The organism is Glaciibacter superstes DSM 21135 (assembly GCF_000421145.1).
Taxonomy (GTDB): Bacteria; Actinomycetota; Actinomycetes; order Actinomycetales; family Microbacteriaceae; genus Cryobacterium; species Cryobacterium superstes.
This window is the reverse complement of the sequence record NZ_ATWH01000001.1, coordinates 1-115,066: the sequence shown is the minus strand read 5'-3', so window position 1 is coordinate 115,066 and position 115,066 is coordinate 1. Positions and strand designations below refer to the sequence as shown.

Annotated in this window: 115 protein-coding genes and 1 tRNA gene (1 of these 116 cut by a window edge); 92 read left to right on the top strand and 24 right to left on the bottom strand. The window is 64.2% G+C overall.

The features are described 5' to 3' along the window. The 11 genes from K323_RS0100600 to K323_RS0100550 form a co-directional block, all read left to right on the top strand. On the top strand, nt 1-241 hold the 3' portion of the coding sequence (locus K323_RS0100600) for a DUF3180 domain-containing protein (protein ID WP_022883352.1). The gene continues 230 nt to the left of window position 1, outside the view; the window shows 241 of its 471 coding nt (coding positions 231-471); its start codon lies beyond the left edge, outside the window; the stop codon is at nt 239-241. Between the two features lie 76 nt (nt 242-317). Further along, on the top strand, nt 318-788 hold the full coding sequence (locus tag K323_RS0100595; RefSeq protein WP_026851054.1) for a PH domain-containing protein: 471 nt from the start codon (nt 318-320) through the stop codon (nt 786-788). Continuing rightward, nucleotides 785-2,578: a PH domain-containing protein gene (locus tag K323_RS23425; protein WP_022883350.1), complete on the top strand. Its 1,794-nt coding sequence runs from the start codon at nt 785-787 to the stop codon at nt 2,576-2,578. Before K323_RS0100595 ends, K323_RS23425 begins: the two co-directional genes overlap by 4 nt. Further along, nucleotides 2,575-3,354, top strand: a complete 780-nt coding sequence (locus K323_RS0100585) for a Rossmann-like and DUF2520 domain-containing protein (RefSeq protein ID WP_022883349.1) — start codon at nt 2,575-2,577, stop codon at nt 3,352-3,354. Before K323_RS23425 ends, K323_RS0100585 begins: the two co-directional genes overlap by 4 nt. Before the next feature lie 113 nt (nt 3,355-3,467). Then, the gene (panC, locus tag K323_RS0100580; protein WP_026851053.1) at nt 3,468-4,346 is read left to right on the top strand and encodes a pantoate--beta-alanine ligase; all 879 of its coding nucleotides are present in this window, start codon (nt 3,468-3,470) and stop codon (nt 4,344-4,346) included. 76 nt (nt 4,347-4,422) lie between these two features. Further along, nucleotides 4,423-6,000, top strand: coding sequence for a lysine--tRNA ligase (gene lysS / locus K323_RS0100575; RefSeq protein WP_022883347.1), 1,578 nt, complete (start codon nt 4,423-4,425; stop codon nt 5,998-6,000). 6 nt (nt 6,001-6,006) lie between these two features. Further along, nucleotides 6,007-6,171: a hypothetical protein gene (locus K323_RS29670; protein WP_022883346.1), complete on the top strand. Its 165-nt coding sequence runs from the start codon at nt 6,007-6,009 to the stop codon at nt 6,169-6,171. A 224-nt stretch (nt 6,172-6,395) separates the two neighbouring features. Continuing rightward, nucleotides 6,396-7,253, top strand: a complete 858-nt coding sequence (locus K323_RS0100565; RefSeq protein WP_022883345.1) for an endonuclease domain-containing protein — start codon at nt 6,396-6,398, stop codon at nt 7,251-7,253. Nucleotides 7,254-7,414: 161 nt separating this feature from the next. Further along, the gene (locus K323_RS0100560) at nt 7,415-7,603 is read left to right on the top strand and encodes a hypothetical protein (protein WP_022883344.1); all 189 of its coding nucleotides are present in this window, start codon (nt 7,415-7,417) and stop codon (nt 7,601-7,603) included. Between the two features lie 5 nt (nt 7,604-7,608). Beyond that, the gene (cls, locus tag K323_RS0100555) at nt 7,609-9,072 is read left to right on the top strand and encodes a cardiolipin synthase (RefSeq protein ID WP_022883343.1); all 1,464 of its coding nucleotides are present in this window, start codon (nt 7,609-7,611) and stop codon (nt 9,070-9,072) included. 74 nt (nt 9,073-9,146) lie between these two features. After that, nucleotides 9,147-10,094, top strand: coding sequence for a DUF389 domain-containing protein (locus K323_RS0100550; RefSeq protein WP_026851051.1), 948 nt, complete (start codon nt 9,147-9,149; stop codon nt 10,092-10,094). A 96-nt stretch (nt 10,095-10,190) separates the two neighbouring features. Here the strand turns inward: K323_RS0100550 and K323_RS0100545 are convergent, their stop codons facing one another. Beyond that, complete coding sequence (locus K323_RS0100545; RefSeq protein WP_022883342.1) at nt 10,191-11,171, bottom strand: pirin family protein; 981 nt, start codon at nt 11,169-11,171, stop codon at nt 10,191-10,193. Between the two features lie 274 nt (nt 11,172-11,445). Between K323_RS0100545 and K323_RS0100535 the strand changes: the two genes are divergently transcribed. Continuing rightward, nucleotides 11,446-11,970, top strand: coding sequence for a DUF6609 family protein (locus tag K323_RS0100535; RefSeq protein ID WP_022883340.1), 525 nt, complete (start codon nt 11,446-11,448; stop codon nt 11,968-11,970). 277 nt (nt 11,971-12,247) lie between these two features. Beyond that, the gene (locus K323_RS0100530; protein ID WP_022883339.1) at nt 12,248-14,773 is read left to right on the top strand and encodes an ATP-dependent Clp protease ATP-binding subunit; all 2,526 of its coding nucleotides are present in this window, start codon (nt 12,248-12,250) and stop codon (nt 14,771-14,773) included. 63 nt (nt 14,774-14,836) lie between these two features. Here the strand turns inward: K323_RS0100530 and K323_RS0100525 are convergent, their stop codons facing one another. Further along, nucleotides 14,837-15,076: a hypothetical protein gene (locus tag K323_RS0100525; protein WP_022883338.1), complete on the bottom strand. Its 240-nt coding sequence runs from the start codon at nt 15,074-15,076 to the stop codon at nt 14,837-14,839. Nucleotides 15,077-15,254: 178 nt separating this feature from the next. Between K323_RS0100525 and K323_RS0100520 the strand changes: the two genes are divergently transcribed. The 4 genes from K323_RS0100520 (at nt 15,255) to K323_RS0100505 (ending at nt 22,308) form a co-directional block, all read left to right on the top strand. Then, complete coding sequence (locus K323_RS0100520; RefSeq protein WP_022883337.1) at nt 15,255-15,782, top strand: amino-acid N-acetyltransferase; 528 nt, start codon at nt 15,255-15,257, stop codon at nt 15,780-15,782. Between the two features lie 186 nt (nt 15,783-15,968). Continuing rightward, nucleotides 15,969-20,906, top strand: coding sequence for an ExeM/NucH family extracellular endonuclease (locus K323_RS23420; RefSeq protein ID WP_022883336.1), 4,938 nt, complete (start codon nt 15,969-15,971; stop codon nt 20,904-20,906). A 241-nt stretch (nt 20,907-21,147) separates the two neighbouring features. After that, nucleotides 21,148-21,816, top strand: coding sequence for a hypothetical protein (locus tag K323_RS0100510; protein ID WP_026851050.1), 669 nt, complete (start codon nt 21,148-21,150; stop codon nt 21,814-21,816). A gap of 84 nt (nt 21,817-21,900) precedes the next feature. Further along, nucleotides 21,901-22,308 carry a hypothetical protein gene (locus K323_RS0100505; RefSeq protein WP_022883334.1) on the top strand — a complete coding sequence of 136 codons (408 nt, stop codon included), beginning with the start codon at nt 21,901-21,903 and terminating at the stop codon, nt 22,306-22,308. A gap of 39 nt (nt 22,309-22,347) precedes the next feature. Here K323_RS0100505 and radA read toward each other — a convergent pair whose 3' ends face one another. Together radA and K323_RS23415 are read right to left on the bottom strand one after the other, a co-directional pair. Continuing rightward, the gene (gene radA, locus K323_RS0100500) at nt 22,348-23,715 is read right to left on the bottom strand and encodes a DNA repair protein RadA (RefSeq protein ID WP_022883333.1); all 1,368 of its coding nucleotides are present in this window, start codon (nt 23,713-23,715) and stop codon (nt 22,348-22,350) included. 10 nt (nt 23,716-23,725) lie between these two features. Then, nucleotides 23,726-24,586: an SGNH/GDSL hydrolase family protein gene (locus K323_RS23415; protein WP_022883332.1), complete on the bottom strand. Its 861-nt coding sequence runs from the start codon at nt 24,584-24,586 to the stop codon at nt 23,726-23,728. A gap of 97 nt (nt 24,587-24,683) precedes the next feature. Here K323_RS23415 and K323_RS0100490 point away from each other — a divergent pair. From K323_RS0100490 to K323_RS0100480, 3 genes are all read left to right on the top strand, one after another. Next, a tRNA-Ser gene (locus tag K323_RS0100490) sits at nt 24,684-24,773 on the top strand. A gap of 780 nt (nt 24,774-25,553) precedes the next feature. After that, nucleotides 25,554-25,841: a hypothetical protein gene (locus K323_RS0100485; RefSeq protein WP_157509300.1), complete on the top strand. Its 288-nt coding sequence runs from the start codon at nt 25,554-25,556 to the stop codon at nt 25,839-25,841. A gap of 368 nt (nt 25,842-26,209) precedes the next feature. After that, the gene (locus K323_RS0100480; RefSeq protein WP_026851048.1) at nt 26,210-27,412 is read left to right on the top strand and encodes a Fic family protein; all 1,203 of its coding nucleotides are present in this window, start codon (nt 26,210-26,212) and stop codon (nt 27,410-27,412) included. Nucleotides 27,413-27,605: 193 nt separating this feature from the next. On the opposite strand, the gene K323_RS0100475 is transcribed toward K323_RS0100480, so the two are convergent. Then, entirely contained in the window at nt 27,606-28,040 is a 435-nt protein-coding gene (locus K323_RS0100475; protein WP_022883329.1) for a pyridoxamine 5'-phosphate oxidase family protein, read from the bottom strand. A gap of 1,212 nt (nt 28,041-29,252) precedes the next feature. Between K323_RS0100475 and K323_RS0100465 the strand changes: the two genes are divergently transcribed. The 6 genes from K323_RS0100465 to K323_RS0100440 all read left to right on the top strand — a co-directional run bounded on the left by K323_RS0100465 (nt 29,253) and on the right by K323_RS0100440 (nt 34,518). After that, nucleotides 29,253-30,548, top strand: coding sequence for a ferredoxin reductase family protein (locus K323_RS0100465; RefSeq protein ID WP_245570882.1), 1,296 nt, complete (start codon nt 29,253-29,255; stop codon nt 30,546-30,548). Then, nucleotides 30,545-31,051 carry an FMN-binding protein gene (locus K323_RS30625; RefSeq protein ID WP_281170146.1) on the top strand — a complete coding sequence of 169 codons (507 nt, stop codon included), beginning with the start codon at nt 30,545-30,547 and terminating at the stop codon, nt 31,049-31,051. Before K323_RS0100465 ends, K323_RS30625 begins: the two co-directional genes overlap by 4 nt. Before the next feature lie 26 nt (nt 31,052-31,077). Next, a complete protein-coding gene (locus tag K323_RS0100455) occupies nt 31,078-31,809 on the top strand; it encodes an FAD:protein FMN transferase (RefSeq protein WP_026851046.1) in 732 nt (243 codons plus the stop codon). A 26-nt stretch (nt 31,810-31,835) separates the two neighbouring features. Continuing rightward, complete coding sequence (locus K323_RS0100450) at nt 31,836-32,510, top strand: response regulator transcription factor (protein WP_211219802.1); 675 nt, start codon at nt 31,836-31,838, stop codon at nt 32,508-32,510. Next, nucleotides 32,500-33,720, top strand: a complete 1,221-nt coding sequence (locus tag K323_RS0100445; protein WP_084696952.1) for a sensor histidine kinase — start codon at nt 32,500-32,502, stop codon at nt 33,718-33,720. Before K323_RS0100450 ends, K323_RS0100445 begins: the two co-directional genes overlap by 11 nt. A 66-nt stretch (nt 33,721-33,786) precedes the next feature. Next, nucleotides 33,787-34,518 (top strand): VIT1/CCC1 transporter family protein, encoded by a 732-nt coding sequence (locus K323_RS0100440; RefSeq protein ID WP_022883324.1) that lies wholly within the window; start codon nt 33,787-33,789, stop codon nt 34,516-34,518. A gap of 123 nt (nt 34,519-34,641) precedes the next feature. Here K323_RS0100440 and K323_RS0100435 read toward each other — a convergent pair whose 3' ends face one another. The 3 genes from K323_RS0100435 to K323_RS0100425 form a co-directional block, all read right to left on the bottom strand. Further along, nucleotides 34,642-36,057: an alanine--tRNA ligase-related protein gene (locus K323_RS0100435; RefSeq protein WP_022883323.1), complete on the bottom strand. Its 1,416-nt coding sequence runs from the start codon at nt 36,055-36,057 to the stop codon at nt 34,642-34,644. Nucleotides 36,058-36,222: 165 nt separating this feature from the next. Then, nucleotides 36,223-36,702 carry an SRPBCC family protein gene (locus K323_RS0100430; protein WP_022883322.1) on the bottom strand — a complete coding sequence of 160 codons (480 nt, stop codon included), beginning with the start codon at nt 36,700-36,702 and terminating at the stop codon, nt 36,223-36,225. After that, nucleotides 36,699-37,058: an ArsR/SmtB family transcription factor gene (locus tag K323_RS0100425; protein ID WP_022883321.1), complete on the bottom strand. Its 360-nt coding sequence runs from the start codon at nt 37,056-37,058 to the stop codon at nt 36,699-36,701. Before K323_RS0100425 ends, K323_RS0100430 begins: the two co-directional genes overlap by 4 nt. Nucleotides 37,059-37,205: 147 nt before the next feature. Between K323_RS0100425 and K323_RS29240 the strand changes: the two genes are divergently transcribed. Then, nucleotides 37,206-38,375, top strand: a complete 1,170-nt coding sequence (locus tag K323_RS29240) for a coiled-coil domain-containing protein (protein WP_245570881.1) — start codon at nt 37,206-37,208, stop codon at nt 38,373-38,375. A 37-nt stretch (nt 38,376-38,412) separates the two neighbouring features. Continuing rightward, nucleotides 38,413-38,811 carry a hypothetical protein gene (locus K323_RS0100415; protein WP_022883319.1) on the top strand — a complete coding sequence of 133 codons (399 nt, stop codon included), beginning with the start codon at nt 38,413-38,415 and terminating at the stop codon, nt 38,809-38,811. Nucleotides 38,812-38,878: 67 nt separating this feature from the next. Here the strand turns inward: K323_RS0100415 and K323_RS0100410 are convergent, their stop codons facing one another. Further along, a complete protein-coding gene (locus K323_RS0100410; protein WP_022883318.1) occupies nt 38,879-39,523 on the bottom strand; it encodes a TetR/AcrR family transcriptional regulator in 645 nt (214 codons plus the stop codon). Between the two features lie 118 nt (nt 39,524-39,641). On the opposite strand from K323_RS0100410, the gene K323_RS0100405 reads away from it, so the two are divergent. After that, the gene (locus K323_RS0100405) at nt 39,642-40,037 is read left to right on the top strand and encodes a VOC family protein (protein WP_022883317.1); all 396 of its coding nucleotides are present in this window, start codon (nt 39,642-39,644) and stop codon (nt 40,035-40,037) included. A 26-nt stretch (nt 40,038-40,063) separates the two neighbouring features. On the opposite strand, the gene K323_RS0100400 is transcribed toward K323_RS0100405, so the two are convergent. Next, nucleotides 40,064-40,855: a LysR family substrate-binding domain-containing protein gene (locus tag K323_RS0100400; protein ID WP_026851043.1), complete on the bottom strand. Its 792-nt coding sequence runs from the start codon at nt 40,853-40,855 to the stop codon at nt 40,064-40,066. A 24-nt stretch (nt 40,856-40,879) separates the two neighbouring features. Here K323_RS0100400 and K323_RS0100395 point away from each other — a divergent pair, with 24 nt between their 5' ends. Beyond that, a complete protein-coding gene (locus K323_RS0100395) occupies nt 40,880-41,314 on the top strand; it encodes a DUF5997 family protein (RefSeq protein ID WP_022883315.1) in 435 nt (144 codons plus the stop codon). 8 nt (nt 41,315-41,322) lie between these two features. Here K323_RS0100395 and K323_RS0100390 read toward each other — a convergent pair whose 3' ends face one another. Next, nucleotides 41,323-41,985: an alpha/beta hydrolase gene (locus K323_RS0100390; RefSeq protein ID WP_022883314.1), complete on the bottom strand. Its 663-nt coding sequence runs from the start codon at nt 41,983-41,985 to the stop codon at nt 41,323-41,325. A gap of 162 nt (nt 41,986-42,147) precedes the next feature. Between K323_RS0100390 and K323_RS0100385 the strand changes: the two genes are divergently transcribed. Beyond that, nucleotides 42,148-42,738, top strand: coding sequence for an NUDIX hydrolase family protein (locus K323_RS0100385; RefSeq protein ID WP_022883313.1), 591 nt, complete (start codon nt 42,148-42,150; stop codon nt 42,736-42,738). Nucleotides 42,739-42,766: 28 nt separating this feature from the next. Here the strand turns inward: K323_RS0100385 and K323_RS0100380 are convergent, their stop codons facing one another. The 6 genes from K323_RS0100380 to K323_RS23400 all read right to left on the bottom strand — a co-directional run bounded on the left by K323_RS0100380 (nt 42,767) and on the right by K323_RS23400 (nt 49,749). After that, complete coding sequence (locus tag K323_RS0100380) at nt 42,767-44,869, bottom strand: acyltransferase family protein (RefSeq protein ID WP_022883312.1); 2,103 nt, start codon at nt 44,867-44,869, stop codon at nt 42,767-42,769. A gap of 72 nt (nt 44,870-44,941) precedes the next feature. Beyond that, on the bottom strand, nt 44,942-45,898 hold the full coding sequence (locus tag K323_RS0100375) for a nucleoside hydrolase (protein ID WP_022883311.1): 957 nt from the start codon (nt 45,896-45,898) through the stop codon (nt 44,942-44,944). Between the two features lie 109 nt (nt 45,899-46,007). Further along, nucleotides 46,008-46,499 carry a GNAT family N-acetyltransferase gene (locus K323_RS0100370; RefSeq protein ID WP_022883310.1) on the bottom strand — a complete coding sequence of 164 codons (492 nt, stop codon included), beginning with the start codon at nt 46,497-46,499 and terminating at the stop codon, nt 46,008-46,010. 108 nt (nt 46,500-46,607) lie between these two features. Beyond that, nucleotides 46,608-48,152, bottom strand: coding sequence for a DEAD/DEAH box helicase (locus K323_RS0100365; protein WP_022883309.1), 1,545 nt, complete (start codon nt 48,150-48,152; stop codon nt 46,608-46,610). 280 nt (nt 48,153-48,432) lie between these two features. Then, nucleotides 48,433-49,068, bottom strand: a complete 636-nt coding sequence (locus K323_RS0100360) for a DUF1684 domain-containing protein (RefSeq protein ID WP_026851042.1) — start codon at nt 49,066-49,068, stop codon at nt 48,433-48,435. Nucleotides 49,069-49,206: 138 nt separating this feature from the next. Next, entirely contained in the window at nt 49,207-49,749 is a 543-nt protein-coding gene (locus tag K323_RS23400; protein ID WP_033372230.1) for a hypothetical protein, read from the bottom strand. Between the two features lie 164 nt (nt 49,750-49,913). On the opposite strand from K323_RS23400, the gene K323_RS23395 reads away from it, so the two are divergent. From K323_RS23395 to K323_RS0100340, 3 genes are all read left to right on the top strand, one after another. Continuing rightward, complete coding sequence (locus K323_RS23395) at nt 49,914-50,351, top strand: EVE domain-containing protein (protein ID WP_245570880.1); 438 nt, start codon at nt 49,914-49,916, stop codon at nt 50,349-50,351. Nucleotides 50,352-50,466: 115 nt separating this feature from the next. Beyond that, nucleotides 50,467-51,732 carry a hypothetical protein gene (locus tag K323_RS0100345; protein WP_022883307.1) on the top strand — a complete coding sequence of 422 codons (1,266 nt, stop codon included), beginning with the start codon at nt 50,467-50,469 and terminating at the stop codon, nt 51,730-51,732. 103 nt (nt 51,733-51,835) lie between these two features. Next, nucleotides 51,836-52,408, top strand: coding sequence for a 2-phosphosulfolactate phosphatase (locus K323_RS0100340; protein ID WP_022883306.1), 573 nt, complete (start codon nt 51,836-51,838; stop codon nt 52,406-52,408). Between the two features lie 132 nt (nt 52,409-52,540). Here K323_RS0100340 and K323_RS0100335 read toward each other — a convergent pair whose 3' ends face one another. The 4 genes from K323_RS0100335 to K323_RS0100320 form a co-directional block, all read right to left on the bottom strand. Then, nucleotides 52,541-53,035, bottom strand: coding sequence for a SprT-like domain-containing protein (locus K323_RS0100335; RefSeq protein ID WP_022883305.1), 495 nt, complete (start codon nt 53,033-53,035; stop codon nt 52,541-52,543). Then, on the bottom strand, nt 53,035-54,225 hold the full coding sequence (locus tag K323_RS0100330; RefSeq protein ID WP_022883304.1) for a PQQ-dependent sugar dehydrogenase: 1,191 nt from the start codon (nt 54,223-54,225) through the stop codon (nt 53,035-53,037). Before K323_RS0100330 ends, K323_RS0100335 begins: the two co-directional genes overlap by 1 nt. Nucleotides 54,226-54,320: 95 nt before the next feature. Then, on the bottom strand, nt 54,321-54,962 hold the full coding sequence (locus K323_RS0100325) for a tetratricopeptide repeat protein (RefSeq protein WP_022883303.1): 642 nt from the start codon (nt 54,960-54,962) through the stop codon (nt 54,321-54,323). A gap of 54 nt (nt 54,963-55,016) precedes the next feature. Next, complete coding sequence (locus tag K323_RS0100320) at nt 55,017-55,886, bottom strand: spermidine synthase (protein WP_022883302.1); 870 nt, start codon at nt 55,884-55,886, stop codon at nt 55,017-55,019. Nucleotides 55,887-56,184: 298 nt separating this feature from the next. Between K323_RS0100320 and rpoB the strand changes: the two genes are divergently transcribed. The 42 genes from rpoB to K323_RS23375 all read left to right on the top strand — a co-directional run bounded on the left by rpoB (nt 56,185) and on the right by K323_RS23375 (nt 96,441). Further along, complete coding sequence (gene rpoB / locus K323_RS0100315) at nt 56,185-59,676, top strand: DNA-directed RNA polymerase subunit beta (RefSeq protein ID WP_022883301.1); 3,492 nt, start codon at nt 56,185-56,187, stop codon at nt 59,674-59,676. Between the two features lie 44 nt (nt 59,677-59,720). Then, nucleotides 59,721-63,632, top strand: coding sequence for a DNA-directed RNA polymerase subunit beta' (locus tag K323_RS0100310; RefSeq protein WP_022883300.1), 3,912 nt, complete (start codon nt 59,721-59,723; stop codon nt 63,630-63,632). A gap of 150 nt (nt 63,633-63,782) precedes the next feature. Beyond that, entirely contained in the window at nt 63,783-64,841 is a 1,059-nt protein-coding gene (locus tag K323_RS28610; protein WP_022883299.1) for a hypothetical protein, read from the top strand. Between the two features lie 207 nt (nt 64,842-65,048). Continuing rightward, complete coding sequence (locus K323_RS28605; RefSeq protein WP_022883298.1) at nt 65,049-66,260, top strand: RDD family protein; 1,212 nt, start codon at nt 65,049-65,051, stop codon at nt 66,258-66,260. Further along, nucleotides 66,257-70,837: a type VII secretion EssC family protein gene (locus K323_RS23380; RefSeq protein ID WP_022883297.1), complete on the top strand. Its 4,581-nt coding sequence runs from the start codon at nt 66,257-66,259 to the stop codon at nt 70,835-70,837. The genes K323_RS28605 and K323_RS23380 overlap by 4 nt, the downstream gene beginning before the upstream one ends. Further along, nucleotides 70,834-71,751, top strand: coding sequence for a hypothetical protein (locus K323_RS0100290; protein ID WP_022883296.1), 918 nt, complete (start codon nt 70,834-70,836; stop codon nt 71,749-71,751). The genes K323_RS23380 and K323_RS0100290 overlap by 4 nt, the downstream gene beginning before the upstream one ends. Nucleotides 71,752-71,834: 83 nt before the next feature. Further along, a complete protein-coding gene (locus K323_RS0100285; RefSeq protein WP_022883295.1) occupies nt 71,835-72,167 on the top strand; it encodes a hypothetical protein in 333 nt (110 codons plus the stop codon). A 9-nt stretch (nt 72,168-72,176) separates the two neighbouring features. Next, nucleotides 72,177-73,517 carry a hypothetical protein gene (locus K323_RS0100280; protein WP_157509299.1) on the top strand — a complete coding sequence of 447 codons (1,341 nt, stop codon included), beginning with the start codon at nt 72,177-72,179 and terminating at the stop codon, nt 73,515-73,517. Between the two features lie 63 nt (nt 73,518-73,580). After that, nucleotides 73,581-74,141, top strand: a complete 561-nt coding sequence (locus K323_RS0100275; protein ID WP_022883293.1) for a hypothetical protein — start codon at nt 73,581-73,583, stop codon at nt 74,139-74,141. After that, nucleotides 74,138-74,803 (top strand): hypothetical protein, encoded by a 666-nt coding sequence (locus K323_RS0100270; RefSeq protein WP_022883292.1) that lies wholly within the window; start codon nt 74,138-74,140, stop codon nt 74,801-74,803. The genes K323_RS0100275 and K323_RS0100270 overlap by 4 nt, the downstream gene beginning before the upstream one ends. A 35-nt stretch (nt 74,804-74,838) precedes the next feature. After that, nucleotides 74,839-75,168 carry a WXG100 family type VII secretion target gene (locus K323_RS0100265; protein WP_245570879.1) on the top strand — a complete coding sequence of 110 codons (330 nt, stop codon included), beginning with the start codon at nt 74,839-74,841 and terminating at the stop codon, nt 75,166-75,168. 127 nt (nt 75,169-75,295) lie between these two features. Continuing rightward, on the top strand, nt 75,296-75,931 hold the full coding sequence (locus K323_RS0100260; RefSeq protein ID WP_022883290.1) for a hypothetical protein: 636 nt from the start codon (nt 75,296-75,298) through the stop codon (nt 75,929-75,931). A 394-nt stretch (nt 75,932-76,325) separates the two neighbouring features. Further along, nucleotides 76,326-76,700 carry a 30S ribosomal protein S12 gene (gene rpsL / locus K323_RS0100255; protein ID WP_022883289.1) on the top strand — a complete coding sequence of 125 codons (375 nt, stop codon included), beginning with the start codon at nt 76,326-76,328 and terminating at the stop codon, nt 76,698-76,700. Further along, on the top strand, nt 76,700-77,170 hold the full coding sequence (gene rpsG, locus K323_RS0100250) for a 30S ribosomal protein S7 (protein ID WP_022883288.1): 471 nt from the start codon (nt 76,700-76,702) through the stop codon (nt 77,168-77,170). The genes rpsL and rpsG overlap by 1 nt, the downstream gene beginning before the upstream one ends. Before the next feature lie 102 nt (nt 77,171-77,272). Beyond that, nucleotides 77,273-79,387 carry an elongation factor G gene (gene fusA / locus K323_RS0100245; RefSeq protein ID WP_022883287.1) on the top strand — a complete coding sequence of 705 codons (2,115 nt, stop codon included), beginning with the start codon at nt 77,273-77,275 and terminating at the stop codon, nt 79,385-79,387. A gap of 130 nt (nt 79,388-79,517) precedes the next feature. Continuing rightward, a complete protein-coding gene (gene tuf, locus K323_RS0100240; protein ID WP_022883286.1) occupies nt 79,518-80,711 on the top strand; it encodes an elongation factor Tu in 1,194 nt (397 codons plus the stop codon). 182 nt (nt 80,712-80,893) lie between these two features. Next, a complete protein-coding gene (locus K323_RS0100235; protein WP_022883285.1) occupies nt 80,894-81,103 on the top strand; it encodes an Rv0909 family putative TA system antitoxin in 210 nt (69 codons plus the stop codon). 704 nt (nt 81,104-81,807) lie between these two features. Then, nucleotides 81,808-82,326 carry a hypothetical protein gene (locus tag K323_RS29665; RefSeq protein WP_157509298.1) on the top strand — a complete coding sequence of 173 codons (519 nt, stop codon included), beginning with the start codon at nt 81,808-81,810 and terminating at the stop codon, nt 82,324-82,326. A gap of 484 nt (nt 82,327-82,810) precedes the next feature. Next, entirely contained in the window at nt 82,811-83,119 is a 309-nt protein-coding gene (gene rpsJ / locus K323_RS0100220; RefSeq protein WP_005050520.1) for a 30S ribosomal protein S10, read from the top strand. A gap of 8 nt (nt 83,120-83,127) precedes the next feature. Beyond that, nucleotides 83,128-83,787, top strand: a complete 660-nt coding sequence (gene rplC, locus K323_RS0100215; RefSeq protein ID WP_022883282.1) for a 50S ribosomal protein L3 — start codon at nt 83,128-83,130, stop codon at nt 83,785-83,787. Between the two features lie 3 nt (nt 83,788-83,790). Next, nucleotides 83,791-84,441 carry a 50S ribosomal protein L4 gene (rplD, locus tag K323_RS0100210; protein ID WP_022883281.1) on the top strand — a complete coding sequence of 217 codons (651 nt, stop codon included), beginning with the start codon at nt 83,791-83,793 and terminating at the stop codon, nt 84,439-84,441. After that, nucleotides 84,441-84,743, top strand: a complete 303-nt coding sequence (gene rplW / locus K323_RS0100205) for a 50S ribosomal protein L23 (protein ID WP_022883280.1) — start codon at nt 84,441-84,443, stop codon at nt 84,741-84,743. The genes rplD and rplW overlap by 1 nt, the downstream gene beginning before the upstream one ends. A 25-nt stretch (nt 84,744-84,768) precedes the next feature. Further along, entirely contained in the window at nt 84,769-85,608 is an 840-nt protein-coding gene (gene rplB, locus K323_RS0100200) for a 50S ribosomal protein L2 (RefSeq protein WP_022883279.1), read from the top strand. 12 nt (nt 85,609-85,620) lie between these two features. Beyond that, a complete protein-coding gene (rpsS, locus tag K323_RS0100195; protein WP_022883278.1) occupies nt 85,621-85,902 on the top strand; it encodes a 30S ribosomal protein S19 in 282 nt (93 codons plus the stop codon). A gap of 26 nt (nt 85,903-85,928) precedes the next feature. Then, nucleotides 85,929-86,294, top strand: a complete 366-nt coding sequence (gene rplV, locus K323_RS0100190; protein ID WP_022883277.1) for a 50S ribosomal protein L22 — start codon at nt 85,929-85,931, stop codon at nt 86,292-86,294. Next, the gene (gene rpsC / locus K323_RS0100185) at nt 86,294-87,055 is read left to right on the top strand and encodes a 30S ribosomal protein S3 (RefSeq protein WP_022883276.1); all 762 of its coding nucleotides are present in this window, start codon (nt 86,294-86,296) and stop codon (nt 87,053-87,055) included. Before rplV ends, rpsC begins: the two co-directional genes overlap by 1 nt. A gap of 2 nt (nt 87,056-87,057) precedes the next feature. Beyond that, nucleotides 87,058-87,477, top strand: coding sequence for a 50S ribosomal protein L16 (gene rplP / locus K323_RS0100180; protein ID WP_022883275.1), 420 nt, complete (start codon nt 87,058-87,060; stop codon nt 87,475-87,477). Continuing rightward, the gene (gene rpmC, locus K323_RS30620; protein ID WP_022883274.1) at nt 87,477-87,806 is read left to right on the top strand and encodes a 50S ribosomal protein L29; all 330 of its coding nucleotides are present in this window, start codon (nt 87,477-87,479) and stop codon (nt 87,804-87,806) included. The genes rplP and rpmC overlap by 1 nt, the downstream gene beginning before the upstream one ends. 2 nt (nt 87,807-87,808) lie before the next feature. Continuing rightward, a complete protein-coding gene (gene rpsQ / locus K323_RS0100170) occupies nt 87,809-88,111 on the top strand; it encodes a 30S ribosomal protein S17 (protein ID WP_022883273.1) in 303 nt (100 codons plus the stop codon). A 32-nt stretch (nt 88,112-88,143) separates the two neighbouring features. Further along, complete coding sequence (gene rplN / locus K323_RS0100165) at nt 88,144-88,512, top strand: 50S ribosomal protein L14 (protein WP_022883272.1); 369 nt, start codon at nt 88,144-88,146, stop codon at nt 88,510-88,512. A 3-nt stretch (nt 88,513-88,515) separates the two neighbouring features. Further along, the gene (gene rplX / locus K323_RS0100160) at nt 88,516-88,875 is read left to right on the top strand and encodes a 50S ribosomal protein L24 (protein ID WP_022883271.1); all 360 of its coding nucleotides are present in this window, start codon (nt 88,516-88,518) and stop codon (nt 88,873-88,875) included. Continuing rightward, nucleotides 88,875-89,459 carry a 50S ribosomal protein L5 gene (gene rplE / locus K323_RS0100155; protein WP_022883270.1) on the top strand — a complete coding sequence of 195 codons (585 nt, stop codon included), beginning with the start codon at nt 88,875-88,877 and terminating at the stop codon, nt 89,457-89,459. Before rplX ends, rplE begins: the two co-directional genes overlap by 1 nt. A 92-nt stretch (nt 89,460-89,551) precedes the next feature. Next, nucleotides 89,552-89,950 (top strand): 30S ribosomal protein S8, encoded by a 399-nt coding sequence (gene rpsH / locus K323_RS0100150; protein ID WP_022883269.1) that lies wholly within the window; start codon nt 89,552-89,554, stop codon nt 89,948-89,950. A gap of 6 nt (nt 89,951-89,956) precedes the next feature. Further along, a complete protein-coding gene (gene rplF, locus K323_RS0100145) occupies nt 89,957-90,493 on the top strand; it encodes a 50S ribosomal protein L6 (RefSeq protein ID WP_022883268.1) in 537 nt (178 codons plus the stop codon). Nucleotides 90,494-90,495: 2 nt separating this feature from the next. Then, a complete protein-coding gene (rplR, locus tag K323_RS0100140; RefSeq protein ID WP_022883267.1) occupies nt 90,496-90,867 on the top strand; it encodes a 50S ribosomal protein L18 in 372 nt (123 codons plus the stop codon). Nucleotides 90,868-90,923: 56 nt separating this feature from the next. Next, nucleotides 90,924-91,598 carry a 30S ribosomal protein S5 gene (gene rpsE / locus K323_RS0100135; protein ID WP_026851039.1) on the top strand — a complete coding sequence of 225 codons (675 nt, stop codon included), beginning with the start codon at nt 90,924-90,926 and terminating at the stop codon, nt 91,596-91,598. Beyond that, the gene (gene rpmD, locus K323_RS0100130; RefSeq protein WP_022883265.1) at nt 91,598-91,783 is read left to right on the top strand and encodes a 50S ribosomal protein L30; all 186 of its coding nucleotides are present in this window, start codon (nt 91,598-91,600) and stop codon (nt 91,781-91,783) included. The genes rpsE and rpmD overlap by 1 nt, the downstream gene beginning before the upstream one ends. Next, on the top strand, nt 91,783-92,487 hold the full coding sequence (gene rplO, locus K323_RS0100125; protein ID WP_022883264.1) for a 50S ribosomal protein L15: 705 nt from the start codon (nt 91,783-91,785) through the stop codon (nt 92,485-92,487). The genes rpmD and rplO overlap by 1 nt, the downstream gene beginning before the upstream one ends. Nucleotides 92,488-92,583: 96 nt before the next feature. Then, the gene (gene secY / locus K323_RS0100120) at nt 92,584-93,906 is read left to right on the top strand and encodes a preprotein translocase subunit SecY (protein ID WP_022883263.1); all 1,323 of its coding nucleotides are present in this window, start codon (nt 92,584-92,586) and stop codon (nt 93,904-93,906) included. Nucleotides 93,907-93,908: 2 nt separating this feature from the next. Beyond that, on the top strand, nt 93,909-94,529 hold the full coding sequence (locus K323_RS0100115) for an adenylate kinase (protein WP_051147152.1): 621 nt from the start codon (nt 93,909-93,911) through the stop codon (nt 94,527-94,529). 2 nt (nt 94,530-94,531) lie between these two features. Further along, a complete protein-coding gene (gene map, locus K323_RS0100110) occupies nt 94,532-95,359 on the top strand; it encodes a type I methionyl aminopeptidase (RefSeq protein ID WP_022883261.1) in 828 nt (275 codons plus the stop codon). A gap of 164 nt (nt 95,360-95,523) precedes the next feature. Continuing rightward, nucleotides 95,524-96,441 carry a hypothetical protein gene (locus K323_RS23375; RefSeq protein ID WP_022883260.1) on the top strand — a complete coding sequence of 306 codons (918 nt, stop codon included), beginning with the start codon at nt 95,524-95,526 and terminating at the stop codon, nt 96,439-96,441. 114 nt (nt 96,442-96,555) lie between these two features. Here the strand turns inward: K323_RS23375 and K323_RS0100100 are convergent, their stop codons facing one another. Continuing rightward, a complete protein-coding gene (locus K323_RS0100100) occupies nt 96,556-98,478 on the bottom strand; it encodes a BglG family transcription antiterminator (RefSeq protein ID WP_022883259.1) in 1,923 nt (640 codons plus the stop codon). A 171-nt stretch (nt 98,479-98,649) separates the two neighbouring features. On the opposite strand from K323_RS0100100, the gene K323_RS0100095 reads away from it, so the two are divergent. The 13 genes from K323_RS0100095 (at nt 98,650) to K323_RS0100035 (ending at nt 108,958) form a co-directional block, all read left to right on the top strand. After that, nucleotides 98,650-98,961 (top strand): PTS sugar transporter subunit IIB, encoded by a 312-nt coding sequence (locus tag K323_RS0100095; protein ID WP_022883258.1) that lies wholly within the window; start codon nt 98,650-98,652, stop codon nt 98,959-98,961. A 70-nt stretch (nt 98,962-99,031) separates the two neighbouring features. Then, nucleotides 99,032-99,298 carry an HPr family phosphocarrier protein gene (locus K323_RS0100090; RefSeq protein WP_022883257.1) on the top strand — a complete coding sequence of 89 codons (267 nt, stop codon included), beginning with the start codon at nt 99,032-99,034 and terminating at the stop codon, nt 99,296-99,298. Between the two features lie 72 nt (nt 99,299-99,370). Then, on the top strand, nt 99,371-101,038 hold the full coding sequence (gene ptsP / locus K323_RS0100085) for a phosphoenolpyruvate--protein phosphotransferase (RefSeq protein ID WP_022883256.1): 1,668 nt from the start codon (nt 99,371-99,373) through the stop codon (nt 101,036-101,038). Between the two features lie 64 nt (nt 101,039-101,102). After that, a complete protein-coding gene (locus K323_RS0100080; protein WP_022883255.1) occupies nt 101,103-102,614 on the top strand; it encodes a PTS mannitol transporter subunit IIBC in 1,512 nt (503 codons plus the stop codon). After that, the gene (locus tag K323_RS0100075) at nt 102,611-103,051 is read left to right on the top strand and encodes a PTS mannitol transporter subunit IIA (protein WP_022883254.1); all 441 of its coding nucleotides are present in this window, start codon (nt 102,611-102,613) and stop codon (nt 103,049-103,051) included. The genes K323_RS0100080 and K323_RS0100075 overlap by 4 nt, the downstream gene beginning before the upstream one ends. Next, entirely contained in the window at nt 103,048-104,217 is a 1,170-nt protein-coding gene (locus K323_RS0100070; RefSeq protein ID WP_022883253.1) for a mannitol-1-phosphate 5-dehydrogenase, read from the top strand. Before K323_RS0100075 ends, K323_RS0100070 begins: the two co-directional genes overlap by 4 nt. A 169-nt stretch (nt 104,218-104,386) precedes the next feature. Next, nucleotides 104,387-104,608, top strand: coding sequence for a translation initiation factor IF-1 (gene infA / locus K323_RS0100065; protein ID WP_022883252.1), 222 nt, complete (start codon nt 104,387-104,389; stop codon nt 104,606-104,608). Nucleotides 104,609-104,672: 64 nt separating this feature from the next. Then, nucleotides 104,673-104,786, top strand: coding sequence for a 50S ribosomal protein L36 (rpmJ, locus tag K323_RS0100060; RefSeq protein ID WP_022883251.1), 114 nt, complete (start codon nt 104,673-104,675; stop codon nt 104,784-104,786). 151 nt (nt 104,787-104,937) lie between these two features. Then, nucleotides 104,938-105,312 carry a 30S ribosomal protein S13 gene (rpsM, locus tag K323_RS0100055; RefSeq protein WP_022883250.1) on the top strand — a complete coding sequence of 125 codons (375 nt, stop codon included), beginning with the start codon at nt 104,938-104,940 and terminating at the stop codon, nt 105,310-105,312. Nucleotides 105,313-105,371: 59 nt separating this feature from the next. Further along, complete coding sequence (gene rpsK, locus K323_RS0100050; RefSeq protein WP_022883249.1) at nt 105,372-105,770, top strand: 30S ribosomal protein S11; 399 nt, start codon at nt 105,372-105,374, stop codon at nt 105,768-105,770. Nucleotides 105,771-105,898: 128 nt separating this feature from the next. After that, nucleotides 105,899-106,888, top strand: coding sequence for a DNA-directed RNA polymerase subunit alpha (locus tag K323_RS0100045; protein WP_022883248.1), 990 nt, complete (start codon nt 105,899-105,901; stop codon nt 106,886-106,888). 49 nt (nt 106,889-106,937) lie between these two features. Next, nucleotides 106,938-107,675 (top strand): 50S ribosomal protein L17, sunset domain variant, encoded by a 738-nt coding sequence (rplQ, locus tag K323_RS0100040; RefSeq protein WP_022883247.1) that lies wholly within the window; start codon nt 106,938-106,940, stop codon nt 107,673-107,675. Between the two features lie 224 nt (nt 107,676-107,899). Next, the gene (locus K323_RS0100035; protein WP_022883246.1) at nt 107,900-108,958 is read left to right on the top strand and encodes a GNAT family N-acetyltransferase; all 1,059 of its coding nucleotides are present in this window, start codon (nt 107,900-107,902) and stop codon (nt 108,956-108,958) included. Between the two features lie 9 nt (nt 108,959-108,967). Here K323_RS0100035 and K323_RS23370 read toward each other — a convergent pair whose 3' ends face one another. Continuing rightward, nucleotides 108,968-110,878, bottom strand: a complete 1,911-nt coding sequence (locus tag K323_RS23370; protein WP_022883245.1) for an acyltransferase family protein — start codon at nt 110,876-110,878, stop codon at nt 108,968-108,970. 98 nt (nt 110,879-110,976) lie between these two features. On the opposite strand from K323_RS23370, the gene K323_RS0100020 reads away from it, so the two are divergent. Next, nucleotides 110,977-111,882, top strand: a complete 906-nt coding sequence (locus tag K323_RS0100020; RefSeq protein WP_022883244.1) for a tRNA pseudouridine synthase A — start codon at nt 110,977-110,979, stop codon at nt 111,880-111,882. 69 nt (nt 111,883-111,951) lie between these two features. On the opposite strand, the gene K323_RS0100015 is transcribed toward K323_RS0100020, so the two are convergent. After that, nucleotides 111,952-112,734, bottom strand: coding sequence for an SDR family NAD(P)-dependent oxidoreductase (locus tag K323_RS0100015; protein ID WP_022883243.1), 783 nt, complete (start codon nt 112,732-112,734; stop codon nt 111,952-111,954). Nucleotides 112,735-112,819: 85 nt separating this feature from the next. Here K323_RS0100015 and K323_RS0100010 point away from each other — a divergent pair, with 85 nt between their 5' ends. Further along, complete coding sequence (locus K323_RS0100010; RefSeq protein WP_022883242.1) at nt 112,820-113,677, top strand: helix-turn-helix transcriptional regulator; 858 nt, start codon at nt 112,820-112,822, stop codon at nt 113,675-113,677. Nucleotides 113,678-113,855: 178 nt separating this feature from the next. Next, on the top strand, nt 113,856-115,066 hold a 1,211-nt coding region (locus K323_RS0100005), incomplete at its 3' end, for an HNH endonuclease signature motif containing protein (RefSeq protein WP_022883241.1).

Genomic DNA, 115,066 nt, shown 5'->3' with positions numbered 1-115,066 from the left:
GCGGATCGCCGTGCTGGCGAAGGCCTGCAGTCTCGCAGGGATGCTGCTTTTCGGCGCAGCGCTCGGCATCGTGGCGTACATCCTCACCAGGTCGGTGGTGCCGGCAGTAGCATCGTTATGGTTGGCGATCGGTGCTGCGCTCGGAGCAGCGGCGCTTCTCGCCGGGGGCTTGGTTGCGGAGCACTTCTGCACGCTGCCGCCCGATGATGACAACCAGGAGCCGGGAGAAGCACGTGTCTGAACAGAACAGTGCTGAACAGAACAGTGCTGAACAGAACAGTGCTGGGCAGCAGACCCAAGCCGACGGGCGCCTCAACCTGCCGAACGTCGGCGAGTGGAAGCGCGTTTCTCCGAAGTATCTGGTCGTCGAGATTGTCGGAACCATTATCTTCACGCTCGTCGTCGCAGCGATCACCTGCGTCATGTGGCTGGTCTGGGATCAGCTATGGGCCGCCTGGGTGGGCGGGGCGATCGTGCTCATCTGCCTCGTGACGGTGGTGCTCGAGCCTCGCCGCGTGCGTTCGATCGGCTATCAGCTGCGTGCAGATGACCTGCTCTTTCGGCGCGGCATCATGTTCCAGCGGTTTGTGTCCGTGCCATACGGACGGATGCAGCTGGTCGACATCACGCGCGGTCCGGTTGCGCGCTGGCTCGGCCTCGCCGATCTCAAATTTGTTACGGCGGCCGCATCGACTGGTGTGTCGATCCCCGGCTTGCCGGAATCCGAGGCCGATGGTCTTCGCGACCGACTCGTCGAACTGGCCGAAAGCCGCCGGGCGGGACTGTGAGCCAGGAGCCCGCACCCGGGCAGTCCGACGTTCCTCCCGACGGCACACCGCCGGCGGGCGCGATGACGCGGCTCCCCGAGTCATCACTCGCAGATGGTGAATGGCACCGGTTGCACCCGGCTACGCCGTTGCTACGCGGCGGCATCTTCGTGTTCGCCATCCTCGGCTTCGTGATCGCGAACCTGCGCGAGCGACTGCTTGAGTTCTTCTTCAACGTGCCTCGCTACGGCGGCGACCCGATCGACCGCATCTACGAGAGCGGCACTGTCGGCTGGGTGCTACTCGCCATCGCCGCGGTGCTTGTGCTCATCCTGGTCGCCTTCTACTTCGGCTGGCGCATGCACACCTTCCGAGTGAATAAGGAAGCGGTCGAGGTGCGAAGCGGGCTGCTTTTCCGGTCGAACCGCAAGGCGCGGCTCGACCGAATCCAGGGCGTCAACATCGTGCGTTCGCTGATCCCCCGCCTGATCGGCGCGGCAAAACTCGAAGTCAGCGTCGCCGGTCAGGATGCGAACGTGCAGCTCGCCTACCTGAAATCGTCGCTGGCGGATGACCTGCGCCGTGACATCCTGCGACTCGCCTCTGGCGCCAGACGGCCGGATGACTCGGCAACAGTCCGTGGGCAGGCCGGCAGCCAGATCGGCACCGGGCAGGCAGGTGCCGCGCAGGTCGGCGCCGACCAGACAATCGCCGACCAGACAATCGCCGACGGTTCCGTCGCGCCAGACGCAGTTGGCGCCGGCGAACCCAACGCCACCGGAGGCAGGGTCGCGGCAGCGGCATCCGGAATCGGTGGATTCGCCACCGACCGTGTGCACGACTTCCTGGCCCCTGAACTCGACCCAGACGCAGCTCCGCCGGAGTCCGTCGTCACGATCCCGCCGGCCAGACTGATCGGCTCGATAGTGTTCAGCGGCTTCACGGTGTTTGTGGTCCTCGCCGTCATCGGGCTGGTCATCGCCTTCTCCACGGGCGCCACCGGCTGGATCCTGTTCGCCATCTTCCCCGGCGTTATCGCCAGCATCGGTTACTACATCTCCCGCTTCACGAAGTCGCTGCGATACAGCATTGCCGGCACCACTGACGGTGTGCGCGTCGGTTTCGGGCTGCTCTCAACGAGCAATGAGACGCTCCCGCCCGGACGCATCCACGCCATCCAGGTTTCCCAGCCGCTGATCTGGCGGCCATTCGGCTGGTGGCAGATCCGCATCAACAAGGCCGGTCACTCGACCAACCAGGGCGCGGCCGGGCAGGCCTCGACGACCACCCTCCCGGTCGGCACTCGCGCCGACGTCGGCAAGGTGCTTGAGCTGATCCTCCCCGAGTACGGCGGCCAGGCGCAGCAATCGTTGATCGAACGCGGCATGATCTCACCGGGCGGCGACGACGGCTTCACCAATGCCCCGCGCCGTGCGATCTGGCTGCGCCCGTTCACCTGGCGCCGCACCGGCTACACGGTCTCTGACGGGGTGGCGGTGCTTCGTCGCGGCGTCATCTCCCGCGACCTGATCCTGGTTCCGCTGGCGAGGCTGCAAAGCGTCGGCATCGAGCAGGGTCCCATCCAACGGATGCTGCGGCTCGCCTCCGCGCGCCTGCACACGGTTACCGGACCGGTCAGCGCGTCGCTCAGCGTCGTCGACGTCGATGAGGCTTCGCGCCTGCTCGAGCGCGTGAGTGCCGGCGCCGTCGAGTCGGCGAACCTCGACACCAGCCATCGCTGGAATGGGTACGCTGCCGCCGTTCCTACGGCATCCGACGAGCCGGTGCCTGACGAACGGCCGACACCGTGACCGCGCGGCCGGGGCGCCTGGGCGTCGGAATCGTGGGAGCCGGCCGGGTCGGCCCGATCCTCGGTGCCGCTCTCGCGGGAGCCGGCCACGCCGTCATCGGAATCTCCGCCATCTCCCACGCGAGCCGAGATCGTGCAGAGGCAATCCTCCCTGCGGTGCCCGTACTGACCGTGCCTCAGATCGTCGAGCGCAGCGAACTGGTGATCCTCGCCGTGCCAGACCACGAACTCGCCAGTCTGGTTGCCGGGCTCGCTGCCACCGGCACGTGGCGCCCAGGGCAGCTGGTTCTGCATACCTCTGCGCGGTTCGGAACGAGCGTGCTGGCACCCGCCCTTGCCGGTGGCGCCATTCCCCTCGCCATTCATCCGGCGATGACGTTCACCGGCACAAGCATGGATCTCCCGCGGCTGGCGGCCAGCTATTTCGCCGTCACAGCGCCCACCCCGGTGCTTCCCATCGGCCAGGCGCTCGTTGTCGAGATGGGGGGCGAGCCGGTGATCGTCGCCGAAGAAGATCGCGAGAGTTACGCCGAAGCCATCGAGACAGCGACCGCGTTCTCCTCCTCGATCATCGAACAGGCCTCCGCAATCCTCGAGCGCATCGGCGTTGAGAGCCCGGGCGCCGTGATCGGGCCACTGGTGCGTTCCGCCATGGAAGACGCTCTTTCCCGCGCCAGCCCGGATGCCATCGACCTGTCCCTCCTCGCTGACCTGGCCGAAACCGGCGGCGCCGGCGAAACCCCTCCTGTGCACCCGACCGACCCGGAGAACCAGTGACCGACCTGCACTCAACCCCCGCTGCGCACGCTGCGCATTCAAACCGAGCCCGCGGCAACGGCGCGCCACCCAACGGCACGCTCGAGAACAGCATCGATGCGCGCCCCGACGTCGTGACCACCATCGCCGGGCTGCGCGACCAACTTTGCCTCGCCCGGCAGCACTCTGCCGCGGTCGGCGGCGACGTGAACGTCATCCTGGTGCCGACGATGGGCGCACTCCATGACGGCCACCTCGCTCTGGTCAAGCGCGCCAGAGAACTCGGTGACATCGTCGTCGTGTCGATCTTCGTGAACCCGCTGCAGTTCAATGCAGGCGAAGATCTCGGCACCTACCCGAGAACGCTCGAATCCGACGTCGAAGCGCTCGCCGTGCTGGGCGTGTCGCTGGTCTTCGCGCCGAGCGCTCGAGAGATGTACCCAGGCGGAAAGACGGAGACCAGGGTCTCCGCCGGTCACGTCGGAACACTCTACGAAGGTGCGGCCCGCCCCGATCACTTCGACGGGATGCTCACGGTTGTCGCGAAACTCCTGAACATCGTCACCCCTGACGTGGTGATGTTCGGCCAGAAGGACGCCCAGCAGGTCTTCCTCGTGCAGCGCATGGCCACCGAGCTCAACCTGGAGGTGTCGGTCGAGGTCGTCGAGACCGTACGCGAACCAGGTGGGCTCGCGCTCTCCAGCCGGAACACGTACCTCGACGATGCGCAGCGCGAGGGCGCACGCGCCTTATCCGCCGGTCTCGTGGCCGCGGCATCCGTCGCCTCGAACGGTGCGAATGCTGCCATCGAAGCGGCACGCGCACTGATCGCTCAGCAACCGTTGGTTAAGCTGGACTATCTCGAAGCCGTCGACCCGGCGACATTCCTGCCGGTCGAAGGCGACCATCGCGGGCCGGCCAGGATGCTGGTGGCCGCGACCGTCGGTACCACAAGGCTGATCGACAACGCCGAACTCGACCTCACCCCAGCAGCAGCAGCACCTCACGAATAACCAGTCCACAGCAACTAGCCCCAACACGAACCGGAACCGACGGCAGTGTCCGCTCGATTCCGGCCAACGGAGAAGTATGACCGAGAATCACGACGCACCAGCCCTGGCTCCCGACCTCGGTGCGGTCAGCGCTGCGACGGAGGCAGAGGCCTCTGCTCAATCTGAAGACTCTGCGCAATCCGAAGAATCCGAGCAGAAGACGGTGCGGCTGGCTAAGCGCGACAGACTGAACGCCTCTGCCGCCAACCCTGGTGGTGGGGCGTACCCGGTGTCGGTGCCCGTGACGGACACCATTCCCGCGGTGCGCGAGCGGTTCAGCGACCTCGAGACCGATTCCACCACTGGAGTCACGGTGGGGCTGGCCGGCAGGGTGGTGCACCTGCGCAACACCGGAAAGCTCTGCTTCGCGAGCCTGCAGGCCGGCGACGGCAGTCGCATCCAGGCCATGGTGTCGCTCGGAGAAGTGGGCGAGGAGTCCCTCGGTCGGTGGAAGGATCTCGTAGACCTCGGCGACCACCTCTTCGTCTCCGGTGAGGTCATCTCCTCACGTCGCGGCGAGCTGTCGGTCATGGTCAGCGAATGGCAGATCGCCGCGAAGGCGATCCTTCCGCTCCCCAACCTGCACACCGAGCTCAGCGAAGAAACCCGGGTTCGAAGCCGGTACCTCGACCTGATCGCGCGCGATCAGGCACGCCGCAACGTCATCGCGCGCTCGCACGCCGTCGCGAGCCTGCGGTCGACCTTCACCGGTCTCGGGTTCCTCGAGATCGAAACGCCGATGTTGCAGGTCATGCATGGCGGGGCATCCGCTCGCCCGTTCGCCACCCACAGCAACGCCTTCGACACCGAGCTGTACCTGCGCATTGCGCCGGAGCTGTTTCTCAAGCGCGCCGTCGTCGGCGGTATTGACCGGGTGTACGAGATCAACCGCAACTTCCGCAACGAGGGCGCAGACTCCACCCACTCGCCCGAGTTCGCGATGCTTGAGGCATACGAGGCCTACGGCGACTACAACTCGATCGCCGACCTGACCCAGAAGCTGATCCAGGATGCCGCGCTCGCGGTCTCTGGGTCGCATACGGTGACCTGGGCAGACGGCACGGAGTACGACCTGGGCGGTGAGTGGGATCGGATCAGCATGTACGACAGTCTGAACGCAGCCGCCGACACCGCCTTCACCCCGGAGACTCCGCTGGCCGAGCTCAGTGCGCTCGCCGATCGTGAGGGGCTCGAGATCGATCACCCGATCCACGGCAAGTACGTCGAGGAACTGTGGGAGCACTTCGTGAAGGGCGACCTGGTGCGCCCGACCTTCGTCATGGACTTCCCGCTCGACACCAGCCCGCTGGTGCGCGGGCACCGCTCCATCGACGGCGTCGTCGAGAAGTGGGACCTCTACATCCGCGGCTTCGAACTCGGCACCGGTTACTCCGAGCTGGTCGACCCTGTTGTGCAGCGCGAACGGTTCGTCGAGCAGGCGAGACTGGCCGCCGGGGGAGACCCCGAGGCGATGCGCCTCGATGAGGAGTTCCTGAAGGCGCTGGAATACGGCATGCCCCCCACCGGCGGTATGGGTATGGGAATCGACCGGTTGCTGATGGCCCTGACCGGCCTGGGCATCCGTGAGACGATCCTGTTCCCCCTGGTCAAGTAGGCCGTGATGAGCTTTCTCCCGAAGGATGAACTCGAGCCGGGCAACCCGAAGAAAAACGGCAAGGATGGCAAGCAGGGCCCGTCGACGACGCGCATCGTGATGTGGGTGGTCACTCTCGGGATCGCGCTGTACTTCATCGGCACCGGGCTCTACGGCATCCTCACCAACTAGCTGCCCACGCGCCTCACCAACATGCCACGCCTGAGCGCCTTGCCAGCCGCGCGCTGTGTCAGCCATGCGCTGCGTAGGAGATTCTGCGCGTTGGATGGATCGCGCTCTCACGCGAGACTTTTCCTACTCTGAGTCGCTTCCTCCACAGACGGCTCACGTCGACGCTTTCCACAATTGTGGGCAGGCTGAGCCTGGCCAACACCGCATCCGGACAGAATCGTCGGATGCTGCGCATAATTGGCCACGACATGATCCGCTTCGGCAACCTGGCTCGGCGTTCGCAACTGTGTGAGCTTGGCTATTCACGGAGCGATCTCGGGCGCCTCATTGTCGACCGGAAGCTCTTCCCCATCGGTCGGACTTGGCTGGCCCACCCTGGAGCGAGCCCCTCGGCACTGCGTTCGGCCGCACTCGGCGGACGGCTCGCAGCAGCGTCAGCGCTCGCCGACCACGGAGTGTGGGTCACCCGCACCGCAGGTCTGTGGGTCGGTATGCCGCAGCATTCCCCGCGCACCGACCCGCTCCGCTCAGGTGAACACCGATTGTGGGTGCGCGAACGCTTTCCCAACCACAGCGACAGAAACTGGCGGATGTCTGTCGCCGACTCGCTCGTGCAGTTCGCGAGGATCGGAGAAGAAGCAGATGTGATCGCCTCCTTCGACAGCGCGCTGAACAAGGGTTTGCTGAGACCTGCGCAACTGGCTGAGCTCTTCGACGTTCTCCCGCGACGCTTGCGCCGGCTCAAGTCCCGAGTTCGAGGAAACGCACAGTCGGGACTGGAGACGCTCCTCCGTGTCGCCGCTGAGGCGGAAGGATGGAACGTGCAGATACAGGTGCACGTGACGCGTGTCGGCCACGTCGATGTCTTGATCGATGGCTGGCTCGTGATCGAACTCGACAGCGCCGAGTGGCACGACGAGGAAGCCGACAGGGACGAAGACACCAGTCGGGATGCGGAGCTCATCCTCCTGGGATATCGCTGGCACCGATTTCGCTACAAGCAGGTTCTCGAGCGGATGCCGCTGTGCATCGAGGTCATCCGCACCATTCTCGCGAGCGGCCGACCTGTCGCCGTGCGATAGCCGGCGATCGCCCGCCCGGTCGCGCTACGGAGGATGGATTGTGCATCCGTGCTCGAACGGAGGACGGATCCCGCTCTCATGAGTGCTACTTCCTCCATTGGCGACCGGCGCAGAGCAGCTGGGCGGCGCAGCGCGCGAATACCGCGTATCCTATGTAAGTTATGGACAACTTCTGGGCTAACGCGTTGTGGTCGCTGGCGCCGACCGTCCTGGTCGGGCTGATCTTCTGGATGATCATGCGCTCGATCCTGCGTGCTGACCGCACCGAACGGAAGGTCTATGCCCGCATGGAAGCCGAAGAGCGCGCACGTCTCGGGCTTGAGGCGCACATCGACAAACCGGTTACCTAGACCGAATGACCGGCATCGATGTCACGGCCATCATCATCCTGGTCGCGCTACTCGTTGACTTTGTCATCCGCATCGTCGCAATCATCGTCGTCCCTCGCAACCGACGCCCCACCTCTGGTCTGGCCTGGCTGCTGACGATCTTCTTCGTGCCGTTCCTCGGCGCGCTGCTGTTCCTGCTCATCGGCTTCCGCACGCTGCCGAAACGACGCCTCGAGATGCAGGACGAAATTAACGAGTTCATCCTCGACAGCACAGAGGGCATGGAGCGCGTGCGCCGCGACCACCCGTGGCCGCCGTGGCTGGAATCGGTCGTCGAACTCAACCGTAACCTCGGTGCGATGCCGCTCGTCGGCGACAACTCAGCCACGCTCCTCGGCGATTACACCGGAACCTTCGACGCGATGATCGCGGACATCGATACCGCTCGCAAGTACGTACACGTCGAGTTCTACATCCTCTCGCTCGACAAGACCACCGGCCCGTTCTTCGACGCACTGGAGCGTGCGGTCAAGCGCGGCGTGACGGTGAGGGTTCTCCTCGACCACATCCAGTCGATGCGTAAACCTGGATACCGCAAGACGCTCCGCCGGCTGACGAAGTCGGGTGTGAAGTGGGAACTGATGCTCCCGCTGCAGCCGTTCAAGGGCAAATGGCAGCGCCCAGACCTGCGCAACCACCGCAAGCTCCTCATTGTCGACGGCGCCGTCGGCTTCATGGGGTCGCAGAACATCATCGACCGCACGTACAACATGAAGTCCAACATCCGTCGCGGCCTGAAATGGAAAGACCTGATGACCCGCGTCGAAGGTCCGATCGTCGCCGGACTCAACGCCATCTTCATCACCGACTGGTACAGCGAGACAGACGAGCTGCTCACCCGCGACATCGAGCCGATGCACCCGAAAGAGATTCCGAACGCCCTCGACTGCCAAATCGTGCCGAGTGGGCCGGGTTTCAAGGGCGAGAACAACCTGCGATTGTTCCTGGCGCTGTTGTACTACGCCCAGGAGCGCATCATCATCACCAGCCCGTACTTCGTGCCAGACGAGTCGATCATGTACGCGATCACCACGGCGACCCAGCGCGGGCTGCACGTCGAACTCTTCGTCTCCGAGATCGGCGACCAGCCGCTTGTCTATCACGCGCAGCGCTCCTACTACGAGGAACTGCTGCGTGCCGGCGTCAAGATCTACATGTACAAGGCGCCGTACATCCTGCACGCCAAGCACTTCACGATCGACGATGACATCGCCGTGATCGGTTCGAGCAACATGGACATGCGCTCGTTCAGCCTCAACTTCGAGGTGTCGCTGATGGTGCGCGGGCAGACGTTCGTGGCCGACCTTCGCCGCGTCGAAGACGGCTATCGCGCAGACAGCCGTGAGCTCACCCTCGACGAGTGGATGCGCCAGCCGTTGCGCTCGACGATCCTCGACAACCTCGCTCGGCTCACCTCGGCTGTTCAATAGCGCTGCAGGTGAAAGACGCCGCCTCGCCGGGGATGCTCCCGCACCCGTGACCGCGGGTCGGACAGACTGCATACGTGCTGCACTTCCGGATCATCGTGCCCTCCGACCTCAGTGCGGAGGTGCTGGCCTCCCTTCAGGGTGACCGGTCAGTCACAAATCTGATCGTGATGACGGATGCCGCGGTGAGCCCGAGCGGAGACGTTCTGCTTTTCGACGTGGCGAGGGAAGGGGTCGATCCCCTCCTCGATGTCTTGCGCGAGATGGGTGTCGAAAAACGAGGCTCTATCGCCGTGGAAGAGGTCAACTACTCGTTCTCTGATGCAGCAGAGAAAGCAGAGAAGGCGTCGCCGGGGATCGGTGATGATGCCGTGATCTGGGAAGGCGTCGAGCAGCGCAGCGGAGAGGAGACCCGCCTGTCGGTTTCCTATGTGGTGCTCATGTGCGTTGCGACGATGATCGCAGGGGTCGGGGTGCTCTTCGACCAGCCGATCCTCATCGTCGGGGCGATGGTCGTCGGCCCGGACTTCGGCCCGGTCGCCGCCCTCTGTGTCGGCATCGTGCGCCGCCGCCCTCGTATCGTGGGTAGCGCACTCCTCGCGCTCGTCGTCGGGTTCGGGGCGGGAATCGCGGCGACCGTCGTGTCGACGCTCGTGTTGCAGTGGGCGGGGGTCGCAGACGACTCTTTGCTCACAGGCGAACGCCCGAACCTCGACTTCATCTGGATACCGGATGGAACGTCTTGGTTCGTCGGAGCGCTCGCCGGCATCGCCGGGGTTCTTTCGCTCACCACGACCAAGTCTGGCGGACTGGTCGGGGTGGCGATCTCGGTCACCACGATCCCGGCGGCGGCGAACGCTGCAGCCGCGATCGCCTTGGACGTCCAGTACGAGATCGTCGGCTCGCTCGCCCAGCTCGGCATCAACTTCGTGGCGATCCTGATCGGCGGCGTGCTGACGCTGATGGTGCAGCGGCTGGTGCGCCGGGTGCCAGCGGGCGATTCCCTGGTTCCGCCGAGGCGGTAGGCAGGGTCAGGTCCGTTCAGCTGGAGTCCGGTGTCCGGCGGCGTCAGGCAGTGAGATGACGGATGCCGCGGTGTGCGACGGGATCGCGGGAGAACGTCAGTCGCGGGGCTTCAGCCGTACGTTCGGCAGCACGGGAGCGGGCAGCGGTGCCCCAACGTAGCCGCTGACGGCGCCGAATCGGCCGGCGGAATCCGTTGCCTCGATCACCTCTGACTGCCAGGCGGCGCGGTAGGCGACCACCTCGTCGTGGGTGCGGCCGATGAAGTTCCACCACATCACGATCTGCTCGCCGAGTGGTTCGCCACCGATCAGCAGTAGTCGTGCGGGCGCATCGCCGCTTGCCACCTCAAGTTGCACGGCACCGGTCGGGCGGTAGCCGATTGCGTGTTCTGGTACCGCCTCGCCATCCAGGCTGACGGTGCCGGTGTCGACGAGTATCCCGTGTTCGAAGGAAACATCGACGGGGATCACGACGGTGGTGTTCGCTCGCAGATCGAGCTGAGCACCGACGAGCGGGCTGAACGTGGTGGCGGGGGAGTGCTGCCCGAGCAGGCTGCCGAGAAAGACGCTCACTCTGGTGCTGCCGTACTCGATCACCGGCGGCACGTAGCGTTCGAAAAAGGGCGCGGTATGACGGTGACGGTCAGGGAGGGCGGTCCAGAGCTGGGCGCCGTGCAAAACGGATGCTGCGCCGGTGGAGACCTCTGAGTGCTGGATGCCGGCACCCGCGGTCATCAGGTTCAGCTCGCCGGGTCGCACAAGCGCATGCGACCCGGTTGAATCCCGGTGCTCAATCTCGCCGGCGAACAGCCAGCTCACGGTCTGCAGGCCGGTGTGCGGATGCGGCGGAACGTTCATTCCAGGACCGGTCATGTCATCCGGACCGTAGTGGTCCACGAAGCACCAGGCGCCGATGAGGGAGCGGGTGCGCTGGGGGAGTGTGCGCCTCACCGTCATGGCGCGTGGGCCGCCGAGTGGAACGTCTCGGGGAAGGAGGATCTGCACGCCGCCTGAACGTGAAGATTCCGGTTCGTCAACGGAGAGCTGCTCGCGGGGTTCGGTCTCAAGATTGCTCACGCCAGCAGCCTAGCCGTGACGGCCGTTTCGCGCCTTTCGTGTTCCTCGTGGCCCTCGAGGATGGCTTTCGGATCAGTCAGCGGCAGTAGCTCGCCCACAATCGCCTCTCCTGCCCAGAGTCGCCGGTCCTCCAGCGATTCTGAGCGCAAACGGCGATTCGCGATGAACGGGCTCGCTAGAACGGGGGAGTTCTCGCCGCCGCGAGGGTGATTTCGGCGGCGGTGGCGGTGCGGGCGTCGTGCGGCCGCGGTGCAGAACTGTCAGGATCTAACGCGTGGACATCCTGACGAACTCGCCGGAGATCTTTCCCCTCATGCGTGGCGGCGGCGCGTTCCTCGCGGTCATCGGCCTCGGCATCCTGGTCGGCGCGTTCGGCAGTCGCAAGTGGCGCATCGTCTGGCTGATTGCGGGAGCTGCGGCCGGCATCCTGATCATGGCGGTCGGGGGAGCGACGAAGCTGATCTTCGCCGGCCTGCCGTCTCCGGCGATCTGGCAGTGGGTGGTGCTCGGGCTGGCGTTCCTGGTCGAGGGCTACCTGGTCAGCGTGGTGGTGCGGAAGTTCCCCGACCTGGACTCCCGCGATTTCTGGATGTGGATGCTGTTCATCGTCGGCGCCCACTTCCTTATTCTCGGCGCGAGCCACGGACTCATCTGTGCTCTGCTCGCCGTGGTATGCATGGTCAACGCGTGGATCGGGTTGCGCTCGAAGCAGGTCGACTTCCGGGTCTTCTGGGCGATCGACGGCGTGCTCAAGATCATCGCAGGTGCCGTCATGGTGCTGGTCAGTTGCGTCGCCTAGCGCCGCCAACTCGCGGGACAGCTCGACAGCCGCGCCACGCCATCCACAATCGCCATTTGCTCCCAGAAACGCCCGCCCTTCGGCGATCACGGGCGCAATCGGCGACACGCGCCGCTCGTCAGGCGACATCCTCGTCGACGCCACGGTCGGCAGAGCAGAGCGGGCGCGCGCCAGAACTGTCACGCCGCCAGCGAACAGAGGCATGGATCCCAGCATTCGCTGGTTACTCTCTTTGTATCGGCGTCATAACTTGCCCTGGCGCCAAGGGAGTAATCACATGTTTGAGAGATTTACCGACAGAGCTCGCCGCGTTGTCGTTTTGGCCCAGGAAGAGGCCAAGATGCTCAACCACAACTACATCGGTACTGAGCACATTTTGCTCGGGCTGATCCACGAGGGTGAGGGCGTCGCCGCGAAGGCGCTCGAGTCGCTCGGCATCTCGCTCGACGCTGTGCGCGAGCAGGTGCAAGACATCATCGGCCAGGGTCAGCAGCAGCCGACGGGTCACATCCCGTTCACCCCGCGCGCCAAGAAGGTGCTCGAGCTGAGCCTCCGCGAGGCGCTGCAGCTCGGCCACAACTACATCGGTACAGAGCACATCCTCCTCGGCCTGATCCGCGAGGGTGAAGGCGTTGCCGCCCAGGTGCTGATCAAGCTCGGCGCAGACCTCAACAAGGTGCGCCAGCAGGTCATCCAGCTGCTCTCCGGCTACCAGGGCAAGGAGCAGGTGCAGGTCGGCGCGAACGAGCAGACCGGCACACAGGCTGGCAGCCAGATCCTCGACCAGTTCGGCCGCAACCTCACCCAGGCCGCCCGCGACAGCAAGCTCGACCCGGTCATCGGGCGCGAGAAGGAGATCGAGCGGGTCATGCAGATCCTCTCCCGCCGCTCCAAGAACAACCCCGTGCTGATCGGCGAGCCCGGCGTCGGCAAGACCGCCGTCGTCGAGGGCCTGGCGCAGGCCATCGTCAAGGGCGATGTGCCGGAGACGCTGAAGGACAAGCAGCTCTACTCGCTCGACCTCGGTTCGCTCATCGCCGGCAGCCGCTACCGCGGTGACTTCGAAGAGCGACTGAAGAAGGTCACCAAGGAGATCCGCACCCGTGGAGACATCATCGTCTTCATCGACGAGATCCACACCCTCGTCGGAGCCGGTGCGGCCGAGGGCGCAATCGACGCTGCCAGCATCCTGAAGCCGTTGCTGGCCCGCGGTGAACTGCAGACCATCGGTGCGACCACGATCGACGAATACCGCAAGCACTTCGAGAAGGATGCCGCGCTCGAGCGCCGGTTCCAGCCGATCCAGGTCGCTGAGCCGTCGCTGCCACACACCATCAACATCCTCAAGGGGCTGCGTGACCGGTACGAGGCCCACCACAAGGTGTCAATCACGGATGGCGCGCTGGTTGCAGCCGCAAATCTCGCCGACCGCTACGTGTCAGACCGGTTCCTGCCTGACAAGGCGATCGACCTGATCGACGAGGCGGGCGCCCGCCTGCGCCTGTCGATCCTGTCGAGCCCGCCCGAGCTGCGCGAGTTCGACGAGAAGATCGCCGTGGTGCGCGCTGCCAAGGAAACCGCGATCGAAGACCAGGACTTCGAGAAGGCCGCCAGCCTGCGCGACGAGGAGAAGACCCTCCTCGGCGAGCGACTGCGCCTCGAGAAGCAGTGGAAGTCCGGCGATGTCAAGACCACAGCGGTCGTCGACGAAGGACTGATCGCCGAGGTGTTGGCGCAGGCCACCGGCATCCCCGTCTTCAAGCTCACCGAGGAGGAGTCGAGTCGACTCGTCTTCATGGAGAAGTCCCTGCACCAGCGTGTCATCGGTCAGGAAGAGGCCATTTCGGCGCTTGCCAAGACCATCCGGCGCACCCGTGCCGGCCTGAAGGACCCGAAGCGCCCGAGCGGTTCGTTCGTGTTTGCCGGCCCCACCGGCGTCGGCAAGACCGAGCTGGCCAAGGCGCTCGCCGAGTTCCTCTTTGACGACGAGGCCGCCATGATCTCGCTCGACATGAGTGAGTATGGCGAGAAGCACACCGTCTCACGCTTGTTCGGTGCCCCTCCAGGGTTCGTCGGCTTCGAAGAAGGCGGCCAGCTCACCGAGAAGGTGCGCCGCAAGCCGTTCAGCGTTGTGCTGTTCGACGAGATCGAGAAGGCCCACCCCGACATTTTCAACTCGCTCCTCCAGATTCTGGAAGAGGGCCGGTTGACGGATGGCCAGGGTCGCGTCGTCGACTTCAAGAACACCGTGATCATCATGACCACGAACCTCGGCACCAAGGACATCAGCGGCGGCCCCGTCGGATTCCAGCTCGAGGGTGACTCGTCGACCGGCTACGACCGGATGCGAGGCAAGGTAAACGAGGAGCTGAAGAAGCACTTCAAGCCCGAGTTCCTGAACCGTGTCGATGAGATCATCGTGTTCCCGCAGCTGTCGAAGCCCGAACTGCTGCAGATCGTCGACCTGTTCATCAAGCGACTGAGCGAGCGGATGCTCGACCGCGACATGACCGTCGAGTTGACGAAGCCCGCCAAGGAGCACCTGATCGAGGTCGGCTTCGATCCGACGCTCGGTGCCCGCCCGCTGCGTCGCGCGATCCAGCGCGAGGTGGAGGACGGCCTGTCGGAGAAGATCCTGCACGGCGAACTGAACGCCGGCGACCACGTGCTCGTCGACTTCCAGAACGGCGAACTCGTCTTCACGACGACGGCACGCGAGCACGCTGTGTCGGTCGGCGTCAACGCGACGGCTGCGATCGGCACCGGTGCGGTGACGCCCGACCTCGCCGTCAGCGGCGAGTAGCTCCAGACGCATCACACGAAAGGGCCCGGCGGTCACCCGCCGGGCCCTTTCGCGTTCGCTCACCTACCGGGATGCGAGCCAGGTGGCGCCGATCAGGATCACCGCAATGACGACCGCAAGCTCAACGAACACGATCGCCGCCCGAACGATGCGGCGCCGGCTGACCGTCCCTTTGCGAAAAGAGGAACGCGACATCCGGTCAAAGTTCGGGAGAACCGACTGAAGAGGCGGATCGGACGGATCGGATGCTCGCCGTACGGACGCATCCGTCGTTTCCTGATCGCCATCCTGCGCCTGAACCATGCTGCCAGTCTCCCCTCTCGGTGCGTGGCATTCAACCGCCCCCAACCATTCGACGGAGATTTTGCTCGAATCGGGCGATATCGGCCAGAGATCGGCCCGATCTACGAAAATCTCCGTCGAACGGTATCCCTAGACTGGTGGTTTCGAGCAAAACAGCGACACGAGAGAGGCGCAGCACGTGAACCAGCAGGAGGCGGGTGTTCCGCAGTACACGGTGCGCCGCGCGCGCACCAGCGATGTTTCGGGCATCAAACAACTGGTCGAACCCCTCGTGCAGCAACGAATCCTGCTCGGCAAGGAGACTGTCGTCTTCTACGAGGCCGTTCAGGAGTTTCGGGTGGCAACGGATGCCGCCGGCCGACTGGTCGGCTGCGGCGCCCTGCACGTGATGTGGGAAGACCTGGGCGAGGTGCGCACTCTCGCGGTGGCGCAAGAATGGCTGGGGAGGGGCGTCGGGCACACGCTGCTCGACCACCTCGAGTCCGATGCGCTCGACCTCGGCCTCAGCCGACTCTTCTGCCTCACTTTCGAGGTGCCATTCTTCACCAGGCACGGCTTCGAAGACATGGGATCGGAGACGGTCGACCCGACGGTATACGCCGAACTTGTTCGCTCGACTGACGACGGTGTTGCGGAGTTCCTCGACCTGGCCCGGGTGAAACAGAACACGCTCGGCAACACCCGCATGGTCAAACGACTGGCCTGACCGGCTGCGCTGAGCAAACGTAGGGTACCCGAAGGGGTGCCGCTCATGTGGGGGTAGTTTGCGCGTCTACTGCTCATCTGAGCAGCGACCACAAGTTTCCTCCCCGTTCACTTCTGCGACCCCTGAATGGTGGCTAGCCTCTCTAACGTTGCCATCATCGCCGATAGTAAATTCACGAGGAGAACTATGTCACCCGCCTCCCGAAGCCGTTCCAAGCTGGCTTTTGCTTCCCTCATCGGAATGGGCCTCGCCCTCGCTCCGATCGTCGCTCTTCCCGCCCAGGCCAGCACCGACGGCACCGGCATCGTCATCAATGAGGCGTATCTGAATGGTGGTAGCTCGGGCGCCACCTTCCTGAACAAGTTCGTCGAGCTCTACAATCCGACCGATGCTGACATCGACCTCGGTGGGATGTCACTCCAGTACCGCTCGGCCGGTGGAACAGCGAATCCGACCGGAGTGCTGCCGCTGGCTGGAACGATTGCCGCCGGAGCACACTTCCTCGTGCAGGGGACCTCGAACGCTGCAAACGGCGCGGCACTCCCGACACCAGACGCGACACTCACTTTCTCCTTCTCAGGCAGTGCCGGAACTCTCTTCCTGGCCAGCCAGCCGGACGCCCTGGCCGCCCCCGCCGTCGGTTCCCTGGTCGGCGCCGACGGCGTCGTGGACGTGCTCGGTTATGGAACGTCGAACACCTTTGAGGGCGTCGTCGCCTCCGCCGCATCGGTCACAACATCCCTGAACCGCACTGACGCCGTCGACACCGACAACAACGGTGCAGACTTCACGCTCTCCGAAACGATCACCCCCACCAACGCCGCCGGTGAGACTTCCGAACCGGTTGACCCGCCCGTTGACCCACCGGTCGACCCGCCCACCGACACCACGGCCATCGCCGACATCCAGGGCGCGGGCGACGCGAGCCCCCTCGTAGACAAGGCAGTGAAGACGGTCGGTGTTGTCACCGCCAACTATCCGACAGGCGGCTTCAACGGCTTCTACATCCAGACCCCAGGCACGGGTGGCGCGATCGACGCCTCCCACGTGGCATCCGATGGCATCTTCGTTTACGCGGGTTCGCTTGCCACGACTGTCGCTGTCGGCGACTACGTCGAGGTGACCGGAACGGTCGTCGAGTTCTACGGCATGACCGAGATCAACCTTGCTGCCGCCACCGGCGTGGTGCCGATCGAAGAGTCGGTCACGGCGCCGGCACCCGCCGTCACCGGTCTGCCGGCAGCGGCCGCCGAACGTGAGGCGCTCGAGGGCATGCTTGTCGCACCCCAGGGCGACTTCACCGTCACCGACAACTACAACACCAACAAGTACGGTGAGATCGGCCTCGCGGCCGGCACCAGCCCCCTGATCAACCCGACGGTCATCGCCGAGCCTGGCGCGCCGGCCATCGAGGCCGCCGCCGCGAACGCGACCCTCGCCGTCACGCTCGACGACGGAGCCACTACCAACTTCCTGAAAGACCCGTCCACCCAGGCCTTGCCACTGCCGTACCTGTCGACGACCAATCCGGTTCGTGTCGGTGCAGCGGTGACATTCACCCAGCCGGTGATCTTCGACTACCGCAACGACACCTGGAAGTACCAGCCGACCACCGAGCTGGTTGCAGACAACGCCGCAACGGTGCAGCCTGCCACCTTTGAGAACACCCGCACGGCGGCGCCAGAAGCCGTGGGCGGCGACATCCGTCTCGCCTCGTTCAATGTGCTGAATTACTTCTCCACCACCGGTGATGAGCTCGCCGGCTGCACCTATTACGCAGACCGTGCCGGTGACCCGGTCGGCGTTCGCGGGGGCTGCGACGCCCGGGGCGCGGCAGAAGAAGAAGACCTGCAGCGCCAGCAGGACAAGATCGTCACGGCGCTCAACGCCCTCGACTCCCAGGTTGTCTCGCTCGAGGAGATCGAGAACTCGGCGTACTTCGACAAGGACCGCGACCAGGCCCTCTCCGATCTCGTCGACGCATTGAACGCAGACGCGGGCAGTGACGTCTGGGCGTTCGTGCCGTCGCCGGCCGCACTGCCGGCAAGCGAAGACGTCATCCGCACCGCGTTCATCTACCAGCCCAACTCCGTGGAGACGGTCGGAGACTCGACCATCCTCGATGACCCGAACGCCTTCAGCAACGCCCGCCAGCCGCTTGCTCAGGCCTTCCAGCTGGTCGGCGATGACGACAGCAGCTTCCTCGCGATCGCCAACCACTTCAAGTCGAAGGGTTCTGGTTCAGGGGAAGACGCCGACACGGGCGACGGCCAGGGTGCGTCGAACGCCTCGCGGGTCAAGCAGGCCACGGCACTTGTTGCTTTCGCAGACAAGCTGAAGACCGACACCGGCATCGACCGCGTCTTCCTCACTGGCGACTTCAACGCCTACGACAAGGAAGACCCGATCGACATCATCACGGCGGCGGGCTACGTCAGCCAGGAAGCCAAGAGCGGCGAGTACACCTACGCGTACGGAGGGTCGGTCGGTTCGCTCGACCACGTTTTCGCTTCGCCGGAGGCAGACGCCACGGTGACGGATGTCGACGTCTGGAACATCAACTCCGTGGAATCCGTCGCGCTGGAGTACAGCCGCCACAACTACAACGCCACCGACTTCTATGTGGCTGACCAGTTCCGTTCGTCTGACCACGACCCGGTTCTCGTCGGGCTCGAGCTGGACGGTGTCGCTGACCCGGTTGACATCACCCTGTTGAACATCAACGACTTCCACGGTCGGATCGACGACAATACCGTCAAGTTCGCCGGAACCATCGAGCAGCTTCGCGCAGCCGGTGGCGAGGACAACACCCTCTTCGTCTCCAGCGGTGACAACATCGGTGCGTCGCTGTTCGCCTCTGCGTCGCAGCTCGACGCACCAACGATCGACGTGCTGAATGCACTCGAGTTGAAGGCTTCGGCGGTCGGCAACCACGAGTTCGACCAGGGTCTGGCCGATCTCACTGGTCGGGTGTCAGAGCGAGCAACGTTCGACTACCTCGGCGCGAACGTCTACGAGAAAGACACGACGACCCCCGCCCTGCAGGAGTACGCGCTCTTCGAGGTCGACGGTGTCACGGTCGGCGTGATCGGCGCCGTCACCGAGGAGACGCCGTCACTGGTCACCCCGACCGGTATCTCCACCCTCGACTTCGGCAACCCGGTCGAAGCCGTCAACCGGGTCGCTGCCCAGCTGACCGACGGCGACGAGAACAACGGCGAGGCCGACGTCATCGTGGCCGAGTACCACGAGGGCGCAGGCGCAGGCACCCCTGACGGTGCGACCCTCGAGCAGGAGCTCGCCCTCACGGACAGCGCCTTCGCCCAGATCGTCACCGAGACCTCTGCAGAGGTCGACGCGATCTTCACCGGCCACACGCACAAGCAGTACGCCTGGAGCGCACAGGTTCCCGGAGCAGCCGACGGCGTCACCCGCCCGGTACTGCAGACGGGCAGCTATGGCGAGAACATCGGTCACGTCACGCTCAGCTATGACGCGGCATCCGGTGCCACCACGACGGTCACCAACGAGAACGTGGCCAGACTGGCCGCGGACATCCCCGACGGCGCGACCGACGAGCAGGCCGATGAGATCAACGCGGCGTACGATGCCGAACTCGTTGCGACCTACCCGCGCGTCGCCGAGGTGAAGACGATCGTGGATGCCGCGCTCGCCGCGGCAGAGGAGATCGGCTCCCAGCCGATCGGCTCCGTCACCGCCGATATCACGCGGGCATGCACCAACGATGTCGCGCCGTGCGCTGACGACCGTTCGGCGCCATCCACGATGGGCACCCTGGTGGCAAACTCCTTGCGCGAGTCGTTGTCAGACCCGAACGCAGGCGGTGCCGAAATCGGAATCGTCAACCCGGGTGGAATGCGAACCGACCTGCTGCTCGCGGCATCGGAAGGCGAACAGGAAGACGGCATCGTCACCTACGCGGAGGCGAACGCAGTACTGCCGTTCCTGAACAACCTGTGGACCACAACGCTCACCGGCACTCAGTTCAAGACTGTTCTCGAGCAGCAGTGGCAGACCAACGAAGACGGCACCATCCCCAGTCGTCCGTACCTGCAACTCGGTCTCTCCGACAACGTGAACTACACATTCGACGCGAGCCGGCCCGCCGGCGACCGGATCACCAGCATCTGGGTCGACGGCGTGCAGATCGACCCGGCGAAGGACTACCGCATCGGTTCGTTCAACTTCCTGCTCACCGGAGGCGACAACTTCCGCGAGTTCACCAACGGCACCAACACGCGTGACTCCGGTTTCGTCGACCGTGACGCCTGGATCTCGTACATCACAGAGCACAGCCCGCTGTCGCCGTCATTCGCGGCCGCCCAGGCTTCCGTGACCGGCGCCCCGGAAGGTGCGGTCGCCCCCGGGGATTCGGTGACGCTGAATGTGTCGTCGCTGAACCTCACTTCGCTCGGGTCGCCGAAGAACACGGAGCTCAGCTTGGTGTGGCAGGGGAGTGCGGCGACTCTTCCCGCGGCATCCGTTGACCAGACCGGCGCAGCAACGGTCACCGTCACAGTGCCGGAAGACGCCCCGGCCGCCAGCGCGCTGGAGATGACGGCGACGGAGTCTGGCACGGTCGTGCGGGTTCCGTTCACGGTGAGCGATGCCACGGCGCCGGGCGAAGACCCGGTGGCGGTCGACGAAGGCGAGCTGACTGACGACCTGAAGGACGCGATCAGCACAGACAAGGCGTCATACCTGCCTGGCGGGGCGATCACGATCGATGTCGGAGCGCAGTACGCCGGCCAGTTCGTCTCGGTCTGGGTGCGTTCGACCCCGATCAACCTCGGCGGCTGGCTGCAGGTGAATGCGCAGGGCATGGTCAGCACGACGCTTCCGGCAGACCTGCCGGCCGGCATCCACCGCATCGTGGTGCAGGACGCAGACGGCAACGTGATCGGCTGGACCGAGATCGAGGTTCTGGCCGCACCGGTGACACCGGATGAGCCCGGTTCGAACCCCGCCGGTGAGACGCCTGGTGGTGGGCTCGCCCACACCGGTGCAGACGCGATGCCGTGGCTGGCGGGTAGCGGGTTGCTCCTGTTGCTGGGCGGCGCTCTTCTCTTCGCACGTCGCCGAGCTGCCGCCTTGAAGCAGTAGCCGGTCCGCACGGCCTGACGCCGGCATCCGTTGCCTGCAGAGTTCACTCTGCGGGCCGGGTGCCGGCGTCACCATGTTGAGGGCGCGCGGTCTGTCCTACTCTGGGGACGATTGCGCCGATTCATCCTCTTTCTGTGTACCGGGCGTGCAGCGTCACCCACAATCTGAGCGCACGCTGAACGGTGAGTGAACCACCGCCCAAATGCCGGGCTTTGTGGCATTCGATGGCTACCCTGAGGGCATGTCGACGATCAAGCATCCCGTCGGCCCCCAGTCCAGCAAAGTGTACTGGCGCCGGCGTCTCGTGGTTGGCCTTGGCCTGCTGGCCGTTCTGGTCGTTATTCTTCTCATCGTCATCCGGCCCGGTTCCAGCAATGGAGCGACAGGAGCCGCCGCGACGGGTGCGGCGACCGATGTTCCAGCAAACACCGACTCACCAGACGCCAGCGCGACGGATGCCCCGGCCAACACCATCCCCGAAGAGGAGACCGCGGTCGAAGGTGAGGCCTGCGATCCGAAAAAGGTGCAGGTGGAGGCGATAACGGATGCCGTCGATTACGACCCGGGCCAGAATCCTCAGCTCTCCCTGACCCTCACCAACACCGGAAAGGCGTCGTGCGTGCTGAACGCCGGCACTCGGGCGCAGATGTTCACCATCACGAGCGGCGAAGAGTCCTACTGGGCCTCAACCGACTGCCAGAAGGATCCGGTGGATGCACAGGTCACACTGGAACCGGGTGTTCCGGTGAGTTCGGCCACGCCGATCAACTGGGACCGCACCCGCTCAGCGGTTGACACGTGCGATGCACCGAATCGCGAAGCGGTTCCCGCCGGTGGTGCCTCGTACCACCTGACCGTGAGCGTCGACGGCATAGAGTCGGCCAGCCCGAAGCAGTTCCTGCTGTACTGACCTGCCGACTCGACCGATCGGCGTTCGCCAAGCGCGCACGTGACGGCTCGGCATCCGTTGCACCCGGATGATTGAATTGATCCCGTGACTGAATCGACACCGGAACCCCGCTCAGAGGCCCTCGCCGACGCGCTCGCCAAACAGGACGTGGCGTCCGTTGCCTACGCGCTGCGCAATGACGTGATCGTGGTGCCACAGCTCGTCGTGGACGGCAAGGCAGGGCAGGTTCGCGTGTTCGGTCGCGAAGGATCAGAAAAACGGATGCTGCTGCTCTTCTCCTCGGCAGAGAACTATGTGCGCATGGTTCCTGACGAGCCTGATCCGCAGGTGATGATCTGCGATGCACAGTGGCTGCGCGAGTTTCTCACCGTGCACGGCAGCGTGCTCGAGATGGTGTTCTTCGACATTGCGGGACCGCACGTGATGCAGGCCGCGCCCGCCGATCTCCTCGCTGCGCTCGGGCCGCTGCCGGGCACAGGCGCCACGTCCTAGGCTGCCGGAACGCTATAGGTTCACGGGGATGCGCCGGGCTTACGGGAAAGCGGAATCGAGTTCGGCCTCGCGAGGGGCCACGCCTGTGTTCAGCGCCGTAGCGACCGCGGCGGCGATCGATCCGCTTGAGGCGTCAATGAGGGTACGGAAGCCGAGCCGTCCGGCTTCGGCGGCTCGCTGCTTCGCGGCTGAGACCGGGCGGATTTCACCGGCGAGACTGATCTCGCCGAATGCGGCGACGTCATGGGCGATGGGCATGTTCTTTGCGGCAGAGGCGATCGCCAGTGCGATCGCGAGGTCGGAAGCAGGTTCGGTGAGCCGCACTCCGCCGACGGTGGAGACATAGACGTCTTTGTTGCTGAGCTGAATCTCAGCACGTCGCTCCAGAATGGCAAGCAACATCGCAACACGCGAGGAGTCGACACCGTTGGTGACGCGGCGCGGGTTCGGGGCAGAGGTGTCGGCAACGAGCGCCTGCACCTCGACCGGCATGGCTCGTCGTCCTTCGAGCGCGACCGTGACGCAGGTGCCGGATATCGGCTCGGAGCCGCGGCTGAGGAAGAGCCCGCTCGGGTCTGGGACCTCTGCGATGCCGTCGCCGGTCATCTCGAAGCAGCCCACTTCATCCGTCGGCCCGAATCGGTTCTTGAGTGCGCGCACAAAACGCAGGCTGGTGTGCCGGTCTCCTTCGAATTGGCAGACGACGTCGACGATGTGTTCGAGCAGTCGCGGCCCGGCGATGGTGCCGTCTTTCGTGACGTGACCGACGAGGAGAATCGGCAGGCTGCGGTCTTTGGCGACCCGGATGAGGGTGGACGCCACCTCCCGCACTTGGCCGGGCTGTCCGGCGATGCCGTCGGAGAGGGAACTCGAAATCGTCTGTACGGAGTCGACGATGACGAGGTCTGGTTTGATCGCGTCGATCTGGCCCAGGATGGTGGCGAGATCGGTCTCGGCGGCCAGGAAGAGTTCGGACTCGAGCGCGCCCGTGCGCTCCGCGCGCAGTCGCACCTGGCTGACAGATTCTTCGCCGCTGACGTAGAGCACCCTCGACTTGGCGCCGGCGGCCTTTGAGGCCACCTCGAGCAGCAGGGTGGACTTGCCGACGCCGGGTTCTCCGCTCAGTAGGATGACGGCGCCTGGAACGATCCCGCCGCCGAGAACGCGATCGAACTCATCGATGCCGGTCGGCCAGTGGGCAACAGCGATGGTGTCGACGTGGGTGATCGGCCGGGCAATACCGTCGCCCGAGACCAGTGTGGGTTTCAGCGAGCGGGCTGCGAGACCGGTGGATGCTGAGACCTCCATCACGGTGCCCCATTGCTGGCATTCGCCGCAGCGGCCGGCCCACTTCACGGTTGTCCAGCCGCACTCCGTGCAGCGGAAGTTCGAGACAGGTTTGGCCATGTCTGCGAGCCTAGCTGGCACCGCCGACACCGACCGGTGCTGGGCCGGTCGTCTGGGTGATGTCGCCGTCGGCGGGTGTCTGTTGAGGGGTCGTCGGTGACGGCTGTCGTGGGAATCGGTTGGCCACGTCTACGCTCAAAGCGGGGAGGAAGGCCTCTGCCCAGATGCGGTAACCGCGGTCATTCGGGTGGAACATGTCGTTGGCGAACTGCGTGGCAATGCTGCGGAATCCCTGCCGTTTTGTGGTGGCGTGCAGTGGTACGACGGTCAGGTCATGTTCGGCGGCGACCTCCCGCACAATGGCGTTCGCGACGGCGACCTTGAGTTCGTTGTGCCGAAAGTGGAAGCAGGGCAGGTCGGCGACGATGGCGTGGTCGGGGAGGGCAGAGAAGACCTCGCGGATGCCGGCGGTGAACACCGCGGCATCCCACAGCGCGATGTCGTTGGCGCCGATGGCGACGGTCACGATGTCGGGGGTGAGTTTGACGAACCGGGGCAGCTGGTCGCGCACGGCGAGCTCGACGGTGGCACCGGAGACGCTGAGGTTGATGACGCGCACCGTGCGGCCGGTGGCGAGACGGATGTGGTCGGCCAGTACGCCGACATAGCCTCGGTTGGGTTCGCTGGCACCGATGCCCTGGGCGGCGCTGTCGCCGATTGCGACGTAGAGGAGCTCGCCTTTTTCCTTGGCGTGGTCTCGCCACCACTTGGAGTTGATCGGCAGGGTTTCGTTCAGCGCGGCTGCGTTCTCGGCGATGCGATGGCGGAGGCGTTTGTAGCCAACGGTGCCGGTGGCCCAGAGCGCGGCGGCGGTCGTGAGCGCGACGGTGGTGATGAGTGCGGTTCGGATGACCTGGTTCGCGTTTGTCACCCGCTGAGGTTACAACGCCGGGCCGCCTTCGCGCATCCGTGGTGCCACGTTCGTCTCGGTTGGCGAAGGATGCCTGCTCTCGACTACAATCGTCCCCGGTACCGTGTCCGAGCGGCCGAAGGTACAACTCTCGAAAAGTTGTGTGGGTGAAAGTCCACCGTGGGTTCAAATCCCACCGGTACCGCCACAGTGAAGCCCCCTGCATCCCTTTGTTTCATTGGGAAGTGGGGGGTTTTGTTGCGTAGGGCCCGACCCCAGCGGTAACGCAGCGGTAACGGAACACCTGTGAGCTGGTGTGAGCAAGTGCGAGTCGAGCCAGGCGGTGCGTTGTAATCCGCGCGGGTGCCGGGCGATCATCAGACTCCCCTTGACGGTCACGGCGGCGAGTTGCGCTGTCGGGTTCGAGAACGCGTAGATCTCGCGTACTTGACTCCCGTCGGCATGTCTGGGGACGCGTTGTATGCCTGAAACTCTCGGATGCACACTCATACACATTCATCGTCGCTGAAATGTGCACGCGTAGTGAAGGGGTGAAACCCTTGCGGGGCAAGGGAAACAAGCGTCTCCAGCTTCGAGTAACGTGCACATTCTCGCGACGACAACACAAGTCTTAAAAAGTCCCCGGGCGCGCACAATTTCAACGGAGTTAGAAGAACCGTACACATTTGAACATCCTTTCTTGGGTGTGCCCAGAACGTCAACGCTTCTCCGTAAACCGCGGTACCGGCGGTACTTCCCCTCAGATCCCGCGGAAATCCAGGGAAGTCGCGTGCCGTATTCACGTGCTGAGGCACAGGCGTATTCGCCGGTACATACGGTGCAAGCGGCACAAACGCATTGGCTGATGAACCCCTTACGACGTCCGGCATGGCTGTACACGCTGTTGGACGCCGCTCTCGGCGGACCTGATTGTGGTAACGCCGTGCTGGACCGCGGGGCCAGCCCACCGTGCTCATAGGGTTGAATCATGAATATCTCAGCGTTTCAGTGGCTCCCCGAACGCCACCTCGGAGTTGCATCGATGCTCGCTCACGCCGACGAGCTGATCGAGCAAGTGGGCGAGTTCCTGAACGGCGGGCCGCTGGACGACAAGCCTGCCAGGACGATCGAGATGCCTGCTCGACTCACGCAGGAGGAGTTCGCTGACTGGGTGGTGAAGCGGCCTCGCCTCACTCCGGACTCTATGAAGTCGGGCAGCGACCTCCTGCGCCGAGTTCGCGGGTTGCAGCCCTTCCTACCGCAACGTGAGGCCTGACCTGCACCAATTGGCACGGCTGGCGTCCCACACCAACCACGCAAAGCATCGGACGCCTGCGATCACGGCGGTGCGGCTCGTAGCGGTCGTCAGGGATGATGAGACGCCGCGTTCGCTCCGCGACCTTCCCCTACGTCCCGAGGAGCCGTTGCGCGTGGGCCAGGTCATCACGGAAACGCCGCTGGGCAGGCGTGGGGTCCAGGGGTTGAGAAGCCCCCGGCTTCAGCCGTGGGGAGGATTCAAGATTGAGTGGCGGTCTGAGTGAAACCCATGAGCAAACAGGGCCCGTCGACACAGAGTGGACCTAACTCAGAATAAGCCACCCTCATAACTAAGGCTATGCGAATAGCCTTTGGTATGCTGTGATGATGACCACGGATAAACGGCAGCCCGGCGCTTGGCCTGCGATCGGCTACGAGGCGCACCCCTGGGTGCGCACCGGCGACGAGGTCGCGTCCCGTCGGGCCCTACTCCAGGCTCGCGGCGATTATCACGCCGCCGTCCCCAGGTTTATTGCCGCTGTCCCGGTGGGACTGGCCGCAGAGACGATAGCCCTGGCTGATGATGCGAGCCAGGAGCTGGCCCGGTTCGACGCCGAAGCCGGAACGATCGCTGCCCCGTTCGCCTCGATCCTTCTGCGCAGCGAGTCTGCCTCCAGCTCAGAGGTCGAGAACCTCACCTCAAGCGCCAAGCAGGTGGCCCTCGCGGAGATCGGCGAGTCGCGGTCCGGCAACGCGCGCCTGGTCGTCGCGAACGTCAACGCCATGAAGGCAGCCATCGCGCTGTCTGATCGTCTGGACGAGGAGTCGATTCTCGCGATGCACGACGCGCTGCTGCGGGACACAGCACCAGAGTATGTCGGACACTGGCGCGATCAGCAGGTATGGATCGGCGGCGGAAGCATCTCCCCGCACGCTGCGACGTTCGTGCCGCCACATCAAGACCGGGTCCCCGACCTCATGGCTGACGTAGTCTCCTTCGCCCGGCGCACCGACGTGCCTGTCCTCGCTCAGGCGGCGATCGCGCACGCCCAGTTCGAAACCATCCACCCGTTCCCCGACGGAAACGGTCGGACGGGACGCGCGCTCCTGCAGGGCATGCTCCGCCACGGCCGCCTGACCCGCAACGTCACTGTGCCTGTATCAGCAGGATTCCTGCGCGACACTGATGGCTATTTCAGCGCGCTGACCGAGTACCGGGCTGGACGCCCGGACCCGATTGTCATCGCGGTGGCCGAGGCGTCGTTCGCGGCTGTGCAGAACGGTCGTGCACTCGTGGGTGACATCCAGGCCGCCGCGAAACGCTGGGACAGCCAGATCATCGCCCGAAGCGACTCGTCGGTGCACCTGGTGAAGCAGCACCTGCTCCGCCAGCCGGTCGTGAACACGAAGACCGTCGCCGCGGAGCTTGAGATCAGCGAAGTTGCAGCGCAGAGCGCGATCGACCGCCTCGTCGACGCCGAGGTCCTCACGAAGATCAGCGCCGGCCGCCGCAACCGCATCTGGCAGGCACCCGAGATCCTCGCTGCACTCGATGCGTTTGGCGCACGGGCCAGACGCCGCCGCGGCTGAGAACTGCAAGGCCTGGATTCGTGAGAGTGAGGGCATGCTCACCGATTGTCACCTCGGGTGCCGTGGGCTGCGTTGCCGATAGTGCTCTCCGTCAATTTCAGTACTTCAGTTCCAGGCGACCGCGGTACGTTGGCCCCCCAGCAATATCGGCACTTTGCTTTTGGCACGGACTCTACTGCCCACGACAGTCGCGCTACGAGGCGTCGACTTCTGGATCCGGCTCTTGGCCGAAGACGAAACGCCGACCGCTCAGCTCGTGGACGTCGATGCGCACGTAGTGACGTTTGACGCTCGGAATCCATGACTTCAGCGGCAGGTGTTCGGCCTCGGCGATCTCGGCCTCGGTTTCGAGGGCGTGCGCAGTGCCCTTGACGACAATGCTCCAGCCTTCGGTCTCGGTGTAATCATCGACTTCGAAGGCGACCTTCTCGTTCGCCGTGAGGCCGAAAAGTTTCGTCCCTTCTGCGGTGCGGAACGTCACCGAACCGGCCTGCGCCACATAGTTGACCGGGAAGACATCCGGCTGTCCGGCGATCGAAACCGCGACCCGTCCGAACCTCGCTGTCGACAGCAACGCCCATGCTTCGTCTTCACTGAGCTTCTTGATGCTCTCGTTGGTTTCACTCATGACTCGTGTCTACCTGCTTTTACTGGGGAACGCCAGAGGCCTGCCTGATTCAGAGGAAAGGGCCGGTCTCCTCTTGCGCGACGGGAGATTAGGCATGCTAGGCAATGCTTACTACGACGGATACTCCCGCTCGAAGGACGGCTCCGAACTCCCGCCCTACGCCGTTGCGGTCGCTGGAGTCGAGCGGCAAGGGCGTCCTGCCCCTTCCCGGCATCGCTGGACGAGATCGACTGTTTCGGGGCCTGGCGCGCTTGCCCAATGAACTCCGCAACCCGATCCGCGCTGTGCGCCCCGAGGTTGATGACACGATCACCAGTCGATCGGAGGGTGGGCGTAGTAGTGGCAGGTAGCCACCACTGTCGGCATGCAGAAGATCTCGATCGAGGCCCTCGCCCGTCAACAGCTTGCTACCGCGGTCGATGCGGGTCCTTGCGTCAAACCGTCATCGGGATGCTCAAAGGTGGCTCCTTGGGTGAACACGACAATCAGGACGATGCCACCGTCTCCGTGCTTCGTGGCCAAATCCGGTTATGGGTGGGCGAAGATTTTTGGGAGGCATGGACTGGAGACCTTCTCATAGTGCCCGCCGCGCGCCACCGTTTCGACGTCCTGGAGGACTCTGCGCTGCTCATGAGCGTAGCCAAGCGGCCTTACCCTCCTGGCCAGCTGTCCCCATGAATCAGTTCAGGCGTGCTTCTCTTGGACGGTCAACTCTTCGAGTAGAGAGCTGTACCTGGACCGATTTCGATGGACCCCGGATTCCCTCGACGGCGACCTGCATGACGCACTAGCGGAACGGGAAGCCGCGCGCAGCGGGAGAGCCTCAGACAGTCCCCGGGAGTAGCCATCCGCCTCACTCGGCTGTCGCTACGCCGCGTCGTCCATCGCCGGCGAACCCAGCAATCTGTTAGCGCACGGCCGAAAGAAGCGCAGCGCGCGCTGAGCAGTCAGCGGGAGTGAGAAAGCGCTGGCAGATGTCACCGCGAGTTACTCAGATGGCAATTCCCCTACCCATGCTGTGGAAAGCGTCTAAGAATCTTGGAAGAAAGCAAGCGGATTCTTGAGAGTAAGACGTCCCTTCCACGAATTGAGAATGCCATGTCGCATCCCGTATCCGCACCGCACCGTGTACCTGCGCCGCGAGCCACGAACCGCTCGCGCCTCGCGAAGCGCCGGTTCGGGTGGGCTGACCTGATTATCATGTGCGGCTGGATGTCTGTGGCCGCGGCTGTATCGCTCTACCTGGCTTCAGGGGGCCTCGCTTCGATCGTGGGTGCCGCTTCCACCGTCACCGCCCTCGGCATCGTGATGGGCCTGATCGGCACAGATCTCGTGCTGTTGATGGTGCTGCTGGCCGCGCGCATCCCCTTCATCGATCACGTCATTGGCCAAGACGTAGCCATGGGATGGCACCGTCGCCTCGGGAAACCAGCCCTGTACCTGCTGTTAGCGCACGGCGCGCTCGTGACCATTGGTTATGCGATGAGTGACACCACCAACGTCGTAGCGGAGACGATTATGTTCTGGGCGACACCTGACCTCGTTCTCGCCTATCTCGCGATGGTATTGTTCGTGGCGATTGTAGTGACCTCAATCGTCGCTGTGCGGCGCAAGTTTCCCTATGAGGTGTGGCATGTGATCCACCTGCTCAGTTATGCGGCAGTGTTCCTCGCCCTCCCTCACCAGCTGAGCATTGGTGCCGTGCTGGCCGAGGGAACCGCCCAACGAGCCTATTGGATTGCCCTATATGTTTCCGCATTCGGTGCCATCGTGTGGTTCCGATTTTTGACGCCGACGATACGCTCGCTGCGTCATGGCATCCACGTCGAATCGGTCGAAGCGATCGCAGCGGGGGTCGTGTCCATCCATCTGCGCGGTCGCGATCTTGACCGGCTTCAGACTGTTGGCGGCCAGTATGCGATCTGGCGGTTCTGGGCGCGTGGCGTCTGGTGGCATGCGCATCCGATTTCCTTCTCCGCAGTTCCCACTCGCTCCTCGGCGCGGATCACCGTGAGGCAACTGGGCAAGGGGAGCGCCCAGCTGGCGATGCTGCAGCCCGGAACGGCTGTTTCCGTTGAAGGGCCGTATGGAATCTTCACTGATCGCGCTCGCACCTCCTCACGTATCGCGATCATTGCAGCGGGAATCGGTATCACGCCAGTGCGCACTTTGCTCGAACACTCCCAGCCCGCACCAGGCGAGGCGATAGTGCTCCTTCGCGGCACAGACGAGTCGCAGCGCTATCTCTGGCATGAGGTGCAGGCCCTGGCCGCGAGGTCTTCCACGATCGTCTATTCGATGGTGGGCCAGCGCCCAGCAGGCCTCGACACGTGGATGTCGGCGGAGGCGCTGGCTCGGGGTGTCACCTTGCGCAATGTTTTCCCCGAGATTCTGAATTCGGATCTCTATGTGTGCGGTCCGCAACGGTGGGCGGATCTGGTGATCCGTGATGCAAAGGCCGAGGGCTTGCGAGACGAGCAGATCCACGTTGAAAGGTTTGACTGGTGAGAACACGCGCGATCCTCGGGAGCATATTCTCGGCATCCGCAATTCTGATTGTTGGATGGGAGCTTGGAGGGACAATCCACACGGTCCCCGCGACCGTATCCACTTCGCAAATAGAGTCAGCGACCCCCGGTGCCAGCAGCACGCCCACACTTGTTCCGCAACCCGCTACGCCCCAGACCACGACGGGCTCCCAAGCCCTGCCAAATACGAGCACGCAGGCAGCCGCTGACGGAACTTTCCTCGGAGCAGGGACCTCAACCCCTTATGGCGAAGTTCAAGTTCAAGTCACTATCTCGGGCGGAAGCATCACCGGCGTGACCGCGGTGCACTTAACCGATGCTGACGGACGTTCTGTTCAAATTAGCAATCGGGCGGCCCCCGTACTTCGACAAGAAGTCCTCTCATCCCAATCTGCGAAAGTGCAGATGGTGTCCGGCGCCACCTACACGAGTGATGGCTACCTTTCTTCGTTGCAGTCCGCCCTCGACCAGGCGGGATTCTGATGATGGCGACGTATACCTTTGCCACGATGGGAACTGTGGCCAGCCTGATCTTTGACCAGAGAAGGCCAGACACTAGTATTCTGCGCGCCGTGGAAGCCCTATTCTACGAAGACGACAAGCGCTTCTCGCTCTATCGTCGTGAATCCGAAATCAGCCGGATAGCTCGTGGCGAGCTATCGCTCATTGCAAGCAGCGCGGAGTTTCGGGATGCCTACGAACTCGCGGCAGAATGGCGCTTGCTGAGCTACGGTGCGTTCACGCCCGAGCGGCCAGACGGGACGCTCGATCTCTCGGGAATCGTGAAAGCCCTTTCAATCGACAAGGCGCGACTCGCGCTTGAACGAAACGGTATTTCCAATGTGATCGTCGATGTTGGCGGGGATGCTCTGGCGATGGGAACCCATCGCGGAGCCCCTTGGGCGGCTGGAATCGTCGATCCCTTGAACCGGTCACGATTGCTCTGCTCGGTGCCGCTCGAGGGAGGCGATTGCGCAATCGCAACCTCTGGAACGTCGGAACGTGGTGAGCACATTTGGTCCGCACACCCCTCGCCGTATCGGCAGGTTACTGTGCTTGCACAAGACATCATCACTGCCGACGTTCTCGCCACCGCAATCCTTGCTGGTGGCCGAGAGACTCGTGACGACATGACGCAACGGTGGAACATTGGTGTACTCACCGTTGATCACAACGGCGCACTGGAGATGACACCGGGTATGCGCACCACGACACTCACCATGAACGCCGCACCGACATGAGCCTCACGTGCGCCTATGCTTCGAGCATGGTTGATGGGGCCCGCATCCTGATCGTCGAAGACGACAAGGACCTTGCGCGCATGCTCCAAGACCTTCTCGGCTCAGAAGGCTACGCAACGACACTTGCCCGCGACGGTCAGCGGGCACTTCACGAAGGGCTTACGAACAGTTTCGACGTACTCTTGCTCGACCGCGGGCTCCCCGTGATCGACGGTCTCAGCGTGCTTATGAAACTCCGTGACCGCGGAGTCATCACTCCCGCCCTCATCCTCTCCGCGTTGGCCAACCCTGCAGACCGTGTCGAAGGACTCGATCGAGGCGCAGAGGACTATCTCCCGAAGCCCTTCGATATCGACGAACTCCTGGCCAGGCTTCGCGCGCTACTACGTCGGCCACGATCGATGGCGCACGTGCTCCGTTTCCCAGGAGGCTCGTTCGACACCGACAGCCGTACCGCATCTCTGGCGAACAGCGTCGTCGTTCTCCTCTCCGAACGTGAGGGGTCGCTTCTCGCCCATCTTGCCAAGCGGCCGAATCAAGTCTTCGCTCGTGGCGAGTTGCTCGACGCAGTATTTCCCGATGCCGATGACCGCGGAGTCGTTGACACATATGTGCACTACCTTCGCAAGAAGATCGGGCGCAAAGCCGTCCTCACCATCCGCGGTGTCGGGTACCAGCTAGGCCATATCGATGAAGCGTAGGCAGGCTCCTGAGCTACGCAAGGCCGTGCGTCGGCTCACTCTTCAATTCACCGGCCTCATGCTTCTCATAATTGTGCTGCTTGGGGGCGTTGTGTTCGCGATCGTCAATCAGAGCGCAGCAGAAGCCAACACGAAAGCACTGCTCGATGCGACACGCATCGATTCACCACAAGACGCCCCTAGCGGGACCTGGATCGCCGTTTGGCGCAACGGTACCCTTGAGAGCTCGCACGAACAGATAACCGGTCTTCCCGACCTCACCGCACGGGAGCAGGCGGCGGCGACTCACGGTTCTGTGCGCACGACGATTACAAGTGACGGTAGAACTCTTGATGTGCTAACGGTCGCAGGCAGAGGTGGCGAGGTGCAAGTGGCTCGAGACCAGCACGAGACAAGAGAAGAACTCGACCGTCTTCTCTGGGCCCTTGTGATTGCCGGCAGTATCGCTGCCATCTTGAGCGCAGCAGGATCGGCGTGGATGGCGCGCCGCGCTATTCAGCCGTTGGCCGACGCACTCGAACTGCAACGACGTTTCGTGGCCGACGCCAGTCACGAGCTCCGTACACCGCTCACCTTGCTCAGCACCCGCGCCCAGCTCGCACGGCGGCGACTCGGTGCACTTGGCGCCCTCGAGACCGACACCCACACTCTCGAGGATCTGAACGGCGTCGTGGAAGACGCAGAGAAGCTCACTGGAATCCTTGAAGATCTGCTGATCGCTGCTGACACACGATCGGCTCCACCGCACACCATTGTCGATGTTGCCGCGGTCGCGAAATCCGCCATGGTTGCAACCGAAGCTGTCGCCAGCCAACATTCCGTAGAAATTCGACCTGGAGTTCTGCAGAACGGAGCCACCGTTGTTGCATCCGGACCAGCCATTGAACGTCTGTTTGTCGCGCTACTCGACAATGCAATTGACCATGCCCGTTCGCGGGTTGAGGTGACGGTAGCGGTGAAAGGCAAAGTCGTCACCGCGCGCATCAGCGATGACGGGCCGGGGTTCACCGAGGTTCCGAAGGCACGAGCATTCGAACGATTCGCGACGACCCGAGAAGAGCAGCAGGCGTCAGCTGCACCGAGACACTACGGGATCGGATTGGCTCTCGTCGCGGAAATCGCAGGCAGGGCAGGAGGGAGCGTACGAATCGATAATGCCCCCGACGGCATTGGAGCGTCGATCCTCGTGGAGCTTCCACACAGTCCGTGACCGAACAATTGAGCGGCCAGCAAGTCCTTCATGGCTATCGCGACCGGCAGGTGCTTACATGAACCCATGTCTTCGACCGAAAGCGCTTCTGGCGCCCATGCGAACGAGCCCCACCTCGGCGACCTTTCCGGCAAACTGAACTGGCTGCGCGCCGGAGTTCTCGGCGCCAATGATGGCATCGTCTCCGTCGCCTCACTCGTAGTCGGTGTCGCCGGCGCCACGACGAACTCCGCACCACTTCTCACGGCCGGTATCGCCGGGCTGGTGGGTGGGGCCATCTCAATGGCTTTGGGCGAATACGTGTCGGTGAGTAGCCAAAGCGACAGTCAGAGGGCACTCATCGCCAAAGAGAAGCGGGAACTCGCTGAACAACCGGAACTAGAGCTCGCCGAGCTCGCGGGCCTGTACGAGGCGAAGGGCCTCACCTCTGCCACAGCGCGGCGGGTCGCCCAGGAGCTAACGGCCCACGACCCTCTCGCAGCGCATCTCGATATCGAACTCGGGATCAAGGAGAACAGCGTGGTGAGCCCGTGGGCCGCCGCCGGAGCGTCCGCTCTCGCATTCACGATCGGCGCTCTGCTGCCCCTACTGGCGATCTTGCTGCCACCAGTCGAAGCGCGAGTTCCTGTCACATTTGTGGTGGTATTGCTCGCTCTCGCGGCCACCGGCTACACGAGCGCACGCATCGGCGGAAGCGCAGTCCTACGCCCAACCATTCGCGTAGTCATTGGCGGCGGACTTGCCCTTGCCGCCACCTACGCGATCGGCACGCTACTTGGTACCAGCGGCATCGTGTGAATCGCGGCAGGCTTAGGCGTCGTCGGAGTCGGGCGCGTCAACGACCGTCGAGATTGCTTGTGTTGCGGACTTCGGCGAGAGGTTCAGTCAGTGAGCGTACGCACCACGTCGCGTGGCGCCGCGTCAGCTCGGCTCGGCGACTTGCAGTCTGGAAGACCCGCGCGACCGTTCGCGCTGGGCCTGAAGGGCCGAATCGTATTCGAGTTCCCAGTCGGCATCAACGGCGATACCGAGGCGCTCGGCCTCCTCAACGCTCAACTCCCGGGGGAAGCCGTGGGTGTCAGAAAGCAGGAAGACGTCTGCACCGGTCAGCGTGCGTCCCTCGAATCCGCGCAACGCCTTCAGCCCGGCCTGCAGGGTGCGCCTGAACGACGCTTCCTCGCGCAGCAGAACCTCGAGAATCTCATCCCGTCGATCGGCCAGCTCAGGGAACGCGTCCTCGTAGAGGCCGGCGATCTGGTCGACGACGGCCCCGAAGAAACTGTCGCGCAGGCCGATCCCGTATGCCGTGCGGATGGCACGACGCAGCAGGCGCCGCATCACGTACCCCTGCTCCTTGTTCGACGGCCTCACACCGTCCGATGCAAGGAACACCGCACCACGGAGGTGGTCGGCGATGATCCTCAGCGAGTGCGGGTCATCCGCATAGCTGGTGCCGGAGAGCCGTTCGAGAGTTTCGACGATCGGCGCAAGCAGGCTGATGCGATAGACATCCGGTGTGCCGAGGGATGCCGCGGCGATCCGTTCGAGTCCGCCGCCGAAGTCGACGTTGCGTTGCTCGAGCGGAGTGAAGGAGCCGTCGAGTTCGCGACGGTATTGCATGAAGACCTGGTTGCCGATCTCCATGAACTTCCCACTGTCACTGGCGGGGTGCGCCAGTCCGAACGCCGGGTCGTGGTGATCGGGGCCGAAATCGTAGAACACCTCGCTGTCGGGTCCGCATGGGTCCCCGAGTGGGGTGGTGAACAGGTCGCCGCCACGGCTCCACCAGTTCTCCGTCGAGTCGTAGAAGAAGATCCGCTCGCCTTCGCGCACGCCACGTGCGTCGCCGTCCGCCTGGCTGCCGATCGACGCGATACCCGCTTCGATGCCCTTCTCGGCGAAGACTCGTTGCCAGATCGACGCAGCCTCGTCGTCTCTCGGGATGCCGTGTTCAGCATCCCCGATGAAGCAGGTGACAGATATGCGAGCGGGGTCGAGGCCGACGACATCGACCAGGAACTCGAAGAACCAGCGAATCTGCTGCTCCTTGAAGTAGTCGCCCAGGCTCCAGTTGCCCAGCATCTCGAAGAACGTGGTGTGGCGGTTGTCGCCGACGTTCTCGATGTCCTGAGCGCGCAGGCACGGCTGGCTGTCGACCAACCGGTGGCCGTCTGGATGCTCCTGCCCGAGCAGGTACGGGAGGAGCGCCTGCATCCCGCTGCCAGTGAAGAGGGTGCTCGGGTCATGCTTCGGGGTGAGGCTGGCCCGCGTGATCTGGGCGTGCCCACGATCACGCTGGAATTGCAGGAACGAGGAGCGGATGTCGTGTGCGTCCATAGGTGTGAGCCTCAAGGTCAGGGGTGAAGGTGCCCCAACGCTAGCAAACGGCAGCAGCGCGACATGGCAAAGCCCCCTGCGCCCGATCACGAACGACCGTTCGATCACGAACGATAGGGGGCTTCACGGGTCACGGAAGGTGACGGATGCCACGGGCGGCACGGCTCACTGCGACGCGAGAATGCCGTCGAGGCGCTCGTAGCCCTCTGTGACGCCCTTCTCCATGCCGCTGGCCGCCATTCCGTCGCGCGCTTCCATGCTGGGGTAGCTGCTGTGACCGGTGATTCTGGTGCGACCATCGCCCAGGTCTTCGAAGGTCAGCGACTCGATGCTGACCACATCGGGGAAGCCCTCGAATTCGAACGTCTGGATGATGAACTCGTTTTCACGTGCGACGTGGAATACGCCGTTGAAGGCGTACTCTTCGCCGGAGGGGTCTTTGTGCGCATAGCGGTAGTGGCCACCGGTGCGCACGTCGTAGCTGTCGATCTTCATCTCGTAGCCGTTCGGCCCGAGCCACTGCTTCACCAGCTCCGGATCGGTGTGCGCTCGATAGACCGATTCGACCGGAGCATCGAACTCGCGAACGATCTCGATGAACGGCAAGGCTTCGGGCGTGCTGATGGTGACGGGATTAGTGCTCATTTCTCCTTCTCCTTCATAGTGTCGAGCAGCCCGTCGAGGCGACGGAACTGCTGTTCGTGAATCAGTCGATATCCATCGATCCAGGCGGTGAGTGATTCAAGCGCCTGCGGGTCGAGGTGAACAGGCCGGCGCTGAGCGTCGCGTGTGCGCGTGACCAGGCCGGCGTGCTCAAGCACCTGGATGTGCTTCGAGATCGCCTGCTTGGTGATGTCGAATGGCTCGGCGAGTTCATTCACCGTCGCCGGCCCCCGGCTGAGGCGAGCAACGATCTGCCGCCGCACCTGGTCGCCCAGCGCCACAAATGCCCTGTCGAGACGGCTCTCGGCATCCGCCCCGTCGGTTCCAACATCATCCATTAGACAACCAGCTCATTGATCAACCGTTCCATTGATTACAATATGGCAACGACGGATGTCTGTCAAGACCCAGTCGAGCCTTGCTGGCGCGTGCTCCCGGCGGTGGGCGGCTTCGAAACTAGGCTCACACGGTGGAGGAGGCAGGCGGTGCCACGGAAGATGCGCGCCATCGGCGCGGCGATGCTCGTCGTCGCGATCCTCGGCGTGTTCGTGACCGCTGCCGGCGACACCACGCCTGCGAACGCGGCAGACGAGTATCCGACCTGGGCGGATGTCGAGGCGGCCAGGGGCAATGCGGGGGCGACCGAGACCGAAGTCACCCGAATCAACGGGTTGCTCGGCCAGCTTGAGACCCGTGCAGCTGCCCTCGGTGACGCGGCCGTCGCGGCCAGTGGCGCGGCATCCGTTGCCGAAGCGGAACTCGCGCTGGCACGCGAACGAGCCACATCGATCGAGGCCCAGCTCGACACAGCCTCCGAGCAGGCTGACGACGCCAGCGTGCAATTGGGGAGGCTCGGTGCGCAGCTGTACCGCTCCGGAGCCGGCGAGCTGGTCTACCGACTGCTCCTGACGAATGACCCAGACGTGGATCTGCTGTACCAACTGGGCGTGTCGACCCGCCTCAGCGAGACGACTCGTGCCGTGCAGGATCGCGCACTGAAGCAGCAGAATGTCGTGGCGACACTTGAGAAGCAGGCCGCGCTCGCCGCGAAGGAACGCGACCGACTGTCTGCCCAGGCGCAGCGGCAGGCCGACGAGGCCGTCGCTGCGGAACAGGCCGCGACCGCGCAGCTGGCCGAGAAACGTGCCAATGCCGACGTGCTGATTGCGCAGCTCGCCGCACTGAAGAACACCACCGCCGCGGTTGAGGAAGCCTACCGTGCCGGGGTTGCCGCCGAAGAGGAGCGCAAGAGGCAGGAGGAAGAGGAACGCCGGAGGCAGAACGAGGCGAACAACCCCGGGGGTGGAGGGGGCACAGGTACCGCGCCACCGCCGTCTGGCATCATCGTCGATCCGGCCGGAGCGCGGGCGTATGCGGCGAGCGCGATCGGCGGCTACGGCTGGGGCGAAGGCGAATACAACTGCCTGGTCCTGCTCTGGAACCGTGAGTCCGGCTGGCGCGCAGACGCGTACAACGCGAGCAGCGGTGCCTACGGCATTCCGCAGTCGCTCCCGGGGAGCAAGATGGCTTCCGCCGGCGATGACTGGCGCATCAACGCGGCCACCCAGATCAACTGGGGCCTCGGCTACATCGACGGCCGCTACGGCTCACCATGCGGCGCGTGGCAGCACTCGGAGGAATGGAATTGGTACTGACCGGCATCCGGTCGATTCTGGTCACTATTATTGGTTCGTGAACAAGACCCTGCATTTTGTCGAGATGCTCGCCGAAGTGTTCACGTGGGTGGGACTGGCCCTCGGCGGACTGTGTTTCATCACGCTGCTGATCGTGCAGGTCTCTGGGGGTCGTTGGGTCGAGACCGACGTCATCACCATCGGTGAGGCCGGCGACGAACGACTGCGCTGGATGTCGGCGGACGGCCTTCACGAGCGACTGCTCGATGCCGGAGAGGCGGAAGCCTTCCGGCACCACGCGGAGAACCGTCTGTTCTACAGCCAACGCGACCCGAGTCGCATCCGTTTCGACGCCGTCGGGCACGCCGAGAAGACACTCCGGCTGCTCACCTGGTTGCTGCTGGGCGTCGGCGTTGTCGCTCTTGTCGTGTCGATCGCCCTGATCTTCGTTCCGTAGCAGCCAGGCTGCGGTGTGCGAAGGGCTTTGGCGTGACGGATGTGAGTGAGCAGGCCTCGGGGGCGCGCTAGAGTCCCTGCTCCACCATGCTGATCACTCTTTGAATGAGGCTGTCGCGCAGTTCGGTGTCAATGCCGCGAAGGGGGCCGTCGATGAGGAGGATGGCCAGGCCGTGCACTGCAGACCAGGCGAGGAACTCCGCGCCTGGGCGTCGCTCCGGTGGGATACCGCCGGCCGCCTCCACCCCATCGATCGCTTTGGTCAGGAGCTGGAAGGGTGTCAGCCCGCTCTCCCCGGCACGTTCCTCGTTTGTCGCCTCCTCCATGTCGGGAGAGGCGGAGAACGCGGTCTGGAAGAGCCCGGGCTCGGCGAGCGCGAAGTGGAGATAGCCGACGCCGACCGCGCGGAGAACCTGATGCGCCTGCTCGAGTGGGTCGGGGACATCCGTTATCTTCGCCTGCTCCGCCTCGATTGCCAGCGCAACGAACGACTGACAGGCGCCGCAGACCTCGTCGAGGAGGTCCTGTCGGTCGGTGAAATGGCGGTAGGCGGCATTCGGCGAGACCCCGGCACGACGAGTGGCTTCTCGAAGAACGACGGCGCTGGGGCCGCCGTCCCGTGCCAACTCGACGCCCGCCTCGATCAGCGCCCGTCGCAGGTCGCCGTGACGATACGTGCTGCGACCGGTTATTCCGGATTCTGCGGTTGTCACCGCCTCACCGCCTCGTTAGGATAATACTGTTATGTGTACAACGTATACATAACCTTACCTGACCGAAAGATACTTTCGTATACAACTCGCCCATCCGGGTCGAAAGAAGGACAGAACAATGACCAACGTACTCGGCATCACCAGCGGCGTCAGCGGGTTTGCCGTTCCGGACATCGATGCGGCAAAGGCGTTCTACGGCGACACACTCGGACTCGAGGTGAGCGAACCAGGCATGGGGCTACTGAGCCTGACCCTGCCGGGCGGTGTCACGGTGATGGTCTACCCGAAGCCAGACCACGCGCCTGCCGTTTTCACCATCCTCAATTTCGAGGTTTCCGACATCGACTCCGCGGTCGACCGGCTCACGGCGAACGGCGTTGTCTTTGAGCGCTACGCGGCGTTCGACCAAGACGAGAAGGGCATCGCGCGCAGCGACAACCCGGAACACGGGCCGTCGATCGCCTGGTTCACCGACCCCGCCGGCAACATCCTCGCTGTGATGCAGAGCGCCTAGCGAGTCGTCGGTCCGGTGAGGTGGAGTCAGCGACTGCCGCGGCGCTTGCCCTTCTTCGGTACGGCGGCCCGCGTGCGCCCGGGGGCCGCGCCCTGCTTCTTCGGCTGGTTCGGCTTCTTCTTCGCCGCAGCCTCGCGGGCAGCCTTCGCCGCCTCCTTGGCCTTCGCCGTCTTCTTTACCTTCTTGACCGGTTCGCCCCGCACGACGACGGTGTCGCCGCGGGAGCTCGCCGTGCTGCGGCCACGCACGATCCCGATGAACTCCTGCACGTCATCCGTCGTCTTCGCGGTGACCCAGGCGAGCCCGACCTGCGTTTCTGCGACGCCCGTCACCGGCCGGGAGACCACGTCTTTCCTGCTGTGCAGGCGCGCCAGCGAATGCGGAAGGATCGCGATGCCGACTCCGGCTGCGACCTGTTCGACAACGTCGTCGAGATCGCGTAGTTTCGGCAGCGGCCGGCGAGTGCCGCCCTGCACTTCGGTCGCAATGTCGCGCCACTCCGGCACGTCGTCCGGGTTCTGCAGTAGGTGCTCACCCGCCAGGTCGGCGAGCTCGACCGTCTCGCGCGCGGCCAGCTCGTGGTCCTTGGCGAACACCACCACCGGCACCTCGTTGTACAGCGTGATGACACTCAACCCGGTCGCGTCGACCGGCAGCCGCACCAGGCTGACGTCAGCACGACCGTCGTGCAACACCGCCACCTGCTCGCCCGCATCCGTGCGGAACACCTCGAGCGGGGCATCCGGCCGCCTCTCGGCCCAGGTCCTGGTCCACTTGGTCGGTGTCACGCCGGCGGAGAAAGCTATGGAAAAGGTCACCGGCACAGGCTATACGCTGGGAGGATGACCGAGAAGAAGCCCCAGACCATGAAGTCCGCCACCGCGGCACAGAAGCTCGGGATTCTGCTTGAGGCGGCCCCGCAGGAATTTCAGGACTCGACACCGTCGAGAACCGAACTGGCGGCCTTGATGACGGATGCCCCTGCCTGGCTTTCCGAGTTGCGCGCGAACGGTCCGCACCCGCGTCAGGTCGTCGCCGCCAAGCTCGGTGTGTCGATCTCCGGTCTCGCCCGCGGCAGCGTGACCGAGCCGTTGACGACCGCCGAGATCAGCGCCCTGCTGCAGAAGCCACCGGCGTGGCTGGTCACAGAGCGCGCGACGCAGGCCGAGGTGCGTGCTGAGCAGATCCGTGTAAAAGACGCGAAGGCCGAGAAGGCCGCGAAGAAGGAACGCGCAGAACGTGGAGCGGCCCAGCGCGCCGCCCACCGCGGCGCCTGACCGCCCGTCTAGCGGGTTTCGGCGGCATACTGCGCTTGCAGAAATGCCACGATGTCGGCGAGTTCAGCCTGTGAGACCGAGTGGCCCATGCCCTCGTAGATGCGCTCGGTCAATGTGGAGTGTGCGGTGAGCCAGGTCTGGGTCTCGTCCACGGCCTGCATCGGAATGACGTCGTCGGCCGTGCCACGGCCCCAGAACACCGGCGGCCGCAGCTCGGCCAGAGTGTCATCTCCCTCTCTGCCAGGGCCGACGACGAACCCGGAGAGCTGCACGGCGAACGCGAAGCGATCAGGTGCGTGGCGCAGCAGCTGCAGCGCCATCGCGCCACCCTGTGAGAAACCGAGCAGGCCGACGGATGTCGGTTGCTCTGGCAATGCATCGAGCCAGTCGAGCACGCCACGGGCAGCAGCATCCGCGTAATCATCGACAGCCTGGCGTTGCTCTTCCTTGCGAGGAAACCATCCCCATCCGTCTCCCACCGTCAGCGGCGCTCGAAGTGAGGCGATCGCCGGTTCGAGCGGAAGGTGCGGGGCGAGCGAGAACAGGTCGCCCTCATGTGAGCCGAGCCCGTGCATGATGACAAGAAGCGGCCGCCCGGCGCGATCGGCTTCTCCGGCTGACCAGAGCACGGCATCCGCATCAATCGGTTCGGTGCGTTCGTTTTCACCCATGACTACCTCACATTCCACTGGCTCACATTCCATGGTCGAGCCCGGCCGGCGTCGACAATCCCATCCTGTCATCGACCGCGTCGGCGCGTGAAGCCGGGCCCGAGCGGGGAGTTGCTGCCCGCGTTCCCGTCGTTGTTGGGGCGGATAGGCGAGAATGTAGGCATGAGCGTGCGTACACCGGACCCAGACCCGGACTGGACCCCCGGCCCAGACGACGAGCCCCCGCCCCCTCCGACGAACCCCGGCTGGCTGAGCGACCTCGAATTGGAACAGGTGCGCCGGCGCCTCCCGTTGCTCTACGTCGAGGCCGTGCCGGTGCGGGTCGACGGCATCGGCCAGGTCGTTGAGGTCGGTGTGCTGCTGCGCGCGACCGCGACCGGGGAGATGACGCGCACGCTCGTGTCGGGGCGCGTGATGTACGGCGAAACGCTGCGCGATGCGCTGTACCGCCACCTCGAGAAAGACCTCGGCCCAATGGCATTCCCGCAGCTGCCGGCCAGCCCGGTGCCGTTCTCCGTGGCGGAGTACTTTCCTCTGCCGGGCCTGACGGCGTTCACGGATGACCGGCAGCACGCGGTCTCGCTGGCCTACGTCGTTCCCGTCACTGGAACGTGCGACCCCAGGCAGGACGCCCTCGAACTGACCTGGATGACACCGGAGGAAGCCGCGTCAGACGCCGTGTCTGCCGAGATGGAAGGCGGGCGCGGCGCGTTGTTGCGCACCGCCCTCGCATCCGTCGGCATGTTGCGCTGAGTTTCCGTTCGTTCGTCTGCGAGATCAGTCAGCCCGACGACAACACGGACTCGATTGCGCGGCCGATGATCGGTGCGAGCGTGCGCGCCCATGTCGCCGTAACGTGCGTTGTGTCACGGTAGACGACGACGTTCCCGATTACCGCCGGGCACGTCGTGGCGGTGCAATACAGATCGCTCAGGTCGATCACTGTCGCGCCGGGCGTCGCGGCGGCGGCCTGTACTGCGCCGTCGAACGCGGCGAGCGCGCGCTCCCGCGGCTGGTCGCAGGCTCCAGCGGCATTCGCGCCCATCCGCTCAACACAGTAGCCACTTTCCGGCGAAGAGAGTGGGTTGTCGCGGATCGAGATGACGGGAATGCCTCGTTCTGCGACCGGGGTCCACGCGCCGATGAGACCGTCGATCGTAGCCTGTTCCTTGCTCACGCCCACCGGGGGCCTCACCGCATTGTTGGTGTCCGAATGAGTAGTGAGGATCGCGTCGAACGGTCCCGTCAGCAAAAGGCTCGCGAGTGCATCCTGCCACTGCTTGCAGGCATCCTGGTCCCAGCGAGGGCGAAGGGTGTCGGCGGTCGTCCAGTAACAGCCGCCGCGGCCGGCAACGTCAATGCGCCAGTTGTTATCGTTCGCCATCCGCTCGTAAGTGCCCAGAAGAGTGTTGTTGTGCGAGTCGCCCACCGCGATGAGGTGTCGGACGTAGCCCGCGGTCGGCCCGAGGCTGCAGACGTTCAGGCTCGATTTGCCCATCTCCGTCCAGCAGCCCGGACGATTGTCATCGTCCGATCCGCGATCGACGGGGAAAGGGACCAGGACACCGGCCAGGTCAGGGTTGGAACACGGTGCCGTGGCCGGGTCGACCGCCGCGGCGCCGAGGCAGGCTGGGTCGGAGGCCACGATCGCCGCTGTGTTCGCCCGCTCCGCGCTGATGTCTACGGCGTTGGCGACCAACGGAACTGAGCAGAGACCGACGACGAGGAGCATCGCTGACCCCATAGCGATCAAGATCGTCATCGGGCGGACCTGGCCGAGCAGGCGCGGTGAGAATCGAATCGGGTCCTCGACGAACCGCATCGACGCCCAGGAGACAAACAAGGTAATGGCGATGATTCCCAGCTTCTCAACGTCGGTGAGTTCGTGGCCGGTCGCGTACGGGATCAGGACGATCAACGGCCAATGCCAGAGGTAGATGCTGTACGAGGCACGCCCCAGGAATGCGACTGGTGCAAAGTGGCCTACCCGGCTACCGATCGAACCCTGGCCGGCCCAGATCGCCAGCACGGTCGCTGTCACCGGTACGAGTGCGGCAGCGCCCGGGAACGGGGTGAACGCGTCGAACACGAGGCTTCCGACCTCGACGGCGACTGTCCCGATGATGGGCAGCGTGAGCCGTGCAATCCTCGGCGCCCGGATTGCCACGAACGACAGCAGGGCTCCTGCGCCGAACTCCCAGGCTCGGGTGGTGGTGGGAAAGTAGGCAAGACTGCCGGTGCGCGTGGTCAGCCACAGCGAATATGCGAAGGAGCCCGCTGTGCAGACGGCCACAGCGACCAGCAGTGTTGTAGCCCGGGGCCAGTGGAACGATCGTGAGACGACGAGCGACGCGATCAAGAGAAGCGGCAGTGCCACGTAGAATTGCTCCTCGACGGACAGCGTCCAGAAATTCTGCACCGGAGAAGGTGGGAGCGCAGAGGCGAGGTAGTTGACCGATTTGTAGCTCAGCAGCCAGTTTTCGCCGTACACGGCGGAGGCGATGACCTCCTGCAGGAAGCCGGTCCACAGGCTCCGAGGTATCCACACCAGAATGCCGACCACAGTGAAGGCGAGTGTGAGGAGCGCGGCAGGAAGGAGCCGCTTCGCGCGTTTCGACCAGAACGCAGCCACCCGGATTCGCCCGGTGCCGACTGCCTCCCGAAGCAGGTGCGACGTGATCAGGTATCCGCTGATCACGAAGAATACATCGACACCGATGTACCCGCCCGGCAACAGATTCGGCCACAGATGGAACACCAAGACGGCCAATACCGCGAGCGCTCGGAGCGCCTGGATATCAGCGCGAACGTCGCGTTGTCCACGTGCACTCGTCGCGGCAGCTCGGGTGGCAGCCACCGTGTCGGCAATAGCCGGCTCGGTCATGCAGTCATGCTAATAGCGCGTGTCGTGCCCTGTCGATGATCAAAATGTCACAAATTGGGGACTGACAGCCGCTCAGGCCAGGCCGAGCGTCTCCAGGAACAGGCGCGCGTATCGCGGGGCGTCGACGTCGAGAGCGATTTCGACGGTTTCCCATTCTTCGGCGAGGCCATGCACGACGTCTTCGCCCGGCCACCGGCGCAGGTCGACGAGGGTCTGACCGCGGCCGTAGCCTCCCAGCTCGACGCGCACGGGCCGCAGCTCGGTGCGCAGCGCATCGGGGTCGACCAGGGCGCACACCGCGCCGGCGTCGCCGATCAGGCCGGTGTATTCGGAGCTCTTGTCTGACCCGAGTACGACCCTATTGGTCAGCAGCGAGCCGACGGTACGCCCAACGGCACTGTCATGTTCGAGAAGAGCGGATGCTACGTTTTCGTCGACTCCGACCTGGTTGAACACGTCGAGACCGTACATGAAAGTCGGCACGCCGGAATCGAGCACGATGGCAGCGGCTTCCGGGTCGTGCCAGACGTTGAACTCTGCGACCGCGGTAGCGTTGCCAACACTCGCGGAACCGCCCATGAAGACGATCCGCTCGATGTTGTCTGCGATGTCGGGGTACTGGCGCAGGAGCAGCGCCAGGTTCGTCTGTGGTGCCAGCGCAACGAGGGTGACGGGAACGGCGCTCTGGCTGATCAGCGTGTGCATGAGTTCGATCGAGCTGATCGGGAGTGCCGAGCGGTCACTGGGCGGGAGGCGCAGGGTACCGAGACCGCCTTCGCCGTGCACGTGGGACGCGGACCGCGCCGGTTCGATCAGTGGGCGCCTGGCTCCTGCCGCCACCGGGATGTCCGGTGAGCCCGCGACGTCGAGGATGCGCAGGGTGTTCTCGACGACGCGCTCCAGGGAGGCGTTGCCTGCAACGCAGCTGATGCCCAGCACGTCGATGCCGGGATGGGCGACGGCGAACAGGATGGCGAGGGCATCGTCGACGCCGGTGTCGACGTCGAGGATCACGGGGAGTGCGGTCATCCGTTCAGCCTATGGCGCGCAGCACGCTCTCGTTTGCCGGGAGTGCGCGGGTGCGCTCGCGGCTGCGGCCGCGCGGGCGGCTGCGCCGCAGTGTCGGGGGCGGTCGCGATCAGCGAACGAGACGCACTTCGGTGATCTCCTCGCCGAGGAACGGCTGTACCTGCTCTGCACCATCGGCCGCGAAACCATTGCGCTGGTAGAAACGGTGTGCGCGTGGGTTGTCGGCCGCCACCCAGAGGTAGGCCGGATCGGTACCGCAGGCCGCGTCGAAGAGCTTCTGGCCTGTGCCGGTGCCGTGGAACTCCTCGAGAAGGTAGACGAAGTACAGTTCCCGGTCTCTGGGGGCGTCTTCGTCGCGGGCCGGACCGGATCCGGAGAAGCCGACGATGGTCTCACCGGCCAAGGCTGCGTACTGCCAGTAGTCCTCGCCCTGGCCCATCCAGTGTGTCCAGAGTTCGGCCATGCGGCGGGGGGAAAGGTTGGCCAGAGCGGCCTCACTGATCAGGTGGTCGTAGGTCTCGTGCCAGCATGCTGCGTGGACTCGGCCGAGGGCCTCGGCGTCGACGTCACGAACAGGCCGAACAACTGCTGTGGTGTCCATGGATCGAGACTAGCCGAGCCACCGAGGCACTTTTGACCGCTCTGGATTCACGGGGAACGCAGAACGGGCCGGCCTCCGAAGAGACCGGCCCGTTCTGGGTGAAAGTGCTTAGCCCTGCGCGCGTCGCGGAGCCGAGCGGCGAGCGCCGCCGTTCGACGAGGATCCGCCGACAAGGCTGCCGACCCGCAAGCCGCCGGAGCGACCGGAACCGGCGCCCTGGCCGCCCTGCTTGGCTGCACCGCTCCTGGCACCGGCTGGGCGACCTGAACGGTCGCGTCGCGGAGCGACCGTGGTGGCCGCGGCGTCGCCGCCCCGTCCGCCCTGGGCGCCACGGCCTTCACCGCTGCGACCCTCGCCGCGTCCGCGGCCCTCACCGTCACGATTGGCGCGCTTGCGCTGGGCGTTTGCGCCCTGCGAGCGGCCGCCCTGCGACTGGCCGCGCTGCGGCTGCTCCTGGCGAGGCAGCGGCTTCACATAGGCCGCGACCTCTCCGACGAGCTCTGCCACGGCGGGGGAGTTCGCGTTCACCCGCTGTGGGGTCACCTTGATGGCGGCCTTGCGCAACAGCTGCTCGGTGTCTTTCTTCTGCATCGGCAGCATGACGGTGACGACGTCACCGGCGCTGCCGGCGCGGGCGGTGCGGCCAGAACGGTGCAGGTAGGCCTTGTGCTCTGCCGGCGGGTCGACGTGGATGACGAGTTCGATGTCGTCGACGTGCACGCCGCGAGCCGCGACATCCGTCGCCACCAGTACCTTGACGGTACCGGCGCTGAACGCGGCCAGGTTGCGGTCGCGGGCCACCTGCGAGAGGTTGCCGTGCAGGTCGACGGAGGGAATTCCGGCGTCGGTGAGCTGCTTCGCGAGCTTCTTGGCGTGGTGCTTGGTGCGCATGAACAGGATGCGGCGGCCGGTGCCTGAGGCGAGCTTCTGCACGAGGTCTTTCTTGGCGTCGACACCGTCGACCTCGAAGACGTGGTGCGTCATCGCGGAGACGTGGCTGGTGACCTCATCAACCGAGTGCAGTACCTCGTTCTGCAGGAAGCGGCGCACGATCTTGTCTACGCCATTGTCGAGCGTGGCCGAGAACAGCAGGCGCTGGCCGCCGGCCGGAGTCTTCTCGAGGATGCGGGTGACAACGGGCAGGAAGCCGAGGTCGGCCATGTGGTCGGCCTCGTCGAGCACGGTGATCTCGATCGCGTCGAGGCTCACGAAGCGCTGCTTCATGAGGTCTTCGAGGCGGCCGGGGCAGGCAACGACGATGTCGACGCCAGCCTTGAGCGCGGCGACCTGGCGGTTCTGCGAGACGCCGCCGAAGATGGTCGTGGTGGTAAGGCCGTATGCCTCGGCGAGCGGGGTGAGCGCGGCGGAGATCTGGGTGGCCAACTCACGGGTCGGAGCCAGGATCAGGCCGAGCGGGTGACCCGGGCGACGCTTGCCGCCGGCGAGGGATCCGCCGAGGCGCGCCACCATGGGCAGCGAGAAGGCGAGGGTCTTGCCAGAGCCGGTCTTGCCGCGGCCGAGCACGTCGCGTCCGGCGAGCGTGTCTGGCAGTGTGTCGACCTGGATCGGGAAAGGGGATTCGATTCCCTGCGACGCCAGGATGGCGACGAGGGGAGCCGGCACGCCGAGCGCGCCGAAGGAGTTTTCAGACAAAGTGGTGCCTTTCGGGCATCAGTGCCTCACACCTGCCGTATTCCGCGCAAGGCGGCATAGGCAAACACGAGGATTCACATGGCGAAGGTGCCGATGGGCACATCCGTTCGCCGTAAGAAATTTTCATTCGGAAATCGGGCCAGGCCACGGTTGCGGCTGCCGCGATAGAAAGAGGCGTTCTACGACGCAGGGAGCGCAGCTATGCACTCACAAGTGATCTCACTCTACCGGATGCCCGGGCAATCCCGTGCATTGCCCGGAATATCCGCAGGAACGGGCGTCAGTGCTGCCCGTGGTAGAGCTCGCCGACCGGCACATCGACCGAGACGATGTTGCCGGCCTGCGGGAGTGGGCACGACCACATCGGGTCGAAGGCGCACGACGGGTTGTAGGCGAAGTTGAAGTCGAGAATGAGCGTGTCGTCGTCTGCGCCTGGGCCGAGGTCGGCACCTTTGACGGTGTCGAGGAGGTAACGGCCGCCACCGTAGGTACCGCCCGGCTTTCCGGCGAGCGCGTCGCGCAGCGGCAGGAAGAGCCCGCCGGCGTAACTGGCGAGGCGCCACACGTCGAGCGAACCGACGTACGGAAGGCGAACGGTGCCGACGAGTTCGAACGGCACGACGCCGTCAGTGCTGGTCTCGACCGAAATGCGCAGGTGCTCTTCCTTGCGGTGCACCTCTACCTCGAACCGCCAGTCAGGGTCGTAACCAGCGATCGGCAGGCCGGTGAACGCCGAACGGTCGTCTGGCAGCAACGGCGATGACGGATGCCCCGCGAACAGTTCGTCTCGCCCCGAACGCCACAACTCGTGGCCGGCAGCCGGGTCTCGCACGCTCAGCTGTCGCACCCCCGCATAGAGGCCGAAAATACGCCGCCGCCAGTCAGCGACCTGCAGGGCTCCGAGGCTTGAACTCATTCAGTCAGGCTAGCAACGGCTCCCGCTGGTACCGATCACCGATAACCCGCGTCGACGGATGCTGCGTCGCCAAAGTAGGAAGTCCGTGCGTCAGAGTGTCGATCTGTCCTCCGTTGAGCGCTGGACGGCCGATTTGTCCTACTTTCGGGAGGGGACCGCGTCGGTTTCGCCGGAGGGAGCGACAAGGATGTCGGCGCCGAGGTCGAAGCGCCAGCTCGGCGCGAGGCGCTTCAGCTGCAGCATCCGCCACTGCCAGAATGCCCAAAACGCGGGCCATGCCGCAGGGGTCGCCGGTGCGGTGCGGAACACCAGCTGGTCGCGGTAGAGGGTCTTCCCGGTGCCGGCCGGGTCGGCGGAGATCGCCATGCTGTGATCCCAGTGGGTGACCGCGGCGAGTGGCCCTGACCCGGGGTGACCGGTGTCACGCAGGATGCGCACGGTACCATGCTGTCTGCTCGATACGCCCAGACGGATGACGTGTCGCCCGGCCGGAACCAGACCGAAACCTTTCACGAGAACTTCGTGTTCGCCAGGCTCCCACAGAGTGGGAAACCCATCGGCGGCGAGCGACTCCAGTGCGAACAACGGCGAACTGACCTCTCGCAGAACGGCCGGGCTGCGGATGGCGCGCCAGGCGGCATCCGGGTCGCAATCGAGGATCTCTTTCAACAGCACGCGCATGCCGCCAGTCTGCACGCGTTACCTGAACGCCGGATGCCCAGTGATCGGAAGCGCAGAGATCGGAAGCGCAGAGATCGGAAGCGCAGAGATCGGAAGCGCAGTGATCGGAAGCGCAGTGACCGGAATGCCCGGATGTCGCCTGCATGCAGTACAACTGGAAGGTCATGATCAGATACTGGCTGGGAGTCGTGCACCGTGACCACGTTCTGCGCGGTGTTGAAATGGGCATCGCCCAGACGAACCACGGAGCCCGCGGTGCCCTCGAACGCATGGGCGAAGCCGACGGGCTCGTCTACTACTCGCCGAAGACCGCACTTGAGGGCGAATCGCTCAAGGAATTCACCGCCATCGCGCGCATCACCGATGCCGATGTCTTTCAGGCCGGTGACCGGTCTTCGTCGTGGCGGCCGTGGCGTCGACGGGCTGATTACGACACGGATGCGGTGGCCGCATCGATCCGTCCGCTCCTTCCCGTTCTCGAGTTCACGCGTGAGAACCCGAACTGGGGTTACCAGCTGCGCCGCGGCCTCATCGAGATCTCCCGGCACGACTTCGACGTGATCCGCGCCCAGATGCGGCGGCCATCTGCGGATGATCGGTAGCGCGGATGACCGCTAGCGCAGATGACCGGTAGCGCAGTCGACCGCTAGCGCGCGGAGGCGCTGGCGGCAGACCCATCCAGCGGCCTCTCGGTCGGCGTTCATTAGACTCGCGGGCATGGCAGACGCTCTCTGGTGGGTACCCTCGGTCATCGTGCTCGCGATCGTGGTGGGTGTTGTTGTGCTCGTCATCGCCCTGGTCAGACGGCGTTCCCGCGGACGCACGGCGGTCTTGTCTGCCGAGGCGAAAGAGCGTGCCCGCGCGGCCGCGATCTCGCTGGTGCGGGCCGATGACCTGGTGCAGTCGGCCGGTGACGAGCTGGGGTTCGCGCTCGCCCAGTTCGGTGAACGGGCCACCCGGGAATTCGCGGACGCGCTCGTCACATCGAGGCGCCAGCTGCGGGACGCCTTTGCGCTTCAACAAAAGCTCGACGATGCCGTCCCAGACTCTGACGATGAACGCCGCCGCTGGAATGAGCAGATCATCGTGCTGGCCGATGAGGCGAACGACAGGCTGCACGAGCAGACCCGTGACTTCGACAGTCGGCGCGGCGCCGAACGTGACGCGCCAATGAAACTCGACCAGCTGCGCCGGCGCCTGGATCGCTGTGACGACCGTATTGCCGCCGGCGAGGCCACGCTGGCCCGCCTGGCTCTGACCTATGCCGCGCCGGCGCTCGATTCGACACGCACGAACCCCGCACGGGCGAAGGCCGCACTGGCCGAGGCGCGTGTGGCAGCGGATGCCGCGACGGCGGCTCTCGAGGCAGGGGGCGCGGATCCGGTGGGCGACGACGTCCGCACGGCAGAGCAAGGACTCTTCACGGCCACCCGGCTGCTCGACGCGATCGAATCGGGCGAAGACCAACTGCACATCGGCTTCTCGGCACTCGGCACCGCCCTCGACGACGCCGATGCGGAGCTCGCGGAAGCGCGGGGGCTTCGCGACCGGCATGAGGAATCGGATGCGAGCGCCCAGCTCGGCGGCGTCATCGCCAAGGCCGAAGTTGTCGTCACCGGGCTTCGCGCGCCGTCCAGGCTGAGCAACCCGGCCGTCGATCTCGCTGACCTGCGCGTCGCGATGGACGGGCTCGACGTCATCCGTTCAGAGGCACGCAATCGTCAGCTGCGCCTGGAGAACGCGAGAACAGCGCTCGGCGGGGCGATCATGGCCGCAACGAGCCAGATCCAGGTCACCAGGGATTTCGTCACAGGCAATCGCGGGCACGTTGGTGCGGCGGCGAGAACCCGCCTGGCCGAGGCCGAGCGGCAGCTTGCGCTCGCCGAGGCGGAGGCAGACCCGGTCGCTGCCCTCGACACGGCCCGCCGGGCCATGACACACGCGACGGATGCCGACGCGCTCGCCCGGTATGAGGTGCACTGACCTGACATGCACTGACCTCTGACATGCGCCGACCTCTGACATACGTTGACTTTCATGACGCGCACCGACCTGGTCAGGGATGACCCTGGCATATTCTTGAGCGGTGAATGACACGCAACCGCAGCAGTTCTACCAGGTTCGATTCGACTGGGCGCTGCCCGGGTTCCAGGCTCTCGCAGCACAGAGCGATGTTGTTGTGATCGCCGACGCCCTGCCTGCCCCTTCCGTCCCGTCTCGCCCGGAGTCGGCTCGGCCGGCACCGACGCCACTCGGCGCCCACCGTGTGATCACGGCGAGCCTGAACAACCGCACTGCTGTTGCCGAGTGGGTACTCGGCAGGCAGGGGGAGAAGTCTGATCGTTTTTCTGTGGCCGTGATCGCAGCCGGTGATGTTCGGCCGGACGGCACGTCACGGTTCGCGGTGGAAGACCTGCTCCTGGCCGGTGCCGTGATCGACGCGCTTTCCACGCTCGGAATCGATCACTGCTCGCCGGAAGCCGCAGCGGCATCCGCTTCGTTCGTGGGTTTGAGGCAGGCGCGCAAGCACCTGCTCCTCGCGTCGGAGTCCGGTCAGGCGCTCGCGGCGAGCGGGCGACGCGACGAGGTGCACGCCGCTGCCGTCCTCGACAACTCGAGTGACATCGCCCTGATCACCGAGTTCGCATTCCGCGTCTAAGCGCGTGCCGCGGCCCTCGACACTGTCAGAGGGCGGCGACCGCATCGATCTCGACCAGGCAGCCGGGATTGGCGATGCCTGCAACGCGAAGCACGGTGATCGTGGTCGAGTGCGAGCGTCTACTCGCGTGTCTCAGCGCCCGGCGGATGCCGCAGCCCTGCGGCGGGCGGCGGCGGTGATCTCCCTGCGCTCCCAGGAGATGAGGTGGGCACGATTGAATCCTCGCCCGCACAGTCCGCAAGCGAGGGCACGAGTCGGCTGGCGGTAACGGTAGTGCGTGTGGCCTGCCGGGCACGTGCCGACCCACGGCGCCAGTTCGTCGGCAATCTCACCGTCGTGGGTGCGCTTGCCGTCGTAGCCGAGGTCGGCGGCGATCATTCGCCATTTCGCCCCGTGCCCGGCGCGGGGACCGGCGAGTGCATGGGCGACCTCGTGCAGCAGGATCTGGTGCACTTCGTCGTCTTCGTACCGGGAGGCGAGATACCGGGAGACGGTGATGCGTTTTGCGGTGAAGTTGCAGAGTCCCGCGCGCTTCTTGGCGTTGTCGAACCCGAACGACCAGGTCGTGTCGAGGTGGAGCACCATGAGGGCGTCTGCCCAGCGGCGCACGCGGTCGAGTTCGGCCATCAGGGTGCCACCTGCACCTGGTACAGGCGGTCGTCACCGTCTGCAGGGTCTCCCCGGCCATCCGTGTTGTTGCTCACGAACCATAGTGTGCCATCAGGCCCAGACACCACGTCACGAAGTCGGCCGAAACTGTGGACAAACCAGTCGTCCACCTCCCCTGTGGATGGAACGATGCGCCAGAGGCGCTCGCCGCGAAGCCCCGCCACGAAGATGGTGTCGTTCACGATTGCCATGCCGCTCGGGCTCGCCTCCGATGTCGGCCACTGGTGCACCGGATTTGTGTACTCGGTGCTGTCGGAGTTCCCTTCGACGACAGGCCAGCCGTAGTTGGCTCCCGGCGTGATGAGGTTCAGTTCATCCCAGGTGTTCTGGCCGAACTCGCTGGCCCACAGGCTCCCATGCGAGTCCCACGCGATGCCCTGCGGATTGCGGTGACCGTACGAGTAGACGAGAGTGCCGTACGGATTGCCGTCCGGTACCTGGCCGGTGGGCGTCATTCGAAGAATCTTGCCACCGAGCGAGTCGAGGTTCTGCGCGTTGTCGCCGGTCCCGGCATCACCCGCCGTTGCATAGAGCATTCCGTCTGGACCGAACGCGAGTCGGCCACCGTTGTGGTTGCCGGCCTTGGGGATTCCAGCGAGCACCTGTTCGGGCTCACCCAGTGTGTAGCCGCCCTCGGTGCCGGCCAGCGGCATCCGTTCGATTCGATTGTCGTCTGACGCGGTGAAGTAGGCGTACACCCAGCCGGTTCCGCCCGGTGCGGCAGGATCGGCCAGGAAGGCCAGGCCGAGGAGCCCACCCTCTCCGTCTGGCTTCGCGGCTGTGACGCTGCCGGCCTCGCGGGTGTTGCCGTCGGCAAGGAGTTCGCGCACCAGTGTGGTGTCGCGCTCGCTGATCAGGGTGCCGCCGGCGGGAATGCGGAGGATCGACCACGGTGCGTCAAGCCCGGCCGCGATGACGACCGGCTCACCGACCGGACGAACCGGGAGCTCCACGCCGGCGGGAGGCGGGGATTGTGACGGAACCGGCCGTGCCTGTTCTGACGGAGTGCCAGTGCCTGGCCCGGTCGGCGCGGAGGATCCGGACGTGCAGGCGGTCGCCGCAAGCAGAACGCCGGCGGCCACGGCGCACGCCGCAGCGAGGCGGAAGCTCCGTCGGCTGCCGCTTGTGGGCCGTGCCGTGCCGCTCATCTGTGCACCTCAGTCCGGGTCTGACTGAGTGCATTCTCCCAAATCCAGCCCGAATTGGAAGAAACTGCCTGCAAATCGGTACGCGAGAATTCTCGTCAGGCGTTCTCGCGAGCCTCGGCGATGAACGATTCGACGACCGCCACGGCGATCAGTGAACTTTCGATCCGGCCGGCGGATGCCCCGGCTTTTTCGAGCAGGAAGACCGCGGCTGTGAAATCGGCCAGGGCCGCGTCGAGGTCGCCCTGTTCGAAGCAGACCTTGCCCCGGTGCTGCCGGGCGACCGCCGCGACCTTTGACCACTCGTGGGTTTCGGCCTCAAGTACGCAGTGGGAGAGCTCTGACCGGGCTTCGTCGAGCTTTCCCTGGTACTGCTGCACCTGGGCGCGGCGAATTCGGCTGGACACCAGCTGTTCCCGGTTTCCGGTGAACCGTGCCTGGCGGACGGCCTCGTTGGAGATCTCCCAGGCCTCATCGAGACGCCCGACAAGTCGCAGCAGCGAAACCTTCTCGTTCAGCGCAGAGAGGCTGCGCAGCTCGCCGAGCTCGTCGAGCCGTTCACCCGCTGCGCGGAGGTCGACTTTTTCACGCAGGGTGACTGCGTCATAACCGGTGATGATGCTCAGGGTGTTTCCAGTGGCTGCTGGCGGGCTGGGTGGGCCACGCAGGGTGATGCCGGGTTCTCCATCAGGATATCGCGCACACACGGTGCCGATGCCCCATCCGGCAGGTGAGTCCACCCTGCGACAGCGGTGCCGGCATACCAGGGTCAGTCGATGTGCTCGCAGCCGGGATCAGCGGCCGATCTGGAAGACCGTGCGCCCTGGCAGCGGAGACGGGGTGGCCGTCGCATCCGTCGACACGGGGGCAGTCCCGATGAACTCGCGCATCTCGGCGCCGGCCACCACCTTTGCCGGATGCGGACCGCCGGCCAACAGCCGCGGAGACCAGTCGACGTCAAGCGGAGTGTTCGCGGCCACAAAGACGAAATTGCCGAATCGCTTTCCCTTCAGTACCTGTGTTTCGGCCAGGGCGACGACGTGGGGGAAGACGGAGGAAAGCGTGGCGGCCTGACCGCGCGCAAACGGCAGGCCGGGGCCATCGGCGACGTTCACGGCGACAACGCCGCGCGGCGAGAGCAACGGCGCCGCCAGTTCATAGAACTCGCGGCTGGTCACGTGGGCGGGGGTGCGCGCTCCGGAGAAGATGTCGATGACCACGAGGTCGACCGAGCCGTGGAGGCCGGAGGGCAGCTTCGCGAGAACCTCGCGTGCGTCACCGTGGCGAACACGCAGCTGTGCGCGCTTGTCCCACGGCAGCTCCGCCCGCACGAAGTCGACCAGGTCGCTCTCGAGTTCGACGACCTGCTGGCGGGATCCCGGCCGCGTCGCTTCCACGTAGCGGGGAAGGGTGAGCGCGCCGCCGCCGAGGTGCACGGCCGTGATCGGCTCACCGGGGTCACCGATCAGATCGACCACGTGCCCGATGCGCCGCACGTATTCGAAGAACAGGTCGGCAGGATCGTCGAGGTTGACATGGGACTGCGGGGTGCCGTCGACGATCAGCTGGTAGGAGCCTGCAACGAACGGGTCGACGACGATGCTCGCTTTGTAGCCGCTCTTGTTCAGAGTGATCATCGGTGTCGGTTGCTCGTCCCTGGCCATTACTCCAGTCTGCACCAGCGATGGAAATGGCCGTCGACTCGTCCGCCGGATGGCCACGAAGCTGGGTTATACCCGAGAAATCTGATCAGGTCAAGAAACGAGTAGACACGGCGCGTCAAAACCCCTATAGTTGATCTTTGCGCTCCCAGATTAACTTTGCCTTCATATTGCGGTCGGCTTTGCGTGCTCAAGCCACCTTGCGGCATACCATTTCGAGGATTATGAATCCCCGAAAATCTGTGGAGTACTCCATTACTACCAGTAACTAGACCTGACGGGGTCCACGGAGGTTATTTCCTTGGCTGCTGCGCGCAACGCAACCACCAATTCACCCAAGAACGGCCGCTCAGCAGGGCGTCTCTCGTTCGCAAAGATCACCGATACTCTCACCGTTCCGGATCTGCTCGCACTGCAGACCGAGAGCTTTGACTGGCTCGTCGGAAACGACATCTGGAAGCAGCGTGTCACCGAGGCGCAGAAGGCGGGTCGCCAAGACCTCCCGAGCCGCACCGGGCTCGACGAGATCTTCGAAGAGATCTCTCCGATCGAAGACCTCGGCGAAACGATGCAGCTCTCGTTCACCAACCCGGAGCTTGAGCCGGAAAAGTACACGATCGACGAGTGCAAGGAAAAGGGCAAGACCTTTTCCGCACCGCTGTACGTGAACGCTGAGTTCATGAACCACCTCACCGGTGAGATCAAGACGCAGACCGTGTTCATGGGTGACTTCCCGCTGATGACCCCCAAGGGCACCTTCGTGATCAACGGCACAGAGCGTGTTGTCGTCTCGCAGCTCGTGCGGAGCCCCGGGGTCTATTTTGAGCGCCAGCAGGAGAAGACCAGCGACAAGGACATCTACTCGGCCAGGGTCATCCCGAGCCGTGGTGCCTGGCTGGAATTCGAGATCGACAAGCGCGACCAGGTCGGTGTGCGCATCGACCGCAAGCGCAAGCAGTCCGTCACGGTCTTCCTGAAGGCCCTCGGCCTTACCAGCGAAGAGATCCTCGAGGAGTTCAAGGGCTACTCGTCGATCGAACTGACGCTGGAGAAAGACGCCATCCTCACCAAGGAAGAGGCGCTCAAAGACATCTACCGCAAGCTTCGTCCGGGCGAGCAGGTTGCCGCAGAGGCCGCACGCGCGCTCCTCGACAACTTCTACTTCAACTCGAAGCGCTACGACCTGGCCAAGGTCGGGCGTTACAAGATCAACCGCAAGCTCGGCATCGACGCACCGCTCGCCGATTCCGTGCTGACGCTGAAGGACATCCTGGGAACGATCAAGTACCTGGTTGCCCTGCACGACAACCAGACGACGCTCCCCGGCGTGCGCGACGGAAAGAAGATTGACCTCCGCCTCGACGTCGACGACATCGACCACTTCGGCAACCGTCGCATCCGCGCGGTCGGCGAACTGATCCAGAACCAGGTTCGCACCGGCCTGTCCCGCATGGAGCGCGTCGTTCGCGAGCGCATGACCACGCAGGACATCGAGGCGATCACCCCGCAGACCCTGATCAACGTGCGCCCCGTTGTCGCCGCGATCAAGGAGTTCTTCGGCACCTCGCAGCTCTCGCAGTTCATGGACCAGAACAACCCCCTCGCCGGCCTGACGCACAAGCGTCGTCTCTCGGCGCTGGGCCCGGGTGGTCTGTCCCGTGACCGCGCCGGCGTCGAGGTGCGAGACGTTCACCCCTCGCACTACGGCCGCATGTGCCCGATCGAGACTCCTGAAGGCCCGAACATCGGCTTGATCGGCTCGCTCGCGTCATTCGCGCGCATCAACTCCTTCGGTTTCATCGAGACACCGTACCGTCGCGTCGTGAATGGCGTTGTCACCACGGATATCGACTACCTGACCGCGAGCGAGGAAGACGAGTACATCGTCGCCCAGGCCAACGCGCCACTGACCAAGGACGCACACTTCGCTGAAGATCGCGTTCTAGCCCGTAAGAAGGGCGGAGAGGTCGACCTCTTCCCACACGATGAGATCGGCTACATGGATGTCTCGCCACGCCAGATGGTGTCGGTGGGTACCTCCCTCATTCCGTTCCTCGAGCACGACGACGCGAACCGCGCACTCATGGGTGCCAACATGCAGCGTCAGGCCGTTCCGTTGCTTCGCAGCGACAGCCCGCTCGTCGGTACCGGTATGGAGGGCTACGCAGCCATCGACGCGGGTGACGTCATCACCGCGCTCGGCGCCGGCGTCGTCTCCGAGGTCGCGGCTGACGCCGTCACCGTGCAGCTCGACGCGGGCGGAACGCAGGAGTACTTCCTGCGCAAGTTCGACCGCGCCAACCAGGGCACCAGCTACAACAACCGTGTCATCGTCAATGCCGGCGACCGCATTGAGGTTGGAGAGGTCATCGCAGACGGCCCCGCAACCGACAACGGTGAACTTGCCCTCGGAAAGAACCTGCTCGTCGCGTTCATGCCGTGGGAGGGTCACAACTTCGAGGACGCCATCATCCTGAGCCAGAACCTGGTGAAGGACGACGTCCTCTCCTCGATTCACATCGAGGAATACGAGGTCGACGCCCGCGACACCAAGCTCGGCAAGGAGGAGATCACCCGCGACCTGCCCAACGTGTCGCCAGATCTGCTCGCCGACCTCGACGAGCGCGGCATCATCCGGATCGGTGCCGAGGTTCGCCCCGGCGACATCCTGGTCGGCAAGGTCACGCCGAAGGGCGAGACCGAGCTGTCGGCAGAGGAACGCCTCCTGCGCGCGATCTTCAATGAGAAGAGTCGCGAGGTCCGTGACACGAGCCTCAAGGTTCCCCACGGCGAGCAGGGCACCATCATCGGTGTCAAGGTCTTCGACGCACAGGACGGCGATGACGAACTCGGCTCTGGCGTCAACCAGCGCGTTGTGGTGTTCATCGCCCAGAAGCGCAAGATCACCGAGGGCGACAAGCTCGCAGGCCGTCACGGAAACAAGGGCGTCATCTCGAAGATCCTGCCGGCCGAAGACATGCCGTTCCTCGCAGACGGAACCCCGGTCGACATCATCCTGAACCCGCTGGGCATTCCAGGTCGAATGAACTTCGGCCAGGTGCTGGAGACCCACCTCGGCTGGATCGCCAAGCAGGGCTGGAAGGTCGAAGGCAAGCCCAAGTGGGCCAGCCGTCTGCCTGAGGAAGCGCACAGCGCCGCTCCAGGCACCAAGGTGGCCACACCGGTGTTCGACGGCGCACTCGAGCAGGAGATCGAGGGTCTGCTCGACTCCACGAATCCGACCCGTGACGGCGACCGCCTGATCGACTCCACCGGAAAGACCCTTCTGTTCGACGGCCGCTCCGGCGAGCCGTTCCCGCAGCCGGTCTCGGTCGGCTACATGTACATCCTGAAGCTGCACCACCTGGTCGACGACAAGATCCACGCCCGTTCCACCGGCCCGTACTCGATGATCACGCAGCAGCCGCTGGGTGGTAAGGCGCAGTTCGGCGGACAGCGTTTCGGTGAGATGGAGGTGTGGGCGCTCGAAGCATACGGTGCCGCATACGCCCTGCAGGAGCTTCTGACCATCAAGTCCGACGATATCCTCGGCCGCGTCAAGGTGTACGAGGCGATCGTCAAGGGCGAGAACATCCAGGAGCCCGGTATTCCCGAGAGCTTCAAGGTCTTGATCAAGGAAATGCAGTCGCTCTGCCTGAACGTCGAGGTGCTCTCGGCCGATGGCACGGCAGTGAGCCTGCGCGACACGGATGACGAAGTCTTCCGCGCCGCTGAGGAACTCGGCATCAACATTTCCACCCGGTTTGAGTCGTCGTCCATCGACGACATCTAAGCCCGGCCACTCAAGAAACTTCGAAAACTTTCCAAGGAGAGAAATTGCTCGACGCAACAACATTTGACGAGCTTCGTATTGGTCTGGCAACCGCTGACGACATCCGTCGTTGGTCGCACGGCGAGGTCAAGAAGCCCGAAACCATCAACTACCGCACCCTGAAGCCGGAGAAAGACGGCCTGTTCGGCGAACAGATCTTCGGCCCGTCCCGTGACTGGGAGTGCTCGTGCGGCAAGTACAAGCGTGTGCGCTTCAAGGGCATCGTCTGTGAGCGCTGTGGCGTAGAGGTCACGAAGTCGTCTGTGCGCCGTGAGCGCATGGGCCACATCGAACTCGCCGCCCCTGTCACCCACATCTGGTACTTCAAGGGTGTTCCCTCCCGTCTCGGCTACCTGCTCGACATGGCACCGAAAGACCTCGAGAAGGTCATCTACTTCGCTGCCTACATGGTCATCGACGTAGACGAAGACGGTCGTCACCAGGACATGCCAGGACTTGAGAACGAGCTCCGCCTCGAGATCAAGACCCTCGAGGGCCAGCGCGACACCCGCATCGCCGAGCGCATGCAGCGCCTGGAGACCGATCTTGCCGCACTGGAGGCCGAGGGCGCCAAGAGCGACCAGAAGAAGCGCACCAGGGACGCCGGCGAGAAGGAGATGAACCAGACCCGCAAGTCGATCGACGAGCAGATCGCTCACCTCGAACGCGTCTGGGAAGACTTCCGCACCCTCAAGGTAGGCGACCTCAAGCCAGAGGACTCGGTATTCCACGAGCTCCAGGACCGCTTCGGCATGTACTTCGAGGCCTACATGGGTGCCGAGGCCATCAAGAAGCGCCTTGAGGCCTTCGACCTGGCTACCGAGAGCGACAACCTGCACCTGCAGATCGCCGAGGGCAAGGGCCAGAAGAAGATCCGTGCGATCAAGCGCCTGCGCGTGGTCAACTCGTTCCTGTCCACCGGCAACTCGCCGGCGGCCATGGTGCTCGACGTCGTTCCGGTGATCCCGCCTGAGCTGCGCCCGATGGTGCAGCTCGACGGTGGCCGGTTCGCGACAAGCGACCTGAACGACCTCTACCGTCGTGTGATCAACCGCAACAACCGCCTGCGTCGCCTGCTAGACCTTGGTGCGCCTGAGATCATCGTGAACAACGAGAAGCGGATGCTGCAGGAGGCCGTCGACGCACTGTTCGACAACGGTCGTCGTGGCCGCCCGGTCACCGGCACAGGTAACCGTGCGCTCAAGTCCCTGAGCGACATGCTCAAGGGCAAGCAGGGTCGGTTCCGCCAGAACCTGCTCGGCAAGCGCGTCGACTACTCCGGCCGTTCAGTGATCATCGTCGGTCCGCAGCTGAAGCTTCACCAGTGTGGTCTGCCCAAGCAGATGGCGCTGGAGCTGTTCAAGCCGTTTGTGATCAAGCGCCTGATCGACCTGAGCCACGCCCAGAACATCAAGGCGGCCAAGCGCATGGTCGAGCGCAGCCGTCCGCAGGTCTGGGACGTGCTCGAGGAGATCATCCGCGAACGCCCCGTGCTGCTGAACCGCGCACCGACGCTGCACCGCCTGGGCATCCAGGCCTTCGAGCCACAGCTCGTCGAGGGTAAGGCCATCCAGCTGCACCCGCTCGTCTGTGCCGCGTTCAACGCCGACTTCGACGGTGACCAGATGGCAGTCCACCTGCCGCTGTCTGTCGAAGCACAGGCGGAGGCTCGCGTACTGATGCTCGCATCCAACAACATCCTGAAGCCGTCTGACGGTCGACCGGTGACCCTGCCCACCCAGGACATGATCATCGGCCTGCACCACCTGACGACGCTCAAGGACGGTGTCGAAGGCGAAGGCCGCGCGTTCTCCTCTGTTGCAGAGGCGATCCTCGCCTTCGATCAGAAGACGCTCGACCTGAACGCCAAGGTGCGCATCCGTCTCACTGACAAGTACTTCACCGAGGGCACGCAGCCCGACGGAGTCGAACTCGTCGGTGTCACGAATGGCATGGGTAAGGCTGAAGGCACCGTGCTGGTGAACACCACGCTCGGTCGCGCCCTGTTCAACGAGACGCTTCCCGCGAACTACCCGTACTTCGAGAAGGTGGCCGACAAGGGCACCATCTCCGCGATCGTCAACGACCTCGCGGAGCGCTACCCGAAGGTGGAGGTCGCAGCGGCGCTGGACAACATCAAGGATGCCGGTTTCCACTGGGCAACCCGCTCGGGAGTGACCGTCGCACTCAGCGACATCCTGACACCGCCGAACAAGCGGGAGATCGTTGCCGGTTACGAGAAGCAGGCCGCCAAGGTGCAGTCACAGTTCGAGAAGGGCCTGACGACCGACCTCGAGCGTCGCCAGGAGCTCATCCAGATCTGGACCCGTGCAACGGAAGACGTCGCCGCAGCCATGCAGGCGAACTTCCCCGCCGACAACACCATCAATCGCATGGTCACCTCGGGTGCCCGTGGTAACTGGCTGCAGGTGCGCAACATCGCCGGCATGCGAGGCCTGGTCAACAACCCGAAGGGTGAGATCATCCCTCGCCCGATCATCTCGAGCTACCGCGAAGGCCTGTCCGTCGCCGAGTACTTCATTGCTACTCACGGTGCTCGTAAGGGTCTGGCCGACACGGCTCTGCGTACGGCTGACTCCGGGTACCTCACTCGTCGTCTCGTCGACGTCTCGCAGGATGTCATCATCCGCGAAGACGACTGCGGCACGACCAAGGGTCTTGAGCTGCCGATCGCGGCCGTCGACTCCACCGGCACTCTGGTTCGCGACGCCAACGTCGAGAACGCGGTGTACGCCAGGAGCCTGGCAGCGGATGCTGTCAACTCCAAGGGTGAGGTTGTCGCCGAGGCCGGCGACGACGTTGGCGACGTGCTCATCGGCAAGCTGGTCGCGGCCGGCGTCGAGAACATCAAGGTGCGCTCGGTGCTGACCTGTGAGTCCGCAGTGGGTGTGTGTGCGGTCTGCTACGGCCGTTCACTCGCAACGGGCAAGCTCGTCGACATCGGTGAGGCCGTCGGCATCATCGCCGCGCAGTCCATCGGTGAGCCGGGAACCCAGCTCACGATGCGTACCTTCCACACCGGTGGTTCGGCATCCGCCGACGACATCACCCAGGGTCTTCCCCGGGTGCAGGAGCTCTTCGAGGCACGTACCCCCAAGGGTGCGTCGCCCATCGTCGAGGCCGCTGGTCGCATCACGATCGAGGACACGGATCGCAGCCGCAAGGTGATCCTGACGCCGGACAACGGCGACGAGCCGATCGCGTACCCGGTGCTCAAGCGTTCGACGCTCCTCGTTGAGGATGGTCAGCACGTCGAGCTCGGCACGCAGGTCATCATCGGCGCCGTCGACCCGAAGGAAGTTCTTCGTGTCAAGGGTGTTCGCGAGGTGCAGAAGCACCTGGTCGGTGGAGTGCAGGATGTCTACCGCTCACAGGGCGTTCCGATTCACGACAAGCACATCGAGGTCATCGTTCGCCAGATGCTGCGCAAGGTGACCGTCGTCGAGCACGGCGACACCGGCCTGCTTCCTGGCGAGCTGGTCGACCGGTTGAAGTACAACGACCTCAACCGCGCCGCACTCACCGAGGGTCGGAAGACCGCATCGGCCCGTCAGGAAGTCATGGGCATCACCAAGGCTTCGCTGGCGACCGAGTCGTGGCTCTCCGCCGCGTCGTTCCAGGAGACCACCCGGGTTCTGACCCAGGCGGCCATGGAAGGCAAGAGCGACCCGCTGGTCGGCCTCAAGGAGAACGTGATCATCGGTAAGTTGATCCCGGCCGGCACCGGCCTTCCCCGTTACCGCGACATCAGTGTCGAGGCGACCGAGGAAGCCAAGGCAGAGCGTTACCCGAACCGCATCTTCACGGATGAGGCCGCCTTCAACGAGGGTGACCTGAGCTTCGTCGACTTCGACAGCTTCAGCTCGGACGACTTCACGCCTGGCACGTACAACTAAGCGGCATCCCGTTCGACACCGATGGCCCCTGCTTCGGCAGGGGCCATCGGTCGTATGTGCGACTTGCGTGGCGAGTATCCGCGGGACGAGAGGGGCGCATTGATACAGTTGCACCAGACAGTCACGGCCAGCGGCCACGAGGAGTGCAGCATGAGCAACACGACGCCAGAGCACGGCGACAGCAACAGCGAAACGGATGACCGCACAGCAGGGTCGAACAACGCAGATGAGCCTCGCCGCTCCGCAGACCTCGATGACGGTGTGGACGATCGAACGGATGAGCGCACGGCGGCACAGGCCGGTGGCGTGGGCCGAACCGACCCTCCCGTGACTGCTGATCCGCCCGCCGTCAGCGAAACGTCGACTGCCAGCGATACCCCGACCTTCAGCGACGCGCCTGCTCGCACCGACTCGACACCGGTCAACGGCGAGCCGACGCGCGCGGATGAGCAGTCCGACACCGCCGACACTGCCGCATACGACCGTCAGCAGCCCTATCCGGAGCCTGTTGCCGCGGAGAACATCAAGCGGGAGACCTATGTGCCGGCGGCCACCGTCGGTGGAACCGGCGCGGCGACCCTCGCCGACGATTATGCCGCTGATTCCTCGCGCGCGCCGTACCCCGCGTATGCACCAGTACAGCAGTCGCCGATCTACGTGCAGGCGCCGACGGCTCCGCACGAACGCGGTAATCGCGGAGGCGGCATCCTGATCGCACTGGTCGCCACCGTCGTCTTCGCCGCCCTCTTCGCTGTAACAGCGTTCATCATTTCCGCTGTGACGAACAGCTCAGTTGCGGATGCGTCAACGACCTTCGTCGAGTTTCTGATCAGGCCGGTCTTCTACATTCCGGTGATCTTCTTCTTCATCGCCTTCGCGGTCTTGATCGCCATCGTCAACCGCGGCGGCTGGTGGAGCTACGTCCTGTTCGGCTTCCTGGTGGCCGTTGTGGTGTACTTCGCCTACATCGGGGGCGCGCTCCTGACCGTCCAGGCCTGGACATTCACGCCCGGCGAGGCGTCGACGTTCATTGCGGGCCAGTGGCTGAACCCCGGTGCGATCGCCGCGGCGGTCATTGCGCGGGAGGTACCGATCTGGTTCGGAGCCTGGGTCGCCCGTCGTGGGCGCGCTGTGACGGCGCGGAACGCAGAAGGGCGCGCCGAGTATGACCGCCTCATCGAAGCCGGACCTCAGCTGACTCGTCCCTAGCCCCGGCAGCATCCGTCGGCTCCCGGGTTGAGTCGAGTGCGCTGAGTCGAGTGCGCTGAGTCGAGTGAGCTGAGTCGAGTAGGTAGTGTGGTGTGTCGATGGTGAGACCTCCCCATCGACAGCCGCGCGATTTCGCGCTGGGATTGCAGGGTGTCTCTGAACCGGAGACGAGCCAGGTATACCGGGAGTGCAAGTGAGCGAGATTAAGTGAGCGTCAGCATTGACGCGCGAACGGATGAACCGATTCCCGGCCTCCTCGCGGGCGGGCTCCCTGATCCGGCGTACGCTGCGGCGCTCGGCCTGGTGCCGGCACCGGCCGGCCGGCGTTCGTTCGCCTTTGTCATCGACGCTGCCATCCTGGTGCTGCTCGGCGTGCCGACAATGCTGGCCGTCCTGCCGATCCTGGCGAACTTCGACCCGGACGACCCAGCCGGAGCCCTCTCGGGGGCCGCGGTCGGCTTGAGCCTGATCTTGCTCCTCGTCGGACAGGGTCTCACCACGATCTACCTGATCGTGCAGCTGATCCTGCACGGTCGCAAGGGAATCACCATCGGAAAGGCGATGCTGGGCATCCGTTCGGTGAATGCGGCCACCTTTGCCCGCCCTGGGTTCTGGCGGATCGTTCTGCGCGCCCTGGTGTTCTACTTCGCGTTCCTGGTCTTCCCGCCCCTGCTCATCGGTGTGTTCCTGGCATCATCGCTATGGGATGGCGAGAAGCGCGGGAGGAGCTGGCTCGACAAGGTCGGCAAGAACTGGATGATCGACGTTCGCTCCGGCCTCGACCCGTTCGACGCCAAGGCCCTCCGACTGTCGCGTAAACGGCTGAGTGCGCCAGACACTGTTGAATTGAGGCGACTTCCGTCGCTGGCGACGGGTGCCGGACTGGCCGAACCGGCGTTCGTGCCGGCCGCCAGGTCCAGCTCGGGTGTGATCTCCGCTCCCTCTCACGACGGTCAGGAACCCTGGCAGCCGCCGCCTGTCGGGGCCGAGCAGATCACACCGGCCGGTGCCGGCTCCAGCCAGGGACCTCGGCCGGTATCGGCGACGCCAGCGCGTGCGGTCGAATATGCCGCCGTCCTCGTCTTTGACGACGACTCCCGCGTGAACGTCGCCGGCCGTGGCCTGCTCGGTCGCAACCCCGAACCACAACCCGGCGAAGAGGCGCATCGCCTGTTGCCGGTCAGTGACGACAGTTGGCAGATATCCAAGACCCACGCCGAGTTCGGCATTGATGCCAGGGGATTCTGGATCTCCGATCGCGCTTCATCCAACGGCACGATCGTGCGAACACCCGATGGGCGAACGCGCGAGCTCGCAGCCCGCGAACCCGCCTACCTGGAATGGGGTGCGATCGTCGAGATCGGCGGGCGCACGTTCACCATCGCCGCTGGCGGCACACAGACGAAAGACGGCGCATGAAGGTCAAGCTCTCCCTCAGACGGCAATCGGGGGCGCTCGTCGACATCGTCGTCACCGCAGATTCGACGGCAACGGTCGCCGACATCGCGCGTTCCATCGCCGAGACCGACCCGATGTCGCTGCATCATCCCCGCCCGTCGGACGCGCGCCTGACGCTCTCTATCGCCCCGCCGACCTCGGCGACCATGATTCCGTTGAACCCCGACGTTCTCATCGGCGAGGCCGCGATCGGGTCGGGCTTCGTCGCATCCGTCACGACTCTCACCAGGCCGACCGGTGACCGTGGCTCGGCCGAGATCGAGTCGAAGCCGGTCGCTGCGATCTTCACCGTGCACGGCGGACCGGACGCCGGCAGAGAGTTCCAGCTCCCCGCCGGTCATGCCACCATCGGCCGCGGCGCCGACGCTGACATCGTGCTGAACGATCCACTGGTGTCGAAGCGGCACGCACGCATCGAAGTCGGGGCATCCATCGAGATCGTCGACCTGAACTCCGCGAACGGGGTGATGGTCGACGGTGGACTCGTGCAGCGTCTTCGCGTCATCCCCGGTCAGCGCATCGTCATCGGGGACAGCGAAGTGACGATCACGCCGGTCGGCACCCGCGAAACGGGTGGCGAAGAGGTGCTCGAACGCGGTGGGGCGCTCATGTTCAACCGGTCGCCACGCGTAGAGGTGCGTTACCAGGGCACAGAGTATCCACATCCGAAGGTGCCGACCGAATCCCAACCGCGCTTGTTCCCGTGGCCGATGATCGTGGCGCCGATGCTTTTGGGTTTTGCGATGTTCGCAATGACGAATCGCCCCGCATCGCTTCTTCTCGTGTTCATGAGCCCGCTCATGATGCTCGGTAACTTCGTCGGGCAACACACACAAAAGGGCCAGAAGCTCAAGCGCGAAATCGATACATTCGAGAAACAGTTCGAGGAGCTCGAAGACGACCTGGCAAGTCAGATCGCGACCGAGAGAACACGCAGGCACGCGGAAGCCCCTGCCGTGGCATCCGTTTACGAAGAATCCATGCGACTCGGCGGAATGCTGTGGACGCGTCGGCCCGAGCACTGGAACTTTCTCCTGTTGCGCTTGGGAGTCGGGCGTGCGAAGAGCCGGAACTCCGTTGCTGACGGTAGGAGCGACAACGGGATTCCCGAGTACGCGAACCGCATGAAGAAGCTGACGGATGACTACGAAGTGGTCGATGAGGTTCCGATCGTTGAGCTCATGTCAAGCGCGGGGGCGCTTGGCATCGCCGGCTCAAAGGAACACGCAGCGGACATCCTGCGGGGTATCGGCGTGCAACTCTTCGGCCTGCATGCGCCGAACGAACTGATCACGGCTGCGATCATCGACCCGTCCTGGACCAATGAACTCGAGTGGATGAAGTGGCTCCCGCACACGACGAGCCCGAAGTCGCCGTTCGCGGAGATGTCGCTCGCCGACAGCCAATCGGCAGGAACCGTGTTGCTGAACGGACTCGAAGAGGTCATTCTCAGTCGGCTCTCCGGCAGCCCGACCCATCTCGGCCCGTTGAAGGACAGCGAATCGTCGATGACGCTTGGCGAGCGTGTCGGGGAGTCCATCCAAGATGGCAAGTCGATGGACGGGGACATGGCACTTGTGCTCATCGTCACCAGCGATGCGCCCGTTGATCGCCCACGGCTGACGCAGGTGATCGAACGCGGGCCTGACGCTGGCATCTACACGATCTTCGTCGGCCCAACCCTCGAGTCGCTGCCGGCGGCATGCCGCACGTTCATCGATGCCACGAACGGCCTTGACCGCGCCCGCGTCGGCTACGTTCGGGCAGGCGAGGACTACACAGATGTTGCAGTGGAGGGCGTCTCCAACTCCTATGCGCATGTGTTCGCCAAACGACTCGCCCCGGTGGTCGACTCGAGTTCCGTCGCCGCCGACTCGAGCGACATCCCGCGCAGCGTGAACCTGCTCACGCTCGTGGGTACCGACATCGCCGAATCGTCGTCGACCGCGATTGAACGGTGGCGGCAGAACAACTCCATCATCGACAGGTCTGGTGTACAGCTCGGCCGGCTCAAACGTGCCGGAACCCTGAAAGCCTTCGTCGGCCAGGGCAGTCCGGATGCGATGGCGCTCGATCTTCGCACGCAGGGGCCGCACGCCCTGGTCGGAGGCACGACCGGCTCTGGCAAGTCGGAGTTCCTGCAGGCGTGGGTGCTCGGGATGGCCGCGGAATACAGCCCGGATCGTGTGACATTCCTGTTCGTCGACTACAAGGGCGGTTCGGCCTTTGCCGACTGCGTCGAACTGCCCCACTGCGTTGGCCTGGTCACCGACCTCAGTCCCCATCTGGTGCGCAGGGCCCTGACCAGCCTTCGTGCAGAACTGCACCACCGCGAGCACTTGTTCAATCGAAAGAAGGCCAAGGACCTGCTCGAGCTCGAGAAACGACGCGACCCGGAAACCCCGCCGGCCCTTGTGCTGGTGATAGACGAGTTCGCGGCATTGGCCGGCGAAGTGCCGGAGTTCGTCGATGGGGTTGTGGACATCGCCCAGCGCGGTCGGTCACTCGGCATCCACCTGATCATGGCAACGCAGCGCCCGGCCGGGGTGATCAAAGACAACCTCAGGGCCAATACGAACCTTCGTGTTGCCCTGCGCATGGCCGACGAGTCTGATTCGAAGGATGTCGTCGGTGACCCCATCGCGGGAACGTTCGATCCGTCGATTCCGGGGCGTGGCATTGCCAAGACCGGTCCGGGCCGCCTGGTTTCCTTCCAGTCGGCATATGCCGGAGGGTGGACGAGCGACGCCCCCGTCACAGCCGAGGTGCGCGTCGCCGAACTTCGGTTCGGTGCGGTGTTGCTGTGGGAGGCAGAGGCAGAGCCAGAATCCGATTCGCACGATGAGGATCTCGGCCCGAACGATCAGAAGCGGATCGTCAAGACCCTGGTGCGCGCAGTGGGCGAGGCTGCCATCCCGCTCCCTCGTCGGCCCTGGCTTGACGACCTTGACACCACCGTTGACATCAATGACCTGCCGGTAGAGGGGGACTCGCGGATCCTGCTTGGCAAAGCAGATATTCCGGAACGCCAGCTGCAGGAGGCCATGTACTTCCTGCCAGACCGTGACGGAGCGATGCTCATCTACGGAACCAGCGGTTCCGGCAAGTCGACAGCGCTGCGTTCGATCGCGATCGCGGCCGGCATGCGGCCAGAGCTCGGAGAGAGTGAGGTCTATGGTCTCGATTTCGGCTCCGGTTCACTTCGTACTCTCGAAGCATTGCCGCACGTCGGTTCGATCATCTCCGGCGACGATGCCGAACGTGTACAGCGACTGTTACGCACATTGGGAGATCTGCTCGACCGGCGCGGAAAGACCTTCAGTGAAGTGAATGCGTCCAACCTCACGGAGTATCGGGAGATCACAGGCAGCCAGGAACCTCGAGTGATTCTCCTGATCGATGGATTTGGGCAGTTCAAGACCGAGTGGGATTCGACGACAGCTCGCCTACCGTTCTACAACATCTTCATGCGCATCCTCGGCGAGGGACGGCCCCTCGGAGTTCACGCCATTGCGACCGCAGACAGGTCGGGCGTCGTGCCGACCGCCGTGAGCGCCAACGTGTCCAAGCGGATCGTGTTGCGCCTCTCCGATGAGTCCGCGTATCAGATTCTCGGAGTGCCAAAGGATATCCTGACGGAGCGATCCGTGCCAGGGCGGGCGATCGTGGACGGCTTTGAGACTCAGCTCGCAGTACTTGGGGGAACTCCCAACGTCGCCGAGCAGTCCAAGGCCCTCGAGGCATTAGCACTGGACCTGCGCGAACGTGGTGCACGTGAGGTGCCGGAGGTCGGCGCGCTTCCCACTGAGCTCAGCGAGGCCGAGCTGCCAGATGCCGTCAACGGCGAGCCGGTTCTGGGCATCGCGGACGATATCCTCGGGCCTCGCGGCTTCGAGCCGATCGGGACGTTCTCGGTCACCGGACCACCGCAGAGCGGCAAGACCAACGGGATGAAGACCATCGTGAACGCGATGCGGCGGTTCGACCCCGACGTCAAACTGTTCCATTTCGCCGGCCGCCGAGCGCAACTGAAGGAGTTTGCGCCCTGGTTGCGCAGCGCAACAACGATTGAGGATGCCAAGGCGCTGGCCAAGGAGCTCGTCGAGGTGATCCCCGACGAGTCGATCGGTGGTCGTATCCTCATCGTCGTCGAAGGGGTTACCCAGTTCGCCGACAGTGATGCTGAGCGTTCAATGAAGGAGATGTTCCAGGCGATCAACCGAAGCGATCACTTCCTGATCGGCGACGCAGACATCTCCACCCTCTCGAGTGGATTCGGGTTCATCGGTGATTTCAAGGCCGGGCGTCGCGGCATCGCGCTCAAGCCGGATTCCTACGATGGAGACGCCCTGTACAAGGTGCCGTTCCCCCGCGTGAAGCGCAGCGACTTTCCCGTCGGCCGAGGGATTTTCGTGCAAAACGGCCGTCTGGTCACGCTCCAAATGCCACTGGTGGACGCCCCGGAGACTACGGTGCGAACTCCAAGCTCACCGATTCCGGCCGCTGTCGGCGCAGAGGGCCAGGGGGAGGCAACATGAGTCGGAAACGCCATCGGCCATTCCTCCTGGTCGGTAGTGCAAAGGACCTGAAGCTGTTGCACGGTATTGCCCGTTCGGCGCTGGCGGCCTCGCCGGGCAGCGAGCAGGCACTCACTCCGATCCTGGATCGATTCATCCGCTCCACCCAGTCGGCAAGGAAGCGGCTGGAACGCGATCACGAGCGGGATGCCGCGCGCCAGGACGCGAGACAGGAGACTCGGGGCGTCGACGGAAGGACGGTACTCGGCTATACCGTTCTGACCGTTGTCGTTGTCGCTTCCCTCGTTGCGGGTTGCGCCGTCCTCCCACCGAAGGGAACCTTCGAGGTGGAGCGGTCGCTGACGATGACTGTCAGTCTGGTCGGCGCGGGCGTCGCGGCCGTCATGTCGCTCCTCGGCGCCTTGATTCCCGGGTGGGGGTCGCCCGAGACCCGGAAGCAGGCGTGGCAACTGCACCTGGCGGGGGCGGTCATGGTCGTCGTCGGACTTGTCGTGAGCCTCCTACGCACCGCAGAAGACCGGTCGGAGATCGGTGCCGGTTTGTGGCAGGCGTGGCTGTTCACCAATGTCCTCGCCGTGGCCGCGCTCTGCATCGGAGCCGTGGCACGGGCACGTCGCACGCTGCCCTCATCGCGCATGTCCGGCCCCCCGCCGGATCCCGATGCCGAATACTTTGCGGCCATTGAGCCACGCAAACGCTACGCGGCGTCCGAGCTGGATGCCCTGGTCGCCAAGCAGGACACGACGGTGAGTGAGGTTGACAGGCGTTGGCGTGACGGAATTGCAGCGGCGCGAGCGAGTGGGTCGTTGTCGGCGAGGGCGGCGGAAAGCGCACGGGCGATGTCGGCCTTCAGCTGGGAGCTCGAAGCCACGGCAGAACCGGACTTCGTTCCGTCGCGCCCCCATGATGGGTAGCAGTCCCCATGGTGACTGCTACCGCATGGCCATAATCTTTATAACGACCGCACGACCATGACGTGCACGACGAGGAGAACCACGTGGGCGACGACATCAAGATTCCGATGGAGCTGCTGGGCGAACTGAATGTATCGCTCAAGAACATCATTGAGGAGTTCGGCGATGCCGGCAGTCGTGCGAATGCGCTCGAGGGCGCCATCGGCTCGCCGTTCGACAAGAACGAGCTGCGTGAAGAGGTCGACAGGTTCGAGGGGGCATGGGACGACAAACGAGAGACGCTGAAAGGTCACCTCGAGGAGATTCAGAAGCACGTTGAAGAGACCGGCACGGCGTGGAGCGACTTCGACCTCGAGGCGGCCAAATCGATGGAGCTCGACAAGGGCGACGCCGCTGCAGCTCAGACTGCGCAGTAGGGGATGAGCATGGACAAGACACCTGTAGGCAAGTACGAGATCAGGAAGATCTCCGGCGAGGCCGAGATCATCGCCACCCGCGGAGCGGCGATCGAGAGTCTCGGCATTCAGATGAAAGAGGCGGCCGGCGTCCTGTCGCTGATCAAAGACGGTGCCGAGACCAGAGGCAAGAGCCTGGAGTCCATCAAGGACAGCGTCGGTGACGCCTCGACGGATCTCAAGAAGGCGGGGGAGCGCTATCAGCCGAGCGGCAAAGTTCTCGCCGAGTACGGTAACGTCCTCGGGGATTCTCAGACCAGCATCAACCTGATCGTTCCCGAAGCCGAACGGCTCTGGGCGATCTACGACACGAAGGCCGGTGAGTACTGGGATGCCGTTGGCGTACCGATCCCCGACGACCAACCCGACGCCGAACCGGTACCGGGCGAACTGACTGCGGAGCAACGGCAAACCGACATCGAAACCAAGAGGACGGCGAAAAACACGGCGTACGACAATTGGGAGTTGGAAGCCGGCAAGTACGACACCCCGTACGAATCCTGGGCGGCGGCCTACGAGTCGGCGCGATCCGGGCTGAAGGAAGCGAACGACGATGGGGTCGAGGACAGCTTCTGGGACAACGCACTCCCCGCCATCGATGTGATCCTGACCATCCTGTCGTACGCGGGAGTGATACTTGCGGTGGCCGCAATCATTATCGGCGGCCCCCTCATTGCCATCCTCGCGGTCGTCGTCGGTGTGATCGCCCTCGGGCTCACGATCTGGAAGGTAGCGGCCGGGCGGGGAAACGGGTGGGATATCGCCATAGCGGCCGTCGGCATATTGCCGTTCGGCAAGATCGCTGGTGCATTCAAGGGCATCGCGAAGGCGGCACCCGGTGCCAGACTTGCCGCGGCGGGTCGCGGCGGGCGCGACGTTCTGACCGAGATGAGTGGTCTGACCAATATTCGGCAGGTGCGAGCGCTTCGAGGAGTGGCTGCTGACGGGCGAACCGTTCGGGTCATCAACGGAAGTGGCAACCTCAACCGCAACGGTACGGCTCAGGTCAGGGCACGCTTCGCGGCGATGGGAAATGCGCGGAATTCCAGCACCATCCGAGAGCGGCTGCTGATCGGCCACGAGAGCGTGTTCGCCCGAAACGTGGCAGACGGCTATAACGCCGGTTCGAACGTGGCCAGGAACAGGGTGACCTCCCTGCTGGCAGACAGCGGTGGGGGCAGGATCGTGCAGGACATCATCGACAATGGCCAGAGCGTGGGCAACGTCGACGTCGTCAACATCATCGACAGTGTGGTGAAGCCCGGCGGAGGATTCGCCCGCGACCGGATAATCAGCGGGTGGGGGTCCTAGGCTGGACGACGTGCGCGTCGCGACCGGATCCGTCCGGGGCGAACAACAGGGCGGGAGTGTGCGATGAAACTCGACATCGAGTACAACGAGCAATGGTTCTTGCACGTTCCATTTCCGGACGGCGACACGGGCGACGATGAAGCCTCGAAATGGGCGCGCAGCGCCATCGACCGGTTCAATCGTGCGGACGGGTGGGCAGACCCGCAATTCTCAGACGAACTCGCCGCCACGGTCCTGGAACAGTCCACTTTGTTCACGACAGACGTGTCGGCTGGTTTCTTGTACTGCCCGCGGGGGCTGCCCGCGACGGCTGTCATCGAAGTGGTGCTGGCGCCCGCAGACGGCTTCGGGCGCCTGGCCGCGCTCGATCTCATCCCCCTCGACGAAACGGCCCTGCCCAGGCAGGTCGTCGACGTGACGGCTTCCCACCTCGGCGAAGGCGTCCTCGTCCACGGCGTCGCCATCGCGGGTGGGGACGAACAGCTCGTCGGCATCGCCTGCTATTCGTTCGTCAGTGCCGGCTGTCACGTCATGGTGACCGTGACGACACCCGATCTGGACGCCATCGCGCTTGGTCGGCCACATTTCGACGAATTCGTTGAGGGGATCGAGGTGGTCTCGTGAGCCGGCCGGTCGAAGACCAGAAGCCATCCCTCCGCACGCTGATGACGGGACTGCCGGAGATTCCGCCGTTTCGCATGCTGCTGCCCCGAGGGTGGGAGGAGTATGCCGTGACGAATGAGACCGCGGAAGCGCTGGCGCGCAGGGCGAGCGAGCGGATGCGTCCACTCGGCCGTCCAGACCTGGACGCGCAGCTCTCTTCGCAGCTTCATCGCTCGTTCAAAAGGATGCAGGCGGCAGGGAGCGTGATCGTGTACCTGCCGACGAATGTCGCAGAAGAGGCGCTTGTCCCGATGTCGATGGTGGCCTCCGTTGTGAGGGGAGACAACGGTGGATCGCTCGATCCGTACGTCGCGAATCTGTTCCGCACGAAGGGTGGGGAATTCTTCGACACGCTGAAGTCGACGGTGAGGTGGACCAAGGCGACGCGCGGCACCGACGATCTCGCGGGGACTGCATCGCTCATGGTCAACTACGTGATCGCGGTGCCAGACTCCGGGCGAAGGCGTGCAGTCCTGTTGACGTCGACCATCACCCACTCCGCACACGAGCCACTTGAGGATGAGGTGCTCCAGCATTGTGTGGCGCTCTCCGATGCGATGGTCGCCACCTTTGCCTGGGTCGCTCCTGACTCCTCAGGCGAGATGGGTACTCCTGCCCATTGAGCCCGTCGCAGGATGCTCGGTAGCGTAGCAGTCACATGGTCCAGCTTTCGGACCAAAAATCGGTAACGAGGAAGGTCATAACCATGGCAGATTTTGGCGCATCATACGGTGAGATGGAATCGATGGCTGGCAAGCTGTCCGACGCTCGCGAGGACATTCAGACACAGCTCGATACCTTGAAGACGCAGGTCGAGACTCTTCTGGGCAACGACTTCAAGACTCAGCACGCGTCTGGCAAGTTCGGCGACGGCTACAACGAACTGACGACCGGTCTGAAGTCAGCCGTTGATGGCATCGGCGACATGGGCGAAGCGCTGAAGGGCATGATGCAGAAGATCCAGCAGTTGGATCAGGATCTCGCCTGACCGAGTCTTCCACTCAGTCGTGAGACGCGAGAGGAGAAGGGCCTGGCCCTTCTCCTCTCGCGTTTTTCGGCTTGGTCCCCCCTGATGCCCGCTGCGCCACCGGGCGGGGAGCGGTATCCTTGGCCACATGGACGGGTCCATCGAGTCGCGTGTCAGCGCGGAGGTCGACAACTGGCTGCGCTGGCTGCCACGCTGGCGCCCAGGAACCCATCGTGGTCGCAGCCGTCTCTGCCGACAGTGCTTCGGTTCGCCTGTGATCGCGGCCGCAGGCTTGGTCACCGATGTGCCGCACGCAGTGCAGCACGCGATGGCGATGCGGATGAAGCTGGTAATAGATGCCTTCGTCGACGAGTACACCGAACTCAACCTGCCCGCACTCAGCCGGGAGCTGCGACTGAACGAGGAACGCAAGGCGAACACCGCATACCGCCCGGCCGAGGGTCTCGATCCGGAGTTCAAGGGGCTCGACCTCGACCCGCCTGCGGCCGAAGAGGCGCCGTACCTCTTCACCTTCTCCGAGCTGGCGCAGTCGGAGAGCCCTGACGAGATGCCGCCTCCGCCCCCACCCCTTGGCCCGCAGGAGAAGGCGGCCATCCGGGCAGAGCTGTCACTGGCCGACGACTACGCGAAGCAGATGGGCACTCGCGTCTGCGTGGCGCTCGCAGAGCACCGCGGTCGGATCAATGCCGGGATAGCCGAGTTCGTGGAGCCGCAGGTGCAGGCACTGCTCGCCGACCTGGAACGATCCTTGGACATTCGCTGACAGGCATCCGCTGACCGGCATCAACACAGGTATCTGCCGGCGCGTCCGCTCTGAGCGTCTCAACGGCACAGTCGGATGCTGCCCAGTTGACTGCAGAGCCGCTGGGAGTTAGTATTTTCCGGTGTGCGCTTTGTCGTGCGCCTGAATCATGCCTTCATGATGCCCGTCATCCGGAAGCACCAGGCACTCCGACACACCATACAGGCAAGGGTTTGTTCTCCGAGCAGCCCCCACGGCATACCCACCATCACACCCGGAGGAAACTCCGCAGAAGATATTCTGCGGAAAGAATCTAAGCCGGTGGGTCCAGATGAACTCGGAAACCGCTCAGGCGGAGATCGAATGCTAACCATCACAACCGCTGTCACCGTGCAGCAATAACAAGGAGTATTTAGTGCCAACCATTCAACAGTTGGTCAGGAAGGGCCGCAGCCCCAAGGTCACCAAGACCAAGGCTCCCGCTCTGAAGGCCAACCCGCAGCAGCGCGGCGTGTGCACCCGGGTGTACACCACCACCCCGAAGAAGCCGAACTCGGCTCTCCGCAAGGTCGCCCGCGTCAAGCTGTCGAACGGTACAGAGGTCACCGCGTACATCCCCGGCGAGGGACACAACCTGCAGGAGCACTCGATGGTGCTCATCCGTGGCGGTCGTGTCAAGGACCTCCCCGGTGTTCGCTACAAGATCGTTCGCGGCGCTCTGGACACCCAGGCCGTCAAGAGTCGCAAGCAAGGTCGAAGCAAGTACGGCGCGAAGATGGAGAAGAAGTAATGCCTCGCAAAGGACCAGCTCCCAAGCGTCCCGTTGTCGCTGACCCGGTATACGGGGCTCCCATCGTCAGCCAGCTCGTCAACAAGATTCTCCTCGACGGCAAGAAGGGTCTTGCTGAGCGCATCGTCTATGACGCACTCGAGGGCGTTTCGTCCAAGAATGGTGCGGATGCCGTCGTCACTCTGAAGAAGGCGCTCGACAACGTGCGCCCCACCCTCGAGGTTCGTTCGCGTCGCGTCGGTGGTTCCACCTACCAGGTCCCGGTTGAAGTCAAGCCGCACCGCGCAAACACGCTGGCCCTCCGTTGGTTGACCAGCTACGCCAAGGCGCGTCGCGAGAAGACCATGACCGAGCGCCTCACCAACGAGATCCTCGACGCGTCCAACGGCCTCGGCGCCGCAGTGAAGCGCCGAGAAGACACCCACAAGATGGCCGAGTCGAACAAGGCCTTCGCGCACTACCGCTGGTAATCGGCTGTCGTTGGTCGGGCTCGTCGAGACCTCTTCGCGACGAGCCCGACCAACGGTCAAGCTGTTCCGCCAGTCCACATTGACAACTTCCGGAGGAAATCCGTGGCACAAGACGTGCTCACCGACCTGAACAAGGTCCGCAACATCGGCATCATGGCTCACATCGATGCCGGAAAGACCACCACGACTGAGCGCATTCTGTTCTACACGGGTGTGAATCACAAGATCGGTGAGACCCACGACGGCGCTTCGACGACCGACTGGATGGAGCAGGAGAAAGAGCGCGGCATCACGATCACGTCTGCCGCCGTGACCTGCTTCTGGGACAACAACCAGATCAACATCATCGACACGCCCGGCCACGTCGACTTCACCGTAGAGGTGGAGCGTTCGCTCCGCGTCCTCGACGGTGCCGTTGCCGTCTTCGACGGCAAGGAGGGCGTTGAGCCGCAGTCCGAGACCGTCTGGCGCCAGGCCGACAAGTACGACGTTCCGCGCATCTGTTTCGTCAACAAGATGGACAAGCTCGGCGCCGACTTCTACTTCACCGTCGACACCATCATCAAGCGCCTCGGCGCCAAGCCACTGGTTCTCCAGCTGCCGATCGGCGCAGAATCGAACTTCGAAGGCGTTGTCGACCTCGTCGAGATGCGCGCGCTCACCTGGCGTGGCGACTCGAAGGGTGACGTCGCGATGGGCGCCAAGTACGCCATCGAGGAGATTCCGGCCGACCTCGTAGAGAAGGCGGCGGAGTACCGCCATGCCCTTCTCGAAACTGTTGCTGAGACCGACGACGCGCTTCTCGAGAAGTACTTCGGCGGCGAAGAGCTGACGGTGGCAGAGATCAAGGGTGCCATCCGCAAACTGACGGTCAACAGCGACATCTACCCGGTACTGTGCGGTTCTGCATTCAAGAACCGCGGCGTGCAGCCGATGCTGGATGCTGTCATCGCCTACCTGCCCTCACCGCTCGACGTCCCGGCCATCGAGGCCCACGACGCCCGCGACGAGGAGAAGGTCGTGCTACGTCACGCCGACTCGACCGAGCCGTTCGCCGCGCTCGCGTTCAAGGTCGCCGTGCACCCGTTCTTCGGTCGCCTCACGTACATCCGGGTTTACTCCGGCCGCCTCGACAGCGGTGCCCAGGTCGTCAACTCGACCAAGGGCAAGAAGGAGCGCATCGGCAAGATCTTCCAGATGCACGCCAACAAGGAAAACCCGGTCGACTCGGTGACCGCCGGCAACATCTATGCGGTCATCGGGCTGAAGGACACCACGACAGGTGACACCCTGTCTGACCCGAACGCTCAGGTGGTGCTCGAATCCATGACGTTCCCAGAGCCCGTCATCGAGGTCGCTATCGAGCCGAAGACCAAGGCAGACCAGGAGAAGCTCGGCCTGGCGATTCAGAAGCTCGCCGAAGAAGACCCGACATTCCGCACGGAGCAGATCCAGGAGACCGGCCAGACGGTCATCAAGGGCATGGGTGAACTTCACCTTGACATCCTTGTCGACCGGATGAAGCGCGAGTTCAACGTCGAGGCCAACGTGGGCAAGCCCCAGGTCGCCTACCGCGAGACGATCAAGCGCGCGGTCGCGAAGCACGATTTCACGCACAAGAAGCAGACCGGTGGATCCGGCCAGTTCGCGAAGATCCAGATCGCCATCGAGCCGATGGAGATCACCGCGGACAAGAGCTACGAGTTCGTCAACAAGGTCACTGGTGGCCGCGTTCCGAGGGAATACATCCCTTCGGTCGACGCGGGCATCCAGGATGCCCTGCAGGTCGGTGTGCTTGCCGGGTACCCTATGGTCGGCGTCAAGGCGAGCTTGCTCGACGGCGCCGCCCACGACGTCGACTCCTCGGAGATGGCGTTCAAGATCGCCGGTTCGATGGCTTTCAAGGAAGCCGCTCGGAAGGCGGACCCGGTTCTGCTCGAGCCGTTGATGGCCGTCGAGGTGCGTACCCCTGAGGAATACATGGGTGACGTCATCGGCGACCTCAACTCGCGGCGTGGCCAGATCCAGACCATGGAGGACGCCAGCGGCGTGAAGGTGATTCGCGCGCACGTTCCCCTGTCGGAGATGTTCGGATACATCGGTGACCTGAGGTCGAAGACCTCCGGTCGCGCGGTGTACTCGATGAGCTTCGAGAGTTACGCGGAGGTCCCCAAGGCAGTCGCCGAGGAGATCATCCAGAAGAACAAGGGCGAATAGCCCGGCGGCTTTCGGGCCAAATCGCTTAGGCCGCCCGGCCCGAGTAACATAAATACACAAATCCAGCGCATTTCACGCCCGCAAACCAGTGGCTCGTGAATCTGCACGAGAGTCCTGAGGAGGACCCACAGTGGCCAAGGCCAAGTTCGAGCGGACTAAGCCGCACGTAAACATCGGAACGATCGGTCACGTTGACCACGGAAAGACCACGCTGACTGCAGCGATCTCCAAGGTCCTGGCCGATAAGTACCCGTCCGCAACCAACGTTCAGCGCGACTTCGCGACGATCGACTCCGCTCCAGAAGAGCGCCAGCGCGGTATCACGATCAACATCTCGCACGTCGAGTACGAGACGCCCAAGCGTCACTACGCGCACGTCGATGCCCCGGGTCACGCTGACTACATCAAGAACATGATCACCGGTGCAGCGCAGATGGACGGCGCGATCCTCGTGGTCGCCGCCACAGACGGCCCGATGGCTCAGACCCGTGAGCACGTTCTGCTCGCCCGTCAGATCGGCGTTCCGTCGATCCTGGTTGCGCTGAACAAGGCGGACATGGTCGACGACGAAGAGATCCTTGAGCTCGTCGAGCTCGAGGTTCGCGAGTTGCTCTCCAGCCAGAACTTCGACGGCGACAACGCTCCTGTTATTCAGGTCTCGGGTCTCAAGGCGCTTGAAGGCGACGAGAAGTGGGTCAACAGCATCCTCGAGCTCATGCAGGCCGTCGATGACTTCATCCCCGACCCTGTCCGAGACAAGGACAAGCCCTTCCTGATGCCCGTTGAGGATGTCTTCACGATCACCGGTCGTGGAACCGTCGTCACTGGCCGCGCCGAGCGTGGAACCCTCAAGATCAACTCCGAGGTTGAGATCGTCGGCATCCGCCCGACGCAGAAGACCACGGTCACCGGTATCGAGATGTTCCACAAGCAGCTCGACGAGGCGTGGGCCGGCGAGAACTGTGGTCTGCTCCTTCGTGGCACCAAGCGCGAAGACGTCGAGCGCGGCCAGGTCGTCGTGAAGCCGGGTTCGGTTACGCCGCACACCGACTTCGAGGGCACCGCCTACATCCTGTCCAAGGATGAGGGTGGCCGTCACAACCCGTTCTACGCGAACTACCGTCCGCAGTTCTACTTCCGCACCACGGACGTCACCGGCGTCATCACGCTGCCTGAAGGCACCGAGATGGTCATGCCCGGCGACACTACCGAGATGAAGGTCGCGCTGATCCAGCCGATCGCCATGGAAGAGGGACTCGGCTTCGCGATCCGTGAGGGTGGCCGCACCGTCGGCGCCGGAACGGTGACCAAGGTCGTCAAGTAATACCTCAGCAGGCTCGCGTGCGAGCCTGCTGAGACAAAGGGGTCGGGCCTTCGGGTCCGGCCCCTTTGTCGTCCTCTGCGACGGCGTCGCGCCTGAGTGCTGCCCATACCCATTGCGCCCTCCTCCTGGCGGCCGTAGGTTTAGAGCCATGGCCGCATCGAGCGGCCGGCAAGGAGATCATCGTGGGGCTAGACGACATCACCAAGAAGGCTCAGGACTTCCTGGGCGACAGTAAAGTTCAGGACGCGCTGAAGAGCGAGCAGGCCGAAGACATCAGTGACAAGCTTCTTGACGGGGTCGCCGATACTGCCAATAAGGTCACCGGTGGCAAGTTCGAGGGTCAGATCGACGGCGCCCGCGACACTGCGGACAAGAACGTCGGCAACCAGTAGCCATCCGCGGCTTGCGCCGCGCTAGATGAACGCCGCTGCGCGGGTCGAATTGGGCCCGCGCAGCGGCGTTCATTGCGCTACGGCCCGTGTAGGTTCTCTCAAAGTGACCTTTCCGGTCGAGAGTGACCGTTCCGCCGGGCACTCTCGACCGGAAAGGTCACTCTCGCAGAACGTGGTGTCCCCCACAGGGTCCGTACTGGGCGAGTTGTCCACCGATATGCAACCCTCACCGATTTCCGTGCGGCCGGTATACCATCCTGATCTTCATGAGGCACAGCAAAGTTGAAGCCAAGACCGGTCTCGTGCTGGTCAAGGACTTTGTCGGGGTCGATCAGGACGATCGCCCGCTGAGGAGAGAAAGAGATGCCGGGCTCCGCCGACGCATTCGGCGAGGTGTCTACGCTGACGCGGGGAGATGGGAAGCCCTCACCGCCAGTGAGCGATACCAGGCGCGTGTCATGGCGGCTGTGAGAACTCGACACAGGGTGCCGGTCGTCGGATATGACTCTGCCGCAGTAATGCTGGGTTACCCGCGCATGGAGGCGTGGCCTGGAGTCGTGCATCTAATCGTCCCGTCGGCATCGAACGCTCGAAGCAAGAACGGGGTCATGGTTCATCGGGAGCAACTCGAGTTCGACGAGGTAGTCGAAGTCGATGGCATCATGGTAACGAGTCCGCAGCGCACACTAGTCGACCTGGCGAGGGTGCAAACACTCAGCATCAGCGTCGCCGCCATCGATCGCTCGTTCAATCTGGAGCGGAGTACAGAGCAAAATCGTGCCACCCGCGAGCAATTGCTCGACGTTCATGACCGGCTCCGTACGACGCGCGGTCGGAGGCAGGCAAGCAAAGCGATCATGTTTGCCAATGGTTTGGCCGACAATCCTGGCGAATCGAAGAGCCGTGTGGTGGCTTTCGAGCTCGGGTTCCCTCCGCCGGAGCTGCAGCGGCGCCATGTCAACCCTCGCGGGGGTTCGTACTACACGGACCTGGAATGGCCGGAGTTTCACACCATCGGTGAGTTCGATGGGCTGGGGAAATATTTCAAGGAAGAATATCTCGGTCGGAAGACGCCCGGCGAGGCCATGCACGAGGAGAAGGTCAGGGAAGATCATCTGCGCGCTGAAGGGAATGCCTTCGCGCGATGGGAACCGCGCGACATCGGGGACCCCGCGCGACTCCAGAAGATACTCCTGGGCGTGGGACTCCCCATCGTCCGGTGAAAGTGACCTTTCCGGTCGAGAGTGACCGGCGGAACGGGCGCTCTCGACCGGAAAGGTCACTTTCGCGGACTTAGAGTGGGTCGGGGCGGGGCAGTGAGGGCGAGCAGGAAGGCCGACACGCGGGCGCGACACGCCCGGGTTGCATAAATGGCCAAACCTGTGGCAGACTCTTCTAGTTCAACACTTTCGACCGTCGCGCCAAGCGCAGGTCGGGATCACTGCCAGGCAGTGCATAGCCGCTCCTTCACGGAGTCAGGGTTAGGCCGCGGGCAGCAGAATGAAGCTTAAATCAACCCACTGGAATTCCTGGTAAATCCATGTCTTCAAGCGGGTTGGCATCCGGTCGGCACGGGGTTTCCTGTGTGGGCCGAAATTGACAGAAGAACAGTGGTGCAACAGCAGTAGTGCTACTACGGCGTCCAATGCCGCCCTCGACACACAGAGACGGGGGAGGTACGACGCCTTGACAGAGAGAGAGTCCGACATGGCGGGACAGAAGATCCGCATTCGACTTAAGTCGTATGACCACGAGGTCATCGACACCTCGGCGCGCAAGATCGTCGACACAGTCACCCGTGCGGGTGCAACCGTCGTCGGCCCCGTGCCGCTTCCGACCGAGAAGAACGTGGTGTGTGTCATCCGTTCGCCTCACAAGTACAAGGACAGCCGGGAGCACTTCGAAATGCGCACCCACAAGCGTCTGATCGACATCATTGACCCGACGCCGAAGGCCGTCGACTCGCTCATGCGTCTCGACCTGCCGGCCGACGTCAACATCGAGATCAAGCTCTAAGGGAACCCATGTCTTACTCCGCTACCAAGACCACGAAGGGTCTGCTCGGCACCAAGCTCGGCATGACCCAGGTCTGGGACGAGAACAACCAGCTCGTTCCCGTGACCGTCATCGAAATCGCGCCGAACGTCGTGACCCAGATCCGCTCCACAGATGTCGACGGCTACAACGCCGTTCAGATCGCTGCCGGCGCCATCGACCCCCGCAAGGTGAACAAGCCTTCATCCGGTCACTTCGAGAAGGCCGGCGTCACGCCGCGCCGTCACCTCACCGAACTCCGCACCGCGGATGCCGCTGACTACACCCTGGGCCAGGAACTCACCGTTGACGGTGTGTTCGAAGCCGGTACCAAGGTGGATGTCATGGGCACCAGCAAGGGCAAGGGCTTCGCCGGCGTCATGAAGCGCCACAACTTCAAGGGTGTCTCAGCTTCCCACGGTGCCCACCGCAACCACCGCAAGCCCGGTTCCATCGGTGCTTCCTCGACCCCGAGCCGTGTCTTCAAAGGCATGCGCATGGCGGGTCGTATGGGTGGAGAGCGCGTCACCGTGCTGAACCTCAAGGTGCACTCGGTTGACGCCGAGAAGGGCCTTCTGCTGGTCAAGGGTGCCGTCCCAGGCGCCAAGGGCCGCCTCGTATTCGTCCGCAACGCAGTGAAGGGGGCGTAGTCCATGACTGCCAACCTCGACATCGTCGACGCCAAGGGCAAGAAGGCTGGCTCCGTTGAGCTGCCCGCAGAGCTCTTCGACGTTCAGACCAACATCCCGCTGATCCACCAGGTCGTTGTCGCGCAGCTTGCTGCCGCACGCCAGGGCACCCACAAGACCAAGCGTCGTGGTGAAGTGTCCGGTGCCGGCCGCAAACCGTTCAAGCAGAAGGGAACCGGTCGCGCCCGCCAGGGCTCGATCCGCGCCCCGCAGATGACCGGTGGTGGAATCGTGCACGGCCCGACGCCGCGCAACTACGACCAGCGCACCCCCAAGAAGATGATCGCCGCAGCCCTCCGTGGATCGCTGTCCGACCGCGCCCGCGGCGGCCGCGTGCACGTGGTCGAGGCGCTCTTCACGGGTGAGACCCCGAACACGAAGACCGCACTCGGTCTGCTCGATCAGATCGCCAGCAGCAAGCACGTGCTGGTCGTTCTTGAGCGCACCGACGAGCTCACGCTCCGCAGCATCCGTAACGTTCCGACGGTGCACGTTCTCTCGTGGGACCAGCTGAACGCCTACGACGTGCTCGTCAGTGACGACATCGTCTTCACCAAGGGCGCGTTCGATGCGTTCGTCGACGCGAAGACCAAGAAGGAAGAGGTGTCCGCATAATGGCTACCGCTATCAACAAGGACCCGCGCGACATCATCATCGCTCCGGTCGTCTCTGAGAAGAGCTACGGCCTGATCGACGAGGGCAAGTACACCTTCATCGTGGACCCGCGTTCGAACAAGACCGAGATCAAGCTCGCTATCGAGAAGATCTTCAAGGTCGAGGTGGCGTCGATCAACACCCTGAACCGCCCGGGCAAGACCCGCCGCACCAAGTTCGGGATCGGCAAGCGCAAGGACACCAAGCGTGCGATCGTCACGCTGAAGTCCGGTTCCATCGACATCTTCACGGCCGTCGGCTAAGCGGCACGGATTAGAGGAATAAGAAATGGCTATTCGCAAGTACAAGCCCACGACCCCGGGTCTTCGCGGTTCATCTGTTGCGGACTTCGCAGAGATCACCCGGTCGACCCCGGAGAAGTCGCTGCTTCGCCCCCTGTCCAAGACCGGTGGTCGTAACAACCAGGGTCGCATCACCACCCGCCACATCGGCGGTGGCCACAAGCGCCAGTACCGTGTCATCGACTTCCGTCGCAATGACAAGGACGGCGTCAACGCCAAGGTCGCCCACATCGAGTACGACCCCAACCGCACGGCGCGCATTGCGCTGCTGCACTACGTTGACGGCACCAAGCGTTACATCATCGCGCCGAACAAACTGGGCCAGGGCGACATCGTCGAGTCCGGCTCCGGTGCGGACATCAAGCCGGGCAACAACCTGCCGCTGCGCAACATCCCGACCGGTACCGTCATTCACGCGATCGAACTGAAGCCAGGCGGGGGTGCCAAGCTGGCACGCTCGGCCGGGGCATCCGTTCGCCTCGTCGCCAAGGACGGGCCGTACGCGCAGCTTCGCCTGCCGTCCGGTGAGATCCGAAACGTCGACGCGCGCTGCCGCGCCACCATCGGCGAGGTCGGTAACGCCGAGCAGTCCAACATCAACTGGGGCAAGGCCGGCCGCATGCGCTGGAAGGGCGTTCGCCCGACAGTGCGTGGTGTCGCCATGAACCCGGTCGACCACCCGCACGGTGGTGGTGAAGGTAAGACCTCCGGTGGACGTCATCCTGTGAGCCCCTGGGGCCAGAAGGAAGGCCGCACCCGCCACCCCAACAAGGAAAGCGACAAGCTCATTGTTCGTCGCCGTACCGTCGGCAAGAAGCGTAAGTAGGAGTAGTAGACGATGCCACGCAGTCTCAAGAAGGGCCCCTTCGTTGATGACCACCTGCTTCAGAAGGTTGTCACGGCGAATGAAGCCAAGAGCAAGAACGTAATCAAGACCTGGTCGCGCCGCTCGATGATCATCCCGGCAATGCTGGGACACACCATCGCGGTGCACGACGGTCGCAAGCACATCCCGGTGTTCGTCACCGAGACCATGGTGGGGCACAAGCTCGGTGAGTTCGCCCCCACCCGCACCTTCCGTGGACACGTGAAGGACGACAAGAAGGGCCGTCGCCGCTAACGCGGTGACGTGAAGGAGGAGAAGAAATGGTGGAGTCGACCGCACGCGTGCGTCATATCCGCGTCACCCCCATGAAGGCCCGTCGCGTTGTCAACCTGATCCGCGGCAAGCAGGCCATCGAGGCCCTGGCCATCCTGAAGTTCGCCCCGCAGGGTGCGAGCGAGCCTGTGTACAAGTTGGTCGCCTCGGCGATCGCCAATGCACGGGTCAAGGCTGATGCCGAAAACAGCTACCTGGATGAGCAGGACCTTTACGTGAGCAGCGCCTACGTTGACGAGGGCACGACCCTCAAGCGTTTCCAGCCGCGCGCACAAGGCAGGGCCTTCCAGATTTTGAAGCGTACGAGCCACATCACTGTTGTGCTCGCCACTCCTGAGGAGGGTACGAAGTAATGGGTCAGAAAGTAAACCCCTATGGCTTCCGTCTGGGAATCACCACCGACCACGTGTCGCGCTGGTTCTCCGACAGCACGAAGCCGGGCCAGCGCTACAGCGACTTCGTCGCTGAAGACGTCAGGATTCGCCGCCTGCTGAGCACCAGCCTCGACCGTGCCGGCGTGTCTCGCATCGAGATCGAGCGCACCCGTGACCGGGTTCGCGTCGACATCCACACCGCCCGCCCAGGCATTGTGATCGGTCGCCGTGGAGCCGAGGCAGAGCGCATCCGCTCAGACCTTGAGAAGCTGACCAAGAAGCAGATCCAGCTGAACATCCTCGAGGTGAAGAACCCCGAGGCAGACGCTCAGCTCGTCGCGCAGGGCATCGCAGAGCAGCTTTCGGCTCGTGTGGCATTCCGCCGCGCGATGCGCAAGGGCCTGCAGGGTGCACAGCGTGCCGGTGCCAAGGGTGTTCGCATCCAGGTCTCGGGCCGCCTCGGCGGCGCTGAGATGAGCCGTTCGGAGTTCTACCGCGAAGGTCGTGTGCCACTGCACACACTGCGCGCGAACATCGACTACGGCTTCTACGAGGCACGGACCACCTTCGGCCGCATCGGTGTGAAGGTCTGGATCTACAAGGGCGACATCACCAACAAAGAACTCGCTCGCGAGCAGGCGAATGCAAAGTCGTCTCGCCCCGAGCGTCGTGACGACCGTCCCCGCCGCGCGCCCCGAGCAGAGGCATCGGCACCGGTCGCAGCAGGAGTTGAGGCATAACCATGTTGATTCCACGCAGAGTCAAGCACCGTAAGCAGCACCACCCTGGCCGGACCGGCCACGCAACCGGCGGCACCACGGTGTCGTTCGGCGAGTACGGCATCCAGGCCCTGACACCCGCCTACGTGACGAACCGTCAGATCGAGTCCGCTCGTATCGCAATGACCCGTCACATCAAGCGCGGCGGAAAGGTGTGGATCAACATCTACCCCGACCGCCCGATCACGAAGAAGCCGGCCGAGACCCGCATGGGTTCCGGTAAGGGCTCACCTGAGTGGTGGGTTGCCAACGTCAAACCGGGTCGCGTGCTCTTCGAGCTCAGCGGTGTCTCAGACGACGTCGCTCGCGAAGCGCTCACCCGTGCAATTCACAAGCTGCCTCTCAAGGCACGCATCATCAAGCGCGAGGAGGGCGACGCATAATGGCGATCGGATCCAAGGAGCTCGCCCCAGACGAGCTCGACACATTTGAAGACGACCGACTGGTCGAAGAGCTGAAGAAAGCCAAGGAAGAGCTGTTCAACCTGCGCTTCCAGTCGGCCACCGGCCAGCTCGAGAGCCACGGCCGCCTGCGCGCTGTCAAGCGCGACATCGCTCGCATCTACACGGTCGTCCGTGAACGCGAGCTCGGCATCCGTGCGACCCCGGTCGCAGTGGAGGCCCCGGCCAAGGCCGAGAAGAAGACCAAGAAGGCCAAGGCCGAGGCATCAACGGATGCCGCAGCTGACGCCGACGAGACGAAGGAGGCCTAGTCATGGCGAAGACTGACGAGAAGGTCGTCGCAGCCGAGGCTACAGAAGGCCTCGTTCGCGGCTACCGCAAAACGCTTCGCGGATACGTGACCAGCGACAAGATGGAGAAGACCATCGTCGTCGAGGTCGAGGACCGCGTGAAGCACCCCCTGTACGGCAAGGTCATCCGCCGTGCGTCCAAGCTGAAGGTACACGATGAGGCGAACTCGGCCGGCATCGGCGACCTGGTCCTGATCAGTGAGACCCGTCCGCTGAGCGCCACCAAGCGCTGGCGCCTGGTCGAGATTCTCGAGAAGGCCAAGTAAGCCTCGCGCTTGCTTGATAGAAGGAGTTAGAAGTGCTTCAGCAAGAATCACGAGTCAAGGTCGCCGACAACACGGGTGCCAAGGAACTGTTGACCATCCGTGTACTCGGTGGCTCAGGGCGCCGGTACGCCGGTCTCGGCGACGTCATCGTCGCGACGGTGAAGGATGCGATCCCGGGCGGCAACGTCAAGAAGGGCGATATCGTCAAGGCGGTCATCGTCCGCACCAAGAAGCAGACCCGTCGTCCAGACGGTTCGTACATCAAGTTCGATGAGAACGCCGCAGTGATCTTGAAGAGCGACGGTGACCCCCGTGGCACCCGCATCTTCGGACCGGTCGGTCGCGAACTCCGCGACAAGAAGTTCATGAAGATCATCTCGCTGGCACCGGAGGTTATCTAAGTCATGGCCAGAATCAAGAAGGGTGACCTAGTTCAGGTCATCAGCGGCCGCAGCCAGGCTCGCGGAGGCGACCGAGGCAAGCAGGGCAAGGTCATCGAGGTGCAGGTCGAGAAGAACCGCGTCATCGTCGAGGGCATCAACTTCATCACGAAGCACGTGCGCGTCGGGCAGACCCAGCGCGGCACGAAGACCGGCGGTATCGAGACGATGGAGGCACCGATTCACGTGTCCAACGTCGCGCTCATCGACCCGGAATCGAAGAAGCCGACTCGCGTCGGTTTCCGCAACGAAGAGGTAGCGAAAGACGGCGTCACCAAGACGGTTCGTGTTCGTTACGCCAAGAAGAGCGGTAAGGACCTGTAATGACCGATACTGCAACCGTGACTGGCAAAATCCAGCCGCGACTCAAGCAGAAGTACCAGACTGAGCTCTCTGCCGCACTCGGCAAGACGCTCGGCTTCACCAACGTGCACCAGATCCCGACGCTCACCAAGATCGTCGTGAACATGGGTGTCGGCGAGGCGGCCCGCGATGGCAAGATCATCGACGGCGCTGTTGCGGACCTCATCAAGATCACCGGCCAGAAGCCGCAGGTCACCAAGGCGCGCAAGTCGATTGCACAGTTCAAGCTGCGCGAGGGCCAGCCCATCGGCGCGCACGTCACACTGCGTGGCGACCGCATGTGGGAGTTCCTCGACCGCCTGCTGAGCCTCGCACTTCCCCGTATCCGTGACTTCCGCGGCCTCTCGGACAAGCAGTTCGACGGCAGCGGCAACTACACCTTCGGCCTCACGGAGCAGTCGATGTTCCACGAGATCGACCAGGACAGGATCGACCGCGTCCGCGGAATGGACATCACGGTCGTGACCACCGCGAACAGCGACGATGAAGGCCGCGCGCTGCTCAAGTCGCTCGGTTTCCCGTTCAAGGCAGCGGACAGCCAGTAACACCCGGGGCCGGACAACCGTCCAGCCCTGTCACCACCACAGGTCGTCATCCGTGTACCGGGTGAACGAAACCAGGCGAGAAAGGCACCACAATGACAATGACAGATCCGGTCGCAGACATGCTGACCAGACTGCGCAACGCGAACTCGGCGTACCACGACACCGTGTCGATGCCGCACAGCAAGCTCAAGGCGCACATCGCTGACATCCTCAAGAGCGAGGGTTACATCTCGGCATGGGATGTCTCGGAAGCACGGGTCGGCCAGACCCTGACGCTGAGCCTCAAGTTCGGACCGAACCGCGAGCGCTCGATCGTCGGCATCAAGCGGGTCTCCAAGCCGGGCCTGCGTGTCTACGCACGCTCGACTGAGATCCCCACCGTGCTCGGCGGACTCGGCGTCGCCATCCTGTCCACCTCCAGCGGTCTGCTTACCGACCGCCAGGCTGAGAAGAAGGGCGTAGGCGGAGAAGTCCTCGCCTACGTGTGGTAGCCAGACATGTCGCGTATTGGAAGACTTCCCATTGAAATTCCGGCCGGCGTCACCGTCACGGCCGACGGCCAGCTGATCACGGTCAAGGGTCCGAAGGGTGAGCTTTCGCTCACCGTCGCCAACCCGATCGAGGTGAAGGTCGAGGACGCCCAGGTTCTGGTCACCCGCCCGGACGACGAGCGCGAGTCGCGTTCGCTGCACGGCCTGACCCGGACCCTGATCGCCAACCAGATCATCGGTGTCACCCAGGGATACTCCAAGGGACTCGAGATCGTCGGCACCGGTTACCGCGTAGCTCAGAAGGGCAGCTCGATCGAGTTCGCGCTCGGCTTCTCGCACCCGGTCCAGGTCGACCCGCCCGCCGGCATCAGCCTGACCGTCGAGGGCACGAACAAGCTCACTGTCAGCGGTATCGACAAGCAGGCCGTCGGCGAGGTCGCCGCCAACATCCGTAAGATTCGCAAGCCTGAGCCCTATAAGGGCAAGGGTGTGCGCTACGCCGGCGAGATTGTCCGTCGTAAGGCCGGAAAGGCTGGTAAGTAACCATGGGTCTCGGAACTAGAGGCAAGAGCAAGTCCGCAGCCCGCGGCCGCAGGCACACACGCCTGCGCAAGAAGATCGAAGGCACGGCACTGCGTCCGCGCCTGGTCGTCACGCGTTCGGCCCGCCACGTCTTCGTGCAGGTCGTTGATGACGCGAAGGGTCACACCCTCGCGTCTGCATCCACGCTCGAGACGGATCTGCGCACCTTTGACGGCGACAAGACCGCCAAGGCGCGTAAGGTCGGCGAACTGGTCGCAGAGCGTGCCAAGGCCGCCGGAATCGAAGCCGTTGTATTTGACCGTGGTGGAAGCAAGTACGCAGGTCGCGTCGCTGCTATCGCCGAGGGAGCTCGAGAGGGTGGATTGAACCTGTGAGCACAGACACCAGTAACACGCCAGTCAAGGCCGCTACACCAGACAAGGAGACCGAGGTGGCTGCAGTCGCAGAGACACCTGTGGAGACCGCCGCTTCGACGGCACCGCCGCAGAACGAGCCTCGTGAGGCTCGTCGCGGCGGTCGCGAGCGCAATCCCAACCGTGATCGCGGCAGCCGTGACGCAGACAAGAGCCAGTTCCTGGAGCGCGTTGTCACCATCAACCGCGTCTCCAAGGTGGTCAAGGGTGGTCGTCGCTTCAGCTTCACCGCGCTCGTGGTCGTCGGAGACGGCAACGGAATGGTCGGCGTCGGATACGGTAAGGCCCGCGAGGTCCCGACCGCTATCTCCAAGGGCGTCGAGGAAGCGAAGAAGAACTTCTTCCGCGTTCCCCGTGTCGGCCTGACCATCCCGCACCCCGTGCAGGGCGAGGCCGCAGCCGGCGTTGTCCTGCTGCGCCCGGCCGCGGCCGGTACCGGTGTTATCGCCGGTGGTCCGGTTCGCGCCGTGCTCGAGTGCGCCGGGATCCACGATGTGCTGAGCAAGTCGCTCGGTTCCTCGAATACCATCAACATCGTGCACGCCACGGTGGAGGCCCTGCACCAGCTCGAAGAGCCGCGTGCGGTTGCGGCTCGCCGTGGCCTGCCCTATGAAGACGTGGCCCCGGCCCGTTTCCTGCGTGCCGAAGCCGATGCAGCAGCAGCTGCAGCGACAGCAAAGGCAGGTGCCTGATGGCCGCGCGCCTCAAGGTGACACAGATCAAGTCCAAAATTAGTGAGAAGCAGAACCAGCGCGACACGCTTCGCAGCCTGGGTCTCAAGCGCATTGGCGACGTCGTTGTTCGTGAGGACAACTCGCAGAACCGCGGCTACGTCAACACCGTTGCTCACCTGGTGAAGGTCGAGGAGATTGACTAATGGCTGACGAGAAGGACGCTGTCAAGAAGACAGCTGACAAGCCCGCCACACAGAAGAAGGCTGCAGCCCCCAAGGCTGCTGCTGAGAAGAAGGCTCCGGCCAAGGCCGCCGCCGACAAGGCGCCAGCCAAGGCCGCTGCCGAGAAGAAGGCTCCAGCTAAGAAGGACGACACCGCCGCTGCCGCTGAGAAGCCGGCAGCCAAGGCAACCGCCCCGAAGAAGGCTGCAGCCCCCAAGAAGGCCCCAGCCGAACCGGCCGAGAGCCGCGAGCACGTACTGAAGGTTCACCACCTTCGTCCGGCTCCCGGGTCGAAGACGGCAAAAACGCGCGTCGGCCGCGGTGAAGGCTCCAAGGGTAAGACCGCGGGCCGTGGAACCAAGGGCACGAAGGCACGTTACAACGTGAAGATCGGTTTTGAGGGTGGGCAGATGCCGTTGCACATGCGCACCCCGAAGCTCCGCGGCTTCAAGAACCCGTTCCGGGTCGAATACCAGGTCGTCAACCTGGAGAAGCTCGCAGAACTGTACCCGAAGGGCGGCGAAGTAACTGTTGCGGACCTGGTCTCCAAGGGTGCTGTGCGCAACAACGAGAAGGTCAAGGTTCTCGGTAACGGGGACATTGCCGTTAAGCTGAACGTTGCAGTCGACAAGGTCTCCGGCTCAGCCGAGCAGAAGATCGTTGCCGCAGGTGGCTCTGTCAAGTAAGTCCGTAGACGCTGGTCGAGCTTGTTGGACCACCAGTCGAGAATTTCGCTGGTGTGATTTCGACAAGCTCGATCGACGCTATTAACTGGAGGCCTTTTGTTTAGCGCCATTGCGCGAATCTTCCGCACGCCGGACCTTCGCAAGAAGATCGGGTTCACACTCGCTGTCATAGCCCTGTTCCGGCTCGGTTCGTTCATTCCGACGCCGTTCGTCGACTTCCAGAACGTGCAATCCTGCCTTGCTGCGAACCAGGATGCCAGCGGTCTGTACCAGCTGGTGAACCTGTTCAGCGGTGGCGCGCTTCTTCAGCTCTCCATCTTCGCTCTCGGGATCATGCCGTACATCACGGCATCGATCATTGTCCAGCTGCTTCGCGTTGTCATCCCACACTTCGACACGCTGTACAAGGAAGGCCAGACCGGCCAGAGCACGCTGACGCAGTACACCCGCTATCTCACGATCGCGCTGGGCGTACTGCAGTCGACCACCCTGATCACGGTGGCCAGGAGCGGTGCACTTTTCGGGTCATCCGGTTCTCCAGAGTGTTCTCAACTGCTCACCAACGATGCCTGGTACGCCATCCTGCTGATGGTTCTCACCATGACCGCCGGAACCGGTGTGATCATGTGGATGGGCGAGATGGTCACCGAGCGCGGCGTCGGCAACGGCATGTCGCTCCTGATCTTCACGTCGATCGCCGCCCTGTTCCCGAGCTCGCTCGGTGCGATCGGACAGCAGAAGGGCATCGACACCCTGATCATCGTGATCCTGGTCGGACTCGTGATCACTGCGGCGGTGGTCTTCGTTGAGCAATCGCAACGCCGTGTACCTGTGCAATACGCCAAACGGATGGTCGGTCGGCGCACGTACGGCGGTAACAACACGTACATTCCGATCAAGGTGAACATGGCCGGGGTCATCCCGATCATCTTCGCGTCGTCGCTCCTGTACCTCCCGGCGCTCATCGCCCAGTTCAACCAGCCGCAAGCTGGTGAAGCACCGGCCGAATGGGTCACCTGGATCAACACCTACCTGGTGCAGGGGGATCAGCCGCTCTACATGCTGATGTACTTCTTGCTCATCATCGGGTTCACGTACTTCTACGTCGCGATCACCTTCAACCCGGAGGAAGTTGCCGACAACATGAAGAAGTACGGCGGGTTCATCCCCGGCATCCGTGCCGGTCGGCCCACTGCGGAGTACCTCGACTACGTCCTGACGCGTGTCACGCTTCCTGGTGCGCTGTACCTCGGGCTGGTGTCGCTGATTCCGCTCATTGCATTTGTGCTGATCGGTGCCAACCAGAACTTCCCGTTCGGTGGCGCCAGCCTCCTGATCATCGTCGGCGTCGGTCTGGAGACGGTCAAGCAGATCGACTCGCAACTGCAACAGCGTCACTATGAGGGTCTTCTCCGGTGACCGTGCGAGACGGCCGTGAACGGCCTCTTCACGGCGGTGCCCGGCTTCTGATCGTCGGTCCCCCAGGGGCGGGCAAGGGAACCCAGGCGGCGGTCCTGGCGGAGGCGTTCGACATCCCTGCCATTTCGACCGGGGACATCTTCCGCGCGAATATCAAAGAGGGCACGGATCTCGGCGTGCAGGTGCAGGAGATCGTGTCGTCCGGTTCGTATGTTCCGGACTCGCTGACCAACGCCATCGTGCGGGATCGCCTGCACCAGGACGACGCTCTCGTTGGCTTCCTGCTCGACGGGTATCCGCGAACCGCGGATCAGGTGCTCGAACTCGACAGGATCCTGGCAGAGACCGGGTCGTCGCTCGATGCCGTCGTGCAACTGGTGGCAGATCCGGATGCCGTCGTGGCACGGCTTCTCAAGCGAGCGCAGGAGCAGGGCAGGTCGGATGACACGGAAGAGGTCATCCGTCACCGCCAGGATGTCTACCATGACCAGACGGAACCGGTCATCGCGGCATACAAAGCGCGCGGCCTGGTCGTCGAGGTTGATGGGCTTGGCTCGGTCGATGAGGTGAGCGCTCGCGTGCGCGCGGCTCTCGCCGAGCGCGGTATCGACGACGCCGCTTGAGTATGCTCCGCAAGTCGATCTACAAATCACCGGCGCAGATGCGCCTCATGGTGGCACCGGGGTTGGCGACCGCGGCGTCTCTCGATGCTGCACGAGCTGTGCTGCGGGCAGGCGCGACGACGCTCGACATCGACGCGGCTGCGGAGGCGGCCATCACCGCGCGCGGCGGAAGTTCGAACTTCAAGCTTGAGCCCGGTTACCGTCACACGGTGTGCGCTTCCGTGAACGACGATGTCGTGCACGGCATCCCGAACACACGCGCCATCGCGCCCGGTGATCTCGTTTCGGTCGACAGCGGCGCCGTCATCGACGGGTGGAACGGTGACGCGGCCTTCAGCCTGGTCGTCCCCGATCCCGCGCAACCTGAGTTGGTTGCCGATCGCCAGAGGCTTGTCGAGGTCACCGAGCAATCGTTGTGGCACGGAATCGCGCGGTTGGCCGGTGCACGCCATCTCAACGAGGTGGGCGAGGCCATCGAGGACTACATCGAGTCCCAGGGCACCTACGGGATCCTCACGGACTACGTCGGGCACGGGATCGGACGCTCGATGCACGAAGCTCCACCCGTGTTCAACTATCGGGTGCGCCAGCGCGGGCCAGAGGTCAAGCCGGGTCTGGTGGTCGCGATCGAGCCGATGGTGGTACTCGGCGACATTGACACCTATGTGCGCGACGACGACTGGACCGTCGCGACCAGCGACGGAAAGGCCGCCGCACACTGGGAGCACAGTGTCGCCGTGCACAAGGACGGTATCTGGGTGCTGACCGCCGCCGACGGTGGTGCGGCGGGCCTTGCGCCCCTCGGTGTCTCGCCCGTCCCCCTGCCGTAATTCCTGCGCTCACGGCGTGGCGCTCTCGCCGAACCGTGACTTGTGCACCTTCCCATCGCGAGGGAACGTGTTCAGCTCACGGTTCGGCGTCAGCGCTGCGGCACGCGAACCGTGCCTGTGGATAACTTGCGACGGCAACGATGGGTTTGCGGCACTATCGGGGGATGGCTGAACGCATCAGGTTGCCGCGCGACCTCACCCTGGCGCCGTTCCTTTATGCTGAAGCGCGTGAGCGAGGTATCGGTCGGAGCCGTCTGCGAGGTGCCGATCTGACTGCTCCGTACCGTGGTGTTCGCATGCCAGCCACTGGTGACTCTGGAATCAGATCGGTCACGTCCCTGACCGAGGCATACGCAGCACGGATGCCGCGGGGCCAGGTATTCAGCCACGTCACCGCGGCGATGCTCCACGGATTCCCGCTCCCCTATCATCTCCAATCCGACCTGCGGCTCCACGTCACGGTTCCCGCAGGCAGCCGAGCGCCGCAGATGGAGGGCGTGATCGGACACGAACTTGCTGTCGGTCGAATGGATGTGGAGTTGCTCGATGCGCTCCCTGTGACGACGCCGTTGCAGACCTGGATCGACCTCGGCACCATCCTGAAGCTCGGGCAGCTCGTAGAGGTGGCCGACTTCCTTTGTGCGGGGAAGACGCCTCGCTACACACCGTCGGAGCTTGTCACGACTGCCGCGTCACTGATCGGCAGGAGGGGATGCCGCACTCTTCGACAGGCAGCGGCTCTCGCCCGTGCGCGCGTTGATTCACCCAAGGAGACTCAAACGCGGCTGCTCTTGATCGAGGCCAAGTTTCCCGAGCCGGTGACCAACTTCGAGGTCGTGGTCGCGGCGCCATTCACGCTTCATCCCGATCTCGCCTGGCCGGAGTTTCGCGCAGGTGTCGACTACGAGGGTGATGCGCATCGCGAGCGGAAGCGATTTCGGTCGGACATCACGAGGCGGGAACTGTTCGAAGACGCAGGATGGCGCGTAGTGCGGATCACTGATGACGACCTGAAAGACTCTGGACGAGGCCTGATCCGTCGCGTGCGCTCTGTTCTCATGGCGCGTGGCTGGCGCGGCTGACATCGCAACGCCGAGCTGTGAGCTGAGGACCTTCCAAGCGTGATTTAAGGTGCATAAGTCACGGCTCGGTGAGGTGGGGAGAGGGGGCGCGCGGGGAGAGGTGGGGGAGGAGGGCTACTGGTCCATGACGTGGACGAGCTCGTCGATGAACGAGGCGAAGTCGACGGAACGCTTGATGAGGCGCTGCACGTCGCCACGGTCGGCGAAGACCTCGACGAACTGGTCGAACACCGCCTGGAAGGTGCTGCGGCCGGCTGCGCTGAAGGCGATCAGTGCCACCACGTTCACCCGGTCCTCACCCCAGTCCATCGGTGCATCGTTCACCACGATGGCGATCGAGGTGCGATTGGCACTCATCGACATGGCATGCGGAACGGCCAGGTTGTCGGTGAACGCCGTGGACGACATCAGCTCGCGCTCAATCGCGCCGTCGACGTAACGGGCGTCGATGATGCCCTGCCCGATCATCCGTTCGCCAAGCGCCCGGATCATTGCCACCTCGTCACGGGCGTAGAAGTTGCGCACGAACAGCTTCTCGTCGAAGTACTGCAGCAACTCATCCTTGATCTGCGCCCGTCGCCGCAGGCGCCGCACGCGGCTTGCCGCCTGCCTGACCCGGTCGACGTCGCCCTCGGTGAGGAACGGCTGAATGACGATCACGCCATCGGCATGCAGTCGCGGATCGATGGTCGTCAGCACCAGATCGGCGTCGAGCGCGTCCCAGTCCACGTCACTGCGGGTCAGCACCGTCACGATCTCGAGGTCGTCGCCGAGCTCGCGCTCGATCCGCTCCCTCAGCAGCAGGTGCATGTCGTAGTAGTTCGGGCAGACCAGCGCGCAGGTCACCAACTCGCGACGCCTGGACTGTTGCTCCAGATGTGCGCCGACGTGCATCGCGATGTAGGCGATCTCGTCATCGTTGATGACGATCCTCTCCTGCCGCTGCAGCTCGCTCGCGATGAACACGGCCAGTTCGTAAGTCATCGGATACGACGTCTTGATCGCCTTGGTGAGCGGGTTCCGCGACCATGACTGTTCGTGCGCCCGGTTGATCAGGTTGCGCACGTGCATCGTCAGTCGAACCAAAAAATCGTCGTCAGCGAGATCGACCAGGTACTCCTCGCTCGCCCGCTGGACGATGCGGGTGACGACGTCGAGGTCGGCGGTGTCCACGTAGTTCTCGGCAAGGGCAGTCGCCGTCTCGCCCAGGCCAGGTGTGATCACCCGTGATGCGAGCAGCGCGGCGATGTAGTCGAGATCCACTGCAGCGAGTTCGACTCCGAAATGGGAGGTGACCAGCGCCGCAAGAGGCTTCACCAGTTCACTACGGCCAACGGATGCCGCGGCGACAGGCTCCTGGGCGACCACCGCTTCGGGCCGACTCGCCCTGTCCACGGCGATGGCCAGGTGCAGCAGCACGTTCTCGGTGCCGTACTCGTTGACGAAGTAGCCGCGGGCGTCGAGCATCGCGATCATATCGGTCTTGAAGCCGGGAAGGTCTTTCGTTCCGAACTCGCGCTGGATCGCGTCGAGTCCCTGCAGACCCCGCGAGCTCTCCTCGCGGAACATCCGGCTGAGCAACCGTCGCCGGTCTCCCTCCGCCCCGGAGAGTGTGACTCTGGCCCCGAGTCGCTCCAGCTGCAGATCCGTGCCGGGAAGGAGCGAGCGCACCTTCGTGAGGTCGGACTCCACAGTGGAATCGCTCACGAACAGTTGGGCCGCCACGTCGTAGACGTCGAGGCCACCGGACGAGTCCGTGAGCATGCGCACCAGGCGGTAGAGCCGGTCCTGCGGCGTGTCCGCATCGGCGACCCTTCCTTGCACTGCGCGGTATTCGGCCAGGCCCTCGCGATTCAACCGGTACCCGGCTGGGCCCGATTCGACGACGACCAGCGGATGCGCCCACGCCTTCACCGTGGTCACATAGCTCCGCACGCTGCGGGTCGTGACTCCGAGATGGTCGGCAAGCTCGCCAGCCGTCACCCAGGCCGACGCCTGGGACAGATAGTCGAGCATCCGTGTCGGTTTGTCCGCCATGTCTCTCCAGAGTCCTCCCCAGATTCAACCACAGCGGCACCAACGCCAGCGCGCCGCGTGCGGGCAGAACGCGGCTTCCGCGGGTGCGGAAGTGGTTCTGGTGGCTATCGTTCGCACAAATGGACACGATAGGAGAAGCTCAGCAAGACCCAGATTCAGGAAGGCGAATCGATGAAGATTCTCGTCGTGTGCGGCGCCGGCGCGTCCAGCACCTTCGTGGCACACCGCGTGCGGAAGACGGCGGCGGAGCGTGGCCTCGACATCGAGGTCGCGGCCGGAAGCGATGCCCAGCTGCCAGCGGCCTTCCCCGGAATCGACGCGCTGCTGATCGGGCCGCATCTCTCCGGCTTGTACGAAGACCTGCAGGAGGATCCCGCCGCTGCAGGCGTGGCGTTGGTGCTGCTCCCTGAGACGATCTTCTCGGCCAGGGATGGCAATGTGGCCCTGGACCTCGCCCTCGACGCGGTGGGGGCACGCTCATGAACCACACAATGACACTGGTTCGCCGCTATGGTGAAACCGAGGACGACAATCCGATTGGAAAGGCACTGGAATGGCTGAGCGCACTGTGCGGATCGGGTCGGCCCACGGGCTGCACGCCCGCCCCGCGAAACTCTTCACCCAGGCAGCGGCAGGGTCGGGCGCCAGCGTCACGATCTCCAAAGCAGGGGGAAAAGCCGTTAATGCGGCCAGCATTCTGGGCGTCATCTCGCTCGGCATCAACCACGGCGACGAGGTCACCCTCGCAGTCGACGGTGATAACGCAGACGTGGTACTCGAGGAGCTCTCAGAACTTCTCCTCACCGACCACGACGAGTAGCCCAGCCACCACCAGACCCGCCACCACGCGGACACGTCGCTCCCTCGCCCGATCGAGAGTAGAGGAGCTGTGATGGAACTGCACGGAATCGGTATCGGCCAGGGTGTCGCAATCGGGCCGGTGGTCCGGATGTCGGATCCACTTCCCGAACCCCCTGAAGCCCGAAGCGGACTGACGCCGGAGCAGGAAGGTGAACGGGCGCGCGTTGCGCTCGCCGCTGTCGCGGCTGACCTGACCGCTCGCGGCGCTCGCGCGGGCGGATCGGCACAGGACGTGCTCGAAGCCCAGGCGATGATGGCGGAGGACCCCACCCTCGTCGACGACGTCACCGTGCGGCTTGCCGACGGTAAGACGGCCGAGCGCGCGACATTCGAAGCGTTCGCCGCATTCCGCGACCTGCTCGTCGAGATGGGCGGCTACATGGCCGAGCGTGCCGCCGACCTCGACGATGTCTCCCAGCGGGTGGTCGCCGAGCTCGGCGGACTCCCCGCTCCAGGGGTGCCAGACCCCGATCATCCGTTCATTCTGGTCGCCCGCGACCTTGCGCCTGCCGACACCGCCCTCCTCGACCTCGACAAGGTGCTCGGGCTGATCACCAGCGACGGCGGTCCGACCTCGCACACCGCGATCCTTGCGAGGGAGAAGTCGATAGTCGCGATCGTCGGGGTGACGGATGCCGCCGGCCTTTCCGACGGAGACACGGTCATCCTGGATGCAGCCAACAGCCTCGTGAACAGCGACCCGGATGCCGGCGCCCTCACAGCGGCAGAGGCCCGCATCGCTGAGCGCGCCGCGCGAGCGGACGCCCCGATCGGGCCGGGTGCGCTCGCCGACGGCACCGCGGTGCCGCTCCTGGCGAACCTCGGCAACGCCGATGGTGCGGCCAGGGCCGTCGAACTCGGCGCGGAGGGCGTCGGCCTGTTCCGCACCGAGTTCCTCTTCCTCGGCTCGTCGTCTGCCCCGACCGTCATGCAGCAGCAGGAGCAGTACACGCGCATGCTCCGTGAGTTCGCAGGCAAGAAGGTCGTGGTGCGGGCGCTCGACGCCGGCGCAGACAAGCCGCTGGCATTCCTCAACGACGCAGACGAGGAGAATCCGGCGCTCGGCCTCCGTGGCCTCCGTGCACTTCGCGCGAATGAAGACCTCCTGCGCGAGCAGCTGACGGCGCTCGCCAACGCCGATGCGACAACGGATGCCGAGGTCTGGGTGATGGCCCCGATGGTGGCGACGGTGGAGGAGACCGAGTATTTCGTCTCCCTCGCACACGAGCTCGGTTTGAAGACCGCCGGCGTCATGGTGGAGGTGCCATCGTTGGCGCTGCTGGCCGACCGGGTGCTCGCCCACGCCGATTTCGCCAGCATCGGAACCAACGACCTGACGCAATACACCCTGGCCGCCGACCGCATGCTGGGCAGCGTCGCCGGATTCCAGGACCCCTGGCACCCGGCCGTGTTGAAACTCGTCGGCGAGGTCGGCGCTGCTGGCGCCGCCCTGGGGAAGCCGGTGGGCATCTGCGGTGAGGCCGCGGCCGACCCGCTGCTCGCCGTCGTGCTGGTCGGCCTCGGCGCGACCAGCCTGTCGATGTCTGCCTCAGCGCTCGCGGATGTGCGTGCGAGTCTCTCCCGCTTCACCCTTGAACAGGCCAGGCTCCTCGCCCAGGCCGCCCTCGCAGCCGATGGCGCGGCATCCGCTCGCACAGCGGTGACGGATGCCGCCGCCAACCTGACCGTTCCCGCCTGAACCACTCCGTTCAGGACTTCCACACCCCACCCCGAAGCTCCACCCCCATGAAAGAGGAACCGAAATGACAACGACGTCGCCACAGAAGGGCAAGGGTGGACGAGTCCACGTGCAGCGCTTCGGCACCTTCCTGAGCGGTATGGTCATGCCCAACATCCCGGCGTTCATCGCCTGGGGGCTGATCACCGCATTCTTCATCCCCACCGGGTGGACACCGAATGAGACGCTCGGCTCCCTCGTCGACCCGATGATCTTCTACCTGCTCCCGCTCCTGATCGCGAACCAGGGCGGCCGCATGATCTACGGGACCCGCGGAGGGGTGATCGGGACCATCGCGACGATGGGCGTGATCGTCGGCAGCGACATCCCCATGTTCATCGGTGCCATGATCGTCGGCCCCCTGTCGGCGTGGATCCTGAAACGGGTCGAGAAGCTCTGGGAAGGCAAGGTCAAGCCCGGCTTCGAGATGCTCATCGATAACTTCTCGTCCGGCATCCTCGGCATGATCCTGGCGCTGCTGGCATTCCTCGGTATCGCACCGGCCGTCACCTGGCTGAGCAACATTCTTGAGCTCGCCGTCGACTGGCTGATCTCGCTCAGCCTGTTGCCACTGGCAAGCATCTTCATCGAGCCGGGCAAGATCCTGTTCCTGAACAACGCGATCAACCACGGCGTGCTCACCCCGCTCGGCGTGCAGCAGGTCGAGGAGACGGGCAAGTCGATTCTGTTCCTGCTCGAGGCGAACCCCGGCCCCGGCCTCGGTATCCTTCTGGCCTTCTCGTTCTTCGGCCTCGGTATTGCCAAGGCCAGCGCACCAGGCGCGATTATCATCCAGTTCTTCGGTGGCATCCACGAGATCTACTTCCCGTACGTGCTGATGAAGCCGATGCTGGTCCTTGCCGCCATCGGCGGCGGCATGACCGGCGTGGCCATCAACGTGGCGTTCCAGACCGGGCTTCGCGCCCCGGCGTCGCCTGGCAGCATCATCGCGGTGCTGATCCAGACATCTCCCGACAGTTACGTCGGCGTCATCCTGTCGGTCATCGGTGCTGCGGCCGTCTCCTTCCTGATCGCCGCCGTGATCCTCCGCGCCAGCCGCAAGAAAGACCTGGCGGCGGGTGAAGACGGCGACCTGAGCGCGGCCGTTGCGCAGACCGAGGCGAACAAGGGCAAGTCCAGCTCGGTTCTTGGCGGCCTGGGTGCAACCGTCGGTTCTGCGGCGGATGCTCAGTCGACGGATGCCGCCGGCGCGCCTGGCACGACGGCGACCCGTGAGCTCCGAAACATCGTGTTCGCCTGCGACGCCGGTATGGGATCGAGCGCCATGGGAGCATCCGTTCTCCGCAACAAGATCAAGAAGGCAGGAATCAGCGGAGTCACGGTCACCAACCAGGCGATCGCGAACCTCGACGGCTCGGCCGACCTGGTCATCACCCACCAGGATCTCACCGACCGGGCGAGGCAGCAGTCGCCAGACTCCGTGCACGTCTCCGTCGATAACTTCATGAACAGCCCGAAGTACGATGAAGTCGTCGAACGGATCAACCGGAGCACGAGCGAAGGAGACGGTCAATGACCCAGAACATCCTGGAACAGTCGAACGTGGTGGCTGCAGGCCACGCCACCACGCGGGACGAAGCGATCCGTGAGGCCGGTGCGCTGCTGGTGGCGGCCGGTGCGGTGCGCGAGGACTACATCGACTCGATGCTGGAGCGCGAAGGTTCCGTCTCGACGTATATGGGCAACTTCCTCGCCATCCCACACGGCACCAACGAGGCGAAGGACTCGATCCAACGTTCAGCATTGTCGCTGGTGCGCTACGCCGAGCCGATCGACTGGAACGGCGACCAGGTGCGGTTCACGGTCGGTATCGCCGGCCTGAACAACGAGCATCTTGAGATCCTCTCCAAGATCGCCGTGGTGTTCTCCGACGAAGACGAAGTGGCGAAGCTGGTCGACGCCGGTTCGGCAGAGGAGATATTCTCCCTGCTGCAGGAGGTCAACGCAGAATGAAGGCTGTTCACTTCGGCGCGGGCAACATCGGGCGCGGTTTTGTCGGGCTTCTGCTGCACGAAGCCGGTTACGAGGTTGTCTTCGCCGATGTGAACGCCACACTCATCGATGCATTGCGCGGGGCGACGAGTTACGTCGTACACGAGGTGGGGGAGGAGTCCCAGGATCGGGTGGTCGATAACTTCCGCGCGATCAACAGCCAGGCCCAGGAAGACGAGCTCATCGACGAGATCGCGACGGCCGATGTCGTGACGACCGCCGTCGGACCGAACGTGCTTCGCTTTGTCGCCCCGGTGATCGCTGCGGCATTGCAGCGCCGTGACGATTCACTTCCTCCACTCGCCGTGCTCGCCTGCGAGAACGCCATCAACGCGACCGACCAGTTGGGCGAACACGTGATGGACAATATCGACGACGATGAGTGGGAGATCGTCGGCAACCGCGCCGTGTTCGCCAACACGGCCGTCGACCGCATCGTGCCAGGCCAGGCAGACGACGGCACCGACGTGACCGTAATTGACGTGACCGTGGAGAAGTTCTACGAATGGGTCATCGAGCAGAGTGCGTTCGACGGCCCGCCGCCACAGATCCCAGGAGCCACCTACGTCGACGACCTCACCCCGTTCATCGAACGCAAGCTGTTCACCGTCAACACCGGCCATGCCACGCTCGCCTATCTCGGCTTTGAGGCAGGCGTGTCGAAAATCTCCGATGCGATCCGCGTGCCTGCGGTGGCGGATGCCGTGCGCCGGGTGCTCGAGGAGACCTCGGCCCTGCTTGTGGCAAAGCACGGTCTCGACGAGGAGTCGCAGCGTGCGTACCGCGAGAAGATCCTGGTTCGCTTCGAAAACCCTGCCCTCCCGGATACTGTCGAACGGGTCGGGCGGCAACCGCTGCGCAAGCTCAGCCGGAGCGAACGCTTCATCGGGCCGGCGGCGGAGATCGCCGAGTCCGGGGGTACCCCCGTCGCGCTGCTGGAGGCCATCGGGGCTGCGCTGCGTTTTGATGTGCCGACCGACGAGCAGAGCGTCGAACTGAAGGAGCTGCTGGGCGCTGAGGCCCCGGAGTCGGTTGCGAGGCAGATCACGGGGCTCGACTCGGGGCATCCGCTCTTCGCCGACGTCGTGCGGCAGGTCGCCCTCGCCCAGCGGGCACAGGCAGATTGATCGAAACGGGCAAGTCGAATGGGCCGGCCGCAGATTATAGGGCCGGATTGCCAAAAGGCAAGAACATAGCATAGGATTGACCCTTGGTGTCGGCACTCCGCTTGGGGTGTGCCATTTTCACCCACTCCCACGCATGACCAGCAATCAATATTTGAGCGACAGTGAGGCTATGGCCAAAAAAGACGGTGTCATCGAAATCGAGGGTGCAGTAGTCGAAGCTCTTCCCAACGCGATGTTTCGCGTCGAGTTGACCAACGGCCACAAAGTTCTTGCCCACATCTCGGGCAAGATGCGCCAGCACTACATCCGCATCCTCCCAGAGGACCGCGTGATCGTGGAGTTGAGCCCTTACGACCTGACCCGCGGCCGGATCGTCTACCGCTACAAGTAACGACTGCTGTAAGTAACGGCCCTCGGCATTCTGAGGGTACGAAGACAGCGAACAAGGAATCATTATGAAGGTCAACCCCAGCGTCAAGAAGATCTGTGACAAGTGCAAGGTCATCCGCCGTAACGGCAATGTCATGGTCATCTGCGAGAACCCACGTCACAAGCAGCGCCAGGGCTGATCTCGACAAGCTCGATCAACGTCGAGCTCGTCGAGACACAACTCAATACGAGAAATAGCAATTCCGGGAACCCTCACGGGTGACACCATCGGTTGGAGGCCGATGCACAGGGATTGTTACAGACCTCCACTCACTCACAGGAGAAGCCACCATGGCACGTCTAGCCGGCGTTGACATTCCACGCGAAAAGCGCGTGGAAGTTGCACTGACTTACATCTACGGTGTTGGCCGCACGAGGGCACTCAAGACCCTCGCCGACACCGAAATCGACGGAAACATCCGAGTCAAGGACCTCAGCGACGAACAGCTGATCACGCTCCGTGACTACATCGAAGGATCCTTCAAGGTTGAGGGTGACCTCCGCCGTGAGGTCGCCGCCGACATCCGCCGCAAGGTCGAGATCGGTAGCTACGAGGGCATTCGCCACCGCAAGGGCCTGCCCGTTCGCGGCCAGCGCACCAAGACCAACGCGCGTACCCGCAAGGGACCCAAGCGCACCGTAGCCGGCAAGAAGAAGGCTCGCTAGGCCGCCGCCTAGCTCGCCTCGCCAACGTACATATTTAGTACAGGGATTCAGGAGAAATCATGGCAGCACCAAAGTCGGCCGTTCGGAAGCCGCGTAAGAAAGAAAAGAAGAACGTCGCTGTGGGCCAGGCCCACATCAAGAGCACCTTCAACAACACCATCGTCTCGATCACCGACACCACCGGTGCGGTCATCAGCTGGGCTTCGTCCGGCGGCGTTGGCTTCAAGGGTTCGCGCAAGTCGACTCCGTTCGCCGCACAGCTGGCAGCCGAATCTGCTGCCCGCCAGGCGCAGGAGCACGGCATGAAGAAGGTCGACGTTTTTGTCAAGGGACCCGGCTCCGGCCGCGAGACCGCGATCCGTTCGCTCCAGGCCGCAGGCCTCGAGGTCGGTTCGATCAATGACGTCACCCCGCAGGCGCACAACGGATGCCGTCCGCCCAAGCGTCGCCGCGTTTAAGGATCAGTAACATTTCCCGCTCACGTGAGCGGCGGCCGCTTTGCGGTCGTCGCTCACGAGCGGATACAACTCAATAACCTCGCCATTTAAGTGTCATATAGCGGACACTTAGCCGAAAGGAATCAATAGTGCTCATTGCACAGCGTCCAACGCTCACCGAAGAGAACATCTCGGAGTTCCGCTCACGGTTCGTCATCGAGCCGCTCGAGCCTGGCTTCGGATACACCCTCGGTAACTCGCTTCGTCGCACCCTGCTCTCCTCGATTCCCGGCGCTGCGGTCACCAGCATCCGTATCGACGGCGTGCTGCACGAATTCAGCACCGTCCCCGGTGTCAAGGAAGATGTCACCGAGATCATCCTGAACATCAAGGGACTCGTCGTCTCGAGCGAGCACGACGAGCCGATCACCGCGTACCTGCGCAAGCAGGGTTCCGGCCAGGTCACCGCGGCCGACATCTCGGCTCCTGCCGGTGTCGAGGTTCACAACCCCGAGCTGGTCATCGCGACCCTGAACGACAAGGCCAAGTTCGAACTCGAGCTAACCATCGAGCGTGGCCGCGGCTACGTGTCGGCTACCCAGAACCGCAACGAGTTCTCTGAGGCCGGCCAGATTCCGGTCGACTCGATCTACTCACCCGTGCTCAAGGTCACTTACCGCGTCGAGGCGACGCGTGCCGGTGAGCGCACGGACTTCGACCGTCTGGTCGTCGACGTCGAGACCAAGTCGGCCATCACGCCCCGCGACGCCATCGCATCCGCTGGTCGCACCCTGACCGAGCTGTTCGGCCTGGCCCGCGAGCTCAACACCGCTGCTGAGGGCATTGAGATCGGCCCGGCGCCGGTTGACGCCGTGCTCTCGAACGAACTGTCGGTCCCGATCGAAGACCTGGATCTTTCTGTGCGTTCGTACAACTGTCTCAAGCGCGAGGGCATCAACAACGTCAGTGAACTGGTTGCCCTGTCGGAGACCCAGCTCATGAACATCCGCAACTTCGGACAGAAGTCGGTGGATGAGGTCAAGGACAAGCTCGTCGAGCTCGGCCTGTCGCTGAAGGATTCCGTGCCCGGCTTCGACGGCGCGCACTTCTACAGCGGTTACGACGAAGAGACCGTCTAAGGCGCGTCGCTCGACTGCCTTTTACTTTTGATACTGGAGATTACCGACTATGCCTACACCCACTAAGGGACCCCGCCTCGGTGGCGGCCCGGCGCACGAGCGCCTCATGCTCGCCAACCTGGCTGCTGCTCTGTTCACCCACAAGTCGATCAAGACGACGGAGACCAAGGCCAAGCGCCTGCGTCCGGTTGCTGAGCGACTGATCACGTTCGCCAAGCGCGGCGACTTGCACTCCCGTCGGCGTGTGCTCGCCACGATCGGTGACAAGTCCGTCGTGCACGAGCTCTTCACCCAGATCGCACCGCTCGTTGCGGAACGCGAAGGCGGCTACACGCGCATCACGAAGCTGGGCTTCCGCAAGGGAGACAACGCCTCGATGGTGCAGATCGAGCTCGTTCTCGAGCCGGTCACCCCGAAGAAGCCGGCCAAGACCAAGACCGCATCGGCGAAGACCGCAGAGCCGATCGGCACGCCGGAAGCCGATGAGGCTCCGGCCGCTGAGACTGACGAAGCTCCCGCTTCTGAGGCCGCAGCGGTGGCTGAAGGCGAGTACGGTGCCGGTTCGGCCGCGCCACGTGAAGACGGTTCAGCTCCGTCTGACGAGTACACGGTCAAGGGCAACAAAGACTCGATGAAGTACCACACGGTCGAGTCTCAGTGGTACGAGAAGACCGTCGCCGAGGTCTGGTTCACAACGGCGGAGGCCGCAGAGGCCGCCGGCTTCGTTGCACCTGGCGCGCAGAGCGACGCTGAGCAGAGCGACGCTGAGCAGAGCGACGCCGAGTAGAGCGGCACTGAGTAGAGCGGCACTGAGTAACCTGAACCATCTGCAGTAAGAACTAACACGAGGGGCCCGACTTCGGTCGGGCCTCTCCTGCGTGCCCGCTGCGTGTCGCCGGCCGCGTGCCCGCCGTTGTCGCCGGTTGTGCCGACAGTCGCCGTTGCAGCGGGGTCACTGGGCGCAAATGGCGACTCTGGGCGGAGTTCAGCGCCGAGGGTTACCATCTGAACATGGCTGGCGAATCACGGCCACTGAGCGAGCGCGTGGCCGCACCCGAGCGATTGGCTGTTCCGACGCATCCGTCGGTTGCCAGGTGGCGGCCTGCGACGGATGCCGACGTCGATGCACTCTGGCACCTGCATCAGCGGATCGGGGAGATCGACCACCCCAATCATCTGATGACCAGGGAGAGCCTGAAGGCATTCCGCGCTCTCAGCTACTACCACCCGGAGCAGGATTCGCTGGTCGGGATCGACTCCGGCGGCGAATTGATCGCGCACGGCATGGCGGTCATGCCGCCGAGGCAACGAACGTTGGTGCGCTCGATCCTGCTCGGTGGCGTGCACCCGGCGAGGCGGCGGCGAGGAATCGGACAGGCGCTGTTCGACTGGCAGATCGGTCGTGCCAGGCAGCAGCTTGCGGCCTCACAGAAAACGCTCCCGGGGTGGATCGTTGCCTATGCGGATGGGCGGGCGCCCCAGAACCAGGCCTTGTTCGAAAGGAACGGTCTCGCGTTATCGCGCTACTTTTTGGGTTTGGGACGCGGTCTGACCGAGCCGATCACGCGGGTGCAACCGGCCGACGGCATCCGTCTGGTGCCATTCAGCGTGGCTCTGTCGGCCGAGATCCATGCCGCGAGGGACGCGGCATTCGCCGACAACTGGGGAAGCCAGCCTCTCAGCGAGGAAGGCTGGCAGCTGGTTGTGCACGGCTCCACGTTTCGAGCAGAACTCTCCTTCGCGGCACTGGTCGGCGCACCAGACGACGGCGAACCGGGCGCCGGCGAACACGTGGTGGGTTTCCTGTTGGCCGCCGTCAACGAGGGCGACTGGCCGCACCAGGGCTTCAGTAGCAGTTACATCAGCATGGTCGGCGTGCTGGCCGAGTGGCGGGGCCGGCACATCGCCAGCGCCCTGCTGACCGCACACCTCGACGCAGGCCGAGCCCTCGGGCTCGACCGGGCGACACTCGACGTCGACTCGAACAGCCCGACGGGCGCACTCGACCTCTACACGGGCATGGGCTTCGCTCGCACCCACAGCAAGCGTGCGTTTGTACTCGAGCTGTGACGCGGCAAGTTAGTCGCGCGGAGGCCGCTTCCTGATTTCCGTCGGCTGCTTCGGAGGCGGCAGATCGGTCAGCCGCTCCAGCGCCGCGGCGACGCAATCGGCGTAGATTCGCCCACCGGTCGGACCAGGGTGAATGTTGTCTTCGGCGAGAACGTCGGTGTGCGGGGCGATCGCCGTGCTCCAGTCCGCGAGCTCGACGAGACGGTGTTCAGCGGAGAACTCGGCAAGCGCCTGGTTGACCCCGGCGATCCAGTCGCGGTCGGCGAAGGTGTTGATCACCACGAGTTCTCGATCTGGCCCCAGTATCGACTCGATCGCGGCGAGGTCTGCCTCGTCGATCGGGCCGTTCGTGCCGAGGCCGACGAGAACGACAGGCCTCAGCTGTCCAGTGTCCGCCAGCGACGTGAGGATTGCCGGCGCGGTCTGCATGCTGCGCGACACCGCAGCGTCGATGGCGATTCCGGGGAAGCTGGCCTGTAGTTCCGGCGCCGCGGCGAGCATGACGGAATCGCCGACGGCGGTGATCTTGTCACCGGTGGGAATCGCCCCGGCCGGCGCTGGCGCCTGGCGCCTGGCGGCCTGGCGAGCGGCTTCCTCTGCGGCTTTCTCGGCGGCGCGCGCCGCGGCATCCGCTGCCCGCTGGCCGCGTTCGATGGCGGCCTGCGCGCTCGACATGCTGGGTGCAGACGCGATAGCGGCCGTCGTTCCGGCCGTGAGGAAGAGGGCGGCGACCGCTGTTGCCACGATGAACTGCGTGCGGAGCCTCGAACCGTCAGACAATCGGGTGACGATCCGCAGTGTTCCGCGGAGCCCCAGCCGGCGAATCGGCTGCTCGAGCCAACGGTAGGAACACGCGGCGGCCAGGAGGGTCACGGCGATGGCGATCAGCGGCGGCCAGGCGACGGATGCTGCGTCAGGCGTCGGCCACGCGGCGAGCAGCAATACGATGACCGGCCAGTGCCACAGGTAGATGCCGTACGAACGCTCACCGATGTAGCGGAGGGGGCGCCAATCGAGTGCGCGGCCGAACCGGCCACCGCGCACGCCGGCCCAGATTACGACGGCGGTCAGCAGGCAGACGACGACCAGGCCTCCGCGATAGGTCACCGTGCCGTCGTCTGGGAGCCAGATTGCTGCGCCAACGACACCGAGGAGTGCAACCAGTCCCAGCCACGGGCGGATGCGCGGCAGTTCGTTGCGCTGGGAACTCGGGCGCCGAAGCAGCATGGCCAGCGCCGCACCGATGAGCAGGCCGAAGCTGTGGGTGTCGGAACCGTAATAGACGCGGGTCGGGTCGGCGCCTGGCTGGTAGAGCATCGCCATCGAGGCCGCGGAAGCCAGAGCCGCAACGCAGACGACGACCAGGCGAAGTCGCGGCTTTCTGATGAGGAGGACGGCGAGCAGCGCCAGCGGCCACAAGAGGTAGAACTGCTCTTCGACGGCGAGCGACCACAGGTTGCGGAACAGCTCTGGCTGCCCGCTGCTGAAATAACTCGCGTCGCTCGCGATCGACACCCAGTTATAGCTGAATGTCGACGCACCAGCGAGCTGCCAGCCGATGCCGACCAGGATGTCGCCGCCGATGAGCCAGGCGACGGTGCAGCAGATCAGCACCAGGGGGATGAGGGGCGGCACCAGTCGCCGCACCCTGCGCTGCCAGAACCTCGCGAGCGAGAGGTGACCGAAGCGCTGGTGCTCGGCGACCAGAAGGCCGGTGATCAGGAAGCCGCTGATCACGAAGAATACGTCGACGCCGATGAATCCTCCGGGGAGCGCGGAGGGGAAGAAGTGATAGACGACGACGGCGATGACGGCAATGGCACGGAGCCCGTCGAGGCCGGCGAGCCGATGGGTCACCGAACTCGCCGCTGCGGGCAGCGACGTAGCCGGTGCGCTGGAAATGGCGATGCTGGAGGTCATATTGGGGGGAGGGCCGTGGCCCGCCATCCACGATAACCCGGGCGGAGCAACCGACTGAACTGGCAGGCTGAAACCGGCCAGGCGAATAAGCTGGGCGGATGAGCAATCCGGCCGGCGACGAACTCCCCACCACCCGGATCAGGCTCGACATTGCCTACGACGGCACCGACTTCAGCGGCTGGGCCCGCCAGCCGGGGGAGCGCACGGTGCAGGGCCAGATTGAAGCGGTTCTCGCGACGATTCTTCGCCGGCATCCGCCGTACCCCACGCTGGTCGTCGCTGGTCGAACGGATGCTGGAGTGCACGCGGTCGGACAGGTGGCACACCTCGACCTCACCGATGACCAGTGCAGGGCGCTGCTTCGACGGCGTCACGGCAAGGGCAAACCGAAACCGGTGCCCACTCTCGCTGACGAGATCGTGCACCGTCTCCGCGGCATCCTGAACAGCCAACCGGACATCATGATCCTCGGTGCCTCCGTCCCACCGCCTGGGTTCGATTCCCGCTTTTCTGCCATCTGGCGGCGCTACGAGTACCGGCTGGCGGATTCGTCTGCCCTGCACGACCCGCTGCAGCGAGTGCGCACCACGTGGCATCATGCGTCACTCGACCTGGAGTCGATGGATGCTGCTGCTGCAACCCTCGTCGGCCTCCACGACTTTGCCGCGTACTGTAAACGACGGCCAGGAGCGACGACGATCCGCACGCTGCAGGACTTCCGCTGGCGACGGGACGGCGACGGGTTGCTGATCGCGTCGCTGAAGGCCGATGCCTTCTGTCACAGCATGGTGCGTGCGTTGGTCGGCGCTACCGTTGCGGTTGGGGAGGGGAAACTGGCTGGCTCGCGACTGGTCGACCTGCGCATCGACCGGGCGCGGACCAGCGAGTTCGCCGTGATGCCGGCTCGCGGGCTCACTCTCATCCAGGTCGGGTATCCCGCGGATGCGGAACTCGCGCTTCGTGCCGCCGAGACCAGGGCCAGGCGGGAACTCCCCGAAGAGTGACGAACGCGGCGGCCTCGCGGGTGTCAGGTGCGTGCTCCGGGGCTTGCGTCGATCAGCGCAGCCTGTCCTTTAGGCGCCGGCACCGCCGTCAACCGGCACGAGCGCGCCGGTTACCATCGATGCGCGGTCGCTGAGCAGCCACGCGGCGACCTCTGCGACCTCGTGGGGCTCGGCCATGCGGCCAAGGGGGATCGACGCGTTGATGTGCTCGATGACACCGGGGGTCGCCGCTTCCCACGCGTCAATCATCTCCGTGGCGGTGCCACCGGGAGTGATGCCGTTCACCCGGATGCCTTGGGGTGCCCAGGTCACGGCTGCGGTCTCGGTGATGCTGTTGAGGGCGCGCTTCATGGCGCCGTATGCGGGGAGCGCGGGGTTCGCGCGGCGGCTGCCGATACTCGAGGTGTTGACGATCGCTCCGCCTCCGTTGTGTCGCATGAGTGCGGCCTCGGCGGTCATGGCGGTCCAGTGCGAGCGAAAGTTCACGGCGAACTGTTCGTCGATGTCGTCGTCGCTCGTGGTGTCGAGCGGGCCGGGCTGCTGGACGGCCGCGCCGTTGTTGAAGGCGCCGTCGAGCCGCCCGTGCAGCTCTTCGACGCGGTTGACGGCAGCGCGGATACTCGCACGGTCAGCGAGGTCAAGGGCAGCGGCGTCGGCGACGCCTCCGTCGGCGCGGATCTCAGAGACGATGCGGTCGAGGGCGTCGGAACTACGGGCGGCGAGCACGACGGCGGCGCCCTCGCGTGCGAAGAGCCTGGCCGCAGCTGCGCCGATGCCGCGACTGGCGCCGGTGATGAATACGACCTTGTCGGTGAGCAGGCCGATTGGGGTGGTGTCGATGTTGTCTGTCATGACCCCAGTGTCGTTCCAGACTGGATGCGGATGCAGGCACAGACGGTACTAGGATCCGTCGACGTATAAGGGGCAGACTTGGGATATGGATAAGCACGACCTCGGAGCGTTTCTCCGCAGCCGACGCGAGCGGCTTCGGCCGGAAGACGTCGGCCTGCCGTCTGGTCCTCGGCGGAGGACCCCGGGCCTCCGCCGTGAAGAGATCGCGGTGCTCGCGCACATCTCCACCGAATACTACGTGCGGCTTGAGCAGGGCAGGGCGCCGCGTCCATCAGGCGAGGTGCTCGCCGGGATCGGAGGCGCCCTGCGACTCACTGATGCGGAGTCCGACCACCTTCACCTCCTCGCGGGCACAGCCCCGATCCGGTCCGGCCTGCATCCCCGCGATGTACGCCAGAGTATCCTCGCGCTGCTCGAGCGGCTCCCCCAGACGGCCGCGCTCGTGATGTCCGCCGCGTTCGAGGTTCTCGCCTGGAACGATCTCGCGGCGGCTCTCATGGAGGACTTTGCCGGGCTCGCCCCCGCGGACCGCAACCTTGCACGGAAGGCGTTCCTCGGGCCGGCGCAACCTGATGCGCCTCTCTATGGAATCTCCGATGGCGCCGAGTTTCGCCAGACTGTCGTCATGCAACTCCGCGCCACGCTCGCCCGGTATCCGACTGATCCAACGGTGAGCGGCCTCGTTGACGAGCTCCGCGATGGCAGCCCTGAGTTCGCCCGGCTCTGGGAGCGGCGGGACGTACAAGTGGCGCCGATGCTCACGAAGACTTTCCGGCACCCAGCCGTCGGCGAAATCACGGTTGACTGCGACTCCATGAGGATCGCGGACCGCGACCAGCACCTCGTGTTGTACACCGCGCCGCAAGGCTCCCGTGACGCGGAGGCTCTCGCTCTTCTGAACGTACTGGGAACCGAGGGCATCACAGCAGGCAGAACCATTTGAATCGACGTATATAAATGCGAGTTTGCCCCTTGATATTGTTGGAGACAATCGAAGCTGTGTGCTATTGTTGACCTATCAGAGTCACTCGTGCCGAGATGAGATCTGGAGTCAGGATGCGTTTGCCGTCCCTGCACGAGAAGTGTCTGTATGAGAAGTGCCTGTACGAAAACGTCCCGCCGTGTTAATACCGGGCAAGACCGTAGCGACCGGATTCGATTTGATCCTCGATCGCCTCGATGAAGCCACGGCCTCGCAGTCCGAGACGAATCGGGCACAGGCGCGGTTGTGGGCGTCGCTCGCTGAGCTGATGCGGCTCGCGCGGGCGAACCCGCACGTCTATCTGCGTTCCGGAGGGCTTACTGGGCGGGATGCGCTTGAGCTGGCCGAGGAAGCGGCGGCGTTCGACGCTGGCCTGCGTCTTCACCTCTCCGCAGGTCAGGTGCGTACGTTGGCCCACCGCGCGCAGCTACTCGAAGACCGGCTGCCCCGGCTGCGCGCCGTATTCGCGGCAGGCGAGACAACGACGGCGCATGTCGGCGCGGCACTCGACCTGCTGAGCGGCTGGGACGACGACACCGCAGTGCGACTCTTCGATGAGCAGCTCGCCGAACCGGCTGGAACCCTCACACCGGCCGCGTTCCGGGCACGTGCCAGACGGGCGAAGGAGAAGCTGCACGAGGAACCCGCCGAAGCCCGACACGCTCGCGCGTTCGCAGGCAGGGGCGTGTGGATGGAACCGGCAGAAAACGGCATGGCATGGGTGCACGCGCTCCTGTCAGCACCAGATGCCGTTCGTATCGTGTCCCGCCTCAACGCCACCTCCCGCGCAGAACAGAAGAAGACCAAGGTCGGAGATTCCAACTGGCGTTCACGTGACCAGATTCGTGCCGATCTGGCCGCGGCGTGGCTCGCGGGTGACGGCACGCCAACGGCCGCGAAAGTGCGGCCCGTGCTGCTTGTGCCGCTGCTATCCATGATCGGCGGAGGAGACGAGCCGATCGAACTACGCGGATATGGCACCATCGACCGCGACTCCGCTGCCCGGCTGTTCGCCGAGGCACCCTCGTTCAGGCGCGTGGCCACGAACCCGTTCACCGGTGAGAAGCTCACCTACGACCGCGAACGTTACCGCCCCACCCAGGCGCAAAAGGACTGGATCGCGTTTCGCTTCGAGAACTGCATCGATCCCACCTGCAACCGGGCCGTCGACGACACCGATGTCGACCATCTCGAAGAATGGGTACGTGACAACGGCAGAACCAACGAAGACAACCTGTTCCCGCTCTGCGAAAAGAGCAACCGTCGCAAGAACCTCAGCCGATTCGACTACGAACGCCTCCCGAATGGTCGAGTCTCCATCACCACACCGACCGGCCTCACGGTCACCAC

Excerpts from the sequence above, each read along its gene's own strand:
- lysS (WP_022883347.1), top strand. The coding sequence starts at position 4,423 with ATGACCGAGAATCACGACGCACCAGCCCTGGCTCCCGACCTCGGTGCG.
- K323_RS29670 (WP_022883346.1), top strand. The coding sequence starts at position 6,007 with ATGAGCTTTCTCCCGAAGGATGAACTCGAGCCGGGCAACCCGAAGAAA.
- K323_RS0100565 (WP_022883345.1), top strand. The coding sequence starts at position 6,396 with ATGCTGCGCATAATTGGCCACGACATGATCCGCTTCGGCAACCTGGCT.
- K323_RS0100560 (WP_022883344.1), top strand. The coding sequence starts at position 7,415 with ATGGACAACTTCTGGGCTAACGCGTTGTGGTCGCTGGCGCCGACCGTC.
- cls (WP_022883343.1), top strand. The coding sequence starts at position 7,609 with ATGACCGGCATCGATGTCACGGCCATCATCATCCTGGTCGCGCTACTC.
- K323_RS0100530 (WP_022883339.1), top strand. The coding sequence starts at position 12,248 with ATGTTTGAGAGATTTACCGACAGAGCTCGCCGCGTTGTCGTTTTGGCC.
- K323_RS0100525 (WP_022883338.1), bottom strand. The coding sequence starts at position 15,076 with ATGGTTCAGGCGCAGGATGGCGATCAGGAAACGACGGATGCGTCCGTA.
- K323_RS23420 (WP_022883336.1), top strand. The coding sequence starts at position 15,969 with ATGTCACCCGCCTCCCGAAGCCGTTCCAAGCTGGCTTTTGCTTCCCTC.
- K323_RS0100510 (WP_026851050.1), top strand. The coding sequence starts at position 21,148 with ATGTCGACGATCAAGCATCCCGTCGGCCCCCAGTCCAGCAAAGTGTAC.
- radA (WP_022883333.1), bottom strand. The coding sequence starts at position 23,715 with ATGGCCAAACCTGTCTCGAACTTCCGCTGCACGGAGTGCGGCTGGACA.
- K323_RS0100485 (WP_157509300.1), top strand. The coding sequence starts at position 25,554 with ATGAATATCTCAGCGTTTCAGTGGCTCCCCGAACGCCACCTCGGAGTT.
- K323_RS0100480 (WP_026851048.1), top strand. The coding sequence starts at position 26,210 with ATGACCACGGATAAACGGCAGCCCGGCGCTTGGCCTGCGATCGGCTAC.
- K323_RS0100475 (WP_022883329.1), bottom strand. The coding sequence starts at position 28,040 with ATGAGTGAAACCAACGAGAGCATCAAGAAGCTCAGTGAAGACGAAGCA.
- K323_RS0100465 (WP_245570882.1), top strand. The coding sequence starts at position 29,253 with ATGTCTGTGGCCGCGGCTGTATCGCTCTACCTGGCTTCAGGGGGCCTC.
- K323_RS0100455 (WP_026851046.1), top strand. The coding sequence starts at position 31,078 with ATGGGAACTGTGGCCAGCCTGATCTTTGACCAGAGAAGGCCAGACACT.
- K323_RS0100450 (WP_211219802.1), top strand. The coding sequence starts at position 31,836 with ATGGTTGATGGGGCCCGCATCCTGATCGTCGAAGACGACAAGGACCTT.
- K323_RS0100445 (WP_084696952.1), top strand. The coding sequence starts at position 32,500 with ATGAAGCGTAGGCAGGCTCCTGAGCTACGCAAGGCCGTGCGTCGGCTC.
- K323_RS0100440 (WP_022883324.1), top strand. The coding sequence starts at position 33,787 with ATGTCTTCGACCGAAAGCGCTTCTGGCGCCCATGCGAACGAGCCCCAC.
- K323_RS0100435 (WP_022883323.1), bottom strand. The coding sequence starts at position 36,057 with ATGGACGCACACGACATCCGCTCCTCGTTCCTGCAATTCCAGCGTGAT.
- K323_RS0100430 (WP_022883322.1), bottom strand. The coding sequence starts at position 36,702 with ATGAGCACTAATCCCGTCACCATCAGCACGCCCGAAGCCTTGCCGTTC.
- K323_RS0100425 (WP_022883321.1), bottom strand. The coding sequence starts at position 37,058 with ATGGATGATGTTGGAACCGACGGGGCGGATGCCGAGAGCCGTCTCGAC.
- K323_RS0100405 (WP_022883317.1), top strand. The coding sequence starts at position 39,642 with ATGACCAACGTACTCGGCATCACCAGCGGCGTCAGCGGGTTTGCCGTT.
- K323_RS0100395 (WP_022883315.1), top strand. The coding sequence starts at position 40,880 with ATGACCGAGAAGAAGCCCCAGACCATGAAGTCCGCCACCGCGGCACAG.
- K323_RS0100390 (WP_022883314.1), bottom strand. The coding sequence starts at position 41,985 with ATGGGTGAAAACGAACGCACCGAACCGATTGATGCGGATGCCGTGCTC.
- K323_RS0100385 (WP_022883313.1), top strand. The coding sequence starts at position 42,148 with ATGAGCGTGCGTACACCGGACCCAGACCCGGACTGGACCCCCGGCCCA.
- K323_RS0100380 (WP_022883312.1), bottom strand. The coding sequence starts at position 44,869 with ATGACCGAGCCGGCTATTGCCGACACGGTGGCTGCCACCCGAGCTGCC.
- K323_RS0100375 (WP_022883311.1), bottom strand. The coding sequence starts at position 45,898 with ATGACCGCACTCCCCGTGATCCTCGACGTCGACACCGGCGTCGACGAT.
- K323_RS0100370 (WP_022883310.1), bottom strand. The coding sequence starts at position 46,499 with ATGGACACCACAGCAGTTGTTCGGCCTGTTCGTGACGTCGACGCCGAG.
- K323_RS0100360 (WP_026851042.1), bottom strand. The coding sequence starts at position 49,068 with ATGAGTTCAAGCCTCGGAGCCCTGCAGGTCGCTGACTGGCGGCGGCGT.
- K323_RS23400 (WP_033372230.1), bottom strand. The coding sequence starts at position 49,749 with ATGCGCGTGCTGTTGAAAGAGATCCTCGATTGCGACCCGGATGCCGCC.
- K323_RS23395 (WP_245570880.1), top strand. The coding sequence starts at position 49,914 with ATGATCAGATACTGGCTGGGAGTCGTGCACCGTGACCACGTTCTGCGC.
- K323_RS0100345 (WP_022883307.1), top strand. The coding sequence starts at position 50,467 with ATGGCAGACGCTCTCTGGTGGGTACCCTCGGTCATCGTGCTCGCGATC.
- K323_RS0100335 (WP_022883305.1), bottom strand. The coding sequence starts at position 53,035 with ATGGCCGAACTCGACCGCGTGCGCCGCTGGGCAGACGCCCTCATGGTG.
- K323_RS0100330 (WP_022883304.1), bottom strand. The coding sequence starts at position 54,225 with ATGAGCGGCACGGCACGGCCCACAAGCGGCAGCCGACGGAGCTTCCGC.
- K323_RS0100320 (WP_022883302.1), bottom strand. The coding sequence starts at position 55,886 with ATGGCCAGGGACGAGCAACCGACACCGATGATCACTCTGAACAAGAGC.
- K323_RS28610 (WP_022883299.1), top strand. The coding sequence starts at position 63,783 with ATGAGCAACACGACGCCAGAGCACGGCGACAGCAACAGCGAAACGGAT.
- K323_RS23380 (WP_022883297.1), top strand. The coding sequence starts at position 66,257 with ATGAAGGTCAAGCTCTCCCTCAGACGGCAATCGGGGGCGCTCGTCGAC.
- K323_RS0100290 (WP_022883296.1), top strand. The coding sequence starts at position 70,834 with ATGAGTCGGAAACGCCATCGGCCATTCCTCCTGGTCGGTAGTGCAAAG.
- K323_RS0100280 (WP_157509299.1), top strand. The coding sequence starts at position 72,177 with ATGGACAAGACACCTGTAGGCAAGTACGAGATCAGGAAGATCTCCGGC.
- K323_RS0100275 (WP_022883293.1), top strand. The coding sequence starts at position 73,581 with ATGAAACTCGACATCGAGTACAACGAGCAATGGTTCTTGCACGTTCCA.
- K323_RS0100265 (WP_245570879.1), top strand. The coding sequence starts at position 74,839 with ATGGTCCAGCTTTCGGACCAAAAATCGGTAACGAGGAAGGTCATAACC.
- K323_RS0100260 (WP_022883290.1), top strand. The coding sequence starts at position 75,296 with ATGGACGGGTCCATCGAGTCGCGTGTCAGCGCGGAGGTCGACAACTGG.
- rpsG (WP_022883288.1), top strand. The coding sequence starts at position 76,700 with ATGCCTCGCAAAGGACCAGCTCCCAAGCGTCCCGTTGTCGCTGACCCG.
- rpsJ (WP_005050520.1), top strand. The coding sequence starts at position 82,811 with ATGGCGGGACAGAAGATCCGCATTCGACTTAAGTCGTATGACCACGAG.
- rplC (WP_022883282.1), top strand. The coding sequence starts at position 83,128 with ATGTCTTACTCCGCTACCAAGACCACGAAGGGTCTGCTCGGCACCAAG.
- rplD (WP_022883281.1), top strand. The coding sequence starts at position 83,791 with ATGACTGCCAACCTCGACATCGTCGACGCCAAGGGCAAGAAGGCTGGC.
- rplW (WP_022883280.1), top strand. The coding sequence starts at position 84,441 with ATGGCTACCGCTATCAACAAGGACCCGCGCGACATCATCATCGCTCCG.
- rplB (WP_022883279.1), top strand. The coding sequence starts at position 84,769 with ATGGCTATTCGCAAGTACAAGCCCACGACCCCGGGTCTTCGCGGTTCA.
- rpsS (WP_022883278.1), top strand. The coding sequence starts at position 85,621 with ATGCCACGCAGTCTCAAGAAGGGCCCCTTCGTTGATGACCACCTGCTT.
- rplV (WP_022883277.1), top strand. The coding sequence starts at position 85,929 with ATGGTGGAGTCGACCGCACGCGTGCGTCATATCCGCGTCACCCCCATG.
- rpsC (WP_022883276.1), top strand. The coding sequence starts at position 86,294 with ATGGGTCAGAAAGTAAACCCCTATGGCTTCCGTCTGGGAATCACCACC.
- rplP (WP_022883275.1), top strand. The coding sequence starts at position 87,058 with ATGTTGATTCCACGCAGAGTCAAGCACCGTAAGCAGCACCACCCTGGC.
- rpmC (WP_022883274.1), top strand. The coding sequence starts at position 87,477 with ATGGCGATCGGATCCAAGGAGCTCGCCCCAGACGAGCTCGACACATTT.
- rpsQ (WP_022883273.1), top strand. The coding sequence starts at position 87,809 with ATGGCGAAGACTGACGAGAAGGTCGTCGCAGCCGAGGCTACAGAAGGC.
- rplX (WP_022883271.1), top strand. The coding sequence starts at position 88,516 with ATGGCCAGAATCAAGAAGGGTGACCTAGTTCAGGTCATCAGCGGCCGC.
- rplE (WP_022883270.1), top strand. The coding sequence starts at position 88,875 with ATGACCGATACTGCAACCGTGACTGGCAAAATCCAGCCGCGACTCAAG.
- rpsH (WP_022883269.1), top strand. The coding sequence starts at position 89,552 with ATGACAATGACAGATCCGGTCGCAGACATGCTGACCAGACTGCGCAAC.
- rplF (WP_022883268.1), top strand. The coding sequence starts at position 89,957 with ATGTCGCGTATTGGAAGACTTCCCATTGAAATTCCGGCCGGCGTCACC.
- rplR (WP_022883267.1), top strand. The coding sequence starts at position 90,496 with ATGGGTCTCGGAACTAGAGGCAAGAGCAAGTCCGCAGCCCGCGGCCGC.
- rpmD (WP_022883265.1), top strand. The coding sequence starts at position 91,598 with ATGGCCGCGCGCCTCAAGGTGACACAGATCAAGTCCAAAATTAGTGAG.
- rplO (WP_022883264.1), top strand. The coding sequence starts at position 91,783 with ATGGCTGACGAGAAGGACGCTGTCAAGAAGACAGCTGACAAGCCCGCC.
- map (WP_022883261.1), top strand. The coding sequence starts at position 94,532 with ATGCTCCGCAAGTCGATCTACAAATCACCGGCGCAGATGCGCCTCATG.
- K323_RS23375 (WP_022883260.1), top strand. The coding sequence starts at position 95,524 with ATGGCTGAACGCATCAGGTTGCCGCGCGACCTCACCCTGGCGCCGTTC.
- K323_RS0100100 (WP_022883259.1), bottom strand. The coding sequence starts at position 98,478 with ATGGCGGACAAACCGACACGGATGCTCGACTATCTGTCCCAGGCGTCG.
- K323_RS0100095 (WP_022883258.1), top strand. The coding sequence starts at position 98,650 with ATGAAGATTCTCGTCGTGTGCGGCGCCGGCGCGTCCAGCACCTTCGTG.
- K323_RS0100090 (WP_022883257.1), top strand. The coding sequence starts at position 99,032 with ATGGCTGAGCGCACTGTGCGGATCGGGTCGGCCCACGGGCTGCACGCC.
- ptsP (WP_022883256.1), top strand. The coding sequence starts at position 99,371 with ATGGAACTGCACGGAATCGGTATCGGCCAGGGTGTCGCAATCGGGCCG.
- K323_RS0100080 (WP_022883255.1), top strand. The coding sequence starts at position 101,103 with ATGACAACGACGTCGCCACAGAAGGGCAAGGGTGGACGAGTCCACGTG.
- K323_RS0100075 (WP_022883254.1), top strand. The coding sequence starts at position 102,611 with ATGACCCAGAACATCCTGGAACAGTCGAACGTGGTGGCTGCAGGCCAC.
- K323_RS0100070 (WP_022883253.1), top strand. The coding sequence starts at position 103,048 with ATGAAGGCTGTTCACTTCGGCGCGGGCAACATCGGGCGCGGTTTTGTC.
- infA (WP_022883252.1), top strand. The coding sequence starts at position 104,387 with ATGGCCAAAAAAGACGGTGTCATCGAAATCGAGGGTGCAGTAGTCGAA.
- rpmJ (WP_022883251.1), top strand. The coding sequence starts at position 104,673 with ATGAAGGTCAACCCCAGCGTCAAGAAGATCTGTGACAAGTGCAAGGTC.
- rpsM (WP_022883250.1), top strand. The coding sequence starts at position 104,938 with ATGGCACGTCTAGCCGGCGTTGACATTCCACGCGAAAAGCGCGTGGAA.
- rpsK (WP_022883249.1), top strand. The coding sequence starts at position 105,372 with ATGGCAGCACCAAAGTCGGCCGTTCGGAAGCCGCGTAAGAAAGAAAAG.
- rplQ (WP_022883247.1), top strand. The coding sequence starts at position 106,938 with ATGCCTACACCCACTAAGGGACCCCGCCTCGGTGGCGGCCCGGCGCAC.
- K323_RS0100035 (WP_022883246.1), top strand. The coding sequence starts at position 107,900 with ATGGCTGGCGAATCACGGCCACTGAGCGAGCGCGTGGCCGCACCCGAG.
- K323_RS23370 (WP_022883245.1), bottom strand. The coding sequence starts at position 110,878 with ATGACCTCCAGCATCGCCATTTCCAGCGCACCGGCTACGTCGCTGCCC.
- K323_RS0100020 (WP_022883244.1), top strand. The coding sequence starts at position 110,977 with ATGAGCAATCCGGCCGGCGACGAACTCCCCACCACCCGGATCAGGCTC.
- K323_RS0100015 (WP_022883243.1), bottom strand. The coding sequence starts at position 112,734 with ATGACAGACAACATCGACACCACCCCAATCGGCCTGCTCACCGACAAG.
- K323_RS0100010 (WP_022883242.1), top strand. The coding sequence starts at position 112,820 with ATGGATAAGCACGACCTCGGAGCGTTTCTCCGCAGCCGACGCGAGCGG.